Genomic DNA, 114,801 nt, shown 5'->3' with positions numbered 1-114,801 from the left:
GCCCCGCTCCTGGAACCGGAAGGCGGATTCCAGCACGCTGCGCTTCTCGTCATAACGCCAGGCCTGCAGGCCATGGCGTTCGATGAGTTTCAGGTAGCCGAACAGGGCGGCGATGATGTCGTCCACATGGGCAAGCCCGAGGGGCGTGAGACCGAAGCTGATGCCAAAGTCCTTGAAGTTGGCGCCGCTGATGCCGCCTCCGGCGGCGAGCTGGTTGACCCAGCCTCTCGCCTTGAGCAGGGAGAGCAGGCTGCCTTCCCCTTCGTAGCCGATGAGGTGGCTCAGGAAGGTGAGGGGCTTCTTGTCGTAGAGGGCATCCACGCTCGGCAGTGGGAAGGTCAGCGCCAGTTTGCGGATCTCCTTGACCGGCGCTATCTGGATGCGGATGCCGAGATCATCGAGCCGGTAGAGGGGCGCCGAGAGGGCGGGGGGGCCCAGGCGGCGATCCGGAATTGTGCTGAAGAAGCGATCACACCAGGCCAGCTGGGTTTCAATGGATGCCGGAGAGAGCATTACCAGCGCCATGCGATCCGCACTGTAGTGGCTTTCGTAGAACGCAATAAGGTCGGAGCGCAGATCCCGGCCGGGCAAGTCCGCCAGGGTATCCAGGTTGCCGACCGAGAACTTGGAGAAGGGGTGGGCCGGGTTGACCGTCTCCTTGTGCACCTGATAGCTGCGGCGCACATCGTCCTGCAACTTGAGGCGGTATTCGGAGTCGACCGCGTTGCGCTCCTTGTCGACCCACTCGGGGGCGAAGGTGGGGCAGATGAAGAACTGGGAGAAGCGATCCAGCCCCGCTTCGAAGAAGCCGTTGTCGATGTCGAAGAAGAAGTTGGTGAACTCGGTGCCGGTCCAGGCGTTGTTGCTGCCCCCGTGGCGGCTCATGAACTGCTGGTATTCGCCGGGTTTGGGATAAGTACGGGTACCGAGGAACAGCATATGCTCAAGGAAATGGGCCATACCCTGGCGATCGACAGGGTCATCGAAGTGGCCGGTGTTGACGGCCAGGGAGGCGGCCGATTTATCGGTCTCGGGATCGCAGATCAGCAAGACCCTGAGCCGGTTTGCCAGCTCCAGATAGTGATACCGCCGATGGTCGTTGGGACTGGCATATGGGCTCATTGGGGCGTGACTCGCGGTGAATTTATTTGAATTTAAACATGATTATCGACCTCGCTATCTCACGAGGCAAACCCTTTTCTGAGAGGTAGCGCAATTGTTTCCCCCTGCATGGCGGGGTAAGATCCCCCCGCTATTTAAACAGGCCCCCTGGGCGAGGTTGTAATGAAAATCTACATCATGCGTCATGGCCAGGCTGGCATGAACGCAAAGACTGATGAACAGCGTCCACTGACCGAGCAAGGCATCGAAGAGTCCATCCACATGGCGAGCTGGTTGGCCCCTCAGCTGGCCGGCTCCCTGAGCCTGGTGATCCACAGCAACTACCTGCGTGCCAGACAGACCTGGCAGGCCATCTCTGCCGAGCTGCCCGAGGCCCTCAAGGTCGAGGAGAGCGGCGAGATCACCCCCTACGGGGATCCGGCCTTCGTGGCGAGTTATCTCACCGCGCTGGCGGCGACCCACGACAACATCCTGATGGTCAGCCACCTGCCCCTGGTCGGGTATCTGGTGCAGAGCCTCTGTCCGGCGGCGGGTGCGCCCATGTTTGCCACCTCGGGCCTGGCCTGCATCGAGTGGCAAGATGGCAAGGGGGCCTTGCTCTGGCTGGAAGGACCGCATACAATACGGTAAAAGTTAATAAAAAGTTACAGATTGGTTTTTTGGGGAAGAGAGAGTCGATTTTTCCGGTTTTTTATACAAATTTAACGGAATTATCTCGCATAAGCTGCTGTCATACGGATACAACTGCAAGAGGTTGCAAACGATGAGAGTGTTCAAGAAGTACCTGCCACTGATGGTGGCAAAACATGTCAAAACCTTCTTCAAGGGACGGATCTACATCCACGGCAGGGGGCGCTTCGATTTCCAGTCGGGCCTGCTGATGATGCCACTGCAAGCCGATATTCCCCACCGTCAGACGGTGCTCGAAGTCAACGAGCTGATATCGAGGCTGCACATGGATGCCGCTTGAATCGCATCTATGGTGTCATCTCCCCCTCATGCCCGCCCAGTGCGGGCATGATTGCATCTGGGCCTCTGTGACACCTCTCAGGCCTCTTCAAATCGATTTTCGAATAAGGTTGCCGCGCCCCGCATCAGGGTGCTTGCTTATCCTGTTTGCCTCTCTATACTCCCGCGAAATATCCGCCCCCTTTCTCTGGACATAGCGATGCCCCTTGCTTTCCTGTTCCCCTTCTCCTGCATGGCCATCTGGGCCGGCAACGGCATCGTCAGCAAGCTGGCGGTGGGGGTGCTCTCACCGGCCGCCCTGGCCTGGTCGCGCTGGATGGTGGCGGCCCTGGTGCTGACCCCCTTCCTCGCGCGGCGGGCCTGGCGCATGCGTGACAAGCTGCGGGCCGGTTTCTCCCGGCTGGCCATGCTGGCCCTGCTCGGCATGGTGCTGAACCAGACCTTCGGCTACTACGCGGCCCAGACCCTGGGGGCCACCGAGATCGGGCTGATGATGGGGCTGACCCCGCTGATGACGGTGCTGCTCAGCATCTGGCTGCTGCGCGAGCGCCCCACCTGGGGGGCCCTCGTCGGCGGTGTCATCTCCATCCTGGGGCTCGCCATCTTGCTGGGGCAGGGGGATCCGACCCGGCTCTTCACCCAGGGCATCCACATCGGATCCATCTACATGCTGCTGTCGGCGGCCACCTATGCGCTCTACAGCGTGCTGCTCAAGCGCTGGGATCTGGGGCTCGACAACTGGTCCATGCTCTACGGCCAGGTGCTCTGCAGCCTGCTGTTCCTCACCCCCTTCTACCTGCTGGTGGACGGCAAGTGGCCGGATGGCAGCGCGCTCTGGCTCATCCTCTATGCGGGGATCCCGACCTCGGCCCTCTCCCCCTGGCTCTGGATGCAGGGGATAGCCCTGCTCGGGGCCAGCCGCACCGCCATCTTCATGAACCTGTTGCCTGTGATGACGGCGGCCCTGGCCATCAGCTGGCTGGGAGAGACGCTCACCAGCTATCACCTGATCGGCGGCGGCATGACACTGCTGGGGGTGCTGCTGGCACAACTGCTGGTCAAACCCGTGGTCGTGCGGCGGCGGGCCCGGCTCGCGATGGCCGGCTGCCAGGAAGATTGAACGAAAAGACCGCCTTGGAGGCGGTCTTTTGCTATCTGGGGGGCGCTTACTGCGCCGTCAGATAGAGGTCTTTGGCATAGACCAGATCTTGCGGGTTATGGTAGGGGTAGCCCTTGACGAAGGGCTTGAGCAGCCGTGATTTCACATAGAAGTAGACGGGGGCTATGGGGGCCTCCTCGTCGATCAGCGCCTCGGCCTGCTGATAGAGCCGGTTGCGCTCGGCCGGATCCTTGGCGTCATGGGCCTTGGCCAGCAGGGCGTCATAGGCCTTGTTGAACCACTTGCCGCTGTTGGCGCTGCTGCTGGAGGTCATGATGTCGAGGAAGGTGGAGGCATCGTTGTAGTCCCCGTTCCAGGAATAGCGACTGACCCCGAAATCCCCTTCGTTCAGGGCCGAGACCATGGTCTTCCACTCCATGTTGTTGAGCTCGGCCTTGACCCCCAGGTTGTGCTTCCACATGGAGGAGATGGCCAACGCTATCTTCTTGTGCCCCTCGTTGGTGTTGTAGAGGATGTCCACATCCAGCGGATTTTGCGGCCCGTAGCCCGCCTCGGCGAGCAGCGCCTTGGCCTGTTTGATCCGCGCCTCCTTGCTCATCAGCTCGCTGGCCGGGCGCTTGAGCTCGAAGCCATCGACGCTCGGCGGGGTCAGGCTGAACGCCGAGAGCTGCCCCTGTCCCAGGATCTTCTCCGTGATGGTGTCTCTGTCGATGGCAAGGGAGAGCGCCTTGCGCACCCTGACGTCGTCGAAGGGTTTGCGCTGGGTGTTGAACACGTAGTAGTAGGTGGCGAGCATGGGGGCGCTGACCAGATCGTCCGGGCTCTGGCGCTTGATCTGTTGATACTGCTCCAGGGGATAGGTGGTGTAGTGCAGCTCGCTCGCGCGATAGCGGTTGTAGGCCGCGGTATCGGAGACGATCTCCAGATAGATCACCTTGTTCAGCACAGTGTGCTCATTGTCCCAGTAGTGGGGATTGCGCTCGGCGATGAGGCGCTCGTTCGGAGTCCACTCCTTGAGGGCGAAGGCGCCGTTGGAGACTATGTTGCCCGGTTTGACCCACTCATGACCAAACTTCTCTATGGTGGCCTTGGGGGCCGGGAAGGTGGTGTAGTGGGAGAGGGTCTTGAGGAAGAAGGGGACCGGGGCCTTGAGGGTTACCTGCAGGGTGTGATCATCGAGCGCCTTGATCCCCAGGGCATCCGGGCTCTTCTTGCCCTGCACCACCTCGCTGGCGTTGGCGACGCCGGTCAGCTCGATGAACCAGGCGTAGTTGGAGGCGTTTTTGGGGTCTGCTGCCCGCTGCCAGCCATAGACATAATCCGCCGCCGTCACCGGCTCGCCGTTGGACCACTTGGCATCGGGTCTGAGCTTGAAGGTGTAGATTGTGCCGGTGTCATCGAGTTCGTAACCAAGGGCGCCGGCCGCCTGCAGCTTGCCGTCGCCATCCAGGGTGTAGAGCCCCTCGAACAGGTCGTTGACGATGTCGCTGCCCGCGCTCTCTTCCACCATCTGGGGGTCGATGGAGGCGGGTTCTGTGCCTATGTTGCGCACGAAGGTTTGCTGGGCACTGGGTAGCAACTTGGTGCCTGCGGGCACCTGGGCCGCCAGGGCGGGGAGGGAGATCAGGGCGGCAACCGCGCCGGCAATGAGAGTCCTTTTCATTGAATATCCTTATGTTTTTTTGCTTCCAAAGCCGAGCCAGTGTGCTGGATTGAGGGCGAGATCTCAAGAGGGGGAGCGGCTGGCACCAGGGGAGAGAACCGGATGGGGAGGGGCGGGGTGAAATGGCATTCTTGTCACGAATTAACATGATGAAAGACGCCGATTGAAGCCCGTTTTTCAGCGCTAGGACCCCTGTCGACGGGGTTTTCTGGCGATTTATACGGCGGCTTAATTCGCTGCAAAAACAAAAAACAGGCGTTACATTAGGTTACAAAACAACGCTGCCGAGGATCGGCACTTTTTTTGCCGACACTTGCAAACGTTTTCAACGGCCAACGGAAACGATCTTAAAGGAACAAGAATGCGAAACATGATCACCATGGGCGAGTTCATCGTCAAAAAGCAGGCGGACTACCCTACCGCGACCGGCGAGCTGACCTCCTTGCTCAGCTCCATTCGTCTGGCTGCCAAGGTGGTGAACCGGGAGATCAACAAGGCGGGGCTGGCGGACATCATCGGCTCCATGGGGGCCGAAAACGTGCAGGGGGAGGTGCAGCAGAAGCTGGACGTCTACGCCAATGAGCGCTTCAAGGCGGCGCTGGAGGCCCGTGGCGAGGTGTGCGGCATGGCGTCCGAGGAGGAGGAGGACTTCGTCTCCTTCGATTCCGAGCTCTCCCGTCACTCCAAGTACGTGGTGCTGATAGACCCCCTGGACGGCTCCTCCAACATAGACGTCAACGTCTCGGTCGGGACCATCTTCTCCATCTATCGCCGGGTCAGCAAGCCGGGCGCCGGGGTGACCCTGGAGGACTTCCTGCAACCGGGCAACCGCCAGGTGGCCGCCGGTTACGTGGTCTATGGCTCCTCCACCATGCTGGTCTACACCACGGGCTTTGGGGTCAACGGCTTCACCTACGACCCTTCCATCGGCTGCTTCTGCCTCTCCCACGAGAACATCCGCATCCCGGAGGAGGGCAAGATCTACTCCATCAACGAGGGCAACTACATCAAGTTCCCGGACGGGGTGAAGAAGTACCTGAAATATTGCCAGGAGCGGGACGAGGCGACCCACAGGCCCTACACCTCCCGCTACATCGGCTCCCTGGTCTCCGACTTCCACCGCAACCTGCTCAAGGGCGGCATCTACATCTATCCGTCCGGCACCAACTCCCCGAACGGCAAGCTGCGGCTGCTCTATGAGTGCAACCCCATGGCCTTCCTGGTGGAGCAGGCCGGTGGCAAGGCGTCCGACGGCTTTGGCCGCATCATGGACATCCAGCCCACGGCGCTGCACCAGCGTACCCCCTACTTCGTCGGCTCTACCAGGATGGTGGAGCGGGCCGAGGCCTTTATGCGGGAATTCTCCGCACACGAGGATTCGGCCAATCAGGGGTGATGCCCGGATGTCGTGCCTGCGATGAGCAGATAAAAAACGGGAGCCATATCGGCTCCCGTTTTATTTGGCGTTATCTGTCTGGCCAGCCGCCAGCACTGCATACACTCACAGGCTGTTGTTGGCGAGATCCGTCAGCAGGGCATCCACCAGTTTCAGGCGCATGGCCCTGTCCTGATTCGGTACCTGGAAGCGCAAGCGGGTAGGTCCATCCATTTTATAGATACGTGGCTGGCTGGAGAGCAGTTTTACCAGATAGGTCGGGTTGACGCGGGTCTCCTGGGTGAAGTCCAGGTAGCCGCCGCGATCGCTCATCTCCACCCGGCGAATGCCAAGGGCCGTGGCCCGCTGGCGGAAGGCGGCGATCTCCATGAGGGTCTTGGTCGGCTCAGGCAGCAGGCCGAAGCGATCGATGAGCTCCACTTTCAGCTCGCGCAGCTCCTGCTCGTCGGCTGCGCTGGCGATGCGCTTGTACATGGAGAGGCGCATGTTGACGTCCGGGATGTAGTCGTCCGGCAAGAGGGCGGGCAGGCGCAGCTCCACCTCGGTGTGCTGGCTCATCAGTTGCTCGAGCGACGGCTCCTTGCCATGTTTGAGGGCCTCCACCGCCTGCTCCAGCATCTCCATGTAGAGGGTGAAGCCGACCGATTCGATCTGGCCGCTCTGATCGTCCCCCAAGAGCTCGCCCGCGCCCCGGATCTCCAGATCGTGGGTGGCGAGCGCAAAGCCGGCCCCGAGATCTTCAAGGGAGGCGATGGCTTCGAGCCGCTTGGCGGCATCCTTGGTCATCAGCTTGGGATGGGGGGTGAGCAGGTAGGCATAGGCCTGATGGTGGGAGCGGCCGACCCGGCCCCGCAGCTGGTGCAGCTGGGCCAACCCTAAGTGATCCGCCCTGTCCATGATGATGGTGTTGGCGCTCGGCACGTCTATGCCGGTCTCTATGATGGTGGTGCAGACCAGCAGGTTGAAGCGCTGGTGGTAGAAGTCCGACATGATGCGCTCAAGATCGCGCTCGCGCATCTGGCCGTGGGCGATGCCGATGCGTGCCTCCGGCACCAGCTCGGCGAGATCAGCCGCGCACTTCTCTATGCTCTCCACGTCGTTGTGCAGGTAGTAGACCTGACCGCCCCGTTTGAGCTCCCGCAGCACAGCTTCACGCACCACCGCCGGCTCGTGCTGGCGCACGAAGGTCTTGATGGCGAGCCGCTTGGCGGGCGGGGTGGCGATGATGGAGAGGTCCCGCATACCGGACATCGCCATGTTGAGGGTGCGCGGGATAGGTGTTGCCGTGAGTGTGAGGATGTCCACGTCGGCGCGCAGCGCCTTGATCTTCTCCTTCTGGCGCACCCCGAATCTGTGCTCCTCGTCGACGATGAGCAGCCCCAGATCCTTGAAGGTGAGGTCGGAGCCGAGCAGCTTGTGGGTGCCTATGATGATGTCCACCTTGCCATCGGCCAGCTCCTTGAGCACGGCCGTCTGCTCCTTGGCGGAGCGGAAGCGGCTCAGCACCTCCACCCGCACCGGCCAGTTGGCGAAGCGATCGCGGAAGTTGTCGTAGTGCTGCTGGGCCAGCAGTGTGGTGGGCACCAGCACGGCCACCTGCTTGCCGCCGTGCACCGCCACGAAGGCGGCGCGCATCGCCACCTCCGTCTTGCCAAAGCCCACGTCGCCGCACACCAGCCGGTCCATGCTCTTGGCCTGGCACATGTCGCCGAGCACCGCATTGATGGCATTGAGCTGATCCTCTGTCTCCTCGAACGGGAAGCTGGCGGCAAACTGGCGGTAGCTCTCCTTGTCGTGCTTGAAGGCAAAACCGGCCCGCGCCGCGCGTATGGCATAGACATCGAGCAGCTCGGCGGCCACGTCGCGCACCTTCTCCGCCGCCTTGCGCCGCGCCTTGACCCAGGCCTCGCCGCCTAGCTTGTGGCTGGGGGGGTTATCCGACCCCGTGTAACGGCTGATAAGGTGCAGGTTGGTGACCGGCACGAACAGCTTGTCGCCACCGGCGTACTCCAGGGTGAGGAACTCGGTGGGCAGGCCGCCGGCATCCAGGGTCTCGAGCCCGAGATAGCGGCCGACCCCGTGATCCAGATGCACCACGGGCTGGCCCTGTGTCAGCTCGCCGAGGTTGCGGATCACCGCATCCGAGCTCAGGTTCTTGCTCTTCTCTCGTTGCCGCTTGCTTCTGATCTTGCCGCCGAGCAGCTCGGTCTCTGTGATGAGGGCCAGGGCCTCTGTCCCGGCGGGTTCGAGCAGGAAGCCCCGCTCCAGCGGGCTGACCAGCAGGCCATGACGCGCCTTGCTCCCGACGAACTCCTCGAGGGAGGCGAACTCCTTGGGCTGCAGTTGGATGCGCGCGAGCAAATCGCCGAGCCCCTCTCGCCGCCCCTCAGACTCCACCGCGAACAGAGTGCGACCGGCAAAGCCTTGCAGGAACTGGCTGAGGGCCAGCAGGGGTTGCTCCTTGCTGTGATCGAGCTGCAGGTCGGGCAATGGGGCTATGGGGAGATCGTGCTGGCCCGCACCGCCGTCGGTAGCCGCCTCCTGCAGGCGCACTGCGCCGTACTGGCCGAGGGCGGCGAAGAGCTGCTCTACCGGCAGGTAAATTTGCTGGGGAGGCAGCAGGGGGCGGGTATTGTCCCAACGCCTGTCTTCATAGCGCTGGCCTATGTCGTTCCAGAAGCGCTGGGCCGCCGGGTAGATCTCCCCCACGGTGAGCAGCAGGGTGTTGTCTGGCAGGTAGTCAAACAGGCTGGCGGTCTGGCTGAAGAAGAGCGGCAGATAGTATTCGATGCCGGCGGGCCAGCGCCCCTTGCTCACCTCCTGATAGACGGATCCCTCCGCCCGCGACAGCTCGAACTGCTCGCGGAACTGACCGCGAAACAGCTCGATGGCGGCCTCGTCGGTGGGAAATTCCCGGGCGGGCAGCAGGCTGACGCTTTTGACCGGCTCGCTGGAGCGTTGGCTCTCGGGATCGAAGGGGCGGATGGAGTCCACCTCGTCGTCGAAGAAGTCGATGCGATAAGGGCGGCTGCTGCCCATGGGGAAGAGATCCAGCAGGGAGCCGCGGGCGGCGAACTCGCCGTGCTCCAGCACCTGCTCCACCGCCACATAGCCCGCCTCGGCCAGCCGTCCTCGCAGCTGTTGCAGGTTGAGGCGCTGGCCGCTGGTCACCATCAGGCTGTATTTGTCGAGATAGGCCTGGGGCGCCGTGCGCAGCATCAGGGTGGAGATGGGCACTATCAGCACGCCGCTGCTCATCTGCGGCAGCGTATAGAGGGTCTCGAGCCGCTGGGAGATGATGTCCTGATGGGGGGAGAAGGTGTCGTAGGGCAGGGTTTCCCAGTCCGGGAACATCAGCACGGGGCAACCCTGATCGGCCAGCAGGAAGCTGAGCTCCTGTTCGAGGCGCAGGGCGCTCGGGGTATCGGCGGTCACCAGCAGGACGGGGCGGTTGGCCTCCCGGGTGAGGCGGGCGGCGACCAGTGCCAGGCTGCTGCCGACCAGCTGGCCCAGGGTTATTTTCTGGCCCGCTTTGGCGGGCAAGGCGGGGAGTTTCATTGGCATCGTTCGATTCTTTTAACGTTGACGTTGGCTGTGATTAGCGCTGACGCTCTTGGGCACGCAGTTTGAGCTGCTTGGATTGCACATGCAGGCTGGCACGCACCAGCAGCTCCCTGTCATCCTCGCGGATCCGCACATAGTCGAGCACCACATGGGTGCCGTGCTCGCCGGGCTCCCGCTGCTTGACTTCGCCATAGCAGTAGACGGCGGAGGCCTCTTCCCGCAGGAAGATCTTGAGTCGTACCAGCTGGTGCAGCTGCGGCGGCTCGCCGTGGCCCTGGCGCGGGTGCAGGTAGGTGAGCTGGCCGGCGCCAAAGCGCAGGGTGTGGAAGCGATGTTCGGGGTGATCCTGCGCCGCCAGCACGAAGCCCATGATCATGTCGATCTTGCGGGATTGCTGATTGATGATCTCCACCAGATCGTGCATGGACTCGTTCTGGTTGCGCAGCAGGCGGCTGCTCACCAGATCGATGGAGGTGATGGCGGAGGCGATGCGAAAGGGCTCGGGCAGCTCGGCATCAAGGGCCTCCAGCGTCGGCAGGTGAAAGTCGGCCGGCATGGGGATCACATTGACCGGCGTGGCATGGGTGACGCTGAAGAACTGTTCCTGCATGGAGGCTATCCCTTGTTGTCATAGACGATTTTTAACGGCGCTGTTGACCTTGCCCCGCAGAGGCGTTCCCGGCCTGGCGCGAGTCAGGTCCGGTCATCCCCCGTGGCCCTCCCGTCACGACGGGACGCGCAACATGGCGGCGGGGGCTGCGCATTGGGCGAAACATGGCACCATGGGCTGCCTTTAAGGCTCAGGAGAATGGGCCATTGCGCCTGCCCCGGCGTCATCTGCTGCGGCAACGCGGCTTGCGTTGAGGCGTCAACAGACCCTATTATCCGGCATCTTATTTTGTTGGCAACGTAGATATCCTTGAAGACTGGACTTTTTCAGCCACTCTCGCTGGCCATAGGCCTGCGTTATGCAGGCTCACGACGCAGTAACCGCTTCGTCTCCTTTATCTCCCTGTTTTCCACCTTTGGCATCGCCATCGGGGTTGCGGCCCTGATGGTGGTCATTTCGGTGATGAACGGTTTCGAGGGGCAGCTCAAGGGGCGCATTCTCGGGGTGATCCCCCACGTGGTGGTGACCAATCCGGCGGGGCGCATCGATGCCCATCCGCCAGGCCTGCCCGATCTCGACAAGCTGCCCCACGTGGTGGCCACGGCCCCCATGCTCGACAGCGAAGGCATGTTGCAAAGCCCGGGCCAGCTCACCGGCGTGAGCGTGCAGGGGATAGACCCGGCCCGCTGGCCCAAGGATGACATCCTCCATGCCCAGATGCTGGGGGGGCGGCTGGACAGCCTGCAACGCGGCCAATACCACATAGTGCTGGGGCAGGGGGTGGCCAACCGCCTCAAGGTCTCCATTGGCGACGAGGTGCGTCTCATCCTGACCGAAGGGACCCGCTTCACCCCCTTTGGCCGGGTGCCGGCCCAGCGGCTCTTCACCGTCTCCGGCATCTTCGGGGTCGGTGCCGACGTGGACAGCCAGGTGGCGCTGATTGCCCTTGGGGACGCCCAGCGCCTGCTGCGCCTGCCCGAGGAGACGGTGGGCGGCATCCGCCTCTGGCTCGACGATCCCTTCGCCGCCGACGAGGTGGTGAAAACCGCGCTGCCGGACGGGATGGAGTGGCAGGATTGGCGCCGGGAGCGAGGTGAACTCTTCCAGGCCGTGGCCATGGAGAAACGCATGATGGGGCTGATGCTGGTGCTGATCATCGCGGTCGCCACCTTCAATATCCTCTCCGCCCTGGTGATGGTGGTTACCGACAAGGAAGGCGAGGTCGCCATACTGCGTACCATGGGCATGAGCGAGTCGGGGATAGTCAAGATTTTCATGGTGTTGGGGGCGTCGAGCGGCGTCATCGGTGCCCTGTTTGGCGGTCTGGCGGGGCTGGCCCTGTCGTTCGGACTCAACCCCCTGCTCGATGCGGCGGGGCTCAACCTCTATATGGCGGCGGGGGGCAGCGGTCTGCCGGTCATCGTCGAACCCGCCCAGGTCATGACCATCTTGCTGGGTGCCGTGCTGCTGAGCTTCAGTGCCACCCTCTATCCGGCGGCCCGTGCGGCCCGGGTCAAACCGGCCGAGGCATTACGTTATGAATAGCGCCGTGAATCCATCATCTTCTGTTGTTACCTCCGGTGCGAGTGCCGGCGTTGTGGCCGGTGCCAATGTTGTCACCGGTATAAGTGGAGCCCCTGTTATGAATGAACCCCAGTCCTGCGAGCCTCTGCTGCGCTGCCAGGCCCTCAACCATGTCTATAAAGAGGGCAATCTGGAAACCCAGGTGCTCAAGGGGATAGATCTCTGCGTCGCCCCCGGCGAGATGCTGGCGGTGGTGGGGAGCTCGGGCTCGGGCAAGACCACCCTGCTGCACCTGATGGGGGCGCTGGACAACCCTTCGAGCGGCGCCGTGCTGTTCAAGGGGCAGGACATCCACCACTGGGACAGCAAGACCCAGGCCCGTTTTCGCAATCAGGAGCTGGGCTTCGTCTACCAGTTCCACCACCTGCTGGCCGAGTTCACCGCGCTGGAGAACACCGCCATGCCGCTGCTGATCGCGGGTGAATCGGTGGCGAGCGCCACCGACAAGGCGACCCGCATGCTGGGACGGGTGGGGCTCTCCCACCGGCTCAATCACAGGCCTTCCGAGCTCTCCGGTGGCGAGCGCCAGCGGGTAGCCATCGCCCGTGCCCTGGTCAACGAGCCGAGCCTGGTGCTGGCGGACGAGCCCACCGGCAACCTGGATCACGCCAGTGCCACTGCGGTGTACGAGCTGCTCTGCGAGCTCAACCGGGAGCTGGGCACGGCCTTCGTGGTGGTCACCCATGACTTGAGCCTCGCCGCCAAGCTGCACCGCCGGGTGACCCTGGTGAGCGGCATCATGGCGGAGGTCGCCTGATGTTCAAGCCGCTGCCCCTCTTTCTGGGCCTGCGTTACAGCCGCTCCCGCCGTCGCAACGGCTTCATCGCCTTTATTTCCGCTTCTTCCCTGATTGGCATTGCCCTCGGGGTGATGGCCCTCATTCTTGGCCTCTCCGCCATGAACGGCTTCGAGCGGGAGCTCAAGAACCGGGTGCTCTCGGTGGTGCCCCACGGGGAGCTCATCGGCATGGAGGCGCCGCTGCCCGACTGGCCGAGGCTTCGGGACTACCTGCTGGCCCAGCCCGGGATCGAGGCCGCTGCCCCTGTCATCCGCCTCGATGGCCTGCTGGAGCACGGCTCCGCCATCAAGGGGGTGCAGGTGCGTGCCGTGCTGCCCGAGCTCGAGGCGAACCTGTCGGATGCGGTCAACTACATGACGGGGCTGGGATTTCGTGAACTGCAGGCGGGCGAGCACGGGGTGATCCTCGGCAAGACCATTGCCGACAAGCTGGGGGTCAAGATAGGTGACCCCGTGACCCTGCTGCTGCCCCAAGGGGGAGACGAGACGGGGATCAAGAATCCCCGGCGGGAGACCCTGACCGTGGTGGGGCTGCTGGAAATAGGCGGCCAGCTCGACGGCGTGCTCGGGTTCATGCACCTTGCCGACGCCCAGTCCATCACCGGCATGGGCAGCGCTGTGGAGGGCTTCAGCCTCAAGGTGAACGACGTGCTCAAGGCGCAGTCCATCACAGTGGCGGCCGCCCGCAAATTCCCGCACTACGTCTACATCAGCAGCTGGATGAGTCGCCAGGGCTATCTCTATCAGGACATCCAGATGGTGCGCACCGTCATGTACGTGGTGATGCTGATGGTGGTGGCGGTGGCCTGCTTCAACATAGTCTCCACCCTGGTGATGGCGGTGAACGAGAAGCGCAGCGAGATCGCCATCCTCAAGACCATGGGTGCGAGCCCGGGCCAGATCCGGCTCACCTTCGTCATCCAGGGGATGGTGAACGGGGTGGCAGGGGCCTTGCTCGGTGCCCTGCTGGGGGGCCTGCTTTCGAGCAAGCTGACCCAGATCCTGGGCTTTATCGAGAAGCTCATCGGCCATCGCTTCTTGAACCCGGACATCTATTTCATCGACTTCCTGCCGACAGAGCTGCACATGCAGGATCTGGTGATTGTGACCAGTGCCGCCATCCTGATGAGTCTGCTGGCCACCCTCTATCCCGCCTGGCGGGCGAGCGGTCTGGTGCCCTCCCGGGAGCTGGGCCACTGATCCTAGGGCCAGGTTTGCCACGCCTGGCAATATGCTGAAAAAGAGGGGCCCGCCGGTGCAGACCGGCGGGCCCCTCTGTCTTCTGGTCGTTCGGGCTGGCTCAGTGGGCGTTGAGCTCATCGAGGGGCAACGAGAAGCTCGCCACGAACACATCGATAAAGTAGCGCATGGCCGGGTTCATCCTGGCCTCCAGCATCTGCTCGAGGCGCTTGCGCGCGGGCTCGAACTCCCGGTTGCCGACACTCAGCTCCTCCAGACACTTGGTATAGGCGCAGAGGGTGTCGGCATCCTTCACCAGCCGGGCGAGGGCGTCGTCCTGGGCACCGGAGTCGAGCAGGGGGCGAAAGTCTTCCATCAGCTCGGGGGGCAGCATGCCGAGCAGACGCTGCTCGGCCGCCAGCTCTATCTTCTTGTATTCGCGGGCTATCTCGGGGTTGAAGTATTTGACGGGGGTCGGCAGGTCACCGGTCAGCACCTCGCTGCTGTCGTGGTAGAGGGCCATGACGGCGGCATGGTTGGCATCCACCTTGCCCTCAAACAGCCGGTTGTTGATGACGCCGAGGGCGTGGGCCACCATGGCGACCTGCAGGCTGTGCTCGGCGATGTTCTCCGGCTGTATGTTGCGCATCAGGGGCCAGCGGTAGATGAGCCGCATGCGGGCGAGGTTGGCGAAGAAGTGGCTGGGCAGCATGGGGGACCTCGAACTGGGGCAATGAAAAAGGGCAGACCCTAGTCTGCCCTTTTTTGACATCCCAGGCATAGCCTGGCGATGCATTCTTGTTTAGCGGATATAGCGACCGGATTCGGCCTCGTGGTTGGTGACTATCATCTGGCCTATGGGGGCCAGGGCAATCAGCGCCAGCTTGAGGTGCTGGATGCCGAACGGGATGCCGATGATGGTCACAAAGCAGGCCAGGGCCGAGGCGATGTGGCCTATGGCCAGCCAGACTCCGATCACCAGGAACCAGAGGATGTTGCCAATCATCCCGAGGGCACCTGTGCCTATGTCGCTCTGCCCCGTCATTGTCTTGCGGTTGACCGCCTGCTTGCCGAACGGGAAGAAGGTAAAGGTGCCGATGACGAAACAGGCGCGCCCCCATGGGATCCCTATCAGGGAGACGAAGCAGAGCAGCCCGGCCAGCCACCAGGCCAGCCCCATAAAGACGCCCCCCAGTACAAACCAGAGCAGATTGAACAAGAAGCGGAAAAAGGACATGTGGGTCTCTCCAGACTCATAAATTGGCAGTCACCATAGCGAGCGGCGCCGAGGGACGCAATGGCTGATGCGAGAAGGCGGACAATTTGGGTCGCAGACCCCCTGAGCGCACCGCTCCCGGCGACGCCGAAAGATGAAAAAAGCATAGGGTGGCGTGCAAAAAGGTGAGCAAGTGCAAATTATTGCGAACCTGATGCTTGAACTCGGCGCAAGGCTTCCCCATATAGGAGGCAGTCTTGCGCAAATTGTGCTGTCTGTGCCCCGGATGGGGGATGTGCGGCTCGACGCGACCAAAGTGCGCCGCTATAATGTCGCGTCATATTTTCTCATCACAAAGACAGTCGTTGTCTTTATAAACAGGAAGACTCCGGGCTTTGCCCAGGGGTAATAAAGGGTCAGCACACAGTGCTGAGTTGAACGAGGTAAAAGAATGCAAGTTTCTGTAGAGACAACCCAGGGTCTGGAACGCCGTCTTACCATCACTGTACCGGCTGCTACCGTTGACGCTGCCGTGCGTAAAGAATTGAATGGCCTGGCCAAGACTCGTCGCATCGACGGTTTCCGTCCTGGCAAGGCTCCGGTTGCCATCATCAAGAAGATGTTCGGCGCCATGGCCCATGCCCGCGTTGCCGATGAAATGATGCAGAACAACTTCATCAAGGCCATCATCGAGAGCAAACTGAGCCCGGCCGGTGCGCCGACCATGGATCCGAAAGAGATCAAGGAAGGCCAGGATTTCGAATTCACCGCCACTTTCGAAGTGTACCCGGAGTTTGAAGTTGCCGGTCTCGAGAACATCAAGGTTGAGAAGCCGGTTGCCTCCGTCAAGGATGCCGACCTGGCCAACATGATCGACACCCTGCGCAAGCAGCACGCCACCTGGTCTGACGTCGATGCCGCTGCCGCCAATGGCATGCGTGTCACCCTGGACTTCGTCGGTTCCATCGACGGTGAAGAGTTCGACGGTGGCAAGGCTGAAGGTTTCACTCTGGAACTGGGCGCCGGCCGCATGATCCCTGGCTTCGAAGATGCCATCCTGGGCAAGAAAGCGGGCGACGAGTTCACCATCGAGGTGACTTTCCCGGCTGACTACCACGCCGAAGCCCTGAAAGGCAAAGCGGCCAAGTTCGCCTCCAAGCTGAACAAGGTTGAAGAGCAGGTACTGCCTGAGCTGACTGAAGAGTTCGTCAAGCGTTTTGGCATCGAGAGCGGCAGCGTTGAAGAGCTGAAAGCCGAAGTGCGCAAGAACATGGAGCGCGAACTGGCTCAAGCCCTGAAAAACAGCGTGAAAGAGCAAGTGCTGAACGGCCTGGTTGAAGCCAACCAGATCGATCTGCCGAAGGCTGCCGTTGCCCAGGAAATCGACACCCTGCGTCAGCAAGCCCTGCAGCGTTTCGGTGGCTTCCAGGGCGGCAACGCTCCCGAGCTGCCGGCCGAGCTGTTCCAGGCGCAAGCCGAGCGTCGTGTACGCGTCGGTCTGCTGCTGGGTGACGTCATCCGCACCAACGAGATCAAGGCTGACGACGCCCGTGTGACCAGCATCATCGAGTCCATGGCCACTGCCTACGAAGATCCGAAGGAAGTGATCGAGTACTACCAGAAGAACGAGCAGATGCTGAACGGCGTTCGTAACCTGGCCATCGAAGATCAAGCCATCGACCTGATCCTGTCCAAGGCGCAAGTGACCGAGAAAGAAGTTGCCTTCGACGAAGTGATCAACAAGTCCGGTGCCGCTGCCTAAGAACATTTGACTTAAGGTCAAAACTGTTAAGTATAATGGCTCGTGTGATCTCCACTCGGGCCATTTTATTTTAGGGACAATGCCTTATGTACAAGAACTATAACGATGTGACTGAATCCCCACGCAATGCGCTCATCCCTATGGTGGTCGAGCAGACGGCGAAAGGGGAGCGTTCCTACGACATCTATTCCCGTCTGCTCAAAGAGCGGGTGATCTTCCTGACCGGTCAGGTTGAGGATCACATGGCGAATCTGGTGGTGGCTCAGCTGCTGTTCCTGGAGTCCGAGAACCCGGATCAGGACATCAGCATCTACATCAACTCGCCGGGTGGTGCCGTCACTGCGGGGATGTCCATCTATGACACCATGCAGTTCATCAAGCCGGACGTCAGCACCGTCTGCATGGGGCAGGCCTGCTCCATGGGCGCCTTCCTGCTGGCTGGCGGTGCCAAGGGCAAGCGTTTCTGCCTGCCTAACGCTCGCGTGATGATCCACCAGCCGCTGGGCGGCTTCCAGGGCCAGGCATCTGACATCCAGATCCATGCCCAGGAGATCCTGAAAATCAAGAATACCCTGAACGATCGTCTGGCTTTCCATACCGGACAGGACATGGCCACCATAGAGCGTGATACCGACCGTGACAATTTCATGTCGGCCGATCAAGCCGTGGCCTATGGCCTGGTAGACGGTATCCTGAGCCAGCGCGGCTGAGCAGGGTGTCCCGGACTGTTGTAAACTCAACAGGACGATCCATCCTCTATTGATAAAACGAGGTTGCTGAATGACAGAAAAACGCAAGGGTGAGGGCGACAAGCTGCTTTATTGCTCTTTTTGCGGCAAAAGCCAGCATGAAGTGCGCAAGCTGATCGCTGGCCCTTCCGTCTACGTATGTGATGAGTGTGTCGAGCTGTGCAACGACATCATCCGCGAGGAGATCCGCGAGATCTCTCCCAAGCGCGATGGTAGCGAGCTGCCGACCCCTCATGAAATCCGCGCCCATCTGGACGACTACGTGATCGGGCAGGAGTACGCCAAGAAGGTGCTGGCAGTTGCCGTCTACAACCACTACAAGCGTCTGCGCAGCGGCAGCGAGTCCGGTGGTGTGGAGCTTGGCAAGTCCAACATCCTGCTGATTGGCCCGACCGGCAGCGGCAAGACCCTGCTGGCCGAGACGCTCGCCCGTCTGCTGGATGTGCCCTTCACCATGGCCGATGCCACCACCCTGACCGAAGCCGGTTATGTGGGCGAGGACGTGGAGAACATCATCCAGAAGTTGCTGCAAAAGTGCGACTATGACGTGGAGAAGGCCCAGCGTGGCATCGTCTACATCGACGAGATCGACAAGATCTCTCGCAAGTCGGACAACCCTTCCATCACCCGCGATGTCTCCGGGGAAGGGGTGCAGCAGGCACTGCTGAAGCTGATCGAAGGCACCATCGCCTCAGTGCCGCCGCAAGGGGGCCGCAAGCATCCGCAGCAGGAGTTCCTGCAGGTTGATACTTCCAAGATCCTCTTCATCTGTGGCGGCGCCTTCGCCGGCCTGGACAAGGTGATCGAGCAGCGTTCCGTCAAGGGGACCGGCATAGGCTTTGGCGCTGACGTCAAATCCAAGAATGCCAAGGCGACCCTGAGCGAGAACTTTGCCAAGGTGGAGCCGGAAGATCTGATCAAATACGGTCTGATCCCCGAGTTCATCGGTCGTCTGCCGGTAGTGGCAACCCTCACCGAGCTGGACGAGGCTGCCCTCATCCAGATCCTGAAAGAGCCGAAGAACGCGCTGACCAAGCAGTACGCCGCGTTGTTTGCCCTGGAAGAGGTGGAGCTGGAGTTCCGCGACGACGCCCTGAACGCCATTGCGCGCAAGGCGATGGAGCGCAAGACAGGTGCCCGTGGCCTGAGATCCATAGTCGAAGCTGTGCTGCTCGACACCATGTATGACCTGCCCTCCCTGGAAGGGGTCAGCAAGGTGGTGATCGACGAGACGGTGATCAAGGGGGACTCCGCGCCTCTGATGATCTACGACAATCCCGAGACACAGGCCGCAGCGTCAGAGTAACTGACTGATTTTTAATCACATAAAGGGGCATTTTGCCCCTTTCATGCTTTTTACGGCCAAGGCGATTGAATCTCATCTTTGCGCCCCCATATACTCAGCCAAGCGCTTTGCCAACGGTATAACAAGCCGAGAGGACATATATGAACCTAGAGCGTTCAGAACGCATCGAGATTCCCGTCCTGCCTCTTCGTGACGTGGTGGTTTACCCCCACATGGTCATTCCACTCTTTGTGGGGCGGGAAAAATCCATTCGCTGTCTGGAAGCGGCCATGGAGCAGGACAAGAAAGTCCTGCTGGTGGCCCAGAAGGATGCGTCAACTGACGAGCCGACGGTGGAGGAGATCTTCTCCGTCGGGACAGTGGCCAACATTTTGCAGATGCTCAAGCTGCCTGACGGCACCGTCAAGGTGCTGGTGGAAGGGGGCCAGCGTGCCCGTCTTGAGCGGATGATCGATGACAAGGACTTCTTCGTCGGTGAGGCGCAGTACATAGCGTCTGCCCCCATCGAGGAGAAGGATCAGGATGTGCTGGTGCGCTCCGCCATCGGCCAGTTTGAAGGCTACATCAAGCTCAACAAGAAGATCCCGCCCGAGGTGCTGACCTCGATCTCGGCGATCGACGATGCGGCGCGCCTGGCTGACACCATGGCTGCCCACATGCCGCTCAAGCTCGAAGACAAGCAGAAGGTGCTGGAAATCGCCTCTGTGTCCGAGCGCATCGAGTTTCTGATGGCCATGATGGAGTCGGAGATCGACCTCTTGCAGGTCGAGAAGCGCATCCGCTCCCGGGTCAAGAAGCAGATGGAGAAGAGCCAGCGGGAGTACTACCTCAACGAGCAGATGAAGGCCATCCAGAAAGAGCTGGGTGAGCTGGAAGACAGCCCGGACGAATTCGAAGCCCTCAATCGCAAGATTGACGAGGCGGGGATGCCGGACGATGCCCGTGAGAAGGCCCTGGCCGAGCTTGCCAAGCTGAAGATGATGTCCCCCATGTCCGCCGAAGCCACAGTAGTGCGCAGCTATGTGGACTGGATGGTGCAGGTGCCGTGGAAGGCCCGCTCCAAGGTCAAGAAAGATCTCGCCAAGGCACAAGAGGTGCTGGATTCGGATCACTATGGCCTGGACAAGGTCAAGGATCGCATCCTCGAGTACCTGGCGGTACAGGCACGGGTGAACAAGCTCAAGGGCCCCATCCTCTGTCTGGTCGGGCCTCCCGGTGTGGGCAAGACCTCGCTGGGTCAGTCCATCGCCAAGGCGACCGGTCGCAAGTACGTGCGCATGGCGCTCGGTGGCGTGCGTGACGAAGCGGAGATCCGCGGTCACCGCCGCACCTATATCGGCTCCATGCCCGGCAAGCTGATCCAGAAGATGGCGAAAGTCGGCGTGAAGAACCCGCTGTTCCTGCTCGACGAAATCGACAAGATGAGCTCGGACATGCGCGGCGATCCCGCGTCCGCCCTGCTGGAAGTGCTGGATCCCGAACAGAACAGCAGCTTCAACGATCACTATCTGGAAGTGGATTATGACCTGTCAGACGTGATGTTCGTGGCCACCTCCAACTCCATGAACATCCCGGGTCCCTTGCTGGACCGGATGGAAGTGATCCGTCTGTCCGGTTACACCGAGGACGAGAAGCTCAACATCGCCAAGCAGCATCTGCTGGCCAAGCAGATCCAGCGCAACGGTCTGAAAGAGTCCGAGATCACCATCGAGGATTCTGCTCTGGTCGGCGTCATCCGCTACTACACCCGCGAGGCGGGGGTGCGTAGCCTGGAGCGCGAGATCTCCAAGATCTGTCGCAAGGCGGTCAAACGCATCCTGCTGGACAAGAGCATCAAGCATGTTCAGGTCAATCAGGAGAACCTCAAGGAGTTCCTCGGGGTACAGCGTTTCGATTACGGCAAGGCCACCGATCAGAACCAGGTAGGCCAGGTGTGCGGGTTGGCGTGGACCGAAGTGGGGGGCGATCTGCTCACCATCGAGACCACCAACGTGCCGGGCAAGGGCAAGCTCACTTACACCGGTTCACTCGGTGATGTGATGCAGGAGTCCATCCAGGCTGCCATGACGGTGGTGCGGGCCCGTGCCGAGAAGCTGCGCATCAACGCCGACTTCTACGAGAAGCGCGACATCCACGTGCACGTGCCGGAAGGGGCGACCCCGAAAGACGGCCCGAGCGCCGGTATCGCCATGTGTACCGCCCTTGTCTCCAGCCTCACCGGCAACCCGGTGCGTGCCGATGTGGCCATGACGGGGGAGATTACCCTGCGCGGCGAAGTGCTGCCCATCGGGGGTCTCAAGGAGAAACTGCTGGCGGCTCACCGTGGCGGCATCAAGCGGGTGCTTATCCCGAAAGAGAACGAACGAGATCTCGAGGAGATCCCGGACAATGTCAAACAAGACCTTGAAATTTATCCGGTTCGCTGGATTGATGAGGTGCTTGCACTGGCGTTGCAGGACAATCCGCAGGGTTTCGAACGCGTTTCTGTCGTGTAAATGTTGATGCGCCGCAAATTTGGCGCATTCGGGGGGTGGTTAAGGCTTGCATGCGCCGGATAACGGAAGTAGCCTTGACCACCGATCGGGTACTCATGATGAGTCGCAATGCGTGATGTGGCGCGGGTTTGCGCCAGATTGTCACTTGCAACTGATCAGGAGGCTTGTTATAAAACCTCCACTTGTTGTGGCCAGGGAAATCAGTGCCGCAGCGATGTTCGATAAAAGGGGAATATAAGAGTGAATAAATCTCAACTGATTGACAAGATTGCAGACGGTGCTGATATCTCCAAAGCTGCCGCTGGCCGTGCGCTGGATGCTTTCATTGACGCCGTGGGTGAAGCCCTGAAAGAGGGTGACCAGGTTGCTCTGGTTGGCTTCGGTACTTTCGCCGTTCGCGAGCGTGCCGCTCGTTCTGGCCGTAACCCGCAAACTGGTGCGACCATCGAAATCGCTGCCGGTAAAGTTCCTGCCTTCAAAGCCGGCAAGGCCCTGAAAGACGCGGTCAACTAAGCCGGGCGCTGATTCTCATCGGCTCCGACCTTGGTCGCTGACCAGACAAGTGAGAGGGCTCTCCCTCATACTGATTGACCAAGGCGCATCGCAATCGGTGCGCCTTTTCATTATTCATGCCCATCGAGTTCGGGAGCATAAGTACAAACATGATGTTGGATAAACTACGCGAAGGGGCGCAGGGCAAGGTAGCCAAGGTTATCTTGGGCCTGATCATCCTCTCCTTTGCCTTGGCCGGTGTAGGCAGCTACCTCAATGGCCCGGCACGTACCGCCCCCGCTACCGTCAACGGCAATGACATCAGTGCCCCCGCACTGGAGAATGCCTATCGCAACGAGCGGGCCCGCATGGAATCCCAAATGGGTGAGGCCTTCAACCAGCTGGCCGCCAACCCTGACTACATGAAACAGTTCCGCCGCGGCGTGCTGGACAGGCTGATCGATCAGGCGCTGATCGATGACAAGGCCCGTCAGCTCGGCCTGCGGGTCAGTGACGAGCAGATCAAGCAGGCCATCGTGGAGATGCCGGAGTTTGCCGAGGACGGCAAGTTCAACAACGATCGTTACCTGCAGCTGATCCGCCGTGCCGGCATGACCCCCGAGATGTTCCGCGACTCCCTGCGCCAGGACATGGTGCGCCAGCAATTGATGGGCGCCCTGCTGGGCTCCGAGTTCGCCCTCAAGGGCGAGGCCGAGCAGCTCGACAAGCTCTACAACCAGACCCGGGACCTGCGCCTGGTGCGCCTGGCTGCCTCCGCCTACATGGGTGAGGTCGAGGTGAGCGACGCAGAGGTGGATCAGTTCTACAAGGCCAACAGCGGCCGTTTCATGAAAGACGAGAAGATCAAGGTCGACTACCTGCTGCTCGATGCCGCCAACCTTGGCAAGAACATCAAGGTGACCGAGCAGGATGCCCAGGATTACTACGATCAGCACCAGGACCTGTTCCAGCGTGCCGAGCGTCGCCGTGTGGCACACATCCTGATCCCCTTCGGCAAGGATGAGAAGGCGGCCCAGAAGCAGGCCGACGAGCTGCTGGCCAAGGTCAAGGGCGGTGAAGAATTCGCTACCCTGGCCAAAGCCAACTCCAGCGATACCTTCTCTGCTAAGAAGGGCGGCGAACTGGACTGGTTCGAGAAAGGAGTGATGGATCCGGCCTTCGAGCAGGCTGCCTTTGCGCTGGCCAAGGCGGGGGATCTCTCCGCTGTGGTCAAGAGCCCGTTCGGTTTCCACATCATCAAGCTGCTGGCCGTCGAGCCTGCCAAGACCAAGCCGTTCGTGGATGTGATGAGCGAAACCATCACCCGTCTGCAAGCGGACAAGGCCAAGGAGCTGTTCTTCGCCGAGCAGCAGAAGATGGCCGACAGCAGCTTCGAGAACCCGGATTCGCTGGACTTGACCGCCGAAGCCATGGGTATGAAGGTGGTCTCGTCTGATTACTTCAGCCAGGCCGATGCCCAGGCGCCCCTCAATGATCCCAAGGTGCTGGCGGTGGCGTTCTCCGAACAGCTGCGTGATGACAACACCAACTCGGATGTGATCGAGCTCGCCGATGGCAAGGCGCTGGTGCTGCACATCATGGGTCACCAGCCCAAGGCGGCCAAGCCGCTGGCGGAGGTGAAAGACCAGGTGATTGCGGCCATCAAGCATGAGAAGGCCAGCGAAGTAGCCCGTGGCAAGGCCCAGGGCCTGCTCGACAAGCTGCACGCCGGCGAGGACATCCAGGCCGATCTGACCGCCCTCGGGCTGAAGGTGGAGAGCCACAAGGGTGTCTCCCGCTTCGCCCAGGAGATGGATCAGAACCTGCTGGCTCAGGCGTTCCGCATGCCCCATCCGAAGGATGGCAAGCCGAGCGTCGAGCTGGTGGCCGAAGCCAATGGCGATCGCGTGGTGGTGGCGCTGGACAAGGTCAATGTGACCAAGGAGCCGTCCCAGATGGTGAGCCTGCTGCAAGGCCAGCTCGGTCAGGGCAAGGCCCAGGCCGACTACAAGTCGCTGATCGACGAGCTGCGCAAAGCGGCCAAGATTGAGTACTTCACCGACGTGGAGGCGACCGTCGAGTAATCGACCCTTGCCCTCAATTGAAAACGGCTCCTTGATGGAGCCGTTTTTTTATGTCCCGACAATGCTTCGCTCGGCAAGCGCGGGCGGGCTGAAGAGGGAAGGGGACTGGCACGGGCTTGTGCTGCCTATCCTGGCAGGGGATAAGCCGGATAGGGCATAACAGCGCGCTGTCTCCCTATCCCCAATCCTTCTCTTGCAGTGGGAGCCGCTCGCAGAGGGGGGCGTGGAGGCATAAAAAAACCGGCGCCATTGGCGCCGGTTTCATGATGGAAAACCCGGGGGGTTACACCACGCCTTGGCTGCGCAGGTAATCCTCGTAGGTACCGCCGAAGTCGCGGATACCGTTCTCGGTCAGTTCCATGATGCGGGTCGCCAGGGACGACACGAACTCACGGTCGTGAGAGACGAAGATCAGGGTGCCTTGGTACATCTCCAACGCCAAGTTCAAGGATTCGATGGATTCCATGTCCAGGTGGTTGGTCGGCTCATCCATGATCAGGATGTTGGGACGCTGCATCATCAGCTTGCCGAACAGCATGCGGCCCTGCTCGCCACCGGAGAGCACCTTGACCGGCTTCTTGATGTCGTCCTGGGTGAACAGCAGACGACCCAGCACTGAGCGCACCGCCTGTTCATCTTCGTTGGCCTGTTTCCACTGGGCCATCCAGTCGAACACGTTGAGATCGGTGTCGAAATCGTCGGCGTGATCCTGGGCGTAGTAGCCGATCTGGGCATTCTCGGACCACTTGATGGTGCCGCTGTCCGGCGCCAGCTCGCCCATGAGGGTCTTGATCAGGGTGGATTTACCTATGCCGTTGGTACCCAGGATGGCGACCTTCTCGCCCACTTCCAGCATCATGCTCAGGCCCTTGAACAGCGGCGCCTCACCATAACCCTTGGACACCCCTTCCACTTCCAGGATGTTGCGGTACAGCTTCTTGTCCTGCTCGAAGCGGATGAAGGGGTTCTGACGGCTGGAGACCTTCACTTCCTCAATCTTGATCTTGTCGATCTGCTTGAGGCGGGAGGTGGCCTGGCTCGACTTGGAGGCGTTGGCACTGAATCGGGAGACGAAGGATTGCAGGTCGGCAATCTGGGCCTTCTTCTTGGCGTTGTCGGAGATCAGACGCTCGCGTGCCTGGGTGGCCGCCGTCATGTACTCGTCGTAGTTGCCCGGGTAGACGCGCAGCTCGCCGTAGTCCAGATCCGCCATGTGGGTGCAGACGGAGTTCAGGAAGTGACGGTCGTGAGAGATGATGATCATGGTGCTTTCACGATCGTTGAGCACCTGCTCCAGCCAGCGAATGGTGTTGATGTCCAGGTTGTTGGTCGGCTCGTCCAGCAGCAGGATGTCGGGGTTGGAGAACAGCGCTTGTGCCAGCAGCACCCGCAGTTTCCAGCCCGGGGCCACTTCGCTCATGGGGCCGTTGTGCAGCTCGATGGGGATGCCGGCACCCAGCAGCAGCTCGCCGGCGCGGGCCTCGGCGGTGTAACCGTCATACTCGGCGACCAGGCCTTCCAGCTCGGCGGCCTTCATGTAGTCGTCGTCGGTGGCTTCGAGGTTGGCATAGATGGCATCGCGCTCGGCGATGGCGGCCCACAACTCGCTATGGCCCATCATGACCACGTCCAGCACGCGCATCTCTTCGTAGGCGAACTGATCCTGGCGCAACTTACCGATGCGCTCGTTGACGTCCAGGCTCACATTACCGCCAGTGGGCTCCAGATCGCCGCCGAGGATCTTCATGAAGGTGGACTTGCCACAGCCGTTTGCGCCTATGAGGCCGTAGCGGTTGCCGCCGCCAAACTTGACGCTGATGTTCTCAAACAGCGGCTTGGCGCCGAACTGCATGGTGATGTTGTTGCTGCTTAACAAAGGAGATGTCCCAGGTTGTCTGTCAAATGGCGCGCATTATGGCACAGATCCCCCGAAAGTTTTAGCAAGAACTGTGATCGGGGCCCATTGCACCGGGGGCCGGCTGGCGAGAAAGCCGCCACTTGCCGGGAGTGCGGGAAAGGGGAGGCGAGAGGGGAGGCCCGGAATAAGAAAAGCCGGCACAGGGCCGGCTTTGGGGCGGTCAGACAACCTTAGTGGGCGGAGGCGCCGGAGGCACCGAGCCCGGTCTGGGAGCGGACGAATTGCGGGAAGAACTTCTGGTGTTCCTCGCTGGCGTTCTGGGACTTGTCGGTGACCGAGAAGAACCAGATCCCGACGAAGGCCAACCCCATGGAGAAGAGCGCCGGGTACTCGTAGGGGAAGATGGCCTGGGCATGGCCCAGCACCTTCACCCACACGGTCGGGCCCAGGATCATCAGGGTCACGGCGCTGATGAGGCCCAGCCAGCCACCGTAGACGGCGCCACGAGTGGTGAGGCGGGACCAGAACATGGAGAGGAAGAGCACCGGGAAGTTGCAGCTTGCGGCGATGGAGAAGGCCAGACCCACCATGAAGGCGATGTTCTGCTTCTCGAACAGTATGCCCAGACCGATGGCGACCACACCCAGCACTAGCGTAGTCATCTTGGAGACGCGCAGTTCGTCGGCTTCGTTGGCCTTGCCTTCCTTGATGACGCAGGCATAGAGGTCGTGGGAGACCGCAGAGGCACCCGCCAGGGTCAGCCCTGCGACCACGGCGAGTATGGTGGCGAAGGCCACGGCGGAGATGAAGCCGAGGAACAGGCTGCCACCCACGGCGTCGGCCAGATGGACGGCGGCCATGTTGGTACCCCCCAGCAGGGCGCCGGTGGCATCCTTGAAGTCCGGGTTGGTGCTGACCAGCAGGATGGCACCGAAACCGATGATGAAGGTCAGGATGTAGAAGTAGCCGATGAAGCCGGTGGCATAGAACACCGATTTACGGGCTTCCTTGGCGTCGCTCACGGTGAAGAAACGCATCAGGATGTGGGGCAGACCGGCTGTGCCGAACATCAGGGCCAGCCCGAGGGAGATGGCGGAGATGGGGTCGGCCACCAGGCCACCCGGGCTCATGATGGCGGCGCCATTGGCATGGACCTTGACCGCTTCACTGAACAGGGCGCCGATGTCGAAGTTGACGGACTTCATCACCATGATGGCCATGAAGGAGGCGCCGGAGAGCAGCATGACCGCCTTGATGATTTGGACCCAGGTGGTGGCCAGCATGCCGCCGAACAGCACGTAGAGCACCATCAGTATGCCGACCAGCACCACGGCCACATGGTATTGCAGGCCGAACAGCAGCTCGATGAGCTTGCCGGCACCCACCATCTGGGCGATGAGGTAGAGGGCCACCACCACCAGGGAGCCGCTGGCGGAGAGGCTGCGTACCGAGGTCTGCTTGAGGCGGTAGGAGGCGACGTCGGCGAAGGTGTACTTGCCGAGGTTGCGCAGCCTTTCCGCTATCAGGAACAGTATGATGGGCCAGCCCACCAGGAAGCCGATGGAGTAGATGAGGCCGTCATAGCCCGAGGTGTAGACCAGGGCGGAGATGCCGAGGAAGGAGGCGGCGGACATGTAGTCACCGGCGATGGCCAGACCGTTCTGGAAGCCGGTGATGCGACCGCCGGCTGCATAGTAGTCGGAGGCCGAGCGGTTGCGCTTGGAAGCCCAGTAGGTGATGAACAGGGTGGCGGCCACGAAGGCCACGAACATCACTATGGCCGAGATGTTGAGGGGCTGGCGTTGCACCTCGCCGGTCAGCGCATCGGCCGCCAGCAAGGGGGTGGAGACCAGGCCGGTGAGCAGCAGCAGAGACTTGCCTTTCATGATTGCACTCCCTTGAGGATCTTCTGGTTCAGCTCGTCAAATTCGCCGTTGGCCCGCAGCACATAGATGCCCGTCAGCACGAAGGAGGAGACGATGAGGCCCACGCCAACCGGGATGCCGCGGGTGATGCTGGAGCCTTCGCTGAGCGGGGTGCCGAGCCAGCCCGGGGCGAAGGCGATGAGCAGGATGAACGCCAGGTAGAGCCCCAGCATCAGGATGGAGAGGGTCCAGGCGAAGCGCTGGCGTTTGCTGACCAGCTCCTTGAAGTTGGGATCTTGCTGGATCCTCAGATAACGTTGCTGTTCCATTGCAGTTCTCCGTGACGGTTGTGTCAGCTGTGATTGAAGGGTGTCCCTACCGAGCAGGGGGCTGCTCATGTAATCAAAATGTGAAGCAAATGTTATTTTCGGACAATTAGACTTTGGGATAAGCCAGGGGGCCGCCCTGATGCAGGCGCAGGAAGATGAGGGCGGCGGTGGTGGCGTCACTCAGGGCGTCGTGAAGGGGCAGGGGCGGCAGCCCCAGATGCTGGCAGATGGCGGCCAGATGCAGGTCGATGACGGCGTCGGGATAGCGCCGAAAGAGCTGATCGTGATAGCGCCGGCTCACCTCTATGCCACGCTGGGGCAGGCGTAGCCCCCAGTGCCGCTGGCAGGCCAGATTGAGGATCCGCAGATCATAGGCGATGTGGTAGCCCACCAGTTCGCGGGGCCCGATGAAGGCCAGCAGCAGGCGCAGCGCGGCCTCCAGCGCCATGCCCTGTTGCAGATCCTGATGGCGCAGGCCGTGGATCACCACGGAGTGCGCGCTCAGGCTGGCCGGTGGCTGCACCCTGATGGTGAGGGCCTCGCCGGTCAACACCCGGTTGCCCTGGATGCGCACCGCCCCGATGGAAACGATCTCCGCCTTGGTGGGATCCAGGCTGGTGGTCTCGAAATCCAGCGCCACCCACTCCTCCTCGGGGGGCGTCGCAAAGAGGGGGGCAAACTCCCCGTCCCAAAAGCCCCGACCCAGCCAACGACGTCGCCAGTGGTGCCACATGCCTATTGCCTAAGACGAAAGTGCAAGGTGAGCCATTGCTGGAACTTCTTCACCTGATGCAGGGCGTGGCGCAGCAGATCCCGCTCCCCGTGCGCGAGTTCGGCAACCTGCACCCGGCTGCCACCATCCTTGAGCTGGCTGCGCAGTCGCAAGCGGATGAAGAGCCGGAAGGCTTCCGCCAGGTTGGCGCCATAGTCGGGGCTGAGGCGCCCCGCGGCCACCAGGGCGTCGATCCGCCCCAGGGTCGAGGTCTCCAGCACTCCTGCCTCCAGGGCCAGCACCCGCAGGCCGTGCACCAGGGGGAAGAGGCCGCCACGCTTGAGATCCAGCCCCTCGGGGGCCTGCTCCAGCCGGCCAAAGAGGGTGAGGGGGGTGTGGAAGGCAACCGCCGCCCGGGCCATCTCCGCCAGCAGATCCGGCCTGTCGGCCAGGCGCTCTCTCAGGTGGCGGGCGAGGGGGGCGAGCAGGGGGCGATCCCCCATGATGGCCTGGGCATCGGCCAGGGTGGCGAGCCACAGCAGGTCGGCCTCGCTGGCGCCCACGCATGCCTGCTCTATCTCGTCCTGCCACTGGCGGGCACCCTTGACCCACTCCGGATTGCTGACCATCACCTTCCCCGGGCAGGGGGGATAGCCGAGCCGGGCGAGCAGGGCGCTGAAGGCGGCCAGATCGGCTTGCCGATCTGGCCAATGCAGGCCATCCGGCAGGATCAGGGCGTTGTCCTGATCGGTCTTCTGGATCTGCTCACCGCGCCCCTCCGAGCCCAGCATCAGCAGGCACACCTGCTCCTGCACCTCGGGGGGGATCACCAGGGCGAAGGCCTTGGCGATCAACTGCTCGTTGATGGTGGCGATGAGCTTCATCAGAAACAGGGTATGGATCCCCTGGGCAAACAGGGTGCGAATGAGTTGCTGCTGCTCCCGGGCCACCGCCTCCAGGGCCGCCTGGCTGTCTGCCCGGGCGATGCGCAGGGTCAGCACATGGGAGTGGGCGGAGAAGAGCCCCAGCACCTGGGTCAGGTGCAGAACTCCCGCCACCTCCTGCCCCTGCCAGATGACCAGCCGCTTGATGCGGTGGCGGGTCATCAGCAACAGGGCGTCGAACAGATAGCTGCCTTGCGCCAGGCCGATCAGCGGCGCCGGGGTCAGCACCGCCAGCGGCGCCGCCAGAGGCAACCCCTTGAGGGTCAGGGCATGGAGCAGGGTCTTGCGGGTGGCGAGGCTCAGGCTGCCGTCAGCGGCGGGATAGAGCAGGCAATCTGTGCCCCGGCTGGCCATGGCTTCGCTGGCGGCCAGCAGACTGGTCTGGCTGTCCAGCTGCAGGGGGGGCTGCAGGTGGCCTGGGTCGATGCGGGTCAGGATGAATTCCGCCAGGTTCTGTTGCCCGAGCTGGCCGCGGCGCTCCTGCTCTTGCTGACGCTCGGCCAGGGTGGCGGTGAAATAGTGTGCAAAGGCGGGGTGCGCGTCGCACAACCCCTGGAAGGTGTCGCGGGGGATCAGCTGGCAGAGAGTGTCCTCCAGGGCGCTGAAACGATGGCGGCAGCGGCCGTCGAACTGGGCGCGCACGTCGAACATGTCCCCCACGCCATAGTCGCCGAAGGGCTGATGGGGCCCCGACTCCTCCACCGCGCCCTTGATGACGAGGTAGAGGCCGGGGGGCTCATCCCCCGGCTGTTGCACCGTCTGGCCGGCGCGAAAGTAGCAGATGCTGAGGCGTTGGCCGAGCCGTTCACGGGCAGCCTCGCCCAGGCAGTCAAAGGGCGGGCGGGCAAAATCGAACAGAAGTGACATGAAAACTCTCGGCCTGTGGGCATGGGGCCAGTCTGGCAAAGGGGCCAGGGCGTGGCCAGCCGACTTTAGTCGCAGAGCCGGGCTGGCTTCCCTGTACCTGCCGATAACACTCTGGTAACGTTGTGGTATGACCAGTGTCGGCACAAGGAAGAGGAAGGAAATGGACAAGCCAAGGATCAGGTGCGAGATCCGGGACGGCATCGCCGAGGTGATGCTGACCCGGGAGGACAAGCTCAATGCGCTGGACAGGGACATGTTCGGCGCCATCGACGAGACGCTGAACCAGCTTGCGCGCCACAAGGGGTTGCGGGCTGTGATCCTGCACGGCGAGGGGCGGGCGTTCTGCGCCGGGCTGGATGTGAAATCCATGCTGAGGCAGCCGGTGGCTGCCCTGGACATATTGAGACGCGAGGCGGATGAGGCGACCAACCTGGCCCAGCGGGTCGCCTATGGCTGGCACCAGTTGCCGGTGCCGGTGATCGCCGTGACCCAGGGGGTCTGTTTCGGCGGCGGCCTGCAGATAGCGCTCGGGGCCGATTTTCGTTTCAGCACCTCGGATTGCCGCTTCTCGGTGATGGAGATCAAGTGGGGCATCATCCCCGACATGAGTGGCAGCGTCACCCTGCGCAATCTGATGGGGGTGGACACCGCCATGGAGCTGGCCATGAGCGGCCGCGAGCTGGATGCCCAGGAGGCCAGGGCGCTCGGGCTGGTGAGCCGGGTCTGCGAGGATCCCCTCGACGCGGCGCGGGAGTTCGCCAGGACACTGATCACCAAGTCGCCGGATGCGCTGGCGGGGATCAAGCAGCTCTACCATCAGGCCTGGGCCCGCAGCGATGAGGTGATGTTGAAGGAGGAGACCCGGTTGCAAAAGCAGATCCTGGGGCGCCCCAATCAGTGGCGGGCGACCCTCAACAGCCTGTTTCGCTGGCGGCTGCCGTTCGGACCCCGCCGCAACGCGCTCTGAACCGGCGCTCACCCTCAAGAGAGTGCAAATAAAAATGGCAGCCTAAGCTGCCATTTTGCATTGTGCCGTCTGATTATTTGACGGTATCCGGGTCCGCCTCGAAGGGGTGGCCGGTTTGCTCACGCATCAGGTTTACCTCGGCGCGGTTGTCAATCCAGTAATCCGCGTTCTTGATACCGAGCTTCTCCGGGTGGAACACGGGATCAACCCCCTGTGCCAGCTGTGCCTCGTAATCCTTGAGGCAGGCGAAGGCGGGTTTTTGCAGCATCAATATGGCACCGATGTTGAGCCAGGCCATCAGGCCGACCCCGATGTCACCCAGACCCCAGGCCAGATCGGCGGTTTTGACGGTGCCGTAGACGGTGGCAGCCATCAGCGCAATCTTCAGCAGGAAGGTGAGCCAGGGACGGTTAATCTTGCGGTTGATAAAGGCGATGTTGGTTTCGGCGATGTAGTAGTAAGCCACTATGGTGGTGAACGCGAAGAAGAACAGGGCGATGGCGACGAAGTAGTTGCCAAAGCCGGGCATCATGCTCTCCATGGCGGTCTGCACATAGCCGGGGCCTGCCGCGATGCCGGCGATGCCGGTGTAGATGGCGGCGCCGTCCGGTCCCTGTACGTTGTACAGGCCGGTGATCAGCAGCATAAAGCCGGTGGCGGAGCAGACGAACAGGGTGTCGATGTAGACGGAGAACGCCTGCACCAGGCCCTGCTTGGCCGGGTGGCTCACGGCGGCGGCGGAGGAGGCGTGCGGGCCTGTGCCCTGAGCCGCTTCGTTGGAGTAGACGCCGCGTTTGACGCCCCACATGATGGCCAGACCCAGAATGGCACCGAAACCGGCTTCCATCCCGAAGGCGCTCTTCCAGATCAGCAGGATGACGCCTGGCAGCTGGCCGATGTTGAGGGCGATGATGACGCAGGCGACGATGATGTAGCCCAACGCCATGAAGGGCACCACTGTACTGGCGAAGTTGGCGATGCGCTTGACGCCGCCGAAGATGATGAAGCCGAGCAGCAGCGCCAGACCGGCGGCGGTGACGTTCGGATCGATGTCAAAGGCAGTCTGCAGGCTGGAGCCGATAGAGTTCGCTTGCACCCCAGGCAACAATACGCCGCAGGCGAAGATGGTGGCGATGGCGAAGGTCCAGGCGTACCACTTCATGCCGAGCCCTTTCTCGATGTAGAAGGCCGGGCCGCCGCGGTATTCACCGTTGATCTTCTCCTTGTAGACCTGACCCAGGGTGGACTCCACGAAGGCGGAGCTGGCGCCGAGGAAGGCGACCATCCACATCCAGAACAGGGCGCCCGGGCCCCCGAAGGTGATGGCGGTGGCGACGCCGGCGATGTTGCCGGTACCGACCCGACCGGCCAGGGTCATGGAGAGTGCCTGGAAGGAGGAGACACCGGCATCGTTGCCCTTGCCCTGGAACATCAGGCGCACCATCTCTTTCATGTGGCGCAGTTGCAGGAAACGGCTGCGCAGGGAGAAGTAGAGGCCCACCCCCAGACACAGATAGATGAGCGCTGGGCTCCAAATCACGCCATTGATGGCATTGACGATCTCATTCATGTACAACAACTCCTTTGTTGCGCTGTCTTGGCGAGGTCTATATGCCTCGCTCCCTTAACATTGAAATATGCGGTGACCAAGGGGGCCACTCAGTATTGTGCGGGACTTTCGACTGGTTAGTCCGCGGGATTTAACATATCGGTTTGTATCGGCCCTTCCTAGTGAAAAGTGTTGTCACTTTGTTAATTTGTGAATTGACATTAACAAATGGTGCGTGGAACTGGACAAGATTCGGAACTTACCCATCAGGTGCATCTTTTCCAGATCCAGGGGCCCGCAGGGCACAGTGCAAATAGGAGGCCAGGAGTGACAATGAGAGAAGATAACTGCACCATTCGTCTCGCCGAGCGGGGGGATGGCGCCCTGTTGTCAGCGCTGTTCGCACAGTTGGGTTATCCCACCCCGGGCGAGGAGGTGGACGGACGGCTGGCCGAGCCGGATCCCGCTCGGGAGGTGCTGGTGGCAGAGCGCCATGGGGACATGGTGGGGGTGCTGATCTGGCATAGGCTGCAACCCGTGCACCTTGCACCAGCCTGGGGCCTGATCTCGGCGCTGGTTATCGATGAAGGTGCAAGGAGCGGCGGCATGGGTGCCCTGCTGCTGGCGGAGGCCGAGGCGCGGGCGCTGGCCTCGGGCTGCAGCCAGCTGGAGCTCTCCAGCAGCCTAAAGCGCGAGGGGGCTCACCGCTTCTACCTGGCGCAAGGGTATGGCGAGCGGCCGAAACGGTTCGTGAAATTATTCTGATGTGGCATGAGGAGTCTGTGTGTTCTGGTCCAGGTTGAAAGCGGTATTCGGTCTTGCCTCTCCCGGGGAGCGTCATGCCCCGCAGGCGCTGGAGTGGCAGCAGGCCCTGGCGGCCGTGCCCATCTTGCAGGGCTTCTCCCAGGATGAAGAGCAGCAGTTGATTGAACTGGCCCGCCACTTCCTCTCCCGCAAGACGCTGACCCAGCTCGGGGTCGAGCTCAGCCCCCGTCAGCAGGGAGTGCTGGCCCTGCAGGCGGTGCTGCCCATCTTGCATCTGGGGCTGGAGTGGTATCGCGGCTTTCACGAGGTGATCATCATCCCCGAGCCCGTTACCCGCCGCCAGGAGGTGCAGGACGAGTTCGGGCTGGTTAGCGAGTGGGAGGAGGAGAACGCCGGCGAATCCTGGCCTCAGGGGCCCCTGGTGCTGGCCTGGAGCGAACTGCAGCAGGATGGGGACTGGGATGGCTTCAACCTGGTGATCCACGAGCTGGCGCACAAGCTCGACATGCTGGGGGGGGATGCCGACGGGGGGCCGCCGCTCCCGAGCGGCATGGATCAGCGGCAATGGACCCAGGCGCTGCAGAGCGCGTTCGATGAGATGAATGCAGAGCTGGCCAGGGGAGAGGTGACGCAGATAGATCCCTATGCCGCCACCCACCCCGCCGAGTTTTTCGCGGTGTGCAGCGAGAGCTTCTTCACCGAGCCCCTGCGCCTGCGGGCCGTCTATCCCGCCGTCTACGAGCAGCTCGCCCGCTTCTATGGTCAGCAGCCTGCCGCCCGCTTCCCGGCCACCCGATTACTGGCGGGAGATGCCGAGCAGCACAGCTGACCGGCATTGCGGCGACAGAAAAACAAAAGGCACCCGAGGGTGCCTTTTGCATGGGCGCGAGCGCCAGGACGCGGCAGATTATGCGGCAGCCTTGAGCTGGACTGCGGCGGCTTTCTTGTGATCGCCAATCGGCAGCACAGTGCGGCCAAACTGCTCGTTGATCACTGTGGCCATGGCCAGGTAGATGGCGCTGGCACCGCAGATGATGCCTTCGAAACCGGCGATGGTGCCGATCAGGGTGCTGCCGGTGAAATCACGGGCGGCCAGCAGGAAGAAGAGCACAGTCAGGGAGGCGAACACGAACTGCTTCACGCGCGGGAAGTTGACGGTGCCAACCAGCATGAAGAGGGTGAACATGCCCCACATCAGCAGGTACCAGCCCATGTAGGCGTGGGGAGTGGCTTCGGCCAGACCCATGGTCGGCATCACCAGCAGGAACACCAGGCTCCACCAGAAGGTGCCGTAGGAGATGAAGGCGGTGACACCGAAGGTGTTGCCACGCTTGAACTCCATGATACCGGCGATGATCTGGGCCAGACCGCCATAGCACAGGCCCATGGCCAGGATCATGGCGCTGATGGGGAAGAAACCTGCGTTATGGATGTTCAGCAGAATGGTGGTCATACCGAAACCCATCAGACCCAGAGGGGCAGGGTTGGCCAATTTTTCGCTCACGTGGCGTTCTCCAAAAAATAGAGGTGGGGGTTGATAAAAGACGCGCGATTTTAGGCAGGCTCTTGGTCCCGAGCAAGGGGGTGAAGGGGCTAAATGGTAAAAAAATGACACGAAATTTTAAGTGACCAACCATTCGTGCCATTCAGGTAGACGACAGGTGAATGGATAACGTTTTCAATGTTGCTTTTTTGTATGCTTGGCTCCCGAAATGAAAGCGGGCAACAAAATACACCTCTGCTGCTATGACAGGGTTGCGGGCTCCGCCGAGAGCTTGAGCAAGTGACGCCCGGGTGGAAAATTCATCTCATATGCCATCAGACAAGAGTTGTTCAACCCCCTTTGATGACCCCGAGCCTTCCGCTGCATGGTGTTGCCAGCGCCCTGTTTCGCAGGAAATACGTCCCTGGGGCAGGGTTGAGGCCGGAGTTGCGTTACTGGTCCCTACGCCAGGCAGGGGCGTACTTGGGGCCGGGCAGAGGTGAGAGTGAAGCTGCTGTAAAGGAGAGTGTGGCGCTGCTGGTCCCGACCCAGGAGACCGGCCAGCGAAGCCGAGAATTCTCTTCCAGAAAGCGCGGGACAAGGCGGGACAAGAAGGAAGGCGCGCGTATTTGCCGCCAACCGGCTTGAGGGGAAAGTGCGGGCACACATGCGGGTACACAAAAACGCCCTGCCCAGCGCCTGTAAGGGTGTGCCGGATTATCAACCCTCCCGCGCCACCGCTTCACAGGGGATGGCGCAGGGCTAGCAAAGAGCGCGAGCCAGAAGGGGGAAGATCCCCCTTAGCGGGGCCATCACAGCGGCTCAATTATCCAGGGTGAGGACCACCTTGGCTTCCTTGTCGGTCTCCTTGACCTGGCTGTCGAGTACGAACAGGCGATCCGGCGTGATGCCCTGGGTATCCACCAGATACTCCTTGGTATTCTGGGCCCGGCGCATGGCGAGGTTGCGCAGGGACTTGGCGGTGATCAGCTGCTGATCCCGCAACAGGATCACCGCCTGGGCGCGCAGGGTGGGGCTCTGCGCCGGGAGCGTCAGGCGATCGGCCAGGGTGCCGAGGTTTTCGCTGAACTTGGCCTCATAGGCCTCGGCCAGGGCACTCTGCAGGACGGGGTCCTGCTCCAGCAGGGCGAGATCCACTGGGCTGCCGGTGATCTTGGCCAGCACCCGCTCCAGCTTCTGGCGCTGCAATAGGGGCCGCTCCTGGTTGAAGTTGACCTTGCCGCGGATGTTCATGCTGAGCCTGGGCCTGTCTTTCAGTGCCTGGGCCAGGGTGGTCAGCTTGCTCTGCTGGGTCGGGGTGAGGGCGGGATCGCCTGGCAGGAAGGGGAGCTCATCGAGATCCTTGGTGCCGCCGGTCAGGGAGGCCAGCAGGGAGAAGGGGGAGGTGATGGCCTTGCCGAGGGTGTTGCCGAGCACGTCCCAGAAGATGTTGCCCAGGCTGAAATCCGGCTGATCCAGGTTGCCCTTCACCTTGAGGTTCATCTTGATGACACCGCTGGCATCGCTCAGCAGGGCGATGGCAAGACCCAGAGGCAGATCCTTGGCCTGCTCGCTCTTGACCTTCTCGCCGAGCTGCAGCTTCTTGATGGTGATGTCGTTGTCCCCCTCCAGCCGGTTGCCCTGCAACTTGTAGTTGAGCTTCATGGAGAGCTGCCCCTTGTCGATGGCGTAGCCGGCATAAGTGCTGGAGTAGGGGGTGAAGGTGGTGAGCTCCAGATTGTTGAAGGCCACGGCGACGTCGAGCACGGGATCGGCGATCAGCAGGTTGGCGCCGCCCCTTATGGTGACGGGGGCATATCTGTCCACCTTGCCGTTGAAGTCGAGCTCGGAGCGCTGCCCCGGGACATTGGTGATGTGGCGGCTCTGGCCCGCGAGGGAGGCGATGTCCACCACGAATTCCGGGCTCAGGCTGCGATCGGCAAATCGCAGGTTGCCCTGGGTGGTGCGGACCTGGTCGATGAGGATGTGCGGTGCGGGCGCGCTCTGCTTGCTGGCCGGTTGCGGCAGCAGCAACTGCTGGACGTTGGTGACCCCAGTTTCGCTTATCTCGATGCGGGCGAAGGGTTTGCTCAGCAGTATGTCGGCTATCTTCACCTGCTGGCTGATGCCGTCATAGTGCAGGCCGCTCAGTTGCAGCTTGTCTATCTGCAGCAGCCGCTGGTTGTCGGCCCGATCCAGCACGTCGAGCCCCTCGATGTCGAGCCCGCCGCTGACGTCCAGCTTGCTGAGGGCCCCCTTGTCATCCGTGGCCAGGGCCAGTTTGGTGCGGCTGGCAAGCTGGCCGTCCCGCACGCTGATGCGCAGCAGATCCTGCAGATAGGGCTGGGCCAGGGTGAGCGGCAAGCCCTGTTGCTTGAGGGTGCCGTTCAGGGCTAAGGGGCTAAGATCCAGGGTGCCATCAAAGGCCACAGTCGCCTGGGGATGCAGGGTGCCCTTCAGGGTGAGAGGGCTGCTCTGGCCGGGTTGGCTGCCGAGGGGCCCCAGAGTGAGCTCCAACCCCGAGAGATCCCGCAGCAGGGGCTTGCCGCTGCTGGACTCGGTCAGCTTGAGCGCCCCCTGGCTGATGCGGGCCTGCTTGAGCTGCCAGCGCCAGGGCTTGCTCGCTTTCGGCTGTTTGACCGCCGCTTTGGTGGGGGGCGACGAGATCAGCAGCGCGGCCAGGTCCAGTTGCTGCTTCTCATCGAGCACGGCGGTGACGGCGGGGGCCTTGAGGGTGAGGGCCCCGGCCTCGAGGGACTGCTTGCTGCCATCGACCCGGATCCCGGTCAGGGCCAGCTGGTTGAAGCGGGCGAATTCGCTTCCCTTGTTTCTCTTGAGCTGCCAGTTGGCCAGGGTCAGCTCACCCTTGGAGATCTGCCATGCCAGCCCCTGCTTGCCTGACGTGAGCCGGTACGCCAGCTCGGCGCTGGCCTCTCCCTTGGCCAGTGTGGCCTTGACATAGGGGGCCCAGAGCGGGGCCAAGGGGGCGAGGGCCAGCTTGCCGAGGCTGAGCTGCCCCTTGCCGGCCCCCGTCATGATGTTGAACTCACCGTCGGCCTTGAGGGGGCTCTTCTCATTGAGGGTCGCACTCAGCCGATAGGGGTTGAGGGCCGTCGGTGCGCTGGAAAAATCGGGCAGTTGCAGGGCGATCTTGCCTAGCGTCAGGGGCGGTACCCAGCCTGGGCTGTGCTGCTTGCGGCTATCCCGGTAGTGGAATTGCCCCTGGACCAGGGCCAGCTTGCCGATGCTTACCACCACTGGTTCGGTGCTCGATGCCGTCGACTCCCTGGTCTGCAGGGAGTCGAGCAAGGGGGCCAGGACCTCGGTCAGATTGAAGCGAACCTCTCCCTTGTTGTCCGCCAGGCGCACCAGATCCACCCTGGGGGCGGTCAGGGTCAGCTCCTCCAGCACCAGGGCTCTCTGGCGCCAGCTCTCCTTTAGTCTGGGTATGAGCCGCAACCCGTCGAACGACACCAGGGGATGTTGCTGCTCATCGAGCAGGGCGCTGGGCCCCAGGGTGAGGGAGGGGGAGCGCAGCCCGACCTCTATCTTCCCCAGGGTGAGCTGCAGACCATAATGGGTGGCGAGCCAGCCCGGCAGGTGGCGCTGGATGAGGTTGGGGGCTTGCCAGAGCAAGATGGTGACGCAGATGAGCAGACCGGCGCAGAGATAGAGGGCGTAACGCAACAGGCGAGCGGGCAGAGGCTTGAGCATGATGGTCTCCATTTGATGCGCACATGGTAGCAATTAATCACCGTTCGATCATGGTATGGCTCTCGGGCTGCGCCTTGCTCTGTCCGGGTTAGCTGAATTATTGAGCAAGGTTAGGCCTCCCGCACCAGGGTGGGGCCCTGCCTTTTTGTTCGGGATGGGAGGGAGATTGAGCCGTCGGCAGCCTTTCACTCCCACTCGGATGGGCTGCGGGCAGGTCAGCGGTGCCCGGTGAATCAGGCCTTGAAGCAGACGAGCCTTGTCAGGGCCAGGGTCGCCTGCCAGCCCCCTGGCCCCATCTGTGCCATGAGATACTTCGGGGCGAGCGGCCCCCAGAACCCGTCAATCCGCGTCTGTCTTCAAGCCGCTCAGGGAATGGATGCAGCGCTGCTCGGCGGCATCCAGCTCGGCCATCACCATCTGGATATCTTCGAGCTGCTGGCGCAGGGAGTGGCGCCGCGCCTCTATGAGCTGGATCATGGAGTGCAACTGCATCCGGCTCGAGCGGTCGGTGTCATACATGTCGAACAGCTCGCGGATCTCCGCCAGGCTGAAGCCGAGCCGCTTGCCACGCAGGGTCAATTTCAGGCGGATCCTGTCCTTGTGGCTGTAGATGCGGGTCTGCCCCTCCCGGGCCGGGGTGATCAGCCCCTCGTCCTCGTAGTAGCGGATGGTGCGCGGGGTGATGTCGAACTCCTGAGCCAGCTCGGAGATGCTGTAGGTTCGCTCCTTGCCGCAGAAATTGCCGGCTCTCATGGCCTGATCCTGCATGGGTTAACCTCCTGACATGACGACATGCTGCCGCTCTTCTCCCTGGCGGGGGCGTTTTCAGGGGTCATGGCACTCTCCTTGTGCTATCTCATCGAGTCCTGGCTGCTGCTGTCTGGCCCTGGCATGGAGCGCCTGCCCGACCCGGGAGCCGTTGGGGCGGCCGAGCTGCTCGCTCACCCACTGGCCGGTGGCGGCCAGCTTGTCGAGGTTCACTCCGGTGCTCATGCCAAGGCCGTGCAGCAGGTAAACCACCTCTTCCGAGGCGACGTTGCCGGAGGCCCCGGGGGCATAGGGGCAGCCACCCAGCCCCGCCACCGAGCAGTCTATGGTGCGGATGCCGCGCTCGAGCGCCGGCAGCAGGTTGGCGAGCCCCTGGCCATAGGTATCGTGAAAGTGCACCGCGAGCCGGCCGGCCGGGACTTCGTGCAGCACCGCATCCAGCATGGGTACCACAGTGCCCGGGGTGCCTATCCCTATGGTGTCGCCCAGGGAGATCTCGTGACAGCCGAGATCCAGCAGCCGCTCGGCCAGGGCGGCGACCCGTTTCGGGCGGGTCGGGCCGTCATAGGGGCAGGCGATGACGGTGGAAAGGTAACCTCGCACCTTGATGCCGAGGCGGCGCGCCTCCGCCACCAGCGGGGCGAAGCGGATCAGTGACTCTTCGACGCCGATGCCGATGTTGGCGCGGGTGAAGCCGTCTGAGCAGGCGGTGAAGAGGCCAATCTCGTCGACCCTGGCCTGGATCGCGGCCTGCAGACCCTGCAAATTGGGCACCAGGGCGCCGTAACGGGTCGCTCCCTTGCGGGGCAGGGCCTCAAAAAGTTCGGCGGAGTCTGCCATCTGCGGCACTCGCTTCGGGGAGACGAAGGCCCCCACCTCGATCCGTTGCAGGCCGCTCTCGGCGAGGCGGTTGATAAGCAGAAGCCGCTGCGCCAGCGACAACAGGTGGGGTTCGTTCTGCAGCCCATCCCGGGGTCCCACCTCCACCAGGCTGACCCTGTCGACGGGCGTGCCATGCTCCTTGCTCATGCCGCACCTCCCTGAGCCTTCTCTGCGCTCGGGTCGGCAAAGTGCACCAGGACGGCGCCCTGACTCACCTGCTCCCCCTGGCGGCAGCAGAGGGCGGTGATCACCCCCTCCTTGTCTGCTTTCAAGACATGTTCCATCTTCATCGCCTCCAGCACCAGCAGGGGTTGCCCCTTGCTGACGGATTGCCCGACCTCGACCAGCAGCGCCACCACAATGCCGTGCATGGGGGCCAGGGCGCCCTGGGCCGTTTCGTGATCATGGTGTGGCCTATGGTGTTGATCATGGGCGGCGAAGGGAATGCGCCTGCCATCCAGTTGCAGCACTAAGGCGGCCTCTGCCACCGGGGTGACGGGGCTGCGCACCCAGCGGCCCGCCCGCTGCAGGCGGATATGATCAGTGCCCAGCTCATAGGGGTAGGTTTCCCCCTGCCAGGTGAGCCGACCGGCGCGCTCGGCCAGGGTCAGCACCCGGGCCTCCTCGCCGATCCGCACCGCCGCCGTCAGGCTGCGGCTCTCGCCCAGCCGAAAACCGGGGGCTTGCTGCCAGGGGGAGGGACCGGTGCGACTGGCGAGCCAGAGGGTGGCCAGCGGCCAGGCGAGTGTCGGTATGGCCAGCGGCTCGGTGGGAATGGGCCACTGGGTGTGGTGCGCCATGGCCAGCACGTCCGGCTCCTCACACAGGCGAAGCAGCAGCGGGCCGTTGTGCACCAGGGGGCCGAGACTCAGGGCCGCCAGGGCATCGGCCAGCCTGGCAAAGGCCTCGGCGCGGCTCTGGCCGTGGGCGACCAGCTTGGCGATCATGGGATCGTAATAGGGGCTCACCTCATCGCCCGCGGCGACCCCGGTGTCGATGCGTACCCCCTGTGGCCAGCGCAGCCAATGGATGGGGCCGCTGGCGGGCAAGAAGCCTGCGCCTACGTCCTCGGCGTAGAGGCGCGCCTCCACGGCATGGCCGCGCAGCACCACTTCCTCTTGAGTGAGCGGCAGGGGCTTGCCCTCGGCGACCGCCAGCTGCCAGGCAACCAGATCCTGGCCTGTGACGGCCTCGGTGACAGGGTGCTCCACCTGCAGCCGGGTGTTCATCTCCATGAAGAAGAACGCCTCCCCGCACAGCAGAAATTCGATGGTACCGGCCCCCACATAGTCGATGGCCCTGGCGGCGGCGACCGCCGCCTCACCCATGGCGCGGCGCAGCGCCGGGGCTATGTTGGGGGCGGGGGCCTCTTCGATTACCTTCTGGTGGCGGCGCTGCAAGGAGCAGTCCCTGTCCCCCAGGTAGATGGCGTTGCCGAGGGTATCGGCGAAGACCTGCACCTCCACGTGACGGGCGCGGGCGAGATAGCGCTCGAGCAGCACATTGTCATCCCCGAAGGCGGCCAGGGCTTCCCGTTTCACCGCCGCGAGGGCTGCGTCAAACTCGTCTATCTGCTCGACCCGGCGCATCCCCTTGCCGCCGCCACCGCTGGCGGCCTTGATAAGGAGGGGAAAGCCGACCTGGTGCGCCTGATCACGCAACAGGGCCGGCGTCTGATCCGCGCCGTGATAGCCGGGCAGCACGGGAACGCCGGCTGCCTGCATCAACGCCTTGGCGCCGGATTTGTCCCCCATGGCGAGGATGGCGGCGCCGCTCGGGCCGATAAAGCGCAGTCCCTGTTGCGCACAGGCGCTGGCAAAGTCGCTGTTCTCCGACAGAAAACCGTAGCCGGGGTGCACGGCATCGGCCCCGGCCTCGCGGGCAATCTTCAGCACCTTGGCGGCATCGAGGTAGCTCTCCCGCGCGGGGGCAGGCCCCAGGTGCCAGGCCTCGTCGGCTTCCCGTACATGCATGGCGCGGGCGTCGGCGTCCGAGTAGAGGGCTATGGTGTGGATGCCGAGGCGGCGGGCGGTCTGGATGATGCGCACGGCTATCTCGCCTCTATTGGCAATCAGCAGGCGCTTGATGGGAGCCTGATCTGTCATGTCTGCTCCTGGTGAATAAAGGCACACTCGTTCATGAAGAGATCGAGGGGGGCAAGGTGTTGATCCGCTCCCCGGTTATCCTCGCCGCGGTTGGCGACAAGAGGGCGCTTGATGGGCCGGTATTGAGTCATGTCTCATCCTTGAAACGGGGGCGCCAGTTGGGGGGGCGCTTGTCGAAGAAGGCCTGCATCCCCTCCTGGGCTTCGAGTCCGACCCGCACCCGGGCTATGGTCTCGACAGTTATCTCTTCGTGTTGATGGCCGGGCTGGTGCTCGATGGCAGCCAGTAGCCGCTTGGTCTCCTTCATCGCCTGGGGGCCGTTGCGGCACAGACGCATGCCTAAAGCCCGTCCCTCAGAGAGCAGCTTCTCCGGCGCACAGAGCCGGTGTGCCACGTTGAGGCGGCAGGCGGTGATGGCATCGAAGGGCTCGGCGCTCAGCATGTAGCGGCGGGCCTGGCGCATCCCCATGGAGCGCACCACATAGGGGCTGATCACCGCAGGCACCAGCCCCAGGCTCACTTCTGAGAGGCAGAAGCGAGCGTCGTCGCTGGCCAGCACTATGTCACAGGCACAAAGCAGGCCGAGCGCTCCGCCATAGGCTGCCCCCTGCACAAGGGCCACGGTGGGGAAGGGCAGCTCGTCCAGGGCTTGCATCAGCCTGGCCAGCACCCGGGCATCCTCCCGGTTTTTTTCAAACGAGCTGGGATCGAAGTCGCCATTGAGCTGATTGCGCATCCAGTTGAGATCGGCACCGGCGCAAAAGTGCCTGCCCTCTGCCCGCAGCAGCAGGACATGGGGGCGTTCGGCCAGTGGCTGGCCGTGGCGATGGGCCAGATCATCCAGGCAATCGAGCAGCTCCTGCATCAGATCGGCATCGAGGGCGTTGTGGCGGGCGGGGCGCGCCAGCACCAGCTCAACCAGCGGACCGTGGCGCTCAAGCCGACAGCCAGCCAGGGGGTCATTGCACAATGGATCGGACATGTCGAACTCCTTACATCCTGAAGATGCCGTATTGCTCGGGCCCGGGCTTAGCCCCCTGGCAGGCGGCCAGCGCCAGGGCCAGCACGGTGCGGCTTTGGGCGGGATCGATGACGCCGTCATCCCATAGCCTTGCGCTGGCGTAGTAGGGGTGCCCCTGGCGTTCATATTGCGCGATGACGGGGGCGCGGATGGCGTCCGCCTCCTGCTCCCCCAGAGTCTTGCCGTCGGCCGCCAGCTTGTCCCGGCGCACCTGCACCAGCACGTTGGCAGCTTGCTCGCCCCCCATGACGGAGATGCGACTGTTGGGCCAGCTGAACAGAAAATCGGGCTCATAGGCGCGGCCGCACATGCCGTAGTTGCCGGCGCCAAAGCTGCCCCCGACGATGAGCGTGATCTTGGGCACCCTGCTGCAGGCCACGGCGGTGACCAGCTTGGCGCCGTGCTTGGCGATCCCCTCCCGCTCGGCTTGGCTTCCCACCATAAAGCCGGTGATGTTCTGCAAAAACAGCAGGGGAATGGCGCGCCTATTGCAGAGCTGGATAAAGTGGGCGCCTTTCTGGGCACTGTCGCTGTGGAGCACGCCGTTGTTGGCGAGTATCCCCACCGGCATACCCTGAATGCGGGAGAACCCGGTGACGAGCGTGGTGCCAAACAGGGCCTTAAATTCGTCGAACACGGACCCATCCACCAGGCGGGCGATGAGCTCCCAGGCGTCATAGGGGCGCTTGAGGCTGGTACCCACCAGGCCGTAGAGCTCCTCTATGGGGTAGAGGGGCTCATCGTAGCTTGGTGCTGAGCTTGCGAAGCCCAACACCGGAAAATCTCTCGATTGCGAGGTGGGATCTCCAAGATTGCCAACCAGGGTGCGGGCTATGGCCAGGGCATGAGCATCGTCTTCGGCCAGGTGGTCGGCCACCCCGGAGTGGGCGCAGTGCACCAGGGCCCCCCCCAGGGCTTCGGCGCTGATCTCCTCGCCGGTAGCGGCTTTGACCAGGGGCGGGCCCGCCAGGAAGATGGTGGCCTGTTCCCTGACCATGATGGACTCATCCGCCATGGCGGGCACATAGGCGCCCCCTGCGGTGCACAGCCCCATCACCACGGCGAGCTGGGGGATATTCTGGGCCGACATGCGGGCCTGGTTGTAGAAGATGCGGCCAAAATGCTCCCGGTCGGGGAACACCTCGTCCTGCATGGGGAGGAAGGCGCCGCCGGAATCCACCAGATAGAGGCAGGGGAGGCGCAGCCGCTCGGCGATGGCTTGGGCCCGCAGGTGCTTTTTCACCGTGAGCGGGTAGTAGGTGCCCCCCTTGACGGTGGCGTCGTTCACCACCAGCAGGCAGAGCCGGCCCGCAATCTGGCCGAGCCCGGTGATGATGCCGGCGGCGGGCACGGGTTCCTCATAGACCTGCCAGGCAGCCAGAGCCGAGAGCTCGAGGAAGGGGGAGCCCGGGTCCAGCAACTGATTGATGCGCTCGCGGGGCAGCAGCTTGCCACGGCCCTGATGGCGGGCGTTGTTGGCCGCGCCGCCACCCTGGGCTATCTCGGCGAGGCGGGCGTTGAGATCGGCCACCAGGGCCTGCATGGCCTCCCGATTGGCGGCAAAGTCGGCGCTCGTTGTATCCAGGCGGGAGTGGATCTGGCTCATGGGTTCTCTCCCATCTGGTTGTTGTTGTCGATGGCAGGTGACAAAGGGAGAAGCATCATGCGTTATCTCCCATCAGCTCGCGGCCGATGAGCCAGCGGCGGATCTCCGAGGTGCCGGCCCCTATCTCGTAGAGCTTGGCGTCCCGCAGCAGGCGGCCTGTGGGGTATTCGTTGATATAGCCATTACCGCCGAGCAACTGGATGGCATCGAGCGCCATCTGGGTGGCATTCTCGGCGGCAAAGAGGATGGCGGCGGCGCAATCCTTGCGGCTGGTATGGCCCAGATCGCAATCGCTCGCCACCGAATAGACCAGGGCGCGACTGCTGGCGAGCCGGGTATGCATGTCCGCCAGCTTGCCCTGCACCAGCTGGAAATCGCCGATGGCCTGGCCGAACTGCTTGCGTTCGCGCACATAGGGGAGCACCACGTCCATGCAGGCCTGCATGATGCCAAGGGGGCCGGCGGCCAGCACCACCCGCTCGTAATCCAGCCCGCTCATCAGTACCCGGGCCCCGCCGTGCAGGGCGCCTAGCAGGTTCTCTGCCGGCACGGGGCAGTTGTCGAACACCAGCTCGCAGGTGCTGGAGCCGCGCATGCCGAGCTTGTCGAGCTTCTGGGCCGTGGTGAACCCCGGGGTGCCCGCTTCGACGATAAAGGCGGAGATCCCCTTGGCCCCGGCATTGGCATCCGTCTTGGCATAGATGACGAAGGTGTCCGCATCCGGGCCGTTGGTGATCCACATCTTGTTGCCGTTCAGCACATAGTGATCATTCTCGCGCACCGCGGTGAGCCGCATGCTGACCACGTCGGAACCGGCCCCCGGCTCGCTCATGGCGAGCGCCCCCACGTGCTTGCCACTGACCAGATCGGGCAGGTAGCGGGCCTTCTGATCAGGGGTGCCGTGGCGGTGGATCTGGTTGATGCAGAGGTTGGAGTGGGCGCCGTAGGAGAGGCCGACCGAGGCGCTGGCACGGCTCACCTGCTCCATCACCAGCACATGGGCGAGATAACCCAGATCCACCCCCTCATACTCTTCCGCCACCGTAATGCCGTGCAGCCCGAGCTCACCCATCAAGGGCCAGAGGTCGCGGGGGAAGGCGTTGCTCTGGTCAATCTCGGCGGCGCGCGGGGCTATCATTTTCTGGCAGAAGGCCTCGACCTGCTCGGTCAGGGCGCGGAGGGTTTCATCCATCAGGGCATGCATCCTTGCTCTCCTTGGTCTCTGGTGCTCACCTGTCTCGCGCTCTCGAAACGGAGGGAAACTGGTCAGTCCATTCTTGATTTAAGTTTACGTTAGCGTAAACGTAAATGAATTGTTAGTCTAAGGTAAATTCGTTGAGTGCCGACTGCAAGGGGCATAGCCCCGAGCGGGCAAACGCAAGGAGTGAGCAAGATGATCAGCGAGTGCATCCGGTCTGCCGGCCTGCCTGAGAGGCTCTGGCACAGTGCCAGCCACCGGACAGCCAAGGAGAGTGCGGCATGAGCCAACACCATACCCAGTACGGGGATCTGCCGCTCTATATTGGCGGCGAGGCGTACCCTTCCGCGAGCGAAGCCTGGATCGAGGTGACTAACCCGGCGGATCAGAGTCTGCTGGCGCGGGTGCCGAGAGCCACCCCGGCCGAGGTGGAGCTTGCGGTGCGCCGCGCTCACGACGCCTACCTGATGTGGCGGGAGGTGCCGGCCCCCGAGCGGGCCCGGGTCATGTTCAACTACCAGCATCTGCTCAAAGCCCATCACGACGAGCTGGCGACCCTGCTGGCCCAGGAGACGGGCAAGAATCTGGCGGACGCCAGGGGAGATGTGTGGCGCGGCATCGAGGTGGTGGAGCAGGCCTGCGGCGTCGCCAGTCAGACCATGGGGGAAACCATGGGCAACGTGGCGCGCCGGGTGGATGGCCACTCCTGGGTGCAGCCGCTGGGGGTCTGCGTCGGCATCACGCCGTTCAACTTCCCGGCCATGATACCGCTCTGGATGTTCCCCCTGGCGGTGGCCTGCGGCAACGGCTTCGTGCTCAAACCTTCCGAGCAGGATCCCCTGACCCCCATGCGGCTGGCCGAGCTGTTCACCGAGGCGGGGGCGCCAGCGGGCATCCTCAGCGTGGTGCACGGGGGCGCCGATCAGGTGGATGCGCTGCTCGCCCACCCGGACGTGAAGGCGGTGAGCTTCGTGGGCTCGGCCCGGGTCGGGGCTCACGTCTATCGCACCGCCACCGAACACCTCAAGCGCGCCCAGTGCTTCGTCGGTGCCAAAAATCACATGGTGATCATGCCGGACGCCAACAAGGCGCAGGTGCTGAGCAACCTGGTGGGGGCCGGGGTGGGCGCCGCCGGTCAGCGCTGCATGGCCATCAGCGTGGCGGTCTTCGTGGGCAGCGCCCGCGACTGGATCCCGGATCTCGCCGCCGAGTTTGCCAGGGTCAAGCCGGGTGTCTGGCACGATTCAGAGGCCGCCTATGGCCCCCTTATCAGCCCTGAAGCCAAGGTACGAGTCGAGGGGCTGATTGAAGCAGGCATGGCCGAGGGGGCCCAGTGTCTGCTGGACGGGCGTTTTTGCGACGTGCCCGGTTACCCGGTGGGCAACTGGGTGGGGCCGACCCTGTTTCGCGGCGTGACGCCCGAGATGCGCATCTATAAGGAGGAGATCTTTGGCCCCGTGCTCGCCTGCCTGGAGGTGGAGAGCCTGGACGAGGCGCTCGCCCTCATCAACGACAACCCCTATGGCAACGGCACCTCCATCTTCACCGGTTGCGGCGCCGCGGCCCGCAAGTTCCGCCATGAGGTGGCGGTGGGTCAGGTGGGGATCAACGTGCCCATTCCGGTGCCGCTGCCCTTCTTCTCCTTCACCGGCTGGCGCGGCTCCTTCTACGGTGATCTGCACGCCTACGGCAAGCAGGCGGTGCGCTTCTACACCGAGACCAAGACGGTGACGGAACGCTGGTTCGATGAGGACATACCGACCGGACCCAACATGACCATCCACCTGCGGTGAGGTGTGGCCGATGGGCTACGGTATTCCCACCGACGCCCACCATGGCTATCCCCCTGTGGTGAACGGTGGATCTGCGACAAGTAATCGAGATAACGAGGAAGCGAACAAGATGGATTTTACCCTGACCGAATCCCAACGGGCCTGTGTCGAGTCGGCTGGCGCCTTCGCCGATCTGGCGCTCAAGCCCCACGCCGCGCGCTGGGACAGGGAGCACGAATTCCCCATCCCCACCATCAAGCAGGCGGCGGCGCTGGGGCTGTGCGGCCTCTACACCCCGGAGCAATATGACGGCCTGGGCTTGAGCCGACTCGACGCCAGCCTCATCTTCGAGCGCCTGGCCATGGGCTGCACCTCCACCACGGCTTACCTGACCATACACAACATGGTGAGCTGGATGCTGGGCAGCTGGCTGCCGGCCGAGGTGGCGGCAGAGTGGGTGCCGAGGCTGGCCAGCGGCGAGCTGCTGGGCTCTTACTGCCTCACCGAGGCGGGGGCGGGATCGGACGCCGCTGCCCTCAAGACCCGTGCGGTGCGGGACGGCGATGACTACCTTATCGACGGCAGCAAGGTCTTCATCTCGGGGGCGGGCAGCACCCAGGTGCTGGTGGTGATGGCCCGCACCGGGGGCGAGGGGGCCAAGGGGATATCTGCCTTTATGGTGCCCGCCGAGACGCCGGGTGTGAGCTATGGCAAGGCGGAGGAGAAGATGGGCTGGAACAGCCAGCCGACCCGGGAGGTGAATTTCAGCGCCGTGCGCATTCCCGCTCGCTACAGGCTGGGGGAGGAGGGGGAAGGGTTCAGGTTCGCCATGCAGGCGCTGGATGGGGGGCGCATCAATATCGCCAGCTGCTCGCTGGGTACAGCCCAGCAGGCGCTGGACGACGCCCTGGCCCATGTGCAGCAGCGCCAGCAATTTGGACACCCGATCAGCGAATTCCAGAGCGTGCAGTTCCGCCTCGCCGACATGGCCACCGAACTGGCCGCCGCCCGTCTGCTGGTGCGCCAGGCTGCCGCCAAGCTCGACAGCGGCAGCCCGGACAAGAGCGCCTGGTGCGCCATGGCCAAGCGTTTCGCCACAGATGTGGGTTATCGGGTTTGCGATGAGGCCCTGCAACTCTTTGGTGGCTATGGTTATATCCGCGAGTATCCGCTCGAGCGCTACCTGCGCGACACCCGGGTGCACCGCATTTTGGAAGGCACGAACGAAGTGATGCGGCTCATCATCGCCCGCCGTCTGCTGGGGGATCCCGGCCTGTCGCTGGAGTAGGGGGGCAGCGCGTCCTCCGCCTCTTGTTGCTGGGGGCGACGGACAGGCGCCGCGCCGTCGTCAGGCTTTGTGAGCCAGCCGAATTTCGGCTCCATTCAACCCTGTCATCATGGCGGCAGGTTTAATGACAAGGACAGTGCAATGACAAGGATCAGGCTCGAATATCACGGTCACGTGGCCTACATCACGCTCGACCACCCGCCTGCCAACACCTGGACTCTGGCCAGCCTGCAGGCCTTCTTGCAGATGATGGTGGAGCTCGACAGCCGCCCCGACGTGGTGGCCCTGGTGATCCGCGGGGCGGGGGACAAGTTCTTCTGCGCCGGCGCCGATCTCAAGATGTTTGCCGACGGCAATGTGGAGCACGCCCGCGAAGTGGCAGAGGCCTTCGGTCGCGCCTTCGAGGCGCTGGCCCGCTTCCATGGGGTGAGCATAGCCGCCATCAATGGCTTTGCCATGGGAGGGGGCCTCGAGGTGGCGCTGGCCTGCGACATTCGCATCGCCGAGCAGCAGGCGCTGCTGGGGTTGCCTGAGGCCTCGGTGGGCTTGCTGCCCTGCGCCGGTGGCACCCAGCGTCTCACCGAGCTGGTGGGGCCGGGCTGGGCCAAACGAATGATCCTCTGCGGCGAGAAGGTGAGCGCCACCCTGGCCTACGAGATGGGGCTGGTGGAGGAGGTGGTGACCGAAGGGCACGCCTGGACGGCGGCGCAGCAGATGGCGCAGCGGGTGGAGCGCCAGAGCCCCAGTGCCCTGCGCGCCTGCAAGCAGCTCATCAATCAGGGGCGCAGCGGCCACAGGGATGCGGCCCTGCCCCTGGAGCGCAGCCTGTTCCTCGCCTTGTTTGACGATGCCAACCAGCGCGAGGGAGTGGCGGCCTTCCTCGAGAAGCGTGCCCCGCGCTGGCGTTATGACAAGAGCACGGGAGAGTCCCATGACTGAACCCGTGCGCCTGGCAACCCATCCCACGGCGGACGGGCACCTCATCGGCATCCTGACCCTGGACAGCCCCGCCTCCCTCAACGCCCTGAGCCTGCCGATGATCCAGCGCCTGCAAGGGGCGCTCACGGCCTGGGAGCAGGATCCTGCCATCGTCTGCGTGCTGTTGCTGGGGGCCGGCGAGAAGGCGTTTTGCGCCGGTGGCGACATCCGCTCGTTTTATTACCGCAAGCAGGAGGCGAGCGAGTCGGCACTGTTCGGCTATGCCCGCGATTTCTTCGAGCAGGAGTACCGGCTAGATCACCATATCCACTGCTACAGCAAGCCGCTCGTCTGCGTGGCGGACGGCATCTGCATGGGCGGCGGCATCGGTCTCTTCGCCGGGGCCGATTTTCGGGTGGTGACCGAGAAGAGCCTGTTCGCCATGCCGGAGGTGACGATCGGCCTCTACCCGGACGTGGGGGCCAGCTGGTTCTTGAGCCGCATGCCCGGGCGACTCGGGCTCTGGCTTGGCCTGACCGGTGCCCGCTTCAACGGGGCGGACGCCCTGGGGTTGGGGCTCGCGGATCACGCCATGGCGAGCCGTGAGCGGGCCGAGCTGCCGGCGCGCCTCGCGGCCCTCGACTGGGCCGATCAGGGCGATCCGCGCGAGCAGATAGATAGGCTGCTGGGCGGGCTGCACGCCGAGGCCGGCGAGCAGCTGCCGGCTCCCGTGATCCTGCCCCATCAGGCCAGGATCCATGCCCTGCTGGCCGGACGCACCCTGCAAGGGGTGCTGGACAGGTTGGACAGGGCCGAGCTGGACGAACCCGACCTGGCCCGGGCCCGCGACACCTGCCGCACCGGCAGCCCCATCAGCCGCGCCATCCTCTGGCGCCAGTACTGGACGGCGCGCCGCCAGTCACTGGCCGAGGTGTTTGCCGACGAGCTGGCGCTCTCGGTCAACTGCGTGCTCAAGGGGGATTTCGTGGAAGGGGTGCGGGCCCTGCTTATCGACAAGGACAAGTCACCCCGCTGGCAGCCGCCCCGGCCCGGCACCAAGTGGCTCGACGATTTCTATCGCTGGCCCGAGGGGACAAATCCCCTGGCCTAGCGCTGCCAAGGGCGCGCCCCGAGGTGCCGGATAACGAACTGAGCAAGGAGCAAAGAATGACAAGGATTGGATTTATCGGGCTCGGCAACATGGGAGGACCCATGGCCGCGAACCTCGCCAGGGCGGGCCATGCAGTGCAGGTCTTTGATCTTGTGCCCGAGAGCCTGGAGCGGGCGATCAAGGCCGGTTGCATCGTTGCCGGGGATGCCCGGGAGGCGGTCACCGGCTGCGATCTGGCCATCAGCATGCTGCCTGCCGGGGATCATGTGCGCGGGCTCTGGCTGTCTGAGGGGGGCGGCCAGGATCTGCTGGGGGCCTTGCCGGCGGGGGCCCTGGTGATCGACTGCTCCACCATAGACGTGGCCTCGGCCCGCGCTGTGGGGGGGGCGGCGAAGGCACAAGGCATTCGTTTTCTCGATGCCCCCGTCTCCGGCGGGGTCGCTGGCGCCGCGGCGGGCACCCTCACCTTTATCGTCGGTGGCGAGAGCGCCGATTTCGAGGCGGCCAAACCCATCCTGGCCAGCATGGGGCAGAACCTGTTCCATGCCGGGGCGCTCGGGGCGGGGCAGATCGCCAAGATGTGCAACAACATGCTGCTCGCCATCCACATGGCGGGCACCGCAGAGGCGCTGGCGCTCGGGGTCAAGGAGGGGCTGGATCCGGGCGTTCTCTCCACCATCATGGGCAAGAGCTCGGGCAACAACTGGAGCCTGGAGCGCTACAACCCCTGGCCCGGGGTGATGGAGAATGCCCCCGCGTCCCGCAACTATGAGGGGGGCTTCATGACCCGGCTGATGGTCAAAGACCTGGGGCTCGCCATGGCGCTGGCCGAGCACGCCCACAGCGCCGTGCCCATGGGGGCGCTGGCCCGCAACCTCTTTAACCTGCACGCAAGCCAGGGTCAGGAGAGCAAGGATTTCTCCAGCATCCTCGAGCTCTATCGGGACAAGACAGATCCGGGTTAAGCGCCGCTATCCGCCTTTTTACCCGATAGTCTTTTACTCGACAGTCACCGGCCATCTCATCAGGAGCATTCATGGACATTCATAACAGAGTCATTGCCATTACCGGGGCCGGGCGTGGGCTCGGCCGCGCCATCGCCCTGCGTCTGGCCAGTCAGGGGGCCATATTGGCCCTGGTCGACGTCAACCGCGCCGATCTGGAGGTGACCGAGGCCGAGGTGCGCAGCCGGGATGGTCGCTGCACCCTGTTCGTCTGCAACGTGGCGGACGAGCCCGAGGTGGAGGCGACCTTTGCCGCCATGGAGGAGCAGCTCGGTGCCTTGCATGGCCTGGTCAACTGCGCCGGCATATTGCGGGACGGCATGCTCATCAAAGTCAAAGAGGGGGCGCTGGTGGAGAAGATGAGCCTGGCCCAGTGGCAGGCAGTCATCGACGTCAACCTCACCGGCACCTTCCTCTGCGGCCGCGAGGGGGCGGCCTTGATGGCGAAAGGGGGGCAGGGGGGCGTCATCATCAACATCTCCTCCATCGCTCGCGCCGGCAATATAGGCCAGAGCAACTATGCCGCCAGCAAGGCGGGGGTCGCCTCCCTGGTGGTGACCTGGGGGCGGGAGCTGGCCCGCCACGGCATCCGGGTGATGGGCATAGCCCCCGGTGTCTTTGCCACCGACATGACGGCGGCCATGAAGCCGGAGGCCATGGCCCGGATGCAGCAGGCCATTCCGGTCGGCGCCCTGGGGCAGGGGGAGCAACTGGCCCAGACGGTGCAATTCATCCTCGCCAACGACTACCTGTCCGGGCGTATCATAGACCTCGACGGCGGTCTGCGACTCTAACCCCGGCGGCGATCCGCCCATGCCCCTTGCCACTGGCACAGGGGCATTTTTATGGCCGTTTAAACCCAAAGACCTGCCTGACGTCCAGGGCTGCCCGCTGCATGGGCATGCAGGGCTTCTTCGAAAAACAGGGCTGACATCATGGAAAAACGTGAAAGATCAACGGGTCTTTCTGAATTTGAACCAGCTCACAGGCCGGGTGAGTGAGTGCTGTAGAATTGCGCGCGGTCAAGGCGGTGCATGATTGGCACTGCGAAGGATTGCGGTCGGAATAGTCATGCAATATAGTTGCCGCCTTTTTCACGGGGTACGGATTTATCGCCCCTCCCATGTCGCGCGCTGTATGAATACGGATGCTCAGCCGCCGCTTAATAAAACAGGTTTGAGATGGACAAGAAACTAGGGCTCGGCGCCCTCATTTCGCTGGTGATCGGCTCCATGGTCGGTGCCGGGGTCTTCAGTCTGCCACAAAACATCGCAGCGCACGCCAGCGCCGGGGCCGTCGCCCTGGGGTGGGCCATCACCGGGATAGGCATGATCTGCCTCGCCCTGGTCTACCAGAACCTCTCCATGCGTCGCCCGGATCTCGATGGGGGCATCTTCAGTTACGCCAAGGCCGGTTTCGGTGATTTCGTCGGTTTCAACGCCGCCTGGGGCTACTGGCTCTGCCAACTGCTGGCCAACGTCTCCTACGCCATAGTGGTGTTCAGCGCCCTGAGCTACTTCTTCGACACGCCGGACAACGTCATCTTCGGCGACGGCAACACCCCGGTCGCCATCACGCTCGCCTCCCTCCTCATCTGGTCGGTGCACGCCCTGGTGCTGCGCGGCATCCAGGTGGCGGCCCTGGTGAACATAGTCACCACCATCGCCAAGATGGTGCCCCTCATCGTCTTCTGCGTCGCCGTCCTGCTCGCCTTCAACATGGAGACCTTCACCCTGGACATCTGGGGGCAGGGCAACACCGAGCTGGGTTCCGTGATGGATCAGGTCAAGTCCACCATGAAGGTGACGCTCTGGGTCTTCATCGGCATAGAGGGGGCCGTGGTGGTCTCCGCCCGTGCCCGTCATCGCAAGGACGTGGGCCGTGCCACCGTACTGGCGCTGCTCGGCGCCCTGGCGCTCTACGTCATGGTGACCCTGTTCTCCCTCGGCGTCATGAACCAGCCGCAGCTGGCGGCCCTCAAGAATCCCTCCACCGCCATGATACTGGAAGCTGTGGTCGGCCCCTGGGGCGCCTGGCTCATCAACATCGGCCTGGTGATCTCGGTGATGGGGGCCCTGCTGAGCTGGACTGTGCTGGCGGCAGAAGTACCCTATATAGCGGGCAAGACAGGGGTCTTCCCGGCCTGGTTTGCCAAGGAGAACAAGAACGGCTCGCCCCAGGTGTCGCTCTGGTGCTCCACCTGTCTGGTGCAGGCCTTCCTCATCATCATCTACTTCCAGAGCAGCACCTATCTGGCGCTGGTCAACATCGCCACCTCGGCGGCCCTGGTGCCTTACGTCTTCTCCGGCGCCTATGGTCTCAAGCTGGCGCTGCAGGGCACCACCTACGAGCACCAGCCCCATCAGCGCAAGCGTGATCTGCTGCTGGCCCTGGTGGCCACCGTCTATGGCTGCTGGCTGGTCTATGCCGCCGGGGTGGAGTACCTGCTGCTGGTGGCGCTGCTCTACAGCCCCGGCATCTTCATCTACTGGAAGGCGCGCCAGCACCACGGCCTGCGCAGCCTCAACCGGCTGGAGCGCGGGATGACGGCGGCCCTGCTCGGTTGCGCCGTGCTGGCCTTCTACAAGGTGATGGACGGTACCATTCCCCTGCATTAATCGGCACAATAAAGAGATGGCATGACGCCATCTCTTTTTTTATGGGCAATGGCGGTCAACTTGACCGCCATTTAGCTATATAAGGAATTTTTATGCTGTTTGTGGGTTATCTGGTGTTGGGGGCCTTCGCGGGCATGCTGGCGGGACTGTTCGGGATCGGCGGCGGGCTCATCATAGTGCCTGTGCTGGTACTCAGCTTTCATGCCCAGGGGGTGGCCCCGGAGATCATTACCCACCTCGCGCTTGGTACCTCCCTGCCTACCATGATCTTCACCGGCTTCAGTTCCCTGCGGGCACACCAGGAGGCGGGGGCCGTCGACTGGGTGATGATCCGGCGCCTGGGGGCGGGCATGTTCATCGGCGCCTGGCTCGGTGGCCTGACCGCCAGCCAGCTCAGCGCCAGCACCCTCAACATCATCATCGGCTGCTTCGCCTGGACCATGGCCCTGCAGATGGGGCTGAACCTCAAGCCCAAGGCGGAACGCCAGATGCCTGGGCCGGTCGGCACCGGCATCGCGGGCACCGTCATCGGCTGGCTCTCGGCGCTGTTTGGCATAGGGGGTGGCTCCATGACGGTGCCTTACCTCAGCTGGAACTCGGTGCCCATGCGCAACGCCGTGGCGGCCTCCGCCGCCTGCAGCATGCCCATCGCCCTGGCGGGCAGCCTGAGCTACCTCTATGCCGGCTGGGGTCACGCCGATCTGCCAGAGTGGAGTGTCGGCTACATCTATCTGCCGGCCCTGCTTGGTATAGTGCTGACCAGCACCCAGTTTGCCCGCGTCGGCGCCAAGCTGGCCCATCGCCTCTCTCCCAAGCGGCTCAAGCAGGCGTTCGCCCTGCTGATGCTGGTGGTGGGGGCCAAATTCATGCTGTTTAGCTGATCCATTCGGCAGATTGTTGAAAAATAAGGCGAACGGTTCGCCTCCTGGCAGAAAGCCATTGCATTGGCAGGCCAGTTTGCCTATTCTCCTCGCCGGTGGTCCCATTGGTCCTCTCGCATTGATAACTCGTCAACCTGGTCAGGACCGGAAGGTAGCAGCCAAGGCGGGGGACTCGAGTGCCGGGATGTGGCTGGTGGGGCCACCACCTGTTTCTGAAAATCAATAAGTTACAGCTAATAGCCCCCTTCAGACCTCTTGGTAATCCACTTTGTGTGGATGGATCAGGAGTCTTCATAGTGAATCTCTGGCTCTCTCCGCAAGGTATCTGGTACTACCGCAAGGTGACAGTGCTCCCCTGTGGTCGCCGCAAAGACATCAAGAAATCTCTCCGTACTCGGGACAAGCTGGTCGCTCGTGAACAGGTGGCTAAGATGCTTGCCTGTGCGCGTTCTCGGGTAAAACCTGAGTCTGTCCAACCAGAACCCCAGCCAAACTCCCTGCCGGAGCCTCAGCGGCTATCGCAACAGACATCATCTGCGAGCAATCCAGCCCCTCAGTCAGCCCCTGTGGGATCCTCTGTCATTGCATCCCCTGTACTCTCAGAACTGAGTGACCGTTATCTGAAAGAGAAAGCCTTATCCTGGGCTCCCAAAGAACTCAGCAATCAGAAGAACTACATCGGTTACTTCATCAAGACGCTGGGGGATAGATCTCCCACCGCATACAGCAAGGCCGATGTGGTCAAGTTCAAGGACGAGTTACTGAACTCAGGCAAGAGTCCTACGACCATCAATAAGTATCTCCAAAAGCTATCTCTGCTGTTTGTCTGGCTGGGCAATCACCACGAGGGCATCGTGAATCACTTCGCTGGGCTCAAGTTGCAGCGGGTGAAAGAGGTCAATGCTCGAAGTGGATACACCGCAGAAGAGCGCCGCCAGTTCGTCGTGTGGGCAGGGCAGCAGCAGGTTTACCGCAAGTGGATAGCGTTACTCGGTATGTATACGGGAGCGAGAGCCAATGAGATCTGTCAGTTGTACGCTGACGATGTACAACAGGTGGATGGCGTATGGTGCTTGAACATTCGGGGCGGTCGTCCAGACCAGAAACTCAAAACGGCTAACAGTGCTCGCCTTGTGCCGATCCATTCATCGCTGATTGCGGCGGGCTTTATCGAGTTTGTGCTGGAGAGGGCAGGGGGACGGTTGTTTGCAGAACTACCCCATCGGCAAGATGGTTACAGCCACCTCTGGGGCCAGTGGTTCAGCCGTCATCGTCCTGTAGATAAAGACTTCCACAGCCTGCGGCATACCGTGGCAACAGCGTTAAAGGATCATGGTGTACCGCTACAGTACGCGGCAGCCATTCTAGGCCATACCAATGGTGCCATCAGTTATGACAGATACGGTGGCGGGGTAGCAGTGGAGAAGTTGCAAGCGGCTATTGAACTAGCTCTATGTACAATTTCACCAAGCACTATTAACTCCTGAATCAATTGAGGCGAAGCCCCATTTGGGTTATAACCGTGTTTTAGTACAAAAAATCAACGCAGACGGTTCTAGGCTACTGAAATTTAGTCAATTACTAGCATTGAAGCTAAAACAACGTAATCCGATTTGATAGGGAGAATTGCAACATGGCTAGATGCACAGCACCAGTACGTGGACATAGGTCAGCGGCCGCAGCCGCAGACTGCCCCGCATGCGGTGGTCGCTACGGTGGACACAGTAGCTACGGTGGCTACAGTGACTACAGTCCTTATTCCAGCTCGTCATCTTCCTCGTCGGGAAGTGGCGGTAGGTCCGGTAGCAGCGGGTCCAACAGCACAAAGCCGCGCTGGTCACGAGCCGGTTCGTCCGTGTCCTACACGTATGCCCAAGTGCAGTCACTCACGCCAATCCGACAAACTATTGAGACACGAGCTGCGGAGCAACCTGACCTTCGTGACGTCTTCCTGTGCCATGCGTGGGACGACCGGCTGGGTATAGCCAAAGAGCTACACGATTTACTCGAGGCGGTTGGTGTCAAAGTTTGGTTCAGCGAGAAGGACCTTGGCCTCGGAGTTCCTATGATGCGCGCCATCGACAAGGGCTTAGCAAATTCACGAATCGGACTTGTACTGGTGACCCCTGCGCTGCTGAATAGACTCCCCAGAGAGGGAGTTGCTGACAAAGAGCTTTCGGCACTCTTGGCGGGTAACCAGCTCGTTCCAATCGTGCATAACACAACGTATGAAGCTCTCCGCAATGTCAGCCCCTTGCTCGCTTCACGAAGCGGCTTGGACACTGGAGAAGATTCAATGTCAGTTGTCGCGGCAAAAATTGCTGAGCTGGTCGCTGTTTAGCTCGGCGGCCCACACAGGTTCTCAATTCAGATGCTGTTGTTCGTAAAAATGCGATCTAACCCTTTACTCAGTAAGAGACCCTTAGTTTGTATCGGCCGAAGTGGTCACTCCTTTGGCTGATACTTTTTAAAAAACTGAGCAGCCAGTGTCTGTGCGTCTACCAAAGCCGCTGGGGTCAACTTCTTGGCAGTACTGTCCCTGTCTTCTGCAGCAAGGGTTCCTAACACATCGCCATTGGCGGCAGAAACGGAAAACCATACATACGCCATTTCGAAATTCTGTGTAACCCCAGCGCCGTTATTGTACATCCTCCCGAGGTTCCACTGAGCCATCGAGTTCCCTTTCTCTGCTGCCTTGCGGAACCAAGCCACAGCCAGACGGTAATCCTGTGTGATCCCAGTGCCTCTATAGTACATCGCCGCGAGGCTGTTCTGAGCCTTCGCGAGCCCCTGCTCTGCTGACTTGCGGAACCACTCCACAGCCATTCTGTAATCCTGTGTGACCCCAGCACGCCCCCCTTCGTACATACTTGAATCGCCCCGGGTTTTCTAGACACTCTGTTGTTGAACATTGAACTGCCTTTCAAACTCTACCGGCGACAGCCCATCATTGGAACCATGGCGCCTGATGGGGTTGTAAAACATCTCGATATAATCAAACACATCGCTGCGGGCTTCGTCTCTTGTCGCGTAAATCCTGCGCTTGATCCGCTCCCGTTTGAGCAACTGAAAGAAGCTCTCGGCAACAGCGTTGTCGTGACAGTTGCCACGTCGGCTCATGCTGCAACTCAGGTTGTGGGCCTTCAGAAAGTCCTGCCATTCACCACCGGTAAACTGGCTGCCCTGATCCGAATGCACCAGTACCGGCTGCTTTGGCTTGCGCCGCCAGACGGCCATCAATAACGCATCAACCGCCAAGTCTGCCGTCATGCGTGGCTTCATTGCCCAGCCGACGATCTGGCGAGAAAACAGATCGAGCACCACCGCCAGATACAGCCACCCTTCTTGAGTGCGGATGTAGGTAATGTCGGTCACCCAGGAGATGTTGGGGGCTGGGACCTTAAACTGGCGTGCCAGCGTGTTCGGAGCAGCCTGCGGGCTCTTGCCTCCATAATGCCCCTTACGGCGTTGATAGCCCGTTTGCGAACGCAGTCCTTCCCGTCTCATTAATTTGGCCACACGGTGCTTGCCGCAGGCTTCCCCCAAGTCACGAAGGTCGCGATGGATCTTGCGATAACCGTATACAGCGCCACTTTCCAGCCAGGATTGCTTGACCAGCCCCGTTAGTCGTTCGTCCTCCTGCTGTCGTGGCGATGTAGGCTGTTTCAGCCACGCGTAGAAGCCACTTCGGTGAACCCCCAGGGTCTGGCACAGGGTAACGACACTGTACCGGTCGAGTCGGGAGGTTATGAACGCGTACCTTTCCTTGACTCGCTGGCAAAGTACGCGGCGGCCTCCTTTAGGATATTGCGCTCCTCGGTGACTTGGCGCAGTTCGGTTTTCAGACGGCGGATCTCGGCTTGCAAGGCAGACTCTTCTATCTGCTGGTCAGCAGGCTTACCGTACTGCTTGAGCCATGCATACAGGCTGTGGCTGGATACCCCGATGGCACGAGCAACGTCAGCCACCGGCCGCCCACGCTCGGTGATTTGTTTAACGGCTTCGATTTTGAATGTTTCTGGATAACGCTGACGGGTCATAACACCTCCAATAGTTGCCTCATTTTAAGGCTGTGAGGTGTCTAGGGAACTGGGGGCGATTCACCTTTCCCTTACCCACCCTGTTTTGGACAGCCTGCCAGCTTGTCCTCGTGATCCTTCCCTTGTAAAATCGCCTCCAATTAAACCCTGACCAATGGAGAACTGCCATGAGATAAACCTACCGAACCAGAGAAAACCGAATGATTGAACTGACTAATTCCATTGCTGCCCCTAAGCGTGGTCGTCCTGTATTTACCCACGATAATCGCTTTGTCCGCCAATGGCTTTACCGCTATAGCAGTACGCCCATGTTGGAAGATGAGTTGCTGATACCCTTTAAAGTCCCGTCCATCTACGAATTGCCAAGCTGGTGCCATGATGTGATTGTCGGAGCTGCAAGGTTGAACAACTCCGAGAAGTACACCGGCAAACCCTTAAATACAACACTCATCATCAAGCTCCTCATGGCTTTCCCCACGCTGACCAATGCCAATGTGAAGGCGTACCTTGAGCCTCGAATGGCGGGCTCTGTCAGCAAGCAATACGTGAGTCAGCTAACCAATGCGGCGATCAGTGCAAGTAAGTCAATCGACTACTACCTCGACAAGCTAGAACTCGGGGAACAGATAGGAAGGGGGTCAACTGGAAATAGTCTGACATTATTTAGTAATCCGTCAGATCTTTCCTCGGTCTGGTCGGAGTGTCAGGCAGCATAGGGTTGATTTGAGGGTAGTCTGACGTTATTTACAGGGACAGTCTGATCCCATCAGTCTTGGTATCTTGGTCTGGGATGATTATCAAAAAAGCATTGTCTACCAGACCTTCTACCAGACCTTCTATCAGACCTGACATCGCTTGCTCCTTGGAATGAATGCCGGTTCTGACTAGAGATGATTACCAATAAAGACCATTCCAATAATCCTATCTATAAGATACCTATCAGCGCTCTCAAACTTGGTGATCACCATACTCTGGGGATCTCCACATCCCTGTTGGAATAGAGGATGGTCGAATGATGACTAGATCTGTACAAACTGGGGAAATACCAAGTCGGCCTGAGCTGGAACGAATTTTTCTGACTACTTATTGAACAGTGCTTGTTTGGAGTGCTGATGTCTCCAAGAGTGCTGATGTCTCCAAGAATGGTAAGTTATTCACAGTAACTACTGACATCAGCAACACTAGATTCGTAATCAGAATGTGCACTTTGCGCATTACTCATCTCATACGAACAGTCATCTTCAAGATCCAAATTTGTTGCGCATGAATGTAATGAGTTCGCCGCTGTTGCAAGAACGTCTGCCGCGCTCTCAGCCTCTTCTCTTGCTTGAACGCACTCTTCTGAATCTTCAGACGCGACAGCAACAGGCAATCCAAACACGACAAGAAGGGCAAATAAGCTAGCACTTAGAATACGCATAGAAGTCTCCGATTCACTTTGGAATTTATTATGCTGAAAGCTCTCTCATAGTTACTTGATCCTCTTCACAACATCCTTCAGACGAATGGATTTCCAGTGGGCTTTTTATTACTAGTTTCTCTACATCTGCGGAGCTGTTTTACGTTGGTTTACTACGTCTATTCTTCATTGGCTTGAAGCATTGGGGGAGGGTAGTTATCATTGGCTCCTCAATTGCCCTTATAGCTACTCCACTTCATGTGGATTACCTTGGTCGGGTTGGTTGTTAAATTTTGACTTTAGAAATCATGTTGATGGCAACCACGCCATCCCTAAGTGCCTGATTTATTTGGGCTCGCATTGATAACTCGTCAACCTGGTCAGGACCGGAAGGTAGCAGCCAAGGCGGGGGACTCGAGTGCCGGGATGTGGCTGGTGGGGCCACCACCTGTTTCTGCAATTCAATAAGTTACCTTCCAATTCCCCTTCAGACCTCTTGGTAATCCACTTTGTGTGGATGACTTATCGCATCTGCAATGCGTTTCTGGCTCAGTTCCCGATACATCAGTCCCTAAGACATTTGCGACTCTCGGAAGATCGGCACGCCTGCTGTCGTTGCCGACGGACATCCATAAACCGCTCGGCACACGGGATAGGCTGGCAGCTCATAACAAACTCGCCCAGTTATTTGTCTGTGCGCGTGCTCGCGTAAAACCCAGCAATCATCTCTGCCATGGCTCCAGCCTTCGTCCCCGATGATGGGAGCGTTTGGATTGTTGTGAGCAAGCGGCCGATCCTCTCTGGTATCTGCCGGTTCGGTGACATGTGTATCCCGGCCCAAGCGACTATGCAGGAGCAACAAGGGCGAACGAGCGCTGTTGAGCACCTTCAGCAACAGCTGAAAGCAGGCTTGCTCAGATGACAGCCCGCCGCGCGTACTCGATGAATGCCTTCAACTTGGACGGTTGATCATGCCGGCTGGGGTAGTACAGAGAGAAGCCTGGAAAGGTCGGCGAGAACGGTGCAAGGACTCGCGTCAGACGCTTTGCCTTGATGTGTGGCAGGGCCAGCTGCTCAAAGGTGTAGGCGATCCCGACGCCTTCCAGTGCCGCCTCCGTACTGAACAGGGTGTCCGTAATGGTCAGGTTGCCCTTGACCTCGTACTCGACGATTTCCTCATTCACCTTGAACTCCCATTTGTGGATCGCGCCTGTTCCGGCGAAGCGGAAGCGGATGCAGTTGTGCTGCACGAGGTCGTCCGGATGGCTGGGCGCGGGGAAGCTCGCGAGATAATCAGGGGAGGCGACGATGGCGACTGTGATGGGGCCGCCAAGGGGAAGGGCGACCATATCCTTGTGCAGATCTTCTCCCATGCGAATGCCCGCATCGAAACCCCGCTCGACGATGTCGACGAAGCCTTCGTCATTCGTCAGTTCAAGTTTCACGTTCGGATGCTCACGAAGGAAACCTGCCAACAGCGGTTGCAACACCATTGAGGTCGAAATGCGTGCGGCATTGATGCGTAATGTGCCGGTGGGCCCACCTTGCAGGACGTTCAGCTCTTCACCCGCCATAATGACCTGACCGAGTGCCGGGCCGATGCGGGCAAGATAGTCCTCCCCAGCCTCCGTCAGACTCACGCTGCGGGTCGTGCGATTGAGCAGGCGTACGCCGAGACGCGCTTCCAGCTGCCTGATCGCCTGGCTCAGCGCCGAAGGCGATACCTCCAGTTCGGCAGACGCGGCAGTGAAGCCGCGATGCTCCGCGACTTTCCAAAAGGCCATCAGGCCGTCGAGCTGATTGAGTTTCATATCTTGAAGCATAACTTCATATGGTGTGCAGGATTAAGCTATTTTTCTGCGCTAATGCGGCGCCTATAGTTGCCTTCACCGTGAAGGAGGCACCCATGAAAACCAATCCGCAAGATTGCCATGCCCTCGGGCCTCTTTCCCTCAGGTGTCGTGACGCCCTGCTCAGCGTGATGGACCCCACGACGCCGAAACCAACAGGCAAGTGAGAAGGCTCATCAGACCATTGATTGTTGAGGAAAAGAAGACGATGAAAAACGTATTGATCATCAACGCACATCAGTTTTTTGAAGGCATCTCCGGCGGCAAACTGAACAGCACCCTGGCAGGCGTCATCAAGCAAGAGATGGCAGCGCGCGGCTATGCGGTGAAGGAGACATACATAGAGCAGGGCTACGACGTTCAGGGCGAGGTCGACAAGCATCTGTGGGCAGACATCATCATCCTGCAATCGCCGGTCTTCTGGTTCGGCATGCCGTGGATCTACAAGAAGTATGTCGATGAGGTATTTACCGCGGGCATGTTCCAGCAGCGTTTTCTGTCGGGTGATGGCAGGACGCGCGAGGATCCGCGCAAGCAATATGGCTCTGGCGGCAAGATGCATGGCAAGCAGTACATGCTGTCGCTGACCTGGAATGCACCGAGGGCGGCATTTGGCGATGCTGGGCAGATGTTGTTCGAGGGCAAAACGGTGGATGACGTCTTCGTCAGCAACACGGCCAACTACAGGTTCTGTGGCGTAGAGGTGTTGCCCTCCTTCTCGTGCTTCGATGTGATGAAGCAGCCGGATGTTGCAGGCGCTATTGAAGAATTGCGTGGCCATCTGGATGCCATCTTTGATCCCGTGGCGAGCTCCCTGCCTCAGGTGGAGAGCAAGATGGACGAGGCACTCACATCCCCTTGACGACGTCGGACGCTGGTCGGCAACGAGGTGACGGTGACCGCTCAGTCGCTGGGCGTTCACCTTCTGCCTTGGCCTGTGATGTGCGATGAGCTGTCGCCACCAGTGACCACCATACTGGCCAACCCGCCAACCCGCCAACCCGCCAACCGTCTGCCACCCGGCGCATGCGTCAAGGATCTCGAAGGGTCAAAAGGCGTCTCTTGGCCGACTACGAGGTTGTCATTGGCGTCGAAGTAAAGCCCGGGTTAGTCAACCAGACTCCTTTGGCTGATGCTGGAAACATCCTGGGGCACCCTTGCGTCACCATAAGCCCGCCTCTCTCTCGTGGAGGACTCTTCGTCAGTCAGCCGTCGCCTAGTACTCCTGTCTCTGTGACAGCGCGATCACCTGCTTATCGCTCCTTATCCGGGCATTGCATCCCCGACTCCCCGAGCATGGGCAAGGCGCAGCTCCTCGGCGCCGAGGACGAACTCCGGGCTGTCGGTGAGGCGCTCGACTGCCAGATCGATGAAGCGGCGTACCCGGGCGGGCTGGGCCGCGCGGCTGCCGTAGTAGAGAAACAGGCTGTACATATCTGTCATGTGGTCGAGCAGCAGGGGAACCAGGCGACCCGCGCGAATGTGCGCCGCCGCCGTCGGTCCGGCGATTTGGCCTATCACTTCACCCGCCAGCACGGCGCCCAGCTCCACCGTCTCGTCATTGGTGGAGATCGCCGGGCGAACGAGATGATCCTGCACGCTCTCACCAAGCTTTACATGCCAGGGAATAAGGTGGCCGGTGCCGGCATGACGAAACACGCTGCAGCGGTGCACGCCCAGATCGTGCAGCGTTTGCGGCACCCCATGTTTGCGCAGATAGGTGGGAGAGGCGCAGATGATGAGCTGCAAGGGAAACAGGCGGCGTGCGATCAGCCCATCCTGTGGCGAGAGGCCGATCCGCAAACCCACATCGACGCGCTCCTCCACCCAGTTGCCGATGCGGTCATCGAGCTGCACATCCGGCTGAACCTCGGGATAGAGCCGGCAGTATTCGTCCAGCACTGGGCCGATAATCATCTGCGCGACCGAGCGTGGCCCCACGATCCGCAGTGGGCCGGCGAATGCTTCTCGGGTCTGCCTCGCGGCCGACAGCGCCTGTTGCAGGCCGAGCAGGGCGGGTTGGGCGGCTTCCAGAAAACGCTGGCCCTCTTCGGTCAACGACATACTGCGGGTGGTGCGATGAAACAGCCGCACCCCGAGATAGGTCTCCAGTTGCCTCAGTGCCTTGCTGGCGGCCTGAGGGGAGATCTGCTGGGCCTCGGCGGCCTTGCTGAGGCTACCCAGTTCCACCGTGCGCACGAAGGTGGTGATGGATCTCAATTCGCTGATCATGGTCTTTCTCGTCGATTTACATCATTTAGTTGTAACTGATTCATCCATTTGCCGTCTAGTTCGATGTTTGTTGCCCATTTATAGTTCAGCTCATCGACAAGCCTCCCGGCATGAACCTAGACAGAGAGACGAGCAAGATGGACAATTTCAGCTTTTACAATCCGACCCGGATCGAGTTCGGCACCGGCAAGGAGCGCCTCATCGGCGAGATCCTGGCCCAGCACGGCATCAAGAAGGTGCTGCTGGCCTATGGCAGCGAGCGGATCAAGGGTGATGGCCTCTTCGCCACCGTGAGCGCCAGTCTGAACGAGCAGGGGATCCCGTTCGTGGCGTGCGGCGGCATCGTCAGCAACCCGCTCATCTCCAAGGTACGTGATGCCATCGCAGTGGCGCGGGAGCAGGGGGTCGACGCCATCCTGAGCGTCGGCGGCGGCTCCGTGCTCGACAGCGCCAAGGCCATTGCCGCAGGGGCCTTATATCAAGGGGATGTCTGGGATCTGTTCGTCGGCAAGGGGCAGATAGAGGCGGCGCTGCCAGTGTTTGCCATCCTGACTCTGGCTGCCACCGGCAGTGAGATGAACAGCGGCGCCGTGGTGACCAACGATGACACCAAAGAGAAGTTTGCCATCAACTCGGTGCACACCTTCCCGAAAGTCTCCATCGTCAATCCGGCGCTGATGCAGACGGTCTCTCGCGACTATCTGGTCTATTCGGCGGCGGACATCATAGCCCACTCCATCGAGGGCTACTTCACCGCCAAGGTGCAGCCGACAATTCAGTCCCGCCTGGTGGAGTCCGTCATCGCCACCGTGCTGGAGACCACTGAGCAGTTGCTGGCGGATCCCGCCGACTACAACGCCCGCGCCGAGTTCGCCTGGGCTGCGACCCTGGCATTGAATGGTCTGACCTATGCGGGTACTTCGGGTTTTGGTTACCCCAACCACATGATCGAACACGCGCTCTCCGCCCTGTTCAATGTGCCCCATGGCGCCGGCCTGTCTGTGGTGATGCCCGCCTGGATGAAGTGGTTCCATGGTCAGAATCCGGCTCAGTTCGAACGCTTTGCTCAGCAGCTGTTTGGCTTGAACACCGCCGAAGAAGGCATTGCCGCCCTTGAAAAATGGTTCGACAAGATAGGCACGCCGACCCGCCTCTCCCAGCTCGGCATCACGGAGGCGGACCTGCCTGCCATCCTGGAGAACCTCAAGGGCAACGCCCGCTGGTTTGGCCTGGCCGAAACCTACACCCAGGACGTGCTGGCCACCATCCTTCGCAATGCCATGTGAGTGGCGGTGCCTCCCGGTCCTGTGTCAGGACTGAACCGCGCGTCGCCAGCCATCACACCATGGCGCTCTCCAAGGAGAGCGCCTTCCAGGAAAAGGGATCCATCATGCAAACACGTACTTTGGGTAACAGCGGGCTGGAAGTGTCGGCCATCGGTCTGGGCTGCATGGGGCTGAGCTTTGGCTATGGCCCGGCCACGGACAAGGGGCAGGCCATCACCCTGATCCGCCGCGCCCATGAACTGGGGGTGACCTTCTTCGATACCGCCGAGGCTTATGGCCCAGGCGATAACGAGCTGCTGCTGGGTGAGGCACTGACCCCGTTCAGGGACAAGGTGGTGATCGCCACCAAGTTCGGTTTCAAGCACGGCAAGACATCGGAGGGGCTGGACAGCCGCCCGGCCACCATCCGCGCCGTGGCGGAGGCGTCGCTGCGCCGCCTCAACACCGATGTGATCGATCTCTTCTACCAGCACCGGGTCGATCCCGATGTCCCCATGGAAGAGGTGGCTGGCACAGTGCGAGACCTTATCCAAGAGGGCAAGGTGCGCCACTTCGGTCTGTCCGAGGCCGGCGTCGACTCCATTCGTCGCGCCCATGTCGTGCAGCCGGTGGCGGCGCTGCAGAGCGAATACTCCCTCTGGTGGCGCGAACCGGAGCAGGCCATCCTGCCGTTGCTGGAGGAGTTGGGTATCGGATTCGTCCCTTTCAGCCCCCTTGGCAAGGGCTTCCTGACCGGGACCATCAAAGCCGATACCCGATTCGATGACTCGGATTTTCGCAACATAGTTCCACGTTTTGCCGAGGCGGCGCGTCAGGCCAACCAGCATCTGGTCGAGGTATTGAGCGACCTTGCGGCCAGCAAGGGGGTGACGTCTGCCCAGATTGCGATCGCCTGGCTACTGGCACAAAAGCCCTGGATTGCCCCCATTCCCGGCACCACCAAGCTGCATCGGCTCGAGGAGAACCTGGGCGCAGCTCGGGTGGCACTGAGCGCCACCGATCTGGGAGACATCCAGCGTGCCCTGGTCGGGATCAAGGTGGAGGGGGATCGCTATCCGTCACACCTGCAGCACAACGTGGGTCGCTAAGGCCGGATCGTCAACAGGAGTCTCATGAATGCAGAACCCCTCTGTACTCTCTCGCGCCGTCCCCAGGGGCCGGCGCTCTGTCTGGTTGCTAACAGGAGCCGTGATGGCAGGCATCTTTTCCTATGTATTGAAACCGGGCCTGCCCGCGCACCCTGACTCTTCCCAGTATCAGGCGGGTCAATTCAGCAATGTCGTAGCATTGCCGCAGCGCAGCACCTGGGAAGGGGTACGGCTCTGGTGGGATTTTCTGTTCGCCAAGCCTGATGGCACTGTGCCGGATCGCGCTATCCCGGTGCAGGCCATGAGCCGTGAAGGGCTGATAGCCGCCCCGGACAACAGTGTGTGGCGCCTCGGCCACTCCAGTCTGCTGTTCAAGTTGCAGGGCAAGTTCTGGCTGACGGACCCCGTGTTCAGCGAGCGCGCCTCGCCGGTGCAATGGTTTGGCCCCAAGCGCTGGCACGCACCGCCTATCACCCTGGATGCGCTGCCCCCCATAGAGGCGGTGATCCTCTCCCATGATCACTACGACCACCTCGACCATGACGCCATCCTGGCGCTGCAGGAGAAGGTCAGCCACTTCATCACGCCGCTCGGCGTGGGGGCGCGCCTGGTTGCCTGGGGTGTCCCACAGAACAAGGTCAGGGAGCTGGATTGGTGGCAGAAGGCCCGGGTCGGCGGCATTGAGTTCATCGCCACCCCGGCCCAGCACTTCTCCGGCCGTGGCCTTGGCGATGGCAATCAGACCCTGTGGGCCTCCTGGGTCATTCGCGGGGAGGACGCCACTCTCTTCTTCAGCGGTGACAGCGGTTACTTCGACGGCTTCAAGGATATTGGCAGACGCTACGGCCCGTTCGACATGACCTTCCTCGAGGCCGGGGCCTACGACAAGCGCTGGGAGTACGTGCACATGTTGCCGGCGCAGACGGCGCAGGCGTTTCACGATCTGCGCGGGCAGTGGCTCTATCCAGTGCACAACGGCACCTTCGATCTGGCCATGCACCAGTGGGATGACCCGCTCGAGCAGATAGTCCGTCTGGCCGCCGAGCAGCAGATCCCATTGACCACCCCGATGATGGGCGAGCCCCTGAACGTGCTGGCCCCCCACGAGGGCAGCGCCTGGTGGCGCGATTGACACATTTTTAAAACGCAGGAGTCGACAATGAACCCAATATCCGCCACCACGCTCGCCGCCACCATGGCGCTCGGCCAGGCCGAGGCAAAGGAGCAGACGATACAGGTATTTTCCCCGGGGCAGGTGCCTGCAACCCAGGGGGCCAGCGAGTTCTTCGTCGGGGATGTCTATGTGGATCAGCGCTATCAGGGCACGGCGCCCGCCGCTATCTCTGGCGGCCTGGTCAGCTTCACGCCGGGGGCGCGCACCGCCTGGCATACTCATCCCCTGGGCCAGACCCTCTACGTGGTCAGTGGGGTGGGGCGGGTGCAGATGGCGGGAGGTCCTATCCGGGAAATCCGGCCAGGGGACCTGGTCTGGATCCCGGCCGGGGTGAAGCATTGGCACGGTGCTGCGCCAGATACCCCCATGACCCACCTGGCGCTGGCAGAACAGCAGGATGGCAAGGTGGTGACCTGGCTTGAGCAGGTGAGCGAGCGTGATTATCGCGCCGCCGTTGCCGTGGGGCGGGATTGAGCATGCGGGGGAATAACAGTCAGCCCGCTGCCGGACCGGCACACCCAGGTAGCCTGCCCGAACGCGCTCATGCCCAGGAGCTCAGGATCCTGATCATCCTGAGCGCCTTGATGTCGTTTGCCTCCATTTCCACCGACATGTACCTGCCGGCGTTGCCGCAGCTGGTCCATGACTTGAACACCGACATGACCCAGATCGAGCTGACCATCTCGACCTTTCTGATCGGTTTCAGCCTGGGGCAGCTGTTCTGGGGGCCGGCGAGCGATCGCTATGGCCGGCGCTTGCCCATCATGATCGGTATCGGACTCTTCATCCTGGGCTCGGTGGGCTGTGCCCTGGCCGAGACCGCCCCTCAGATGCTGGTGTGGCGCGTCATTCAGGCCCTGGGGGCCTGCGCCGGTCCCGTGCTGGCTCGGGCCATGGTCCGTGATCTCTATGCCAGGGAGCGGGCGGCCCAGATGCTGTCGACCCTGATCCTGATGATGGCGGTCGCGCCTCTGCTCGGGCCGTTGCTCGGGGGACAACTGCTGCTGTACTGGTCCTGGCGAGGGATCTTCTGGGTGCTGGCCATCATCGGGGGCGTGGCCCTTATCGCCATGCGCTACCTGCCCGAAACCCTGGCACCGGCGCGCCGAAGCCAGGCGTCTCTGGCCGTGACAATGAAAGACTACGCCGCCCTGGCGATGGACAGACGGTTGCTGCGCTATGCCCTGGCCGGCGGCTTTTACTACGGCGGTTGCTATGCCTTTATCGCCGGAACCCCGTTTGCTTACGTCGATTACTACCAGGTGTCGGCGCAGGCCTATGGCCTGCTCTTTGGCGCCAATATCGTTGGGTTGATGGTGCTGAATTTCGTCAACACGCGCCTGGTGGCGAAATGGGGGCCCGAGCGCCTGTTTCGCTACGGTGCCTGGGCTGCTGCCGCCTCCGCTCTCTGGCTGGCACTCGATGCCTGGTGGGGACTGGGTGGGGTCGCCGGGTTGGCCGTGCCCATCTTCTGCTACATGTCGGTCAGTGGCTTCATCGTCGCCAACTCGGTGGCCAGCGCCTTGGCGCTCTTCCCGAAGCAGGCGGGCGCGGCCTCCTCTCTGGTTGGCGCCATGCACTACGGCAGCGGGGTGTTCAGCGCTGCCCTGCTCGGCTGGTGCACCGATGGCACCCCCTGGACCATGGGCTGGATAGTGGCGGCAGGGGGAGTGGGCTGCCTCGTTTTTGCACTGTGGCGAAGCACCGAGCCCGAGGCGTCTTGCGAGCCGATGTCGCAACCCGAGCCGGTGCGATGAGAGCGCGATGCCTTCACGTCAATAACAGCAGGACCGGGTGCAAGTGGGGGCAGCATCAGATGATGCCCCGGGAGGTGGCGGGTACAGTCCAAGGCCTGGCACCGACGCTTTATAAATGAGAGTGAACCTTACCCCACCAAGGGGGATGAATGAGAGAGGCAATATCATGGCTAAAAAAGAAGTGGTTGTGCTGGTTGGGGCCGGGTCCATTGGGCAAGCCATTGCAAGGCGGGTAGGGGCAGGCAAGCATGTGGTGCTGGCGGACATCAGCCAGATAAATGCAGAGACAGCGGCAAAGACCCTGGAAGAGGCCGGTTTTGATACCAGCGTGCTGGTCGTGGACTTGTCGTCACGGGAGTCGATCATCAAGCTGGTGCAACACGCCCAGGGTCATGGCACCGTCATGAATCTGATTAATGCGGCCGGCGTTTCCCCTTCCCAAGCCTCCGTTGAAACCATCCTCAAGGTTGACCTGTATGGCACGGCGGTCTTGCTGGAAGAGTTCGGCAAGATCATCGGCGAAGGGGGATCAGGGATTGTCATTTCGTCCCAATCGGGGCACAGGCTCGGCAACATTCCCCCCGAGGAGAGCGAGCAACTTGCCATGACATCCACGGAGGAGCTACTGGCACTCCCGTTGATACAAGGCATCGACGATACCCTGAAAGCCTACCAATACTCCAAGCGCTGCAATGTGTTGCGGGTCATGTATGAGGCGACGGCCTGGGGCAAGCGTGGTGCCACCGTCAACTCGATCAGTCCAGGTATCATCATCACGCCGCTGGCCAACGAAGAACTGAAAGGGCCCCGTGGCGAGGGGTACCGGACCATGCTGGGCCTGTGTCCCGCAGGCCGTGCGGGCACTCCTGACGAGGTCGGGGATCTGGGGGAGTTCTTGATGAGTCACAAAGGACGCTTCATGACGGGGACCGACTTCCTGATCGATGGCGGCACCACCGCCAGCTACTGGTTCGGCGAACTCCAGTATTTGAAGACAACACACTAGGTTGACCGGGATGAGAGTTCCCCCCGTGATCAAACACTCCCTGAATAGATGATCTGGCGGCCAGGCGGCTCGAACCTTTCATCACCAAGGTGAAAGACATCGTCGCCTTCGTGCCTGGCAGCGGATCTGTCTCCCCTGGGATCCCTTTGTCGCGCCAGTCACACCACAGCGAAAGGAACATGAGATGAACACAGTCAGACTCAACAACGGTATCGAGATGCCCCTGCTGGGCTTTGGAGTCTTCCAGATGACGGAGGCGGCAGAGTGCGAGCGTGCCGTCATCGAGGCCATAGACACCGGCTATCGGCTGATCGATACCGCCGCCTCCTATCAGAATGAGACCCAGGTCGGGAACGGGATCAGGCAGAGCGGCATCGGGCGCCGCGAGCTCTTTGTCACCACCAAGCTCTGGTTGCAAGACGCCAGCTACGAGGGAGCCAAGGCGCAGTTCGAGCGCTCCTTGAATCGCCTGCAGCTCGATTATGTGGATCTCTATCTCATCCATCAGCCCTACGGGGATGTCCACGGCGCCTGGCGGGCGATGGAGGAGTTGCAGCAAGCCGGCAAGATCCGGGCAATCGGCGTCAGCAACTTCCAGCCGGATCGGCTGGCGGATCTCATGGCGTTCAACAAGGTGGTGCCTGCCGTCAACCAGATAGAGGTGAACCCCTTCAATCAGCAGTTGCATGCCGCCCCCTGGATGCAGAGTCGACAGATACAGCCACAGGCGTGGGCCCCCTTCGCAGAGGGCCGAAATGGTCTGTTCCAGCATCCGGTGTTGGCCGCCATCGGCGCGAAGCGGGGGAAGAGCGTGGGACAAGTGGTGTTGCGCTGGATCTTCCAGCGCGGCATAGCGTCGCTGGCCAAGTCGGTGCGCAAGGAGAGGATGAAGGAGAACCTCGATATCCTCGACTTCGAGCTCAGTCCGGATGAGATGGTGCAGATAGCCGCGCTGGATACGGCAACCAGCGCCTTCTTCTCTCACCGCGACCCCGCCAAGGTAGAGTGGCTGACCCAGCGCAAGCTTGACGTCTGACAAGGGCACAAGCGGCGCGCAATATGGCGGATATAAAACGCTTGAGAATAGCCGTTAACATCGGACTTTTTCATTCGCCCCGGCGTTCGTCAATTTTGGTATATCCAAGGGATATCTTGTGCTTTGTGCTCCTTGCGTCGACCCAGTAATCTCGGGGGCGTCATCATTTATTGCCAAGGAAACAGCCATGTTGAAAACCATATTTAAATTGACGCCGTTGGTTGCCGCCATCATTGCAGGATATGCCAATGCCGGGGAAAGCATACGGCTGGGTATCATGAGCGGAGAGGATGAAGATGTGTGGGCCGTTGCGTCGGCACAGGCCAAAAAACAGGGGCTGGATATCGAGCTTATCAAGTTCAATGACTATATCTTGCCCAACGAGGCACTGGAAAATGGCGAAATAGATGCCAACGCATTCCAGCACAAGCCTTACCTGGACAATCAGGTGAAGAGCCGCGGTTATCATATAGTGCCGGTCGGCAATACGGCGGTGTGGCCCATCGGCCTGTACTCGAAGAAATTCAATGCGGTCAGCGCCTTGCCAGAAGGGGCCATCATAGGGGTGCCCAACGATCCCAGCAATGAGGGGCGTGCGCTGCGGGTGCTGGCGTCGGCCGGCGTCATCAAGCTGCGTCCCGGCTCGGGCATATTGGCGACCACCACTGATATTATCGACAACCCCAAGAAATTGCAGATCAGGGAGCTGGATACCGGCATCATAGGGCGCTCAGTGGAGGATCTGGATGCCGCCGTGGTCAATACAGACTGGGCATTGAAATCCGGCTTGAGCCAGCAGCAACGTATTTATTCCGAGACGGCCAAAGAGAATCCTTACAATAATTTCATCGCGGTAAAAAGCGGCAATGAAAGCGCACCCTGGGTGAAAACACTGGTGGCATCCTATCAGAATGAGGCCGTCAAGGCGGCGCTGGACAAATACTATAAAGGGACGGCTATTCCCGCGTGGTAATGAATGGCCGGTGATCCATCACTAATGATTTATTGGTTATCGATGCTGCCTTCTATCGGGGCCGCCTTCTCGGAGTGCGGCCATTTTGCAAGACGACCCGGGCAGATGACAGACGTCGCCCTTGCAGACACAGACATGAGCAGGATGCACCATGAGGTTCCGTTATTTTCCCCGCAGTGAAGAAGCCAATGGCTGGGCCGCCATCTTGCCCGAGCGGCTTCCCAGCGCGCCTTTGCAGGGGGTGGTCCAGGGGGACTGGGTGGTGGTGGGGGCGGGTTATGCCGGGCTGGCCTTTGCCCATGCGCTGGCCGAGCATCAGCCACAGGCCCGCATAGTGCTGCTGGAGGCGGGTGTGGTGGGGGACAACGCCGCCGGGCGCAACTCGGGGTTCGCCATCGACTTGCCCCACAATATCGGCAGTGGCACCGCCGAGCTGGCCAAGGCCTGCCACTACCGGCAGTTGCTGAAAGGGGGGCTGGCCCAGCTGGCGCACTGGGTCAGCCGCTATCGCATCGATTGCGGCTGGCAACAGAGCGGCAAATACCACTGCGCCGTCAAGGCCGGATCCGCCGGCTTGCTCAAGCAATACGCCCGCGAGCTGGAGTTGCTCGGCGAAAGCTATGAGTATCTGGAGGGGGCGGCACTCTCGGCCCGCCTTGGCACCGGCTTCTACCACTCCGCGATCTATACCCCTCATACGGTGTTGCTCAATCCGGCCGCCCTGGTGCGGGGATTGGCCGACAAGCTGCCGGACAATGTGACCCTGTATGAACGCAGCCCGGCATTGCGGGTGGACAACACGGGCAGCGTTCGCATCACCACGCCCCATGGCGAGGTGGTGGCGGGCAAGGCCATGTTTGCCATCAATGGCGGTGCGGGTCAGCTGACCCCCTTTGCCGGCAAGCTCGCCTCCCTGGCGACTCATGCCACCCTGACCGAGCCGCTGACGCCCGAGCAGCGGGCCAGGCTGGGGGACATTGCCCCCTGGGGACTGACCCCGGTCAACGCCATCGTCGGCGCCACCTTTCGCTACACCCGGGATCACCGCATTCTGATCCGCCAGCATGTCGCTCATGCGCCGACGCTGCACAGCGATGTTGGGGCCAGGGAAGCCATAGTGCGGCGTCACCGCCAGCTGTTTTTGTCCCGCTTTCCTGCGCTGCAGGATCTGCCATTCGCCCACAGCTGGTCCGGGCTTATCAGCGTGAGTCGCAACGGGGCGCCGTTGTGGGGCCAGTTCGGAGCAGATCTCTACGCTGCACTGGGATGCAACGGGGCCGGGATCAGCAAGCAGACCATGGCGGGCAAGGCGCTGGCCGATCTGGTGTGCGGGGTGGAGAGCCCCTGGGGCGAGCAGATGCGCGCCCTGGGCACGGCAAACTATCTCCCGCCACGGCCCTTGTTGGATCTGGGGGTGCAGGGCTATCTCTGGAAAGAGCGGCTGCTGGGAGCGGGCGAATACTAGCGCCTGGCCACCATAAAGGCGTGTTATCGCGGGGCCTTTGCCTGGGGTGATCGGGCACAGGCCCCGCGATGTTTTCACTCAAGGGGGGCGACGGGGATCTGCCGCTTGAAGGGGGTGGCGTTGTTGGCCTTGCGGTGTTCCGAGACCAGGATCAGCAGACGCTGCAGGGCGATGAAGCAAAACAGCAGCAGGCCTATGATGATCTTGGTCCACCAGGAGCTGAGGGTGCCGTCGAAGTTGATGTAGGTCTGGATCAACCCCTGGATCAGCACCCCGAACAGGGAGCCGAAGGCGGTGCCGACCCCGCCGCTCAGCAGGGTGCCGCCGATCACCACGGCGGCGATGGCATCGAGCTCCACCCCGACGGCGGCGAGGGGATAGCCCGCCGAGGTGTAGAGCGCGAACACTATGCCCGCCAGGGTCGCCAGTGTGGTGGAGAGCAGGTAGATGCGGATGGTGGTGTGGCGCACCGAGATCCCCATCAGGGCCGCCGAGGTGGCGTTGCCGCCGATGGCGTAGACGTTGTTGCCAAAGCGGGTGCGGTTGGCGAGCAGTATGCCGAAGACCACCACCGCCAGCATGATGAGGGCCAGCAGGCTCAAGCGACCGCCTCCCGGTATCTTCCACGACAGGCTCGACAGGTAGGTGAAGCTGGGGTGATCGATGGGCAGGGACTGCTCGGAGATGAGGAAACTGGCCCCTCGCAGGAAGAACATGCCCGCCAGGGTGATGATGAAGGCAGGGATCTTCAGGGTGTCGATGAGCCAGCCCATCAGGGCGCCGAAGCCGGCGCCGAGCACCAGCACCAGGGGGATGGCCAGCAGCGGGCTGACCCCCAGATCCCCGATGAGCTTTGCCAGCAGCACGCCGGTGAAGGCGATGACGGCGCCCACCGACAGATCTATGCCCCCAGAGAGGATGACGAAGGTCATGCCGACCGCCACTATGCCGAGAAACGCATTGTCCGTCAGTATGTTGCAGATGATGCGGGTGGACATGAAGGCGGGGAAGGAGGCCAGGCAGAGCAGATAGCCCAGCACGAAGACCATGATGGTCACCATCAGGGGGAGGTTGCGTTTAAACATGGCGAGTCCCTCGCTGGAACAGGTGGTTGAGGGCCGGCGACTGCATGACCAGTACCGCCAGCACCACCAGGGCCTTGACGATCTGGTTCCACTGGGGCTGGTAGCCGGAGAGCAGGATACCTGTGTTCACCCCCTGGATGATCAGTATGCCGATCAGGGAGAGGGCGAGGTTGAAGCGCCCCCCCATCAGGGAGGTGCCCCCTATCACCACCGCCAGGATGGCGTCCATCTCCAGCCAGAGCCCGGCGTTGTTGGCATCGGCCCCGCGGATGTCGGCGGCGACTATCATGCCGGCGACGGCGGCCATGAGGCCGCTCAGCAGGTAGGTGGCGATCACCACCATGGGGGTGTTGAGCCCGGCATTCTTGGCGGCCTTGATGTTGATCCCCACCGCCTCGATGAAGAGGCCGAGGGCGGTGCGCTTGGTCAGCAGCCAGAGCAGCAGTGCCATCCCCAGGGTGATGATGACGGGGGTGGGCAGATAGAAGAGGGCGCCGCTGCCGATCCAGGCCAGGGCCTCGTTGTTGAAGGTGATGATCTGCCCCTCTGTGATGAGCTGGGCTATGCCCCGGCCCGCCACCATGAGGATCAGGGTGGCGACTATGGGCTGGATCTTGAACACCGCCACCAGCAAGCCGTTCCACAGGCCGCACAAGAGACCCACCCCAAGCACTGAGGCGACGATGACCGGCAGGCTGTGACCGCCGGTGGCCAGACTGGCCATGGTGGCTCCGCTGATGGCCATCACGGCCCCCACCGACAGGTCGATGCCGCCGGTGGCGATCACCAGCGTCATGCCGAGGGAGAGCAGGGCCACAGGGGCGCAGCGGTTGAGTATGTCGATGAGGCTGCCAAACAGCCGCCCATCCTGGACATGGATGGCGAAGAAGTTGTCGGCGACCAGGGCGTTGATGAGCAGCACGCAGAGCAGGGCTGTGCATTGGGCCGTGCCCGTGGGCAGGGCTCTGCGGGGGCGCGCCGGCCCGCCAGGAAGGGGGAGGGTGGATGACGTCATATCAGGCCTCGCATGCAATGGCGTTCATGATGGCAGGGACGCTGAGGGCGTCCGTCGCAAGCTCTGCCACCTGTTTTCTGTCGCGCAGGACTATCACCCGATCGGCATAGCCCACCAGCTCCTCCAGCTCAGAGGAGATGACCAGCAGGGCCAGCCCGTTGGCGCAGAGGGATTCGATGAGGCGGATGATCTCGGCATGGGCCCCCACATCTATGCCCCGGGTGGGTTCGTCCAGGATCAGGAATTGCGGCTTGGTCAGCAGCCAGCGGGCCAGCAACACCTTCTGCTGGTTCCCCCCTGACAGAAACTGGATGGGCTGCTCCGGCCCCGGGGTCTTGATCGCCAACTGCTCGATGAGGCGGGCGGTGATCGCGTCCTGCTCCTTGCGGGGCAAGGGGCGCAGCCAGCCCCGCTGGGCTTGCAGGGCCAGCATCATGTTCTCGCGCACCGAGGCCGAGGCGATGATGCCGGCGCTCTTGCGATCCTCCGGGCAGAAGCCAAAGCCGTTGGCGGCGGCCTGACGCGCACTGCGGATGGTCACCGGCTTGCCCCGCACCCGGCACTCGCCACTGTCCCTTGGCACTATGCCGAACATCAGCTCGGCGGTCTCGGTGCGACCCGAGCCGAGCAGGCCGGCCAGACCCACTATCTCCCCGGGCATGACGTCGAGACTGAAGGGGGCTATGACCCCGCGCTTGCCATAACCCCTGAACGACACCGTGGGCTGGTTGCTGCGCAGTGTCTTGCCGGCCCGCTTGAGGGCGTTTTCGTCAAGCTCGTGCCCCAGCATCATCTTGACCAGATCCAGTTGCGGCAGCGCGGCCGTGTCGCGGGTGCCGACCAGCTCGCCGTTGCGCAGCACAGTGATGCGATCGCTGATGGCGTAGACCTGATCGAGAAAATGGGTGATGAAGATGAGGCTCACCCCCTGATCCCGCAGGTTCCCCATGAGGGAGAAGAGCATCTGCACCTCGCTGGCATCCAGGCTGGCGGTGGGTTCATCGAGGATGAGGATCTTGGCCGACAGTGAGATGGCCCTGGCGATGGCTACTATCTGCTGCATGGCGACCGAATAGTGACCGAGGGGCAGGGAGACATCCATCTCGAAGCCGTATCCCGCCATGATGGCCTGGGCCTGCCGGGCCATGGCGGCTCTGTCGATGAAACCGAAACGGCGGGGCTCGTGGCCGATGAAGAGGTTGTCTGCCACCGACATGTTGGGCAGCAGGTTGACCTCCTGATAGACGGTGCCAATCCCCAGACGCTGGGCATGGGCTGTGTCCGTGGGGGAGATGGGGACGCCATCGAGTTCGATGCGCCCGCCGTCGGGCTGATAGACGCCGGTGAGGGTCTTGACCAGGGTGGACTTGCCGGCGCCGTTCTCGCCGAGCAGCGCCATGATCTCCCCCCTTCGCAGGGAGAAGTCCACCTGATGCAGGGCACGCACCCCGGGAAAGGCCTTGCAGATCCCGCGGGCGTTCAACAGGACATCCTGAGTGTTTTCTGACATGAATAGGGGCTCTCCGATATAAGACGCCATATCGCAACCCAGCCGATATGGCGTCTTATTCAACTGGCAGGCTCAGCGGGCGAGCGGCATTAATATCCCATGTCTTTTTTCAGCTCGAGCTGGGCTTCGGCACTCTCAGGCTCGAACAGAATAGACTCCGTCTTGATATGTTTGGGGGGCAGGGCGCCATCCTTCTTATAGGCCAGCAGGGCATCGAAGGCTGGGCCCGCCATATTTGGCGTCAACTCCACCGAGGCATTGGCTTCACCAGCCATCATCGCCTTGAAAATATCCGGCACCCCATCGATGGAGATGATCTTGATATCCTTGCCCGGTTTCAGCCCGGCCTCTTTAATGGCCTGGATGGCGCCTATGGCCATGTCGTCGTTGTGGGCGTAGACGGCGCAAATATTCTTGCCGTTATTTTCCGCCTTGATGAAGCTCTCCATCACCTCCTTGCCCTTGCTGCGGGTGAAGTCGCCGGACTGGGTGCGGATGATCTTGATGGTGGGTACGGCCGCGACGGTGTCGAGGAAGCCCTTCTTGCGATCCAGCGCCACGCTGGCCCCCACTGTGCCTTGCAGTTCAACCACGTTGCAGGCCTTGCCATCCTGCTGCTTGATAAGCCACTGGGCCGCCACTGCCCCTTCGTGGACGCTGTCTGCGGCGACCCCGGTCATGAAGAGGGCGTCATCTTTCACCGTGATGTTGCGATCCAGCAGGAACACCGGGATCTCGGCCTCTTTCGCCTCCTGCAATACCGGATCCCAGCCGGTCTGCACCACGGGGGCAATAAAGATGGCATCGACCCCCTGGGCAATGAAGGAGCGAATGGCCTTGATCTGGTTCTCCTGTTTTTGCTGGGCATCGGCAATTTTCAGGGTGATGCCGCGTTTCTGTGCTTCCGTCTTGGCGACCGAGGTTTCCGCTGCCCGCCAACCGGATTCAGAGCCTATTTGAGAGAAGCCCACCGTCATCTCGGTAGAATATGCAGAGGCAGAGAGAATAAGGGTGCTGATAATGCCCGCCAGTTTCACTTTCTTATACATGTGACACTCCTTTGTGATGCATGGTGAAATAAACCGGAACGCGTCAGGTTTTTATTGTACGGGTCAAGGTTATAGGCTCTTGGGTTTAACGACGGGAGGTGGCTCACAGAAAAATTTCAGCAGCATGATGCTTCATACAAACAGCAGACAAGTTCATATATGGCGCGATATTTATGTTGATTTTTATGCGTATTTATTCAAGCGGCCATGGTGTCCGGCCCGTCATGGAAGGGGCTGTCATTCTCTTGCGGGGTAGACTGCCCCGGGGGAATGAAGTGCCGCCAGGCGAGGGAAGGCGATCCCGGTCGGTCGGAGCCTAAAATGGGATTCGTTCAGGGTTGAAATTACGCAGCACGCCCCCTACACTGCCCGCCCCAAACAGCCTGGTAGAGAGGAGGATAGAAGATGAGAAGAGTCATTCTCACACCCTTGCTGGCTCTTGCCATGAACGGATGCGGGGGTGGAGAGGGCGGGAAAGACGATGCCATTCCCCCCACGATAACAACGTATTTCGAGGCCACCACCCAGAGCACCCAGGGTGGGCAGTTGAGCCCGGCCAGCCTGCGCCTGAGCGCCGGTGAGCAGGGCAGTTTCACCCTAGCACCCGACGCCGGTTATGTGTTGGCGCAGATTGCGGGTTGTGAGGGGACGCTGGACGGCCTCACCTATACCACGGGCCCCATGCGCGGCGATTGCCAGGTCTCGGCGAGCTTCACTCAGGAGACGGCCCCCGTTTATTTCGAGGCCACCACCCAGAGCAGCCAGGGTGGGCGGCTGAGCCCGGCCAGCCTGCGCCTGAGCGCCGGTGAGCGGGGGCGTTTCACCCTGGCGCCCGACGCCGGCTTCGTGCTGGAGCACATAGAGGGCTGTGACGGCACCCTGCAGGGGCACGACTACATCACAGGCCCCATGGGCGCCGATTGTCAGGTGTCGGCTCGCTTCATCAAGCATGCCGCCCATGCCATTGCCCGTGAGGATCACGCCCTCGCCAGCGACGTGGAGCTGATCGCCCATGCCCGTGGCGCCATCGCCGACAGCGAGGCGCGTCGCACCGAATTGGTCCGCACCCTCTATCAGGGTCTGGGGGCCATCAGCTGGAACCCGAGCCACGACTCCATCACCTTCTCCAGCTTCCAGCCCGAAAACACAGTGACCCTGCTCCCCTCCAACATCAATGGCAAGGGGGAGAGCGAGATCCGCGGCCTGGTGATGGTCTCCGAGCAAGATGACTATCGCCGGGCAGCCATGGGGGCGAATCTGTTTGCGGTGGATCGCACGCCCCAGAGCGAGGCACTGCTCAGGGGTCTGATCGGCTGGCTGACCCGGGGGAGGGATAGTGATGACGATGGTCTTCGCATCCTGACCGCCCAGGTGCCGAGTCGCGCCGACAGCTGGTATTTCCCCCATAACGAGGGGATCCGGGACTGGCTCAAGGCCATGTATCCGGACGCGCACAGCATCAACCAGGCCGATGAGTGCGATTATCAAGCCCTCGGCGCCTGCATCGACCGCATGGCGCCGGATCTTATCGTGATAAGCGACCTCGATCGCCAGGGGCTGGGATACCAGGGCATAGCCCAGGCCATCGCCAAGGCGAAGGCCGCCGGGATCCCGCTGCTGCTCTCCAACTACCGGCGAGAGGCGAGCCCCCTGCTGGCGCCCCTCTATCTGGAGATGGGGCTGGTGACCTGGGGCAACTACTGGTCGAAGCTCAAGGTCAGCAATCTGGCGGCGAGCACCATCATGGCGCCAGATCCCCAGCTGATGGCGGTCGATACGCTGCTGAGCAACCTTAAGGAGGGGGAATTCAGCACCCAATGGCTGGATGCCTGCAGCGGCAACTTCCTCAACTGCGGCGGTGTCGATGAGTTCAATGCGCAGTTCAAGAATGGCGCCGACTGGCTCAGAAATGCCGCCATCACCCTGGACAAGGCGGGGATCAGCCCCTTCGCCCAGGGCGGCTTGGCACTGTTGCCGGCCAGTCTGCTGCTGGCCGACAAATACCGCGCCGCCATCGATTACCCCATCGCCTGGGACGAGCATCAGGCCTGGCAGCGGGCGATGTTTGCCGACTGGCTGGTGAGCTATGCCCGTGTTCGCAACCTGGCCCAGCCGGATCTGGGGGAGTACGTCGTCGATCGCAGCCAGGTGTTCAAGGGAGATCAGGCCCATTACGCCTATCCCCCCGTCATCAGCGACAGCCGCCGCATCTCGGTGCCCTATTCCGGGCAGTGGACCTCGACGGGCTGGTATGCCCTGCCGGGGCAGCGTATCACCCTGAGTCGCACGGATACTGCGGATGTTTCCGCTACCATTCGACTCAATTACCACAGACCCAACACCAACAGGGCCTATGAGCAGAAGGTCTATCGGGCGCCGCTGGAGTTGGCCAGCGGGCGGCTTCCTCTGAACAAGGGCGGCAGCGTCAGCTTCACCTCGCCCTATGGGGGCCCTGTCTATCTCTATCTGGAGGGGGGAGACGGGGCACTGCAAGTGGAGGTGACCGCCACCGGCGTGACCCGCCATCCAGCCATCCTGGGCTTCAGTGATGAGCAGCAGATCCGGGACTTCAACGAGCGGCTGGAGCAGACCGAGCTGCCCCATGTCGATCTCAGGGCCGATGGCGCCGAGCAGCATCTGCGGCGGGATCGCTTCACCGGGGCCATCGGGGGGGCCATTGCCGACACCGATGCCCTGCTGGAGAGCATTTCCCGGGATCATATCAACAGCGTCTATACCCTGGCGGGCTTCAAGATCCAGGGCAAGCGCCTGGAGGAGTCGCTGCCTGACGAGGTCCGGCGCGCCTGTGTCGCGCTGCTGGGGGATCTGTGTCTCGACGAATCACTGCATACCCGCACGATCATCCAGCATGCCAACTACGACCAGAATGCCCATTGCGGGGTCGGCTGCAGCGGCAACCCCTGGGACTCTTCCGGCAGCATCAGCCCGACCGGTTGGCTGGACAATCACGAGCTGGGGCACAACCTGCAAACCCAGCGCCTGAATGTGCATTATGCCGCCGCCAGCGATGCCGACAACTGGCGCGGCTATGGCAGCCGGGCCGGGGAGAACTCCAACAACATCTTCCCCTATGTGGTGAAGTGGCAGGCCCACTATCTGCGCGACGGCAACCAGGCGCCCATCAAAGATGGTCACATGAATCACAAGGATCTGTTCTACGCCTTCATGTCCGACGCGGCCGGGGTGAAGGATAAGAGCGGCAACCGGGTGGTGCTGGGGGCCAACTGCAAGGTGCTGGATGCGGGGGAGAGCCGCTACGAGGCGCCCTGGCAGAGCAATGCCTATGCGGTCCACAACGGCTATCGCATGGCATTTTATATCCAGATGGCGTTGCGCGCCCACGGCATGAGGCTGGCGGACGGCACCCGCCTGAGCAACGGCTTCAATATCTTCACCCTGCTCTACCAGCATTCACGGATCTTCGGCGCCGTTGCCGACAACGAGAGCGACTGGCATGCCAACAGGGACAGGCTCGGTTTTAGCCTCTTCCCCTTCCAGGGGCATGGGGTCTATGGCGGCAAGCAGGTGAGAGACATACCGGGCAACGATTTCATGCTGGTTGCCCTCGGCAGGTTCACCGGCCTGGACTGGCGCAGCCACTTCGATCTGCTGGGTCTGCGCTACTCGACGCTTGCCGCCGCTCAGGTGCAGGCGAACCAGCCCTCGGGCGTCCTGCCCATGGGGATGTACGTGCTGGAGGACGATCTCCCGCCCGCCAACATGAGCGAGGGGCTGACATTCCTGCCCCTCTCAAGTACGGATGGCAGCACCCTCTGGCCTCGCGACCAGGGATCGCCGGCCAGCTGTCCTATTCCCTAATAAAGAAAAAACGCCCTCAGGGGCGTTTTTTCTTGGTCAGCGCAGGCTTGTCGGAGCAGGCGGGCGGTACTCGCGTTGAGCCTCGTAGCCCTGCGGGGGGACTCACCCCTGCAGCAGGCCGAGAAAGGCCTTCATGGCCGGGGTGACGCTGTGCTTGCGGGTGATGAAGGCGATGGTGCCGGCGCTCGCATCGCTCAAGGAGTGGCAGGGTAGCTTGAAGAGCTGATGGGCGGTGGCGGCGATGCCGGCACTGACCACGGCGCAGCCGAGCCCGTGGCTCACCCCGTTGGCCAGGTGGAACAGGGAGTCTGTCTCCAGCACCACCCGCAGGCTGAGCTGCTGGCGGGCGGCGGCCTCGTCGAGGTAGCGGCGAAACTGCATGGTGGCGCTCGGCAGTATCAGGGGGAGATCCTGCAAGTCCGCCAGCCTCAGGGGTTGGCTCGGGGAGAGGTGCGGGGGCAGGGGCCCCAGCAGCGCCATGGGATTGGGGTGGCGCAACTGGATGTCGAGGGCGCGGCGCTGATGCTCGGTGAGCAGCTCATCAAAGCCGAGGCCGATGTCGGTCTGGTGCAGATCCAGCTGCTCGAGCAGGGTGCCGTGGGTCATCACCGACAGGCGCAGGCTGACCTTGGGGAAGGCGTCGTTGAAGCGCTTGAGCAGCGGCATGATGTCGATACTCGACTGGGGCACCATGCCGATGCGCAGGACCCCCGAAAGCGCGCCGCCAAACAGGCTCAGCTCCTGGCGCATGGCGTCCTGCTCCAGCAGCATGCGCTCGGCGTGGCGCAGCACCACTTCCCCCGCCTGGGTCAGCGCCACGAACTGGCTGTTGCGCACCACCAGCTCGGTGCCGAGGGATTTTTCCAGCGCCGTGATGCTGGCGGACAGGGTCGGCTGGGTGATGAAGCAGGCCTTGGCCGCCTTGGCGAAGTGGCGGTGCTGGGCCAGCTCGTAGAAATAGTGCAACTGCTTGATGTTCATCGAAGAGGAAGCGTCTGGCGTGGAGGATGGCTGACAAAGTTAATCAATCGACATCGCCATGGCAATAGAGGTTTTCTATCGGTGAATAGATTTGTTTCATTGGTTTTGGGGGAGCGACTTATCTAAACTTGAGGCCCGAATACACGTTATAAGCGTCTCGCATGATCCCATTCAATTCACGGTTGCCCAGGCTGGATGAGCTGGTGGAAGAGGTGGCCGTGTCCGTCAACATCAATGGCATCAACCACGCCGTCATGATGGCCACCCCGGATGATCTCGACGACTTCGCCATCGGCTTCCTGTTTGGCGAGGGCATCATAGGGGGCAATCACGATGTGCACGACATCCAGATCACCCCCTCGGAGCACGGCGTCGTGCTCGACATCACCATAGCCAACCGCTGCCTGGCTGCGCTTGGCCAGCGCAAGCGTCGCCTGGCCGGGGCGAGCGGCTGCGGCATCTGCGGGGTGGAGGCCATAGAGCATGCGCTGCCCGAGTTGACCCCGCTGACCCCGGGCGCCCCCTTGGATACCACGCGTCTGCGGGACTTGCGGGATCGCATCGCCCCCTGGCAGAGCAAGGCCCGCCAGAGCGGCGCCCTCCATGCCGCCCTGGCGCTGGATGAGGGCGGCGAGATCCTGGCCTGCCGGGAGGACATAGGTCGCCACAATGCCCTGGACAAGCTCATCGGCATGCAGCTGCGCCAGCCCGCGCAGGCCCACACCCTGGTCATCACCAGCCGCTGCGGCAGCGAACTCATTCACAAGGCGGTGCAATTTGGCGCCGCCCACCTCATCAGCCTTGCTTCTCCCAGCCAGCTCGCGGTGCGACTGGCCCTGAAATACAACCTGACCCTCATTCATGTGCCCAGATCCGATGCCCCGGTCTGCTATGCCAGCCCGCGCGCCCAGGATCAGTTCGGAGACTCCCATGTCCAGTCATATTGAGAAACCGGCAAAGGCCGGCGGCTTTTCCTCCCTGCAGTCCACCTTCAGGCAGGTGCTGCGCAGCCAGAAGACCCGGCAGAACATCAAGAACCTGCTGCGGGTCAACCAGACCGACGGCTTCGACTGCCCGGGCTGCGCCTGGGGTGACAACAAGCAGGGGGCCTTCCAGTTTTGCGAGAACGGCGCCAAGGCGGTGGCCTGGGAGTCCACCGGCAAGACGGTGGGGGCGGCCTTCTTTGCCGAGCATTCGGTGCGCCGCCTGCAGGCCCAGAGCGACTACTGGCTCGAATACCAGGGCCGTCTGACCGAGCCCCTGCGCTACAACCCGGCCACGGATCACTACGAGCCGGTAAGCTGGGATCAGGCCTTTGCTATCATCGCCGACAAGCTCAAGAGCCTGGCCAGCCCCGACGAGGTGGAGTTCTACACCTCGGGCCGCGCCAGCAACGAGGCCTCCTACCTCTATCAGCTGTTCGGCCGCCTCTATGGCACCAACAACTTCCCGGACTGCTCCAACATGTGCCACGAGGCGAGCGGCGTTGGGCTCATCCAGTCCGTCGGGGTGGGCAAGGGCACTGTGGTGCTCGATGACTTCGACGCCGCCAAGGCCATCTTCGTCTTCGGCCAGAACCCGGGCACCAACCACCCGCGCATGATGAACGCCCTGCGCAAGGCGGCGCGCCAGGGGTGCCAGATAGTCACCTTCAACAATTTGAAAGAGGTGGCCCTCGAGCGCTTCGCCAGCCCCCAGAGCCCGGCGGAGCTGCTGACCCCGGCGGCCACCCGCATCAGCCACCAGTACCTCACGCCAAAGCTTGGCGGCGACATGGCGGCGATTCGCGGCATGGCAAAATACATCCTGGAAGAGGAGGGGGGCCGCATCGATCTCGCCTTCATCGAGCAGCACACGGCGCACTTTGACGACTACCTGGCGCAGGTGAAGGCCACGGAGTGGGCGCAGATCGAGGCGCAATCCGGGCTCAGCCGGGAGGCGATCACTCAGGCGGCGCAGATCTTCGCCCAGAGCGAGAGCGTGATCAGCTGCTGGGCCATGGGGATCACCCAGCACAAGCACTCGGTCGACACCATTCGCGAAATCGTCAACCTGCACCTGATGTGCGGCCAGATTTGCAAGCCGGGGGCGGGGCTGTGCCCGGTGCGCGGCCACAGCAACGTGCAGGGCAACCGCACCATGGGGATCAACGAGAAACCCAACGCCGCCTTTATCGACCGCCTGGAGCGCCGCTTCCCGGTGGGCCTCAAGCGCACGCCGGGGCACAACGTCTACGAGGCGCTCAAGGCCCTGCACGGCGGCAAGAGCAAGGTGCTCGTCTGCCTTGGGGGCAACCTGGCGGCTGCGGCGCCGGACACCGACTTCACCTATGAGGCGATGCGCAAGAGCGAGCTCAACGTGCAGATCAGCACCAAGCTCAACCGCAGCCATCTCATGGTCTCCCAGGATGCCCTGATCCTGCCCTGCCTCGGCCGCACCGAGCTGGATCTGCAGCGCAGCGGCATCCAGAAGATCACCGTGGAAGATACCTTCAGCATGGTGCACGCCTCCACCGGCATGAACGAGCCGGTCTCGCCGCTTTGTCTCTCGGAGATCGACATAGTCGCGCGCATGGCCGAGGCGACACTCGGCAGCGAGCGGGTGGACTGGCTGGCCCTGCGGGACGACTACGCCCTGCTGCGCGACCTCATCGCCGAGACCATAGCCGGCTTTGACGACTTCAACCGCCGCATCGAGGAGCCCTGCGGCTTCCACCTGGAGAACGGCGCCGCCCTGCTGCGCTGGAATACCGCGAGCGGGCGCGCCGAATTTCGGGCGAGCCCCTTGCCGGACTCCATCCTGCCCGAGTGCACCAGCCACGCCGAGCAGATGGTGGGCGAGCCCGTGCTGCTGCTCCAGAGCCTGCGCTCCCACGATCAGTACAACACCACCATCTACGGCATGGACGATCGCTACCGCGGCATCAAGGGGCGGCGCAACGTGGTCTTCATGAACGAGGAGGATGCCCGCAGGCTGGGGCTGGCCGAGGAGCAGCAGGTGGACATGACCGCCATCTGCAACGACGGGCGCGAGCGGGTGGTGCGCGGCTTTAGCGTCATCTTCTACGAGATCCCCAGGGGCAACATCGCCGCCTACTACCCGGAGACCAACCCCCTGGTGGCCATCGACAGCATAGGGGAGGGCTCTTTCACCCCCACCTCCAAGTCGGTCCCCGTGCTGGTGACCCCAAGCCAGGCACAGGCCGCCAGCCTCGCCGTCAATCTGTAAGCATCCGCGTCTCGAACCCCTGCCCAGGCAGGGGTTTTTTCATGCCCACAATTCTCCAGGCCCTCTCGTTTGCCGAAGCTGTACGGCGATTGTATGGCGCACCATCTTGCTGTGGTCGGGGTCGGGGGATGCCGCTATGCTGCGGCCCTCTTCCGGCCCCTGATGCAGGGCGGCCGGCAACCTGAACCCCGACGTGCCTGCCGAGCAGGGTGGCCCAGCGCCGCCGGTTTGCCGTGCGCGATCCTGTGCGGAACCCACACATGCGCAATGCAATCTCCCCCCTGATGGCCGGCCTGGCCTTTATCCTGGCGGCCAGCCCCGCGATGGCGGCGGATCCCGCCAAGGAAGAGGCGCAGACGCGCGGTGACGAGCGAGAGGCAAAGGCGGCCAAGGAGGGGGAGCGCTCCCCCTGGTTGTTCGTGCCCCTGCTGAGCTCCAGCCCCAAGCTGGACACGGCGGCGGGCCTGATGGTGGGTTATCTGCACCAGTTCGATGAGGGTTCGCGCCCGTCCCTGTTCACCCTGTCCGGCAAGTACACCACCTCGGCATCCCTCATCACCAGCGCCTTCGCCAAGACGTCGTTCGGGGCGGATCATCACCGCATCGTCGGTGGCGTCATCCTCGGCGACATCAATAACAGCTACCAGGATTACCTCGGCACCGGCCGCGCCCTCGAGACCAACGACAACTTCCGCTCCGCCTTCCTGCGCTACCTCTATCGGGTGGAGGGGGACTGGTTCGTCGGCGGCATGGCGGCCTACTCCAACTACGAGGTGCAGGGACAGGATCTGGAGTCGGATCAGATCCTGGACGAGCTGGGGCTGGAGGGCTTCACCTCGGGGGGGCTGGGGCTGGTGGTGCAGCACGACTCCCGGGACAGCGACTTCAGCGCGACCAGGGGCTGGTATTTGAACGTCAACAACCTGGCCTACCGGGAAGGGCTGGGGGGAGAGGGGGACTTTGACATCTACCGGGTCGACTATCGGGGCTACTGGAGCCACGGGGATGGCAATGTGCTCGCCTGGCGCAATCGCAACCAGTTCTCCCACAACGCGCCGAGCGGCTCCTATTCCCCCATCTACCTGCGTGGCTACACCCCGGGGGAGTACCTGGGCCAGCACATGTCGGCGGTGGAGGTCGAGGAGCGCTACCAGCTCGCCGAACGCTGGACCCTCACCGCCTTCGCCGGGGTGGCCTGCCTCTACGGCGACGCCGTGAACGGTGAGTCCCTCGACTGTGGCGACAGCGACAACATCTATCCCGCCTGGGGGGCGGGGGTGCAGTACCTGCTCAAGCCGGAGGCGGGCATAGTCGCCAACCTCGAGTATGCGATGGGCAAGGACGACAACGCGGGCATCTACCTCAAGATGGGCTACAGCTTCTGACGCCGGGCCTCAGGCACCGGCCACCACCACGCAGTTGCGGCCCCTGTGCTTGGCCTGATAGAGCGCCTTGTCCGCCTGCTTGAGCACGGTACCGAGATCGCTGGCATCCCCTGGCCAGTGGGCGACCCCGAGGGAGATGGTGATGCACCCGGCCTGCTCCATCTCGTAGTTCGCCACCGTCTGCCGCAGTCGTTCGGCGATCCGCTGCGCCTGCACCAGGGAGACTCCGGGCAGCAGCAGCAGGAACTCCTCGCCGCCGCTGCGGCACAGGGCGGCATCGGCGCGCAGATCCCGCTGCATCAGGGTCGCCAGGGCGACGATGACGGCGTCCCCGACGTCGTGGCCGAAGCTGTCGTTGATGGCCTTGAAGTGATCGATATCCAGGGCGATGACCGCCAGCGGCCGGGACTGCGCCTGATAGTCGTCCAGCATCTGCTGCATGGCCCGCCGGTTGAAGAGGCCCGTCATGGGGTCTGTGTGGCTGTCGGTGTGCAGCTGGTCAATCTTGGTGTTGAGCAGCCCCAGCCCCTTGAGGATGGCCTGCTTGAGCTGGGCCGCTTCGAAGTACCAGGCGCGGATGCTGGAGATGTTGGAGGCCGCCTCCTGCTGATCCATCAGCCTGGCCCTGTTGGCCAGCTGCCGCAGGGGGCGCGAGATGATGGTGGCCGAGAGCCAGATGACGAAGAGGATGAAGAGGGTAACCGGGATCATCCCCTTCAATATGTCGAGCATCTGCTCATCCAGCCCGGCCAGGGTGGCGCTGCGGGGACGCTGGGCCACCACTCCCCAGCCCGCACCGGCCACGGGGGCGAAGCCCGCCAGCATCTCGGTTCCCCGGGAGTTGAGCACGCTTTGGGCCCCCTGTCGCCCCTGCAACACCTCGTCCACCACCACATTGTCACCTATCTTCTGGCCGATGCGCTTGGGGTTGGGGTGGTAGATCAGCGTCTTCTGCCGGTCGACCACGTAGAGGTAGGAGCCATCCTGGTAGTAGTGCTGGCCCAGCAGGCTGGAGAGCACGCTGGCGGACTCCAGGTAGATGCTGCCGGCGACAAAGCCGAGAAAGCGCCTGTCCGTCGAGAACACCGGATAGGAGAGGCTGATGAGGTAGTTGCCAGAAAGGGAGACGAGGGGATCTGAAATGAGCGGCTGCTGGCTGGCGAGGATCTGGCGGGCGCTGCGGGAGCTGAGCTTGGCCCCCTTCACCTTCAGGGTCTCGGGGGAGACGGCGACTATGGTGGCCTCGGTGTTCACGACGGCCACCGAGTTGAAGGTGTTGGTGCGCTCGCGCAGCTGGGCCACCTCCTGCTCCAGCCCCGCGATGTCGTTGGCCTGCAGCAGCGGCGCCAGCAGGGTGGCGCTGTAGGCAAGCTGCTCCTGGGCCGCATTCAGCATGGCCTCGGCGGAGGCGGCCAGCTTGGTGGCATAGACACGGTTGGCCTCCAGGGTACTGTCGATCAGCAGCTGTCGCTGTGCCTGATGGATGGCGTAGAAGCTGTTGCCGAAGGTGGCCAGCACGCCGAGCACGGCCAGGGCCAGGATGAGGCGATGGAGATCAAACCTCAGCAGCCAGTGAGATAGCATTGGAGAAACGAGTCCTTGTCGGTTGGCGCCGGGCGCCGGAGCCATGGTGCAATTTTACGGGGGCTGGCTGCGCAAAAGCTACCGTTAATGTGGTTCTCGAACGATGCCGTGTCGTGAATGACAGCCATGGCCGCGTCATGTTCCTGCACCGCCCTGATCACCCAGGGCGGTGAGGGCGGGATCACCGAGCTCGGCCACCGTCTGCCAGAAGGGGGTTATGAGGGGGTTATCCCCTCCCGGCGGGCGAATGAGCCCTATGATCCAGCTCGCCTCGGCCTCCGCCAGGGGCAGGGTGATGACGTCCGGGTGCTCTATGGTGGTGGAGGAGGGCACCAGGGTCCAGGCGATGCCCGCCGCCGCGGTGGCGATGCCGGCGGCGAAGTCGTTGACGTACTGGATATCCCCAAACCTCAGCCCGCTCTGGGCCAGGTAGTGCACGAACTGATCGTGGAAGGAGGGGGCCTTGTCCCGGCGCAGTATGGCGAGGGGCTTGTCCAGCAGATCCGAGAGCCCGCTCACCCCCTGGTAGCCAGCGGGCAGCACGGCGACGAAATGGGCACGCACCACGGGCAGCACCGGCCAGCCCTTGGGGGCGGGCAGGCGGCAGAAGCCGAGATCCAGCCTGCCCTCGGCGAGCGCCAGCAACTGGTGATGGGTGGAGAGATCGTTGAGTTCTATGCCGACCCCGGGGCGGCTGGCCCGAAAACGGGCGATGGCCGCGGGCACCAGCAGCTTGGTGGCGACCCCGAAGCCGATGCGCAGGGTGCCGCCATTGCCCGCCAGCACATCGCGGGCGGTGCGACCGAGTTGCTCGCTCTGGGCCACCAGGGCGCAGGCATCCCCGTAGAGGGCGCGCCCGAGGGGGGTGAGCCGGGTGCTGCTGGCGTTGCGCTCGAACAGCTCGCCGCCAAATTTCCCCTCCAGCCGCCGTATCTGCTTGCTCAGTGCCGACTGGGTGATGTGCTGGCGCGCCGCCGCCTGACCGAAGTGCAAGACCTCCCCCAGGGTGACGAAGGCCTTCAGATCCCGCAACTCCATCACGACTCCTTCATTCCTGCTTGGAATATTAAATGGCAAAAATTGTCATTGGACGGAATTCTAGAACTGTTCGATGCTGATGCCAATTCGTTTTGATCCCCGCCCATGCCCCAAAGGGAGAGGCGGCACCATCCTCAAGCAGCAGGAGACAAACCAGATGCACCATCCCAAGTTCAACGACTTCCCCGCGGATTTCCTCTGGGGGGCCGCCTCTGCCGCCTACCAGGTGGAAGGGGCCTGGAACGAAGACGGCAAGGGCCCCTCGGTGTGGGATCTCTTCACCAAGTTGCCGGGCAAGACCTTCGAGGGCAGCAACGGGGACGTGGCGGTGGATCACTACCACAGGGTGGAAGAGGACGTGGCGCTGATGGCCGAGATGGGGCTCAAGGCCTATCGCTTCTCGGTGAGCTGGCCGCGCATCTTCCCAAGCGGGCGCGGTGAGGTGAACGAGGCGGGGCTCGCCTTCTACGAGCGGCTCATCGACGCCCTGCTGGCCCACGGCATAGAGCCTGTGCTGACCCTCTACCACTGGGACCTGCCCCAGGCCCTGCAGGACGAATACGGCGGCTGGGAAGACAGGCGCATCATCGACGACTTCGAGCACTACTGCGTCACCCTCTATCAGCGCTTCGCCGGCAAGGTGAAGTACTGGGTCTCCCTCAACGAGCAGAACTACAACCTGACCAACGCCTACCAGCTCGGCACCCATCCGCCAGCGGTGCAGGACAGGAAGCGCTTCTTCGCCGCCAACCACATCGCGTTTCTGGCCAACGCCCGTGTCATCAAGGCGTTCCGTCAGCATGTGCCAAACGGCCTCATAGGCCCGAGCTTCGCCTATTCCCCGGCCTATCCGGCCTCCTGCGCCCCGAGCGACATGCTGGCGTTCGAGAATGCCGAGGAGTTCACCAACCTCTGGTGGCTGGATGCCTACTGCTTCGGCCGCTACCCCCAGGCGGCGCTCGCCTACCTGAGAGAAACCGGCGAGGCCCCCGAGATACTGCCAGGGGATCTCGAGTTGCTGCGCGAGGGCACCCCCGACTACATAGGCGTCAACTACTACTACACCCTGACCTTCACCGACAATCCCCTCGGCGGCCAGACCATGCAGCGCATCAACACCACGGGGCAGAAGGGCACCACGCCATCGAGCGGTGTCCCCGGTCTCTACAAGACCACCCCCAACCCGCACCTGGAGACCAGCAACTGGGACTGGGCCATCGATCCCACCGGGATGCGCATCGCCCTGCGCCGCCTTTCGTCCCGCTACGGCCTGCCGCTGATGATCACCGAGAACGGTCTCGGCGAGTTCGACAAGCTGACTGCGGACGGCCGGGTGCAGGATGACTACCGCATCGCCTACCTGCACAGCCACCTCAAGGCCTGCCAGGAGGCGATGCAGGACGGGGTCGAGCTCATCGGCTACTGCGCCTGGTCCTTCACCGACATCCTGAGCTGGCTCAACGGCTACCAGAAGCGCTACGGCTTCGTCTATGTGGAGCGCGACGAGCAGGGGGGATCCTTGCGCCGCATCAAGAAGGAGAGCTTCCACTGGTACAGCCAGGTGATCGCCTCCGGTGGCAAGACGCTGTAAAGCGTTGACTTAAGGCGCGAGCGCATGGCGCCGCCCCAATGCAAAGGCCCCCTCGGGGGCCTTTTTCGTGGCTCTTTCATGGCGGCGTGCAAGCCTGGGGTGCCCATCCTGCCCTAGATAAACATGCCCCCCGAGGCCTCGATGCGCTGGGCGGTGATCCAGCGGTTGTCATCGGAGAGCAGGGCGGCGATGACACCGCCGATGTCGTCGGGCTGGCCGACTCTCCCCAGCGCCGTCTGGCTCGCGAGGAAGGCGTTGACCCCCTTGTCGTCGCGCACCACGCCGCCGCCAAAGTCGGTCTCGATGGCGCCGGGGGCCACCACGTTGACGGCGATGCCGCGGGGGCCCAGCTCCTTGGCCAGATAGTGGGTCAGCACCTCCACGCCCCCCTTCATGGCGGCATAGGCGGCGTAACCCGGCATGGCGAAGCGAGTGAGGCCGGTGGAGAGATTGATGATGCGCCCGCCATCACGGATAAGCGGCAGCAGCTTCTGGGTCAGGAAGAAGGTCCCCTTGAAGTGGATGTTGAGCAGGGTATCGAACTGCTCCTCCGTGGTCTGCTCGAAGCTGGCATGAATGCCGATGCCGGCGTTGTTGACCAGGTAGTCGAACTGCGGCCGTTGCCACTCCCGAGCGAGCAGTTGCTTCACCTCCTCTGCGAAGGCGACAAAGGAGGCGCTCACCCCCACATCCAGCGCCAGGGCATGGGCCTGGACCCCGAGCGCCCTGGCCTCGGCCACCACGGTGGCCGCCTCATCGGCCTGGCTGCGGTAGGTGATGATGAGATCCACCCCCTTGGCCGCGAGGGCGAGGGCGCTGTGTTTGCCAAGGCCACGGCTGGCGCCTGTGATGAGGGCTATGGGTCTGGTCATGGTGTGACTCCTGTCTGGGTGAATGACAAGGGCTCGGTGTGAGCCGACCGGATCACTGTATTGTTCCTTTATTGCCGGATAAATAGCGTGATAATGAAATCACTGTTCCGTTTGAAGAGACAATCAGGCCATGGATCAACTGGATGCGATGAAATTGTTCGTGCGGGTCGCCGAACTCGAGAGTTTTACCCGCTGCGCCGAGCAACTGGGCATCCCCAAGGCGACCCTCTCCGCCGCCATCCGCCGGCTGGAGGAGCGCATGGGCACCCGGCTCCTGCTGCGCACCACGAGACGGGTGCAGCTCACCACGGATGGCCAGCTCTGCTACGCCAGGTGCCGGGATCTGCTGGCGGACATGGAGGAGTTTGACGGCCTGTTTCGCCAGGGGGGCCAGATCTCGGGGCAGTTGCGGGTAGACATGCCGAGCCGGATGGCGCGCCATCTGGTGATCCCGGCGCTGCCCGCCTTCCTGGCCCAGCACCCCGACTTGCAGCTGATGCTGAGCAGCACGGACAGGCGGGTGGATCTGGTGCGCGACGGCTTCGATTGCGTGGTGCGGGTCGGGGCGCTGGAGCCCTCCAGCCTGGTGGCGCGGCCTTTGGGTCACTATCGCCAGATCAACTGCGCCAGCGCCGCCTACCTGGCCCGCTACGGGGTGCCGCAGACCCTGGCGGATCTGGCCGGGCACCGGCTGGTTCATTATGGGTCGGGGCAGGGGCGCAGCGATCCCGGTTTTGAATACCAGCTGGAGGATGGCAGCCGCGCCCTCTTGCCGATGGCGGGGGCACTAATGGTCAACGACAGCGAGACCTACCTGGCGGCGGCGCTGGCGGGGCTTGGCATCATACAGATGCCGAGGGTGGGGGTGGAGGGGCTGCTCGGGCGCGGCGAGCTGATAAGCCTGCTGCCCCGGTGGCAGGCGCCGCCGCTCCCCATCCACGCCCTCTATGCCCATCGCCGCCAGCTGGCACCCAGGGTCCAGCTCTTCATCCACTGGCTGGCGGCGCTGCTCGCCGGGGCCCTGGCCGGGGAGTCAGAGCCGGCTGCGCCTTGAGCGGTATTCGCTGGGGGAGAGGGCGAACGCCTCCTTGAAGAAGCGGGTGAAGCTGCTCTGGCTGGCAAACCCGAGGCGCCCGCCCACCTCCTGCAGCTGCAGGCCGGGATCCTGCAGCAGACGGCAGGCCTCTTCTCTTCTGACCTGCTCCAGCAATCCTGAGAAGTGGCACCCCTCCTCGCGCAGGTGGCGGTTGAGGGTCCAGCGGGTCAGCCTGAGGGCCTCGCAGATCCCCGCCAACAGGGTGGGGGAGTCGACGCTCTCCTGCCAGAGCCGCTGGCGGATGAGCCCGAGCACCCGCTCCCTGTAGTGGCTGCTCGGGCGCAACTGCCGCATCTGGCCGTCGAGCTCCCCCAGCAGCAGAGGTTGCAGGGGGCCGTTGCAGCCCCCGTGGGCGAGATCGAGCAAGGCCGCGGGGAAGCGCAGCTCAAAGGCTTCTCCCCGTTGCAGCCGATCCCCCAGCCAGGCCCCCAGCTCGCGCCACAGCCTGGGCCGCACCGGGGTGGGCAGCACCAGCCGGCCCTGGCCTGGGTGGTAGAACTGCAGCAGGGCATAGAGGTGACCGAGGTTGGCCAGGCTGCTCATGGCGATCACGTCCGGGTGATCGGACTCCGAATGGTAACTGAGCCTGGCCTGTCCCTCTTCTTCCCGCAGCAGTATCCGATCGCACTCGCCGATGAGGGGGCGGTAGGCGAGGAAGAAGTGCAGGGCCTGGCGCAGGGTGGCGGCGTTGCAGCAGAGGCTCGCCAGCGGCAGGTAGTCGGCGAAGAGCCCCGAGAGCGAGGGGGGCGACCACTTGTGGGCCATGTCCACATGGGGGGCGACCTGGGTCAGCAGCCGGAAGTGGCGCTGGGCGTCGATCCGTCCCTGGGGGAGCAGCAGCTCTTCTCTGGCAATCCCGGCACCTTGCAGGAGCTGGGCCGGATCCCGTCCCTGTCTCTGCCAGTGGTTGAGGCAGTGCAGGGCTATCCGGTTGGAGACTGTCTTCACGGCGAAAATCCTTGTCGGCGGTGGCCCACCATCATCCGCCATTGGCCATGAATTGCCGTGAGCCAGGTTCGGCTTCATGTTTCAGAAATGTAACCAAGGGTAACCCTGCAACCCTTTTCACACTTTTCGAACGTGCTCCCAACCGGCAATTCCCTGCACCCGCAGGGCAAGTGAGGCGGGCCGATTTTGCATAGAGTGGCCACTCCTACACACACATGGAAGATAACAATAATGACATATCCCCCCTTCGCTCTGACCCGCCTCACCCTGAGCATGGGCGTCCTGCTGCTGGCAGGGTGCAATGGCAACGACTCCAGCCCCAAGCCGGAGCAGCCCACCCTGGGGCACCGCACCGTCAGCCTGATCGAGCAGGATGGCCTGCAATTCAAGGATCTCGATGGCAACGGCGCCCTGACCCCCTATGAAGACTGGCGCCTTGGCGCCGACGAGCGGGCCCGGGATCTGGTGGGCAGGCTCTCCCTGGCCCAGAAGGCGGGCCTGATGATGCACGGCACCCTGGTGCTGGACGCAGACGGGCGGGTCAACCTCACCGCCATGGAGAAGATGCTGCGCGAGGATGGCGTCAATACCTTCATCACCCGCATGGCGGGGGATCCGGCGGCCATCGCAGACGACAACAACCGGCTGCAGGCCCTGCTGGAAGGGGTGGGGCTCGGCATCCCCATGACGGTGAGCACGGATCCCCGCAACCACTTCACCCATGATCCCAACGCCACCAGCATAGGCGCCGGGGCCTTCTCCCAGTGGCCCGAGACCCTGGGGCTCGCCGCCATCGGCGATGCCGCCCTGGTGCAGCGCTTTGGCGACATCGCCCGCCAGGAGTACAGGGCCGTCGGCATTCACGAGGCCCTCTCCCCCCAGGCGGATCTCGCGACCGAGCCTCGCTGGGGCCGCATCAACGGCACCTTCGGTGAAGACAACCTGCTCGCCAAATCCCTGGTCAAGGCCTACATAGAGGGCTTCCAGCAGGGGAGTGACGGCATAGGCAAGGAGAGCGTGGTCACAGTGGTCAAGCACTTCGCCGGGGCCGGTCCCCAGAAAGACGGCCTGGATGCCCACAACCCCTGGGGCAAGGAGCAGGTCTATCCCGGCGGCCAGTTCGCCTATCACCTGGTGCCCTTCGAGGGGGCCTTCGAGGCCAAGGTGGGGGCCGTGATGCCCTATTACGCCCTGCCCGAGGGGCTGACCCATGAAGGCCAGGCCATCGAGGAGGTGGGCTTTGGCTTCAACCGCCAGATCCTCACCGACTTGCTGCGGGGCCACTTCAAGTTCGACGGCGTGGTGCTGAGCGACTGGGGCATAGTCAACGACTGCAACGCCCGCTGCGAGCAGGGGCTGAGCCAGGATGAGGTGACGGCGGGGGTCAGCCCCTGGACTGTGCCCTTTGGCATGTCCTGGGGGGTGGAGAAGCTCACCAAGGCCGAGCGCTACGCCAAGGCCATCGACGCCGGGGTGGATCAGTTTGGCGGCGTGGAAGATCCCGCCCCCCTGCTGGCGGCGGTGCAGAGCGGCCTGGTAACCGAGGCGGCGATCACCACCTCGGCCGAGCGGATCCTGGAGCAGAAGTTCGCCCTGGGGCTGTTCGAAAACCCCTATGTGGATACCCAGGCCGCGGTGGCCCTGGTGGGCAAGGCCGAGTTCCAGCAGGCCGCCCAGGCCGCCCAGGCGGCGTCCCATGTGTTGCTGAAAAACGAGGGGGCCCTGTTGCCGCAGAAGGCGGACGGCAAGCGGGTCTACCTGCACAACGTCAATGCCGAGGTGGCCACGGCCAACGGCTATATAGTGGTGACGGACCTGGCCCAGGCCGATCTCGCCATAGTGCGGGTCAATGCCCCGGGTGAGCAGGATCCCCGCTTCCCGTTCGGCAGCATCCACTTCGGTCAGCTCGGTTTTGCCAGCGCAGATCAGGTGGTGCAGGAGACGGCCCACGAGGGGATCTACCGCGGTGCGGACGAGTACGCCGCCATCCAGGCCGTCGCGCAGGCCGGGGTGCCCATGGTGCTCTCCGTCTATCTGGACAGGCCCGCCATCCTGACCGAGGTGGCACCGGCGGCGCAGGTGTTGCTGGCCAACTTCGGGGCCCTGGATCAGGCGCTGTTCGACGTCATCAGCGGCAAGGCCAAGGCCAGCGGCAAGCTGCCCTTCGAGCTGCCCTCCAGCTGGCAGGCGGTGCAAAACCAGCACCCGGACGTGGCGAAGGACTCCGCGAACCCGCTCTACCCCTATGGTGCCGGTCTGGCCTATTGAGGGCGAGCCCGACATCCATGATCACCAAGGCGCCTGCGGGCGCCTTTTCCATTGCCGCCATCGACAATCCCGGTTTGGCGCAAGGGGCTGGCTTGGGCATAATGACGCCCCATCAGGGGTTGCCGCGCCTCGCGACCGCGAGAGGCTCGCGAGGCGGGCGCACCCAGCAAGCGCGCAGAGGAGACAAGATGAAATTTATCGGAGCCCACGTCAGTGCGGCCGGCGGGGTGGAGAACACCATAGCCCGCGCCCAGGCTATCGGGGCCAACGCCTTCGCCCTGTTCACCAAGAACCAGCGCCAGTGGCAGGCGGCGCCACTCTCCGAGGCCAGCATCCGCGCCTTCAAGGCGGCCTGCGACAAGGGGGGCTTTAGCCCCGAGCAGATCCTGCCCCACGACAGCTACCTCATCAACCTGGGCCACCCCGACCCCGACGCCCTCGCCAAGTCCCGGGATGCCTTCCTGGACGAGATCAGGCGCTGCGAGCAGCTCGGGCTCTGCTATCTCAATTTTCATCCGGGCAGCCACCTCAAGCAGATCCCCGAGGCGGCGAGCCTCAAACTGGTGAGCGAGTCCATCAACTGGGCGCTGGAGCGAAGCCAAGGGGTCACGGCGGTGATAGAGAACACCGCCGGCCAGGGCACCAACCTCGGCTGGTCGTTCGAGCACCTGGCCACCCTGATCGAGGGGGTGGAGGACAAGAGCCGGGTCGGGGTCTGCTTCGACACCTGCCACGCCTTCGCCGCCGGTTACGATCTGCGCACCCCCGAGTCCTGCGCCGCCGTGTTCGCCGACTTTGACCGCACCGTGGGCTTTGAGTACCTCAAGGGGATGCATATCAACGGTGCCAAGTGTACCTTCGGTAGTCGGGTCGATCGTCACCACAGCCTGCGGGAGGGGAACCTGGGGGAAGCCGTGTTCCACCACATCATGAACGATCACCGTTTCGACGGCATTCCGCTGATCCTCGAGACCATAGACGAGACGATCTGGAGTGACGAGATACGCTGGCTGCGCAGCCTGCAGCTCGATCAGGCTGCAAGCTGACGGGCCGGTGAGGCTGTGCTTGACCACATCATGAACGATCACAGTTTCGACGGCATTCCGCTTATCCTCGAGACCATAGACGAGACTATCTGGTGTGACGATATAAGTTGGCTGCGCAGCCTGCAGATCGAACAGGCCACAAGCTGACTCCTCCCCCTTTCGAAGGGGGAGGCAGGGAGGGGGTTGTTGGCTGGCAACAAGAAGGAGGAAGAGATGCAATCACAGGGAACAGCGCCACTGCTGCGCTGGGGGATAGCCGGGGCGGGAGCCATCGCCCGGCGTTTTTGCCGCGACGTCAATCAGTACGCCAGGGGCGGGCGCGTGGTGGCGATCGCCGCCCGGGATCAGGGGCGGGCCGACGAGTTCGCCCGTGAGCTGGGATTGGGGCTGGCCTATGGCAGCTATCAGGCCCTGGCCGAGAGCCCCGAGGTGGAGGCCGTCTATGTGGCGGTGATCCACCCGGAGCATGCCGCCCTGATCAGGCAGATGCTGCTGGCGGGCAAGCACGTGCTGGTGGAGAAACCGGCGGTGACCCGGGTGGCGGATTGGGACGCCCTGGTGGCGCTTGCCCATGAGCGCGGCCTGCTGCTGCTCGAAGCCATGAAGGTGATGTGCTTCCCCGCCATGCGGGCCCTGTTGCAGCGGTTGCCCCTGCTGCCCGCGCCTCGCAGCCTGCGGGCGGCGTTCGGCTCGGCCCCGCCTCCGGTCGGCAAGCTGTTCGATCCCGCCCTCGACGGCGGCGCCGCCTGGGATGTGGGGGTCTATCCGCTCTGGCTCTATGCCGCCTTCTGCGAGCGACTGGGGCTCGCGACCCAGGCCCCCGAGGTGGCGCTGGACAGGGCGCCGGGGGAGGTGGATCTCGCGGCCCGCTTCAGCTTCGGCGGCCCCTTCTCGGCGGAGCTTGGCGCCTCCATCGTCGAGGATCTCGACCGGGATGCCTGGCTCTCGGGGGAGGCGTGGACCCTGGTCATCGAGGGCAAGTGGTGGAACCCCCAGCACATTCGCTGGCAGGGGGATACGCCGCCTGCCGCCTGGCCGGCAGACATCTACCTGCCGGTACAGGGGGGCGGCATGCAGCACGAGGCGGATCACTTCGCCGATTGCCTGCGCCACCGGCTGCTGGACTCCCCCTGGGTGCCCCACGCCCTGACGCGGCGGGTGCTGGGCTGGGTCGAGACGGGGCTGCACCGGGGGGGCTGATGGCGCCGCAGGCTGTCTCGCAAGAGATCCTCCCAACACCTTTCTTGAATAACAGAGGGCGCCACGGCGCCCTCTGTTTTTGTTTTAGGGTGACCCTAGGCTCAGGGAGCGGGCAGGGTCTGGGCGCGGCAGAAGGCGAGGAAGCGGCGCAGGGCCGCGGAGTGGAACTTCTGCTTGTGCCAGACGAGGGAGAGCTGGCGGGGGAAGGTCTGGCTCGGGGTGAGCGCCACCAGGCGGCCACTGTGCAGGCGATCGGAGACCGCGAGGCGGGAGATAAAGGAGATGCCGAGCCCCTTCTCCACCGCCAGCATCACCGCCTCCAGGGTGTTGAGCTCGAGCCCCGCCTGCCAGCGCGGCAGCCTGGGCTGGATCTGCTGCTCGAACTGCTCGCGGCTCCCTGACTGGGGCTCGCGCAGTACCCAGGTTTCGCCTGCGAGCAGGCGAAGGGGCAGCTCCAGCTGCCCGGCCAGGGGGTGCTGGGGCGGGGCTATGATCAGCATCTCGTCTTCGAGCCAGGGCTCGCTCACCAGATCCGGGTGATGGTTCTCCCCCTCGATGAGGGCCAGATCCAGCTCGAAGTGGGCGAGGGAGTGGCACAACAGGTGGGTGTTGGCGATGGTTACCCTGGGGGCGGATCCCAGCTCCTGGGCGCCCCCCGCCAGCAGACTGGGCAGCAGGTAGTTGCCTATGGTCTGGCTGGCCCCCAGGCGCAGCTGGCCGCTCGGCTCGGCGTCCGGGCCAAACAGCTGCTCTATCTCCTGCATCCGGGTCAGCAGCTCCTCGGCGGCCGGTTGCAGCAGCCGCCCCTCGTTGTTGAGCTGAAGTCTCGGATGCACCCGATCGAACAGCGGGGTGGCGAGCTGGCGCTCCAGCTCCTGCAACGACTGGGAGACGGCCCCCTTGCTGAGGCAGAGCTCGCTGGCCGCGCCCCCCAGGTTGCCGTGGCGGGCTATGGTGGCGAACACCTTGAGTTGTTGCAGGGTCAGCTTCATGTCGTTTGATTTTCCTAAACGCTTAGTTCAATTCATTTAGATATCGTAAACGATAGACCCTCTTTATCCTATGCACATCGTCATCAACAAGAGGGTACCAGTCATGATCGCACGCACCCGTCGCTCCCTTGCCGCCGCCCCGACCCCCATGGCCGGGCTGGCACTCGGGATCGCCAGCCTCGGCTGGTGTTGGGAAAATGCCGGTCAGTTCGATGGCCGCCTGCAACTGCTGGGGGCCGCCATCGCCGCCGTGCTGCTCCTCGTCCTCACCTTCAAGTTCCTGCTGCACCCGCGTCTGCTGTGGCAGGATCTCGCCCACCCCGTGGTGGGCAGCGTGGTGCCCACCTATGCCATGGGGACCATGGTGGTCTCCAAGGCGGTGGGGCTACTGGCCCCGACCCTGGGCCAGGGGCTCTGGCTGTTTGCGGTGATCATTCACCTGGTGTTCCTCGCCACCTTCGTCTGGCACAGGGCCAAGGCGTTTGAAATTCACCACATGGTGCCGAGCTGGTTCGTGCCGCCGGTGGGGATCATAGTGGCCGACGTCGCCTACCCGGGTGGCCCCTTCGCCGCCCTGGCCAATGGCCTGCTCTGGTTCGGCATGGCCTGCTACGCCCTGATGCTGCCGCTGATGCTCTATCGCCTCATCTTCAGCCACGAGGTGCCGGATGCCGCCAAGCCCACCATCGCCATCCTGGCGGCCCCCGCCAGCCTGTCGCTCGCCGGCTACCTCACCGTGAGCCAGGATCCGTCGCTGCTGCTGGTGGCCGTGCTGCTGGGGATAGCCGTGCTGATGACAGGCATCATCTACCTGGCCTTCATCAAGCTGCTGCGCCTGCCGTTCTCGCCGGGTTATGCCGCCTTCACCTTCCCCCTGGTGATAGGCGCCACCGCCCTGTTCAAGGTGGGTCACCTGCTGTCGCAGTGGCCAGAGGCGGCCCACTATGCGGCGCAGATCAACCAGCTGGCCTATCTGGAGCTCGGTGCGGCGACCCTGATCGTCGGTTATGTGGCGCTGCGCTACCTGATGTTCTTCCTGCCCCTTGGCCAGGGCGGCATGCTGGAGCAGCCCCTGCGCCGCTAAGGTCGCAGCCGGTCTCGACCAAGAGCAGACCCCGCCTGGCGGGGTCTGTTGCATCCGGGGCCGGTACAAAGCGTGAGCAGCGCCCACTGCCTGGGGATCAGGGGGCGCTGTCAATCCGTGAAAAGGCTCAAATTGTCGCTCATTCAGGCGATATTAAGGTGGTTTTCACTGGTATTACCTGTCAGGATTGCCGCAATTGCCCACTTCTACTGTTTGATAGTACCCATGTCCTCCCAAGATCCCGTGTTTGACTCCGCATTCCAGACCCGTTTGCTGCACCCGCGTTACTGGGTGAGCTGGCTTGCCCTCGGCGTGCTCGGCGTGCTCGCCTATGTGCCGCCCCGTTGGCGCGACAAGCTGGCCGACGCCCTGGCGCCCCTGGTGCTCAAGATCTCGAAAAAGCAGGTCTATATCGCCAGAACCAACCTCGCCATCTGCTTCAAGGAGCAGAGCGAGGCAGAGCGGGACGCCATACTGATGACCTCGATCCGGGTCGGCCTCAAGAGCCTGCTGGGGTTTGGCGAGTTCACCGTGCGCAGCCCCGAGTACCTGATGAAGCGCATCCAGGTGAGCGGATGGGAACACATTGAGGCCGAGCAGGCCGCCGGCCGCCCGGTGATCCTGGTGGTACCCCACAGCTGGCCCATCGATGCGGCGGGCTACTACTTCTCCCAGCGGGGCCTGCCCATGTGCACCATGATGAAGAGCGCCCGCAACCCTGTGTTCGACTGGCACATCAACCGCGAGCGCGCCAAGAATGGCTGCCGCGTTTACGAGCGCAGCGCCGGCATCAAGCCGGTGATCAAGGCGGTGAAATCCGGCCTGAGCTTCTTCTACCTGCCGGATCAGGATCATGGCCGCGAGGCCAGCCTGTTCGTGCCCTTCTTCAAGCACCCCAAGGCGACCCTGCCGGCCCTGCCACGGCTGGTCAAGCTGACCGGTGCCCGCGCCGTGCCCGTGCTGGCCTGCTATGACGAGGCGGCGCACTGCTACCGGCTGGAGATAGAGGCCCCCTTCGCCGACTACCCGAGCGATGATCTGGTGGCCGACACCTGCCGCATGAACGACAGCGTGGAGCGGCAGCTGACCCGTCACCCGGGTCAGTACATGTGGTTCCTCAAGATCTTCGATACCCGCGAGGATCAGGAGGGAGAAGACGGCCTCTACGAAGAGGGGATAAGGCGCATCCGCAAGGGACTCAGCCCCCATTCCTGAACCGCAACTTAATGCGTCTTTATAGGTGGCCCCATGTGGGCCACTTTTTATTTCTAACTAGTCTGATCAGTGACTTGGAAATCCCGCTTGGGGGATCCTGGGTAGAAAAAATTGTCAGGATCACTAAAATGACGGTCTGTTTTGATGATTCGATGGCGACCATGTCCGCACAAGATCCGGTGTTTGACACCTCCTTTCATCTGCGTCTGCTGCACCCCCGTCTGTGGGGCAGCTGGCTGGCGCTTGCCCTGCTCTCCCTGCTGGCCTGGATCCCGGCCAGCTACAGAGACAAGCTGGCCGATGCCCTGGCCCCCCTGCTGCTGCGCTTCTCCAGGAAGCAGGCCTACATCGCCGAGACCAACCTCAAGATCTGTTTCCCCGAACTGGACGCGGCCGGGCGCGAACGGCTGCTGCTCAAGTCCATCCGGGTCGGTCTCAAGACCTTCATGGGTTTTGGCGAGCTCACCTGGCGCAGTCCCGCCTTCCTGAAAGGGCGCATCAAGGTGCGTGGCTGGGAGCATATAGAGGCCGAGCTGGCCGCCGGGCGCCCCATGATCTTCGTGGTGCCCCACACCTGGGCGGTGGACATGATAGGCCGCTACCTGACCGATGAGGGGGTGCCCCTGTGCACCATGATGAAGAGCCCCAAGGATCAGGTGTTCGACTGGTATATCAACCGCGAGCGCAGCAAGGGCGGGCGTGTCTATGAGCGCAGCGTCGGCATCAAGCCCGCCATCAAGGCCCTGCGCAGCGGCGACAGCTTCTTCTATCTGCCGGATCAGGATCATGGCCGGGAGGCGAGCATCTTCGTGCCCTTCTTCGGCCACCCCAAGGCGACCCTGCCGGCCCTGCCCAAGCTGGTCAAGCTGACCGGTGCCCGGGCCGTGCCCATCCTGGCCTGCTATGACGAGGATCTGGGCTGCTATCGGCTCGAGGTGGAGCCGCCGTTCGACCCTTATCCCACCCAGGATCTGGAGGCGGACGTCAACGCCATGAACCGAATGGTGGAGCGCCAGCTTGGCCGCTTCCCCGAGCAGTACATGTGGTTTCTCAAAATTTTCGAGACCCAGGCGGATAACCAAGGGGAGGATGGCCTCTACGAGGAGGGGATCCGGCGCATCCGCCAGGGGTTGCCCCCCGAGCCTTGAACCACAGGGCTCCCTTGCGGGTCGTTTTGACAGCCAGTGAGAGGCGGTTGGGGCAGGGCACACCAGGCCACCCTCGGCAAGGGGCCGGCGGGGGACCAAAGCGGGGCCCTGTCTGGCCTACCGCCACGCAAACAAGGTGCAAATAAGGTGCAAATAAGGTAAAAGGGCGGTCATGAAAATTCCAAATCGAATCCAACCTCTGGTTGATGACGGCCTGGTCGACGATGTCATCAGCCGGCTGATGAGCGGCAAAGAAGCCGACGTCTATGTGGTGCGCTGCGGCGACGAGATCCGCTGCGCCAAAGTCTATAAAGAGGCCTCCAAGCGCAGCTTCAAGCAGGCCGTGGTCTATCAGGAAGGGCGCAAGGTGCGCAACAGTCGCAGTGCCCGCGCCATGGAGAAGGGCTCCAAGTACGGTCGCAAGCAGCACGAAGAGGTGTGGCAGAACACAGAGGTGGATGCCCTGTTCAAGCTGGCCGCCGCCGGCGTGCGGGTGCCCACCCCCTATGTCTGCCTGGATGGCGTCCTGCTGATGGAGCTCATCACAGATGCCGAGGGCAACGTGGCGCCCCGCCTCAACGACGTGGCACTCTCGGCCGAGCAGGCGCTCATCGATCACGGCAAGGTGATCCGCTACGTGGTGCGCATGCTCTGCGCCGGCCTCATCCACGGGGATCTCTCCGAGTTCAACGTGCTGGTGGACGCAGAGGGCCCCGTCATAATCGATCTGCCCCAGGTGGTGGATGCCGCCGCCAACAACCAGGCCAGGGCCATGCTGGAGCGGGACGTCAACAACATGCGCAACTACTACGGCATCTATGCGCCCGAGCTGCTCAAGACCCGTTATGCCAGGGAGATGTGGGCCCTGTTCGAAGACGGCAAGCTCACCCCGGAATCCGAGCTGACCGGCCTGTTCGAGGAGAGCACCGAGGCCATCGACATCGATGCCGTGCTGCACGAGATCGAGAGCGCGGAAGAGGAGGCGATGGAGCGTCGGGCCCGCATGAAGGCCGAGCAGGAAGAGGAGTTCTGATGCGAACTTGAGGTGTTCCCTCTGCCTACACCCCCTGTGTTGGGGTGCCGGATTTTAGCAGGCTGGTTGTGGAAGGGTATTGCAATAATGATGAGGGGCAATGTGCCCCTCTTCGTTTAAACGGCGGACCCAGCCGGGAGCCTTAGCCCACTGAACAAGTCGGGTCAGCAAGCCAGCCGATTGGCGCGGCGCGCAACCACAAACACCAGCGTACACAAGGCGATCGGCACCAGAAAATCCAGAACACTCCCCAGTTCCCAGACTCTGGGATCGAATCCGCCCCACCAGGGCATGTTGGCCCTCCGCCCCTGGCCGAACCGCGCTATCCACCTGTATTCCGCCTGTGTCTGCTCTCGTGCGACAAACCATATGCACCCAATGAGGCCGCCATATCCCCAATGCCCCAAACGATATCCGATCAGAGCCTGTATCGAGACCGCTGCGCTGGCGTGATAGAAGGGAGATAAATCCATAAACAATCCTTGGTACTCACCGAGAGAGCCCGCCACCTGCTTTGTGTAAACGGCCTGTGCCAATGCGGGTAAGCGGGTCTGCGGGCAGCTTTTTGTAGATATATGCCATTACGACATGCCTGCCTCGCCGGGATCAGAGCCCGGCCAGGGGCGGGGCCTTGAGGCGGGGGCCGGGGTAACCCTTGACCTCGCCGAAGCGGGGATGGCCGCTCTCCCAATCCGAGGCTGCGGTGCGAATGGCCTCCGGGCTGAAGCTCACGAAGTTCCACCAGATCTGCAGCGGCTCGGCCAGGGGCTCGCCGCCGATGAGCAGCAGGCGAGTGCCCGGGCCGAGTGTCACCGCCAGCTCCCGGGTGCCCGGCGGCAGATAGAGGAGCTGCTCGGGGGCGAGCGCCTCCCCTGCTATGGTCGCCTCTCCCTGCAAGGGGAAGAGGCCGTGCTCGAAGGCCGGATCCAGCGGCAGCACTATGTGCCCGCCATGGGGCGAGTGCAAGTCCAGCCCGAGGATGGGGGAGAAGCTGAGGGTGGGGGCTTGGCGCCCGGCATGGTCGCCGATGAGCAGGGTCAGGTTGGTCTCGCTCTCCTGCCAGCTGGGCAGCAGGGGGTAGTGATCGAAGCGGGGTTGGGTCTCCTGATCACGCTCAGGCAGCGCTATCCAGAGCTGGGCGGCGTGCAGGTCGGGGTGGCCCGCCAGGGACTCCTCGGTGTGGGCTATGCCGCGCCCGGCGGTCATCAGATTGACCTGGCCCGGGCGGATCACCTGCTCGCTGCCGAGACTGTCACGGTGCAAAATCTCCCCCGCCAGCATCCAGGTGAAGGTCTGCAGGGCGATGTGGGGATGGGGCCCCACGTCCAGCCCGGGGGCGTCGGGGGCGAAGCGGGTCGGCCCTATGTGATCGAGAAAGCACCAGGGGCCTATGGTGCGCCGCTCCTTGACCGGGAGGGCGCGGGCCACCGGGATGCCGCCCACGTCGGTGAGGCGGGAGGAAATGCGTTGCCACTGTTGAGTCATGTCGTGCTCCTTGCTGGGCGGTGATCCTGCTGCATCAGGATAGTGTATCCCTCGCGCTCGCCGAGAGGGGGGGCTAGCGGCGGCGGCCCCCGCCCCCGAAGCTGCGCATGGGGGTGAAGCCTGGCCTTATCGCCGGTCTGACGGTGGGGGCGCGCACTGGGGGGGCCATGGCGCGGGGAAGGTGCGGTCTGGTATCCACCCTGGGCTGGGTCCCGGGGAGCAAGAGGCCGTTATTTGTCTTGGGCAGGGTGGAGGGTATCAAGAGGCCGCCGTCGACCTTGGGCCGTGCCCCTGGGGTCAGCAGGCCGTTCTCGGCCCTGGGGAGAGTGCCCCCCTTGTCATCCAGCGGTGAGCGCGGGCCCCTGTCCGGGTTGCTGACGCTGGGTCTGTTCTGCCGGTTGTCACGCAGGGCCTGTTGCTGCTCCGGCGTCATGGCATTCCAGCGGCCCGCCAGCTCCCCTCGCAGGGCGGCCACATCGGGCTGGCCATTGTTCTCCTGCCAATCCTGATACTTCTCCTTGATCTCCTGCTGGCGCTCAGGATCGAGCCCGCTCCACCACTTCTTGATCAGCTCGTCAAAATCCCCCTGGTTGTCGCAGCACCAGGGGTAGTAGTCATCCCAATAGCCGTAATAGTCGTCATACCACCAGTAAGAGGCGCCATAGTGACCGCCGTAATAGTCACCAGCGCCAAGCCCCACGCTGGCGCCTGACGAGGAGGTGTTGCTGCAGCCGGCAAGGGCCAGGGCCAGCAGGGGAATGAGGAGGGCGATGCGCATGATGCTCCCGGTGCCACGAAAGGACGCAATGGACGGATGATAACCTGACTATGCACCAATCCGGCCGCGGATGGCAGACCCAGCCCCCATCAGGCGCCGGGTAGCGAGGATCTCCCCGGCATCGAGGGCAGGAGAGGGAGTGGTGGGCCCTAGATTACACCCTGCTGCATAGCCCCGCAGGCTAGTAGCCAGCCATTTGGGTCAAATCGTGCCACCTGATAGTGCGACTATCCCGCCTCGGCACAGTCGACCATATAACGGCGCCAGGTGGCATTCGAAACGGGTCGGTTCTGGTTGATGCTGCATCTTGATGGTGGTGTCGGCCATTTAATCTGCTGCCACTATCGGCAATACCATGACGCAGGCCTCTCGGCCCAGATGGGTCAGCAGACGGCGCACATCGTCGAGGCGGATGAGCAGGGTGGCGGTATTGACCAGCGGGTGGCACTGCACCTGCTCGGCCTGCCAGATACGCTCGTCCACCACCAGCTCCACGGCATGCTCGCTATCGCGCACCATGGCGAGCAGGGTGACCGAACCCGGGGTGAGGCCGAGCACTGCCTCGAGCCGTTCGGGGGAGCCAAAGCTCAGCCGCTTGACCCCGAGCCGTGCCGCCAGCGCCTTGAGATCGACCCGGCTCTCCTCCGGACTTACCACCAGAAACAGCCGCTCGCTTTTCGGATCGCGCAAAAAGAGGTTCTTGGTCTTGGCAGCGGGCAGGTCGGGCAGCAGCCTGCTCGCCTCCTCGCAGGTGAAAACGGGGGGATGATCGATACGCTGGTAGGGGATGGCGAGCCGATCCAGCAGGGAATAGATTGCCACAGTGACTCCTTTCGTCGGCGAAGCGCCGTAATAAAAGGGTTGATGAGGATGACGACGGGATCGAGCTTACCAGTTTGACTCAGGCCCCGCAGCCTAGGGTGACGATTGCGAGCAGGCACTGTATGAACGTACAATAGTCCCATCCCAAGACCGACCCCTATTGCCCATGACCGCGACCCAGCCCCCCGTTCCCGCCGACCCGCCGCTCGACGGCTTTATCCTGACCCGCCACGGTCGGGACGTGCGCGGCCGCGACGGGCACGCCGCCACCACCGAAATCGTGATGTGGCTCTGGAGCGCCCAGGGGCCGGTGCGGGTGGTGGTGCCGGGGCAGGAGCCGGTGTTCTTCCTGCCACAGAGCCATATGGCCGAGGCCGCCGAGCTGTTCAAGGGCGCCGGGGTGAGGGGGCGGTTTCGCCGCCTGCCCATGCACACCTTCGACGGCCGCCCTGTGGTGGGCTGCTATTTTGCCACCCTGAGCGCCTTTCACCGCGCCATCGAGCTGCTGCTCATTCGCGGGCTGGAGCATTTCGAGGCGGATATCCGGCTGCCGGAGCGCTTCCTGATGGAGCGCTTCATCACCGCTGGCGTGCGCTTCGATGGCCGGGCGGTGAAGAAGGGGGGCAGGCAGGGCTACTGGGAGGTGAACGAGGCACGCTGCGCCCCCCAGGCGGTGACGCCGACCCTCTCCTGGGTGTCGCTGGACGTGGAGTGCGCCATGGACGGGGCCCTCTTCTCGGTCGGTCTTTACAGCGAGCAGGATGCGCGGGTCATCATGATAGGTACCCCGGAGGCGGATGCCGACAGCTGGGGCACCCAGGTCGAGTGGGTGGCGGATGAAAGTGCCCTGCTCGGCGCGCTGGAGAGCTGGTTCCAGCGGCACGATCCCGATCTGGTGATCGGCTGGAACGTGGTGAACTTCGACTTTCGTCTGCTGCTGCGCCGCGCCGAGCTGGGCAAGCGGCGACTGCGGCTCGGGCGGGGGCGCGAGCTCTGCTTCTGGCGCTCGTCTCGCAATGACCCCCAGACCGGCAACGTCATCATCCCGGGGCGCATGGTGCTGGACGGCATCGACACCCTCAAAAGCGCCACCTGGCAGTTTGCCAGCTACAGTCTGGACGCGGTGGCAAGCGAACTGCTCGGTCGTGGCAAGGACATCGAGGATGTGGCGAACCGGGGGGAGAAGATCACCGAGTTGTTCCACTCCGACAAGGAGGCGCTGGCTCGCTACAACCTGGAAGACTGCAAGCTGGTGTGGGAGATCTTCGACTACTGCCACCTCATCCCCTTCGCCATAGAGCGGGCTTCCCTCACCGGGCTGGAGCTCGACAGGGTGGGGGGCTCGGTAGCCGCCTTTACCAACCTCTATCTGCCGCGGCTCCATCGCGGCGGCTACGTGGCCCCCAATCTGCCCGCAGACGGTGGGCTGGCGAGCCCCGGCGGCTATGTGATGGACTCCAAACCCGGTCTCTATCGCCATGTGCTGGTGCTCGATTTCAAGAGCCTCTACCCCAGCATCATCCGCACCTTCTGCATCGATCCCATGGGATTGGTGGAGGGGCTGCAACACCCGGAACAGGCCATTCCCGGCTTTCGCGGCGCCCTGTTCTCCCGCGAGCGGCACTTCCTGCCGGATCTCATCGCCACCCTCTGGGCGGCGCGGGACAGGGCCAAGGCGGCCAGCAACAAGGCGCTCTCCCAGGCCATCAAGATCATCATGAACTCCTTCTACGGCGTGCTGGGCTCGGGGGGCTGCCGCTTCTACGATCCGCGACTTGCCTCATCGATCACCCTGCGCGGTCACAGCATCATGCAGCAGACCCGGGAGTGGATAGAGGCTAAGGGGTTCGAGGTGATCTATGGCGACACCGACTCCACCTTCGTTCACCTGAACAGGGAGACCAGTCCGCAGCAGGCCGAGCAGACAGGCCGCGAGCTGGCCGCCATGATCAACGACAACTGGACGGCACTGATCAGGCGCGAGTTCGATCTGCCCTGTTATCTCGAGATCGAATACGAGACCCACTACCGCCGCTTCCTGATGCCCACCATCCGCGGGCTGGAGAAGGGGAGCAAGAAGCGCTATGCCGGGCTGGTTGGCGGCGAGGGGCAGGCCGGATCTGAGCAGCTGGTGTTCAAGGGGCTCGAATCTGTGCGCACCGACTGGACCATGCTGGCCAAGCAGTTTCAGACCCGGCTCTACGAGCTGGTGTTTCACGACGAAGATCCCAGCGGCTATGTGCGCACCATGGTGGACGAGACCCGTGCCGGCCTGCACGACGATCTGCTCATCTATCGCAAGCGGCTGCGCCAAAAACTCGAGGAGTATCAGAAGAATGTGCCCCCCCATGTGCGGGCGGCGCGGCTGGCGGACGAGGAGAACCTGCGCCGCGGCCAGCCCCAGCGTTATCAGCACAGGGGCACCATCGCCTATCTGATGACCCTCAATGGCCCCGAGCCGCTGGAGTACAGGCGCAGCGCCATCGACTACGAGCACTACATCGACAAGCAGTTGAGGCCCATTGCCGACGCCATACTGCCCTTTATCGGCGAGTCGTTCGACCGGATCTGCGGCCAGCAGCTGGATCTCTTCTAGCGAGCTAGTCCCCACAGCCGGGGGCTGACCCGGATCAGGAGGGTCGGAAGGGCAGGGAGAAGGCGCAATGCAAAAAGCCCGCTCGATGAGCGGGCTTTTCTAATTTGGTGCGTCCTAGTGGATTCGAACCACCGACCCCCACCATGTCAAGGTGATGCTCTAACCAGCTGAGCTAAGGACGCAGGGTGCGCAATGCGGCTTTTTCATTTGCCAGAAGTGGTGGGTTTAATTGGATTCGAACCAACGACCCCTACCATGTCAAGGTAGTGCTCTAACCAACTGAGCTATAAACCCACATCTGTGTTCAATTGTATTAAAACCAACGACATCGCCTACGCCATGTCAAAGTACTGTTCTAACCAACTGAGCTATAAACCCACATCTGGAATATCTGTATTTCTTTCAAACTGAATGGTGCGTCCTAGTGGATTCGAACCACCGACCCCCACCATGTCAAGGTGATGCTCTAACCAGCTGAGCTAAGGACGCATAATCAGTGTTCTGTAATGGTGCGTCCTAGTGGATTCGAACCACCGACCCCCACCATGTCAAGGTGGTGCTCTAACCAGCTGAGCTAAGGACGCATCACAGAAAAAGTGGTGGGTTTAATTGGATTCGAACCAACGACCCCTACCATGTCAAGGTAGTGCTCTAACCAACTGAGCTATAAACCCACTCGATGAAATGAATTCGAACCAAAGACACAATCTTCACCATGCCAAGTTCATGCTCTGACCAACCGAGCGTTAAACCCACTTCAACTACGCCAGCACTGCTGACGTGGTCGGCATACTACCCATGCCCCCCAAGGCTGTCAACAAGGGACATGCACAAAGGAGACTGTTTGCCCAGTTCTTGCGCAGCCTGTTGATTTTGCAGGCGAGCCGCTCGATTGAGCGGCGCTGTGGCGCCCTTTATTGGGCCCGGGAAAGGGTAGTGCAGGCCTCGGGACTCGCGAAGCGACCATAGATGAATCTCAGCCTTGCACCCAGCATCAGGGCCGCGCCGGTGAGGCCGACGATGAAGCCTACCCAGAAGCCCTGGGGCCCCATGCGCGGCACCACCCAGTCGGTCAGCCCCAGGATCATGCCGGTGGGCAGCCCCAGTCCCCAGTAGGCGACTATGGTGACGTAGAAGATGGCCTTGGTGTCCTTGTAGCCACGCAGGGCCGCGGCCGCCACCACCTGCACCGAGTCCGAGACCTGATAGATGGCGGCGAAGAACAACAAGGTAGCCGCGAGGGTGATCACCTGGATGTCATCGGTGTAGATCCCCGCGATATGTTCGCGCAGCAACACCGTCAGGGCGGCGGTACCGGCGGCCACCGCCATGCCCAGCATCAGGCCGGTACGGGCGGCGACGCGGGCGTGCTCCGGCTGGCCTTCCCCTATGCTGTGGCCGACTCTGATGGTCACGCCGACGCCGATGGAGAGCGGCAGCATAAACACCAGGCTGGAGAAGTTCAGGGCTATCTGGTGGCTCGCCACCGTCTCGGCGCCGAAGGGGGCCAGCATCAGGGCCACCACGGTGAACAGGGTCACCTCGCAGAAGATGGCCATGGCGATGGGGAAGCCTAAGCGAAACAGGCGCCAGATCCGGCTGCCGTTGGGGCGCGCGAGCTGGGCGAACAGATTGATCTTCTTGAAGTGGGGGGAGAGCTTCACGTAGGCAATCATCGCCAGCAGCATGGCCCAGAGCACTATGGCGGTGGCCACGCCGCAGCCGACCCCGCCGAGCTTGGGCATGCCGAAGTGGCCGTGAATGAAGATGTAGTTGGCGGGGATGTTGACCGCCAGTCCCACGAAGCCAATCACCATGGTGGGCATGGTGTGGGAGAGCCCCTCGCTGAAGTTGCGCAGCACCTGGAACAGCACGAAGGCGGGCAGACCCCAGAGGATGGCGTGCAGGTAACCGGCGGTCTTGTCCGCCATCACCGGATCCACGTCCATGAACTGCAGCGCCAGCGGGCTGAAGTAGAGCGCCACCATGGCGATGGGGGTCACCATCAGCGCCAGCCAGAAGCCCTGGTGCACGGCCGGGCGGATCTCGTCCCGCTTGCGGGCCCCGTTGAGCTGGGAAACGATGGGGGTGAGCGCCATGATGATGCCCTGCACCAGCAAGATGATGGGTAGCCAGAAGCTGGAGGCGACCGACACGGCAGCGAGATCCACGGCGCTGACCTGTCCCGCCATCACGGTATCGACGAAGTTCATGGCGATCTGGGCCACCTGGGCCACCAGTATGGGGCTGGCTAGACGAACGAGCTGCTTCG

General features: G+C 62.7%; 92 protein-coding genes, 5 tRNA genes and 2 other RNA genes (2 of these 99 cut by a window edge). 53 read left to right on the top strand and 46 right to left on the bottom strand.

What is annotated here, in order from left to right; genetic code table 11:
• Positions 1–1,122, bottom strand: partial view of an insulinase family protein gene (locus Aeroheme_RS11665; protein WP_411165888.1) — the 5' portion only. 1,653 nt of this gene lie to the left of the window's left edge; the window shows 1,122 of its 2,775 coding nt (coding positions 1–1,122); its start codon is at positions 1,120–1,122; the stop codon falls past the left edge of the window.
• Positions 1,123–1,284: 162 nt separating this feature from the next.
• Here Aeroheme_RS11665 and sixA point away from each other — a divergent pair, with 162 nt between their 5' ends.
• The 3 genes from sixA to Aeroheme_RS11650 all read left to right on the top strand — a co-directional run bounded on the left by sixA (position 1,285) and on the right by Aeroheme_RS11650 (position 3,211).
• Entirely contained in the window at positions 1,285–1,752 is a 468-nt protein-coding gene (gene sixA, locus Aeroheme_RS11660; protein ID WP_025326806.1) for a phosphohistidine phosphatase SixA, read from the top strand.
• 133 nt (positions 1,753–1,885) lie between these two features.
• On the top strand, positions 1,886–2,092 hold the full coding sequence (locus Aeroheme_RS11655; RefSeq protein WP_005324080.1) for a DUF1107 domain-containing protein: 207 nt from the start codon (positions 1,886–1,888) through the stop codon (positions 2,090–2,092).
• A 198-nt stretch (positions 2,093–2,290) separates the two neighbouring features.
• A complete protein-coding gene (locus Aeroheme_RS11650) occupies positions 2,291–3,211 on the top strand; it encodes a DMT family transporter (protein ID WP_106886942.1) in 921 nt (306 codons plus the stop codon).
• Between the two features lie 46 nt (positions 3,212–3,257).
• On the opposite strand, the gene Aeroheme_RS11645 is transcribed toward Aeroheme_RS11650, so the two are convergent.
• Positions 3,258–4,874, bottom strand: coding sequence for a peptide ABC transporter substrate-binding protein (locus tag Aeroheme_RS11645; protein ID WP_404835067.1), 1,617 nt, complete (start codon positions 4,872–4,874; stop codon positions 3,258–3,260).
• A 361-nt stretch (positions 4,875–5,235) separates the two neighbouring features.
• On the opposite strand from Aeroheme_RS11645, the gene fbp reads away from it, so the two are divergent.
• Positions 5,236–6,270 (top strand): class 1 fructose-bisphosphatase, encoded by a 1,035-nt coding sequence (gene fbp, locus Aeroheme_RS11640; RefSeq protein ID WP_411165887.1) that lies wholly within the window; start codon positions 5,236–5,238, stop codon positions 6,268–6,270.
• Positions 6,271–6,375: 105 nt separating this feature from the next.
• On the opposite strand, the gene mfd is transcribed toward fbp, so the two are convergent.
• Both mfd and Aeroheme_RS11630 read right to left on the bottom strand, forming a co-directional pair.
• Positions 6,376–9,828 (bottom strand): transcription-repair coupling factor, encoded by a 3,453-nt coding sequence (mfd, locus tag Aeroheme_RS11635; RefSeq protein ID WP_411167239.1) that lies wholly within the window; start codon positions 9,826–9,828, stop codon positions 6,376–6,378.
• A 40-nt stretch (positions 9,829–9,868) separates the two neighbouring features.
• Positions 9,869–10,444 (bottom strand): PilZ domain-containing protein, encoded by a 576-nt coding sequence (locus tag Aeroheme_RS11630; RefSeq protein WP_106886938.1) that lies wholly within the window; start codon positions 10,442–10,444, stop codon positions 9,869–9,871.
• Positions 10,445–10,753: 309 nt separating this feature from the next.
• Between Aeroheme_RS11630 and Aeroheme_RS11625 the strand changes: the two genes are divergently transcribed.
• The 3 genes from Aeroheme_RS11625 to lolE all read left to right on the top strand — a co-directional run bounded on the left by Aeroheme_RS11625 (position 10,754) and on the right by lolE (position 14,026).
• The gene (locus tag Aeroheme_RS11625; RefSeq protein ID WP_234570664.1) at positions 10,754–11,989 is read left to right on the top strand and encodes a lipoprotein-releasing ABC transporter permease subunit; all 1,236 of its coding nucleotides are present in this window, start codon (positions 10,754–10,756) and stop codon (positions 11,987–11,989) included.
• A 97-nt stretch (positions 11,990–12,086) separates the two neighbouring features.
• On the top strand, positions 12,087–12,785 hold the full coding sequence (gene lolD / locus Aeroheme_RS11620; protein ID WP_042650389.1) for a lipoprotein-releasing ABC transporter ATP-binding protein LolD: 699 nt from the start codon (positions 12,087–12,089) through the stop codon (positions 12,783–12,785).
• Positions 12,785–14,026: a lipoprotein-releasing ABC transporter permease subunit LolE gene (lolE, locus tag Aeroheme_RS11615; RefSeq protein WP_404840575.1), complete on the top strand. Its 1,242-nt coding sequence runs from the start codon at positions 12,785–12,787 to the stop codon at positions 14,024–14,026. Before lolD ends, lolE begins: the two co-directional genes overlap by 1 nt.
• A 100-nt stretch (positions 14,027–14,126) precedes the next feature.
• Here the strand turns inward: lolE and yfbR are convergent, their stop codons facing one another.
• Both yfbR and Aeroheme_RS11605 read right to left on the bottom strand, forming a co-directional pair.
• Positions 14,127–14,717 carry a 5'-deoxynucleotidase gene (yfbR, locus tag Aeroheme_RS11610; protein WP_404840576.1) on the bottom strand — a complete coding sequence of 197 codons (591 nt, stop codon included), beginning with the start codon at positions 14,715–14,717 and terminating at the stop codon, positions 14,127–14,129.
• A 90-nt stretch (positions 14,718–14,807) separates the two neighbouring features.
• Positions 14,808–15,242, bottom strand: coding sequence for a YccF domain-containing protein (locus tag Aeroheme_RS11605; protein ID WP_106886933.1), 435 nt, complete (start codon positions 15,240–15,242; stop codon positions 14,808–14,810).
• A 430-nt stretch (positions 15,243–15,672) separates the two neighbouring features.
• Between Aeroheme_RS11605 and tig the strand changes: the two genes are divergently transcribed.
• The 6 genes from tig (at position 15,673) to ppiD (ending at position 24,109) form a co-directional block, all read left to right on the top strand.
• Positions 15,673–16,983, top strand: a complete 1,311-nt coding sequence (gene tig, locus Aeroheme_RS11600; protein WP_234677475.1) for a trigger factor — start codon at positions 15,673–15,675, stop codon at positions 16,981–16,983.
• Positions 16,984–17,069: 86 nt separating this feature from the next.
• Positions 17,070–17,693, top strand: a complete 624-nt coding sequence (gene clpP / locus Aeroheme_RS11595) for an ATP-dependent Clp endopeptidase proteolytic subunit ClpP (RefSeq protein WP_042871569.1) — start codon at positions 17,070–17,072, stop codon at positions 17,691–17,693.
• Positions 17,694–17,763: 70 nt separating this feature from the next.
• Positions 17,764–19,038 carry an ATP-dependent protease ATP-binding subunit ClpX gene (clpX, locus tag Aeroheme_RS11590; RefSeq protein WP_005324108.1) on the top strand — a complete coding sequence of 425 codons (1,275 nt, stop codon included), beginning with the start codon at positions 17,764–17,766 and terminating at the stop codon, positions 19,036–19,038.
• Between the two features lie 140 nt (positions 19,039–19,178).
• Positions 19,179–21,533, top strand: a complete 2,355-nt coding sequence (gene lon / locus Aeroheme_RS11585) for an endopeptidase La (protein ID WP_043130769.1) — start codon at positions 19,179–19,181, stop codon at positions 21,531–21,533.
• 240 nt (positions 21,534–21,773) lie between these two features.
• The gene (hupB, locus tag Aeroheme_RS11580) at positions 21,774–22,046 is read left to right on the top strand and encodes a nucleoid-associated protein HU-beta (protein ID WP_005315375.1); all 273 of its coding nucleotides are present in this window, start codon (positions 21,774–21,776) and stop codon (positions 22,044–22,046) included.
• Between the two features lie 149 nt (positions 22,047–22,195).
• A complete protein-coding gene (gene ppiD / locus Aeroheme_RS11575) occupies positions 22,196–24,109 on the top strand; it encodes a peptidylprolyl isomerase (RefSeq protein WP_411165886.1) in 1,914 nt (637 codons plus the stop codon).
• 283 nt (positions 24,110–24,392) lie between these two features.
• On the opposite strand, the gene Aeroheme_RS11570 is transcribed toward ppiD, so the two are convergent.
• The 5 genes from Aeroheme_RS11570 to Aeroheme_RS11550 form a co-directional block, all read right to left on the bottom strand.
• Positions 24,393–25,985 (bottom strand): ABC-F family ATPase, encoded by a 1,593-nt coding sequence (locus Aeroheme_RS11570; RefSeq protein ID WP_106886930.1) that lies wholly within the window; start codon positions 25,983–25,985, stop codon positions 24,393–24,395.
• 212 nt (positions 25,986–26,197) lie between these two features.
• Positions 26,198–27,853: a cation acetate symporter gene (locus tag Aeroheme_RS11565; RefSeq protein WP_106886929.1), complete on the bottom strand. Its 1,656-nt coding sequence runs from the start codon at positions 27,851–27,853 to the stop codon at positions 26,198–26,200.
• Positions 27,850–28,161 carry a DUF485 domain-containing protein gene (locus Aeroheme_RS11560; protein WP_111912022.1) on the bottom strand — a complete coding sequence of 104 codons (312 nt, stop codon included), beginning with the start codon at positions 28,159–28,161 and terminating at the stop codon, positions 27,850–27,852. The genes Aeroheme_RS11565 and Aeroheme_RS11560 overlap by 4 nt, the downstream gene beginning before the upstream one ends.
• A 106-nt stretch (positions 28,162–28,267) precedes the next feature.
• A complete protein-coding gene (locus tag Aeroheme_RS11555; RefSeq protein WP_411165885.1) occupies positions 28,268–28,894 on the bottom strand; it encodes a 3'-5' exonuclease in 627 nt (208 codons plus the stop codon).
• Positions 28,895–28,896: 2 nt separating this feature from the next.
• Positions 28,897–30,684, bottom strand: a complete 1,788-nt coding sequence (locus Aeroheme_RS11550; protein ID WP_411165884.1) for a putative nucleotidyltransferase substrate binding domain-containing protein — start codon at positions 30,682–30,684, stop codon at positions 28,897–28,899.
• Between the two features lie 160 nt (positions 30,685–30,844).
• Between Aeroheme_RS11550 and Aeroheme_RS11545 the strand changes: the two genes are divergently transcribed.
• A complete protein-coding gene (locus Aeroheme_RS11545) occupies positions 30,845–31,651 on the top strand; it encodes a crotonase/enoyl-CoA hydratase family protein (protein ID WP_411165883.1) in 807 nt (268 codons plus the stop codon).
• Positions 31,652–31,724: 73 nt separating this feature from the next.
• Here Aeroheme_RS11545 and Aeroheme_RS11540 read toward each other — a convergent pair whose 3' ends face one another.
• A complete protein-coding gene (locus tag Aeroheme_RS11540) occupies positions 31,725–33,221 on the bottom strand; it encodes an alanine/glycine:cation symporter family protein (RefSeq protein WP_163136877.1) in 1,497 nt (498 codons plus the stop codon).
• Positions 33,222–33,533: 312 nt separating this feature from the next.
• Between Aeroheme_RS11540 and Aeroheme_RS11535 the strand changes: the two genes are divergently transcribed.
• Positions 33,534–33,965: a GNAT family N-acetyltransferase gene (locus tag Aeroheme_RS11535; protein ID WP_234677479.1), complete on the top strand. Its 432-nt coding sequence runs from the start codon at positions 33,534–33,536 to the stop codon at positions 33,963–33,965.
• 19 nt (positions 33,966–33,984) lie between these two features.
• Positions 33,985–34,794: a zinc-dependent peptidase gene (locus tag Aeroheme_RS11530; RefSeq protein ID WP_163136873.1), complete on the top strand. Its 810-nt coding sequence runs from the start codon at positions 33,985–33,987 to the stop codon at positions 34,792–34,794.
• Between the two features lie 78 nt (positions 34,795–34,872).
• On the opposite strand, the gene Aeroheme_RS11525 is transcribed toward Aeroheme_RS11530, so the two are convergent.
• The 9 genes from Aeroheme_RS11525 to Aeroheme_RS11485 form a co-directional block, all read right to left on the bottom strand.
• Positions 34,873–35,469: an acetate uptake transporter gene (locus Aeroheme_RS11525; protein WP_005315399.1), complete on the bottom strand. Its 597-nt coding sequence runs from the start codon at positions 35,467–35,469 to the stop codon at positions 34,873–34,875.
• A gap of 801 nt (positions 35,470–36,270) precedes the next feature.
• Entirely contained in the window at positions 36,271–39,174 is a 2,904-nt protein-coding gene (locus tag Aeroheme_RS11520) for a DUF748 domain-containing protein (protein ID WP_411165882.1), read from the bottom strand.
• 327 nt (positions 39,175–39,501) lie between these two features.
• Positions 39,502–39,915: a MerR family transcriptional regulator gene (locus tag Aeroheme_RS11515; protein ID WP_106887960.1), complete on the bottom strand. Its 414-nt coding sequence runs from the start codon at positions 39,913–39,915 to the stop codon at positions 39,502–39,504.
• A 72-nt stretch (positions 39,916–39,987) separates the two neighbouring features.
• Positions 39,988–40,959: a hydroxymethylglutaryl-CoA lyase gene (locus Aeroheme_RS11510; protein ID WP_411165881.1), complete on the bottom strand. Its 972-nt coding sequence runs from the start codon at positions 40,957–40,959 to the stop codon at positions 39,988–39,990.
• On the bottom strand, positions 40,956–42,917 hold the full coding sequence (locus Aeroheme_RS11505; protein ID WP_411165880.1) for a biotin carboxylase N-terminal domain-containing protein: 1,962 nt from the start codon (positions 42,915–42,917) through the stop codon (positions 40,956–40,958). Before Aeroheme_RS11505 ends, Aeroheme_RS11510 begins: the two co-directional genes overlap by 4 nt.
• Complete coding sequence (locus Aeroheme_RS11500; protein ID WP_275426690.1) at positions 42,914–43,048, bottom strand: hypothetical protein; 135 nt, start codon at positions 43,046–43,048, stop codon at positions 42,914–42,916. The genes Aeroheme_RS11505 and Aeroheme_RS11500 overlap by 4 nt, the downstream gene beginning before the upstream one ends.
• Complete coding sequence (locus Aeroheme_RS11495) at positions 43,045–43,899, bottom strand: enoyl-CoA hydratase-related protein (RefSeq protein ID WP_411165879.1); 855 nt, start codon at positions 43,897–43,899, stop codon at positions 43,045–43,047. The genes Aeroheme_RS11500 and Aeroheme_RS11495 overlap by 4 nt, the downstream gene beginning before the upstream one ends.
• Positions 43,900–43,909: 10 nt before the next feature.
• Positions 43,910–45,544, bottom strand: a complete 1,635-nt coding sequence (locus tag Aeroheme_RS11490; RefSeq protein WP_411165878.1) for a carboxyl transferase domain-containing protein — start codon at positions 45,542–45,544, stop codon at positions 43,910–43,912.
• A gap of 55 nt (positions 45,545–45,599) precedes the next feature.
• Positions 45,600–46,748, bottom strand: coding sequence for an isovaleryl-CoA dehydrogenase (locus Aeroheme_RS11485; protein WP_411165877.1), 1,149 nt, complete (start codon positions 46,746–46,748; stop codon positions 45,600–45,602).
• Positions 46,749–47,023: 275 nt separating this feature from the next.
• Between Aeroheme_RS11485 and Aeroheme_RS11480 the strand changes: the two genes are divergently transcribed.
• The 11 genes from Aeroheme_RS11480 (at position 47,024) to Aeroheme_RS11430 (ending at position 58,675) form a co-directional block, all read left to right on the top strand.
• Positions 47,024–48,535: a CoA-acylating methylmalonate-semialdehyde dehydrogenase gene (locus Aeroheme_RS11480; RefSeq protein ID WP_411165876.1), complete on the top strand. Its 1,512-nt coding sequence runs from the start codon at positions 47,024–47,026 to the stop codon at positions 48,533–48,535.
• Between the two features lie 109 nt (positions 48,536–48,644).
• Entirely contained in the window at positions 48,645–49,802 is a 1,158-nt protein-coding gene (locus Aeroheme_RS11475; RefSeq protein WP_234570594.1) for an acyl-CoA dehydrogenase family protein, read from the top strand.
• A gap of 141 nt (positions 49,803–49,943) precedes the next feature.
• Entirely contained in the window at positions 49,944–50,741 is a 798-nt protein-coding gene (locus tag Aeroheme_RS11470) for an enoyl-CoA hydratase (RefSeq protein ID WP_290070920.1), read from the top strand.
• Complete coding sequence (locus Aeroheme_RS11465) at positions 50,734–51,831, top strand: enoyl-CoA hydratase/isomerase family protein (RefSeq protein ID WP_411165875.1); 1,098 nt, start codon at positions 50,734–50,736, stop codon at positions 51,829–51,831. Before Aeroheme_RS11470 ends, Aeroheme_RS11465 begins: the two co-directional genes overlap by 8 nt.
• Positions 51,832–51,887: 56 nt before the next feature.
• Positions 51,888–52,796 (top strand): 3-hydroxyisobutyrate dehydrogenase, encoded by a 909-nt coding sequence (gene mmsB / locus Aeroheme_RS11460; protein WP_411165874.1) that lies wholly within the window; start codon positions 51,888–51,890, stop codon positions 52,794–52,796.
• Between the two features lie 71 nt (positions 52,797–52,867).
• Positions 52,868–53,629 (top strand): SDR family oxidoreductase, encoded by a 762-nt coding sequence (locus Aeroheme_RS11455; RefSeq protein WP_411165873.1) that lies wholly within the window; start codon positions 52,868–52,870, stop codon positions 53,627–53,629.
• Positions 53,630–54,016: 387 nt separating this feature from the next.
• A complete protein-coding gene (arcD, locus tag Aeroheme_RS11450) occupies positions 54,017–55,453 on the top strand; it encodes an arginine-ornithine antiporter (protein ID WP_042650365.1) in 1,437 nt (478 codons plus the stop codon).
• A 92-nt stretch (positions 55,454–55,545) separates the two neighbouring features.
• Positions 55,546–56,334, top strand: a complete 789-nt coding sequence (locus tag Aeroheme_RS11445; protein ID WP_111912060.1) for a sulfite exporter TauE/SafE family protein — start codon at positions 55,546–55,548, stop codon at positions 56,332–56,334.
• A 102-nt stretch (positions 56,335–56,436) separates the two neighbouring features.
• Positions 56,437–56,533, top strand: an RNA gene (gene ffs, locus Aeroheme_RS11440) — signal recognition particle sRNA small type.
• Positions 56,534–56,630: 97 nt separating this feature from the next.
• Entirely contained in the window at positions 56,631–57,821 is a 1,191-nt protein-coding gene (locus Aeroheme_RS11435; RefSeq protein WP_411165872.1) for a tyrosine-type recombinase/integrase, read from the top strand.
• A 146-nt stretch (positions 57,822–57,967) separates the two neighbouring features.
• The gene (locus Aeroheme_RS11430) at positions 57,968–58,675 is read left to right on the top strand and encodes a toll/interleukin-1 receptor domain-containing protein (protein WP_411165871.1); all 708 of its coding nucleotides are present in this window, start codon (positions 57,968–57,970) and stop codon (positions 58,673–58,675) included.
• A 104-nt stretch (positions 58,676–58,779) separates the two neighbouring features.
• Here the strand turns inward: Aeroheme_RS11430 and Aeroheme_RS11425 are convergent, their stop codons facing one another.
• The gene (locus Aeroheme_RS11425; RefSeq protein WP_411165870.1) at positions 58,780–59,202 is read right to left on the bottom strand and encodes a tetratricopeptide repeat protein; all 423 of its coding nucleotides are present in this window, start codon (positions 59,200–59,202) and stop codon (positions 58,780–58,782) included.
• A 21-nt stretch (positions 59,203–59,223) separates the two neighbouring features.
• Positions 59,224–60,374 (bottom strand): IS3 family transposase gene (locus tag Aeroheme_RS11420; protein ID WP_234678337.1). Its coding sequence is split into 2 segments (ribosomal slippage): positions 59,224–60,137 and positions 60,137–60,374, totalling 1,152 coding nucleotides; the frame shifts between segments, so codons are not numbered across the junction.
• Between the two features lie 200 nt (positions 60,375–60,574).
• On the opposite strand from Aeroheme_RS11420, the gene Aeroheme_RS11415 reads away from it, so the two are divergent.
• Entirely contained in the window at positions 60,575–61,090 is a 516-nt protein-coding gene (locus Aeroheme_RS11415; protein WP_408864557.1) for a hypothetical protein, read from the top strand.
• A 434-nt stretch (positions 61,091–61,524) separates the two neighbouring features.
• Here Aeroheme_RS11415 and Aeroheme_RS11410 read toward each other — a convergent pair whose 3' ends face one another.
• On the bottom strand, positions 61,525–61,794 hold the full coding sequence (locus Aeroheme_RS11410) for a hypothetical protein (RefSeq protein WP_408864556.1): 270 nt from the start codon (positions 61,792–61,794) through the stop codon (positions 61,525–61,527).
• 326 nt (positions 61,795–62,120) lie between these two features.
• On the opposite strand from Aeroheme_RS11410, the gene ffs (Aeroheme_RS11405) reads away from it, so the two are divergent.
• An RNA gene (gene ffs / locus Aeroheme_RS11405) (signal recognition particle sRNA small type) lies at positions 62,121–62,214 on the top strand.
• A gap of 473 nt (positions 62,215–62,687) precedes the next feature.
• Here the strand turns inward: ffs (Aeroheme_RS11405) and Aeroheme_RS11400 are convergent.
• Entirely contained in the window at positions 62,688–63,584 is an 897-nt protein-coding gene (locus Aeroheme_RS11400) for a LysR family transcriptional regulator (RefSeq protein ID WP_411165869.1), read from the bottom strand.
• 247 nt (positions 63,585–63,831) lie between these two features.
• Between Aeroheme_RS11400 and Aeroheme_RS11395 the strand changes: the two genes are divergently transcribed.
• Positions 63,832–64,485: an NAD(P)H-dependent oxidoreductase gene (locus tag Aeroheme_RS11395; RefSeq protein WP_392416972.1), complete on the top strand. Its 654-nt coding sequence runs from the start codon at positions 63,832–63,834 to the stop codon at positions 64,483–64,485.
• Positions 64,486–64,886: 401 nt separating this feature from the next.
• On the opposite strand, the gene Aeroheme_RS11390 is transcribed toward Aeroheme_RS11395, so the two are convergent.
• A complete protein-coding gene (locus Aeroheme_RS11390) occupies positions 64,887–65,843 on the bottom strand; it encodes a LysR family transcriptional regulator (protein ID WP_408751569.1) in 957 nt (318 codons plus the stop codon).
• A 149-nt stretch (positions 65,844–65,992) separates the two neighbouring features.
• Here Aeroheme_RS11390 and Aeroheme_RS11385 point away from each other — a divergent pair, with 149 nt between their 5' ends.
• The 9 genes from Aeroheme_RS11385 to Aeroheme_RS11345 all read left to right on the top strand — a co-directional run bounded on the left by Aeroheme_RS11385 (position 65,993) and on the right by Aeroheme_RS11345 (position 75,640).
• Entirely contained in the window at positions 65,993–67,141 is a 1,149-nt protein-coding gene (locus tag Aeroheme_RS11385; protein WP_411165868.1) for an iron-containing alcohol dehydrogenase, read from the top strand.
• A gap of 104 nt (positions 67,142–67,245) precedes the next feature.
• Positions 67,246–68,229 carry an aldo/keto reductase gene (locus Aeroheme_RS11380; protein ID WP_411165867.1) on the top strand — a complete coding sequence of 328 codons (984 nt, stop codon included), beginning with the start codon at positions 67,246–67,248 and terminating at the stop codon, positions 68,227–68,229.
• A gap of 103 nt (positions 68,230–68,332) precedes the next feature.
• Positions 68,333–69,361, top strand: coding sequence for an MBL fold metallo-hydrolase (locus Aeroheme_RS11375; RefSeq protein ID WP_411165866.1), 1,029 nt, complete (start codon positions 68,333–68,335; stop codon positions 69,359–69,361).
• Between the two features lie 27 nt (positions 69,362–69,388).
• Positions 69,389–69,877 carry a cupin domain-containing protein gene (locus Aeroheme_RS11370; protein WP_411165865.1) on the top strand — a complete coding sequence of 163 codons (489 nt, stop codon included), beginning with the start codon at positions 69,389–69,391 and terminating at the stop codon, positions 69,875–69,877.
• A gap of 2 nt (positions 69,878–69,879) precedes the next feature.
• Positions 69,880–71,160, top strand: coding sequence for a Bcr/CflA family multidrug efflux MFS transporter (locus tag Aeroheme_RS11365; protein ID WP_411165864.1), 1,281 nt, complete (start codon positions 69,880–69,882; stop codon positions 71,158–71,160).
• 166 nt (positions 71,161–71,326) lie between these two features.
• Positions 71,327–72,166: an SDR family oxidoreductase gene (locus Aeroheme_RS11360; protein ID WP_411165863.1), complete on the top strand. Its 840-nt coding sequence runs from the start codon at positions 71,327–71,329 to the stop codon at positions 72,164–72,166.
• 184 nt (positions 72,167–72,350) lie between these two features.
• Complete coding sequence (locus tag Aeroheme_RS11355) at positions 72,351–73,202, top strand: aldo/keto reductase (protein WP_411165862.1); 852 nt, start codon at positions 72,351–72,353, stop codon at positions 73,200–73,202.
• 187 nt (positions 73,203–73,389) lie between these two features.
• The gene (locus Aeroheme_RS11350) at positions 73,390–74,175 is read left to right on the top strand and encodes a MetQ/NlpA family ABC transporter substrate-binding protein (RefSeq protein WP_163155066.1); all 786 of its coding nucleotides are present in this window, start codon (positions 73,390–73,392) and stop codon (positions 74,173–74,175) included.
• A 151-nt stretch (positions 74,176–74,326) separates the two neighbouring features.
• Positions 74,327–75,640: an NAD(P)/FAD-dependent oxidoreductase gene (locus Aeroheme_RS11345; RefSeq protein WP_411165861.1), complete on the top strand. Its 1,314-nt coding sequence runs from the start codon at positions 74,327–74,329 to the stop codon at positions 75,638–75,640.
• A gap of 74 nt (positions 75,641–75,714) precedes the next feature.
• Here Aeroheme_RS11345 and yjfF read toward each other — a convergent pair whose 3' ends face one another.
• The 4 genes from yjfF to ytfQ all read right to left on the bottom strand — a co-directional run bounded on the left by yjfF (position 75,715) and on the right by ytfQ (position 80,299).
• Positions 75,715–76,725 carry a galactofuranose ABC transporter, permease protein YjfF gene (gene yjfF, locus Aeroheme_RS11340; protein ID WP_411165860.1) on the bottom strand — a complete coding sequence of 337 codons (1,011 nt, stop codon included), beginning with the start codon at positions 76,723–76,725 and terminating at the stop codon, positions 75,715–75,717.
• On the bottom strand, positions 76,718–77,740 hold the full coding sequence (gene ytfT, locus Aeroheme_RS11335) for a galactofuranose ABC transporter, ATP-binding protein YtfT (RefSeq protein WP_411165859.1): 1,023 nt from the start codon (positions 77,738–77,740) through the stop codon (positions 76,718–76,720). The genes yjfF and ytfT overlap by 8 nt, the downstream gene beginning before the upstream one ends.
• Before the next feature lies 1 nt (position 77,741).
• Positions 77,742–79,250: a sugar ABC transporter ATP-binding protein gene (locus Aeroheme_RS11330; RefSeq protein ID WP_411165858.1), complete on the bottom strand. Its 1,509-nt coding sequence runs from the start codon at positions 79,248–79,250 to the stop codon at positions 77,742–77,744.
• Between the two features lie 89 nt (positions 79,251–79,339).
• Positions 79,340–80,299, bottom strand: coding sequence for a galactofuranose ABC transporter, galactofuranose-binding protein YtfQ (gene ytfQ, locus Aeroheme_RS11325; protein ID WP_411165857.1), 960 nt, complete (start codon positions 80,297–80,299; stop codon positions 79,340–79,342).
• A gap of 546 nt (positions 80,300–80,845) precedes the next feature.
• Here ytfQ and Aeroheme_RS11320 point away from each other — a divergent pair.
• Positions 80,846–84,139, top strand: a complete 3,294-nt coding sequence (locus Aeroheme_RS11320) for an ImpA family metalloprotease (protein ID WP_411165856.1) — start codon at positions 80,846–80,848, stop codon at positions 84,137–84,139.
• 102 nt (positions 84,140–84,241) lie between these two features.
• On the opposite strand, the gene Aeroheme_RS11315 is transcribed toward Aeroheme_RS11320, so the two are convergent.
• Entirely contained in the window at positions 84,242–85,120 is an 879-nt protein-coding gene (locus Aeroheme_RS11315) for a LysR family transcriptional regulator (RefSeq protein ID WP_408819244.1), read from the bottom strand.
• Between the two features lie 161 nt (positions 85,121–85,281).
• Here Aeroheme_RS11315 and fdhD point away from each other — a divergent pair, with 161 nt between their 5' ends.
• From fdhD to Aeroheme_RS11300, 3 genes are all read left to right on the top strand, one after another.
• Positions 85,282–86,067: a formate dehydrogenase accessory sulfurtransferase FdhD gene (fdhD, locus tag Aeroheme_RS11310; RefSeq protein ID WP_411165855.1), complete on the top strand. Its 786-nt coding sequence runs from the start codon at positions 85,282–85,284 to the stop codon at positions 86,065–86,067.
• Positions 86,051–88,348 (top strand): FdhF/YdeP family oxidoreductase, encoded by a 2,298-nt coding sequence (locus Aeroheme_RS11305; protein WP_411165854.1) that lies wholly within the window; start codon positions 86,051–86,053, stop codon positions 88,346–88,348. Before fdhD ends, Aeroheme_RS11305 begins: the two co-directional genes overlap by 17 nt.
• A 260-nt stretch (positions 88,349–88,608) precedes the next feature.
• On the top strand, positions 88,609–89,733 hold the full coding sequence (locus Aeroheme_RS11300; protein WP_408819251.1) for a hypothetical protein: 1,125 nt from the start codon (positions 88,609–88,611) through the stop codon (positions 89,731–89,733).
• Between the two features lie 9 nt (positions 89,734–89,742).
• On the opposite strand, the gene Aeroheme_RS11295 is transcribed toward Aeroheme_RS11300, so the two are convergent.
• Positions 89,743–91,317, bottom strand: a complete 1,575-nt coding sequence (locus tag Aeroheme_RS11295) for a sensor domain-containing diguanylate cyclase (protein WP_411165853.1) — start codon at positions 91,315–91,317, stop codon at positions 89,743–89,745.
• A 135-nt stretch (positions 91,318–91,452) separates the two neighbouring features.
• Entirely contained in the window at positions 91,453–92,355 is a 903-nt protein-coding gene (locus Aeroheme_RS11290) for a LysR family transcriptional regulator (protein ID WP_411165852.1), read from the bottom strand.
• A gap of 157 nt (positions 92,356–92,512) precedes the next feature.
• Between Aeroheme_RS11290 and Aeroheme_RS11285 the strand changes: the two genes are divergently transcribed.
• Positions 92,513–93,946 carry a glycoside hydrolase family 1 protein gene (locus Aeroheme_RS11285; protein WP_163137706.1) on the top strand — a complete coding sequence of 478 codons (1,434 nt, stop codon included), beginning with the start codon at positions 92,513–92,515 and terminating at the stop codon, positions 93,944–93,946.
• Between the two features lie 113 nt (positions 93,947–94,059).
• Here Aeroheme_RS11285 and Aeroheme_RS11280 read toward each other — a convergent pair whose 3' ends face one another.
• Positions 94,060–94,818, bottom strand: coding sequence for an SDR family NAD(P)-dependent oxidoreductase (locus tag Aeroheme_RS11280; protein WP_408846962.1), 759 nt, complete (start codon positions 94,816–94,818; stop codon positions 94,060–94,062).
• A gap of 130 nt (positions 94,819–94,948) precedes the next feature.
• Here Aeroheme_RS11280 and Aeroheme_RS11275 point away from each other — a divergent pair, with 130 nt between their 5' ends.
• Complete coding sequence (locus Aeroheme_RS11275; protein ID WP_111913708.1) at positions 94,949–95,872, top strand: LysR family transcriptional regulator; 924 nt, start codon at positions 94,949–94,951, stop codon at positions 95,870–95,872.
• Here Aeroheme_RS11275 and Aeroheme_RS11270 read toward each other — a convergent pair.
• On the bottom strand, positions 95,852–96,862 hold the full coding sequence (locus tag Aeroheme_RS11270; protein WP_262110102.1) for a helix-turn-helix transcriptional regulator: 1,011 nt from the start codon (positions 96,860–96,862) through the stop codon (positions 95,852–95,854). The two genes, Aeroheme_RS11275 and Aeroheme_RS11270, sit on opposite strands and share 21 nt — an antisense overlap.
• Positions 96,863–97,093: 231 nt before the next feature.
• Here Aeroheme_RS11270 and Aeroheme_RS11265 point away from each other — a divergent pair, with 231 nt between their 5' ends.
• From Aeroheme_RS11265 to Aeroheme_RS11255, 3 genes are all read left to right on the top strand, one after another.
• Positions 97,094–99,130 carry a glycoside hydrolase family 3 protein gene (locus Aeroheme_RS11265; RefSeq protein ID WP_411165851.1) on the top strand — a complete coding sequence of 679 codons (2,037 nt, stop codon included), beginning with the start codon at positions 97,094–97,096 and terminating at the stop codon, positions 99,128–99,130.
• A 188-nt stretch (positions 99,131–99,318) separates the two neighbouring features.
• Positions 99,319–100,176: a deoxyribonuclease IV gene (gene nfo / locus Aeroheme_RS11260; RefSeq protein WP_411165850.1), complete on the top strand. Its 858-nt coding sequence runs from the start codon at positions 99,319–99,321 to the stop codon at positions 100,174–100,176.
• Positions 100,177–100,389: 213 nt separating this feature from the next.
• Positions 100,390–101,376, top strand: a complete 987-nt coding sequence (locus Aeroheme_RS11255; RefSeq protein ID WP_411165849.1) for a Gfo/Idh/MocA family protein — start codon at positions 100,390–100,392, stop codon at positions 101,374–101,376.
• A 101-nt stretch (positions 101,377–101,477) separates the two neighbouring features.
• On the opposite strand, the gene Aeroheme_RS11250 is transcribed toward Aeroheme_RS11255, so the two are convergent.
• Positions 101,478–102,368: a LysR substrate-binding domain-containing protein gene (locus tag Aeroheme_RS11250; protein WP_106886883.1), complete on the bottom strand. Its 891-nt coding sequence runs from the start codon at positions 102,366–102,368 to the stop codon at positions 101,478–101,480.
• 103 nt (positions 102,369–102,471) lie between these two features.
• On the opposite strand from Aeroheme_RS11250, the gene Aeroheme_RS11245 reads away from it, so the two are divergent.
• The 4 genes from Aeroheme_RS11245 to Aeroheme_RS11230 all read left to right on the top strand — a co-directional run bounded on the left by Aeroheme_RS11245 (position 102,472) and on the right by Aeroheme_RS11230 (position 106,848).
• Complete coding sequence (locus tag Aeroheme_RS11245; protein ID WP_163148174.1) at positions 102,472–103,452, top strand: TDT family transporter; 981 nt, start codon at positions 102,472–102,474, stop codon at positions 103,450–103,452.
• Between the two features lie 225 nt (positions 103,453–103,677).
• The gene (gene lpxM, locus Aeroheme_RS11240) at positions 103,678–104,667 is read left to right on the top strand and encodes a lauroyl-Kdo(2)-lipid IV(A) myristoyltransferase (protein WP_139746321.1); all 990 of its coding nucleotides are present in this window, start codon (positions 103,678–103,680) and stop codon (positions 104,665–104,667) included.
• A 152-nt stretch (positions 104,668–104,819) separates the two neighbouring features.
• Complete coding sequence (locus Aeroheme_RS11235; RefSeq protein ID WP_163148241.1) at positions 104,820–105,815, top strand: lauroyl-Kdo(2)-lipid IV(A) myristoyltransferase; 996 nt, start codon at positions 104,820–104,822, stop codon at positions 105,813–105,815.
• Positions 105,816–105,987: 172 nt separating this feature from the next.
• On the top strand, positions 105,988–106,848 hold the full coding sequence (locus tag Aeroheme_RS11230; protein WP_106886881.1) for a PA4780 family RIO1-like protein kinase: 861 nt from the start codon (positions 105,988–105,990) through the stop codon (positions 106,846–106,848).
• 164 nt (positions 106,849–107,012) lie between these two features.
• On the opposite strand, the gene Aeroheme_RS11225 is transcribed toward Aeroheme_RS11230, so the two are convergent.
• The 4 genes from Aeroheme_RS11225 to Aeroheme_RS11210 form a co-directional block, all read right to left on the bottom strand.
• The gene (locus Aeroheme_RS11225) at positions 107,013–107,321 is read right to left on the bottom strand and encodes a hypothetical protein (RefSeq protein WP_411165848.1); all 309 of its coding nucleotides are present in this window, start codon (positions 107,319–107,321) and stop codon (positions 107,013–107,015) included.
• A gap of 133 nt (positions 107,322–107,454) precedes the next feature.
• Complete coding sequence (locus tag Aeroheme_RS11220; protein ID WP_163137698.1) at positions 107,455–108,333, bottom strand: pirin family protein; 879 nt, start codon at positions 108,331–108,333, stop codon at positions 107,455–107,457.
• A 73-nt stretch (positions 108,334–108,406) separates the two neighbouring features.
• Complete coding sequence (locus Aeroheme_RS11215) at positions 108,407–109,111, bottom strand: hypothetical protein (protein ID WP_411165847.1); 705 nt, start codon at positions 109,109–109,111, stop codon at positions 108,407–108,409.
• A 327-nt stretch (positions 109,112–109,438) separates the two neighbouring features.
• A complete protein-coding gene (locus Aeroheme_RS11210) occupies positions 109,439–109,933 on the bottom strand; it encodes a YbaK/EbsC family protein (protein WP_163137696.1) in 495 nt (164 codons plus the stop codon).
• A 166-nt stretch (positions 109,934–110,099) separates the two neighbouring features.
• Between Aeroheme_RS11210 and Aeroheme_RS11205 the strand changes: the two genes are divergently transcribed.
• Complete coding sequence (locus tag Aeroheme_RS11205; RefSeq protein WP_163137695.1) at positions 110,100–112,529, top strand: DNA polymerase II; 2,430 nt, start codon at positions 110,100–110,102, stop codon at positions 112,527–112,529.
• A gap of 105 nt (positions 112,530–112,634) precedes the next feature.
• Here Aeroheme_RS11205 and Aeroheme_RS11200 read toward each other — a convergent pair.
• From Aeroheme_RS11200 to Aeroheme_RS11175, 6 genes are all read right to left on the bottom strand, one after another.
• Positions 112,635–112,711: transfer RNA gene (locus Aeroheme_RS11200), tRNA-Val, on the bottom strand.
• Positions 112,712–112,746: 35 nt separating this feature from the next.
• Positions 112,747–112,823, bottom strand: a tRNA-Val gene (locus Aeroheme_RS11195).
• Between the two features lie 118 nt (positions 112,824–112,941).
• Positions 112,942–113,018: transfer RNA gene (locus tag Aeroheme_RS11190), tRNA-Val, on the bottom strand.
• 18 nt (positions 113,019–113,036) lie between these two features.
• Positions 113,037–113,113 (bottom strand) — tRNA-Val (locus Aeroheme_RS11185).
• A gap of 13 nt (positions 113,114–113,126) precedes the next feature.
• Positions 113,127–113,203 (bottom strand) — tRNA-Val (locus tag Aeroheme_RS11180).
• Positions 113,204–113,443: 240 nt separating this feature from the next.
• Positions 113,444–114,801, bottom strand: partial view of an MATE family efflux transporter gene (locus Aeroheme_RS11175; RefSeq protein WP_106886877.1) — the 3' portion only. It continues 22 nt past the right edge of the window; only the last 1,358 of its 1,380 coding nucleotides appear in the window; its start codon lies off the right edge, out of view; it ends in the stop codon at positions 113,444–113,446.

This window comes from Aeromonas sp. DSM 116730 (assembly GCF_046581335.1).
In the GTDB taxonomy this organism is placed as follows: domain Bacteria; phylum Pseudomonadota; class Gammaproteobacteria; order Enterobacterales; family Aeromonadaceae; genus Aeromonas; species Aeromonas rivipollensis.
This window is presented reverse-complemented; position numbering and strand designations above follow the sequence as displayed.

What these genes read in the sequence shown, in the direction of transcription:
- Aeroheme_RS11485 (WP_411165877.1), bottom strand. Translation starts at nt 46,748, where the DNA reads ATGCATGCCCTGATGGATGAAACCCTCCGCGCCCTGACCGAGCAGGTC.
- Aeroheme_RS11315 (WP_408819244.1), bottom strand. Translation starts at nt 85,120, where the DNA reads ATGAACATCAAGCAGTTGCACTATTTCTACGAGCTGGCCCAGCACCGC.
- Aeroheme_RS11645 (WP_404835067.1), bottom strand. Translation starts at nt 4,874, where the DNA reads ATGAAAAGGACTCTCATTGCCGGCGCGGTTGCCGCCCTGATCTCCCTC.
- Aeroheme_RS11375 (WP_411165866.1), top strand. Translation starts at nt 68,333, where the DNA reads ATGGCAGGCATCTTTTCCTATGTATTGAAACCGGGCCTGCCCGCGCAC.
- Aeroheme_RS11360 (WP_411165863.1), top strand. Translation starts at nt 71,327, where the DNA reads ATGGCTAAAAAAGAAGTGGTTGTGCTGGTTGGGGCCGGGTCCATTGGG.
- nfo (WP_411165850.1), top strand. Translation starts at nt 99,319, where the DNA reads ATGAAATTTATCGGAGCCCACGTCAGTGCGGCCGGCGGGGTGGAGAAC.
- arcD (WP_042650365.1), top strand. Translation starts at nt 54,017, where the DNA reads ATGGACAAGAAACTAGGGCTCGGCGCCCTCATTTCGCTGGTGATCGGC.
- Aeroheme_RS11505 (WP_411165880.1), bottom strand. Translation starts at nt 42,917, where the DNA reads ATGACAGATCAGGCTCCCATCAAGCGCCTGCTGATTGCCAATAGAGGC.
- yfbR (WP_404840576.1), bottom strand. Translation starts at nt 14,717, where the DNA reads ATGCTGCCCAGCCACTTCTTCGCCAACCTCGCCCGCATGCGGCTCATC.
- Aeroheme_RS11220 (WP_163137698.1), bottom strand. Translation starts at nt 108,333, where the DNA reads ATGACTCAACAGTGGCAACGCATTTCCTCCCGCCTCACCGACGTGGGC.
- Aeroheme_RS11655 (WP_005324080.1), top strand. Translation starts at nt 1,886, where the DNA reads ATGAGAGTGTTCAAGAAGTACCTGCCACTGATGGTGGCAAAACATGTC.
- Aeroheme_RS11475 (WP_234570594.1), top strand. Translation starts at nt 48,645, where the DNA reads ATGGATTTTACCCTGACCGAATCCCAACGGGCCTGTGTCGAGTCGGCT.
- Aeroheme_RS11465 (WP_411165875.1), top strand. Translation starts at nt 50,734, where the DNA reads ATGACTGAACCCGTGCGCCTGGCAACCCATCCCACGGCGGACGGGCAC.
- ytfQ (WP_411165857.1), bottom strand. Translation starts at nt 80,299, where the DNA reads ATGTATAAGAAAGTGAAACTGGCGGGCATTATCAGCACCCTTATTCTC.
- Aeroheme_RS11545 (WP_411165883.1), top strand. Translation starts at nt 30,845, where the DNA reads ATGGACAAGCCAAGGATCAGGTGCGAGATCCGGGACGGCATCGCCGAG.
- Aeroheme_RS11295 (WP_411165853.1), bottom strand. Translation starts at nt 91,317, where the DNA reads ATGCTATCTCACTGGCTGCTGAGGTTTGATCTCCATCGCCTCATCCTG.
- Aeroheme_RS11380 (WP_411165867.1), top strand. Translation starts at nt 67,246, where the DNA reads ATGCAAACACGTACTTTGGGTAACAGCGGGCTGGAAGTGTCGGCCATC.
- Aeroheme_RS11365 (WP_411165864.1), top strand. Translation starts at nt 69,880, where the DNA reads ATGCGGGGGAATAACAGTCAGCCCGCTGCCGGACCGGCACACCCAGGT.
- Aeroheme_RS11385 (WP_411165868.1), top strand. Translation starts at nt 65,993, where the DNA reads ATGGACAATTTCAGCTTTTACAATCCGACCCGGATCGAGTTCGGCACC.
- Aeroheme_RS11500 (WP_275426690.1), bottom strand. Translation starts at nt 43,048, where the DNA reads ATGACTCAATACCGGCCCATCAAGCGCCCTCTTGTCGCCAACCGCGGC.
- Aeroheme_RS11255 (WP_411165849.1), top strand. Translation starts at nt 100,390, where the DNA reads ATGCAATCACAGGGAACAGCGCCACTGCTGCGCTGGGGGATAGCCGGG.
- Aeroheme_RS11415 (WP_408864557.1), top strand. Translation starts at nt 60,575, where the DNA reads ATGATTGAACTGACTAATTCCATTGCTGCCCCTAAGCGTGGTCGTCCT.
- Aeroheme_RS11515 (WP_106887960.1), bottom strand. Translation starts at nt 39,915, where the DNA reads ATGAGAGCCGGCAATTTCTGCGGCAAGGAGCGAACCTACAGCATCTCC.
- tig (WP_234677475.1), top strand. Translation starts at nt 15,673, where the DNA reads ATGCAAGTTTCTGTAGAGACAACCCAGGGTCTGGAACGCCGTCTTACC.
- clpP (WP_042871569.1), top strand. Translation starts at nt 17,070, where the DNA reads ATGTACAAGAACTATAACGATGTGACTGAATCCCCACGCAATGCGCTC.
- Aeroheme_RS11350 (WP_163155066.1), top strand. Translation starts at nt 73,390, where the DNA reads ATGTTGAAAACCATATTTAAATTGACGCCGTTGGTTGCCGCCATCATT.
- Aeroheme_RS11275 (WP_111913708.1), top strand. Translation starts at nt 94,949, where the DNA reads ATGGATCAACTGGATGCGATGAAATTGTTCGTGCGGGTCGCCGAACTC.
- Aeroheme_RS11630 (WP_106886938.1), bottom strand. Translation starts at nt 10,444, where the DNA reads ATGCAGGAACAGTTCTTCAGCGTCACCCATGCCACGCCGGTCAATGTG.
- Aeroheme_RS11410 (WP_408864556.1), bottom strand. Translation starts at nt 61,794, where the DNA reads ATGCGTATTCTAAGTGCTAGCTTATTTGCCCTTCTTGTCGTGTTTGGA.
- clpX (WP_005324108.1), top strand. Translation starts at nt 17,764, where the DNA reads ATGACAGAAAAACGCAAGGGTGAGGGCGACAAGCTGCTTTATTGCTCT.
- Aeroheme_RS11535 (WP_234677479.1), top strand. Translation starts at nt 33,534, where the DNA reads ATGAGAGAAGATAACTGCACCATTCGTCTCGCCGAGCGGGGGGATGGC.
- Aeroheme_RS11455 (WP_411165873.1), top strand. Translation starts at nt 52,868, where the DNA reads ATGGACATTCATAACAGAGTCATTGCCATTACCGGGGCCGGGCGTGGG.
- fbp (WP_411165887.1), top strand. Translation starts at nt 5,236, where the DNA reads ATGCGAAACATGATCACCATGGGCGAGTTCATCGTCAAAAAGCAGGCG.
- Aeroheme_RS11650 (WP_106886942.1), top strand. Translation starts at nt 2,291, where the DNA reads ATGCCCCTTGCTTTCCTGTTCCCCTTCTCCTGCATGGCCATCTGGGCC.
- Aeroheme_RS11555 (WP_411165885.1), bottom strand. Translation starts at nt 28,894, where the DNA reads ATGTGGCACCACTGGCGACGTCGTTGGCTGGGTCGGGGCTTTTGGGAC.
- Aeroheme_RS11550 (WP_411165884.1), bottom strand. Translation starts at nt 30,684, where the DNA reads ATGTCACTTCTGTTCGATTTTGCCCGCCCGCCCTTTGACTGCCTGGGC.
- Aeroheme_RS11230 (WP_106886881.1), top strand. Translation starts at nt 105,988, where the DNA reads ATGAAAATTCCAAATCGAATCCAACCTCTGGTTGATGACGGCCTGGTC.
- Aeroheme_RS11370 (WP_411165865.1), top strand. Translation starts at nt 69,389, where the DNA reads ATGAACCCAATATCCGCCACCACGCTCGCCGCCACCATGGCGCTCGGC.
- sixA (WP_025326806.1), top strand. Translation starts at nt 1,285, where the DNA reads ATGAAAATCTACATCATGCGTCATGGCCAGGCTGGCATGAACGCAAAG.
- Aeroheme_RS11215 (WP_411165847.1), bottom strand. Translation starts at nt 109,111, where the DNA reads ATGCGCATCGCCCTCCTCATTCCCCTGCTGGCCCTGGCCCTTGCCGGC.
- Aeroheme_RS11265 (WP_411165851.1), top strand. Translation starts at nt 97,094, where the DNA reads ATGACATATCCCCCCTTCGCTCTGACCCGCCTCACCCTGAGCATGGGC.
- Aeroheme_RS11285 (WP_163137706.1), top strand. Translation starts at nt 92,513, where the DNA reads ATGCACCATCCCAAGTTCAACGACTTCCCCGCGGATTTCCTCTGGGGG.
- Aeroheme_RS11520 (WP_411165882.1), bottom strand. Translation starts at nt 39,174, where the DNA reads ATGGAGACCATCATGCTCAAGCCTCTGCCCGCTCGCCTGTTGCGTTAC.
- Aeroheme_RS11235 (WP_163148241.1), top strand. Translation starts at nt 104,820, where the DNA reads ATGGCGACCATGTCCGCACAAGATCCGGTGTTTGACACCTCCTTTCAT.
- ppiD (WP_411165886.1), top strand. Translation starts at nt 22,196, where the DNA reads ATGATGTTGGATAAACTACGCGAAGGGGCGCAGGGCAAGGTAGCCAAG.
- Aeroheme_RS11250 (WP_106886883.1), bottom strand. Translation starts at nt 102,368, where the DNA reads ATGAAGCTGACCCTGCAACAACTCAAGGTGTTCGCCACCATAGCCCGC.
- Aeroheme_RS11495 (WP_411165879.1), bottom strand. Translation starts at nt 43,899, where the DNA reads ATGTCCGATCCATTGTGCAATGACCCCCTGGCTGGCTGTCGGCTTGAG.
- Aeroheme_RS11395 (WP_392416972.1), top strand. Translation starts at nt 63,832, where the DNA reads ATGAAAAACGTATTGATCATCAACGCACATCAGTTTTTTGAAGGCATC.
- Aeroheme_RS11225 (WP_411165848.1), bottom strand. Translation starts at nt 107,321, where the DNA reads ATGGATTTATCTCCCTTCTATCACGCCAGCGCAGCGGTCTCGATACAG.
- Aeroheme_RS11330 (WP_411165858.1), bottom strand. Translation starts at nt 79,250, where the DNA reads ATGTCAGAAAACACTCAGGATGTCCTGTTGAACGCCCGCGGGATCTGC.
- Aeroheme_RS11345 (WP_411165861.1), top strand. Translation starts at nt 74,327, where the DNA reads ATGAGGTTCCGTTATTTTCCCCGCAGTGAAGAAGCCAATGGCTGGGCC.
- Aeroheme_RS11245 (WP_163148174.1), top strand. Translation starts at nt 102,472, where the DNA reads ATGATCGCACGCACCCGTCGCTCCCTTGCCGCCGCCCCGACCCCCATG.
- fdhD (WP_411165855.1), top strand. Translation starts at nt 85,282, where the DNA reads ATGATCCCATTCAATTCACGGTTGCCCAGGCTGGATGAGCTGGTGGAA.
- Aeroheme_RS11400 (WP_411165869.1), bottom strand. Translation starts at nt 63,584, where the DNA reads ATGAAACTCAATCAGCTCGACGGCCTGATGGCCTTTTGGAAAGTCGCG.
- Aeroheme_RS11510 (WP_411165881.1), bottom strand. Translation starts at nt 40,959, where the DNA reads ATGAGCAAGGAGCATGGCACGCCCGTCGACAGGGTCAGCCTGGTGGAG.
- ytfT (WP_411165859.1), bottom strand. Translation starts at nt 77,740, where the DNA reads ATGACGTCATCCACCCTCCCCCTTCCTGGCGGGCCGGCGCGCCCCCGC.
- Aeroheme_RS11425 (WP_411165870.1), bottom strand. Translation starts at nt 59,202, where the DNA reads ATGTACGAAGGGGGGCGTGCTGGGGTCACACAGGATTACAGAATGGCT.
- Aeroheme_RS11280 (WP_408846962.1), bottom strand. Translation starts at nt 94,818, where the DNA reads ATGACCAGACCCATAGCCCTCATCACAGGCGCCAGCCGTGGCCTTGGC.
- Aeroheme_RS11305 (WP_411165854.1), top strand. Translation starts at nt 86,051, where the DNA reads ATGTCCAGTCATATTGAGAAACCGGCAAAGGCCGGCGGCTTTTCCTCC.
- Aeroheme_RS11445 (WP_111912060.1), top strand. Translation starts at nt 55,546, where the DNA reads ATGCTGTTTGTGGGTTATCTGGTGTTGGGGGCCTTCGCGGGCATGCTG.
- Aeroheme_RS11290 (WP_411165852.1), bottom strand. Translation starts at nt 92,355, where the DNA reads ATGGAGTTGCGGGATCTGAAGGCCTTCGTCACCCTGGGGGAGGTCTTG.
- Aeroheme_RS11205 (WP_163137695.1), top strand. Translation starts at nt 110,100, where the DNA reads ATGACCGCGACCCAGCCCCCCGTTCCCGCCGACCCGCCGCTCGACGGC.
- lon (WP_043130769.1), top strand. Translation starts at nt 19,179, where the DNA reads ATGAACCTAGAGCGTTCAGAACGCATCGAGATTCCCGTCCTGCCTCTT.
- Aeroheme_RS11355 (WP_411165862.1), top strand. Translation starts at nt 72,351, where the DNA reads ATGAACACAGTCAGACTCAACAACGGTATCGAGATGCCCCTGCTGGGC.
- lolE (WP_404840575.1), top strand. Translation starts at nt 12,785, where the DNA reads ATGTTCAAGCCGCTGCCCCTCTTTCTGGGCCTGCGTTACAGCCGCTCC.
- mmsB (WP_411165874.1), top strand. Translation starts at nt 51,888, where the DNA reads ATGACAAGGATTGGATTTATCGGGCTCGGCAACATGGGAGGACCCATG.
- Aeroheme_RS11470 (WP_290070920.1), top strand. Translation starts at nt 49,944, where the DNA reads ATGACAAGGATCAGGCTCGAATATCACGGTCACGTGGCCTACATCACG.
- mfd (WP_411167239.1), bottom strand. Translation starts at nt 9,828, where the DNA reads ATGAAACTCCCCGCCTTGCCCGCCAAAGCGGGCCAGAAAATAACCCTG.
- Aeroheme_RS11490 (WP_411165878.1), bottom strand. Translation starts at nt 45,544, where the DNA reads ATGAGCCAGATCCACTCCCGCCTGGATACAACGAGCGCCGACTTTGCC.
- Aeroheme_RS11540 (WP_163136877.1), bottom strand. Translation starts at nt 33,221, where the DNA reads ATGAATGAGATCGTCAATGCCATCAATGGCGTGATTTGGAGCCCAGCG.
- Aeroheme_RS11560 (WP_111912022.1), bottom strand. Translation starts at nt 28,161, where the DNA reads ATGGAACAGCAACGTTATCTGAGGATCCAGCAAGATCCCAACTTCAAG.
- Aeroheme_RS11300 (WP_408819251.1), top strand. Translation starts at nt 88,609, where the DNA reads ATGCGCAATGCAATCTCCCCCCTGATGGCCGGCCTGGCCTTTATCCTG.
- Aeroheme_RS11480 (WP_411165876.1), top strand. Translation starts at nt 47,024, where the DNA reads ATGAGCCAACACCATACCCAGTACGGGGATCTGCCGCTCTATATTGGC.
- yjfF (WP_411165860.1), bottom strand. Translation starts at nt 76,725, where the DNA reads ATGTTTAAACGCAACCTCCCCCTGATGGTGACCATCATGGTCTTCGTG.
- Aeroheme_RS11565 (WP_106886929.1), bottom strand. Translation starts at nt 27,853, where the DNA reads ATGAAAGGCAAGTCTCTGCTGCTGCTCACCGGCCTGGTCTCCACCCCC.
- lpxM (WP_139746321.1), top strand. Translation starts at nt 103,678, where the DNA reads ATGTCCTCCCAAGATCCCGTGTTTGACTCCGCATTCCAGACCCGTTTG.
- Aeroheme_RS11605 (WP_106886933.1), bottom strand. Translation starts at nt 15,242, where the DNA reads ATGTCCTTTTTCCGCTTCTTGTTCAATCTGCTCTGGTTTGTACTGGGG.
- Aeroheme_RS11430 (WP_411165871.1), top strand. Translation starts at nt 57,968, where the DNA reads ATGGCTAGATGCACAGCACCAGTACGTGGACATAGGTCAGCGGCCGCA.
- lolD (WP_042650389.1), top strand. Translation starts at nt 12,087, where the DNA reads ATGAATGAACCCCAGTCCTGCGAGCCTCTGCTGCGCTGCCAGGCCCTC.